A 113377-nucleotide genomic window follows, 5' to 3' on the forward strand; every position below is an offset into this window, starting at 1 on the left:
AGGCAGCTGGCGAAAGTACGGTCCTTCCCCATCACTTTCGACATCATGTCCTTCGCCTCTGGCGGCATGCCTTCCATGTCCAGCTTGATGAACTTCATCGTGGTTTCCCAGCGGCCCGGATTGAACTTCATCCCCGCGTCGGCAATCTTGCCTGCCACGCTGGAAACGCTTTCATTGCTGGCGGTGACGGTCTTTTCGCTGCCGCAGCCCGCCAGCGCGAGCGCGGCAGCCAAAGCAAAACTTGGGGCGATCATGGGCAGGATAGGCTGGCGCATCGGGGTGGATCCTCTCGTCGTCTGATCCAAGGGCTAACACCCGCGGCGCTGTTTTCCAATGATGCCCATCACACTTTGGACCAATTGCACGGACGTGGTTTGTTCCCCATATCAGGCGCATGGCCGAACTCGTGATCCGCAGGGGCTTGGAAGAGCCCGATACCTCTGACAACTTCGTGCCGCACAAGCCGGTGCGGCCCGAGAAATCGGAAGGCGGGCGGCCGTTCAAGGTGGTTTCGGACTATCAGCCGGCGGGCGACCAGCCGACCGCGATTGCCGATCTCGTCGCCTCCACGCGCGACGGGGAAGTGACGCAAGTGCTGCTGGGCGTGACGGGCAGCGGCAAGACCTTCACGATGGCCAAAGTGATCGAGGAATTGCAGCGCCCCGCGCTGATCCTCGCACCCAACAAGATCCTTGCCGCGCAGCTCTATGGCGAAATGAAAAGCTTCTTTCCGGAGAACGCGGTCGAATATTTCGTCTCGTACTACGACTACTACCAGCCCGAGGCCTATGTGCCGCGGTCCGACACCTACATCGAGAAGGAAAGCTCGGTGAACGAGGCGATCGACCGGATGCGCCATTCCGCCACGCGGGCGCTGCTGGAGCGGGATGACGTAATCATCGTCGCCTCGGTCTCGTGCCTCTACGGCATCGGCTCGGTCGAGACGTATTCGGCGATGATCTTCGATCTGAAGGTGGGCGACACGGTCGACAACCACGAGATCATCCGCAAGCTTGTGGCACTGCAATACAAGCGCAACGATGCGGCCTTCCAGCGCGGCAATTTCCGCGTGCGGGGGGATAACCTCGAAATCTACCCCTCGCACTATGAGGACATGGCGTGGCGCGTTTCGTTCTTCGGCGACGAGATCGAGGCGATTTCCGAGTTCGATCCGCTGACGGGCAAGGCGGGGACCAAGCTCTCCAAAGTGCGCGTCTACGCCAATTCGCACTATGTGACTCCAGGGCCGACGATGAAGCAGGCAGCGGACGCGATCCGCTTCGAGCTGACCGAACGGCTGAAAGAACTGGAAATCGAAGGCAAGCTGCTGGAAGCGCAGCGGCTGGAGCAGCGCACGAACTTCGATCTGGAAATGATCCACGCCACCGGCAGTTGCGCGGGGATCGAGAACTATTCGCGCTTTCTGACGGGCCGCATGCCGGGCGAGCCGCCGCCGACATTGTTCGAATACCTGCCCGAAAATGCGCTGCTGTTCGTCGATGAAAGCCACCAGACCGTGCCGCAGATCGGCGCGATGAGCAAAGGCGATCACCGCCGCAAGATCACGCTGGCGGAATACGGCTTTCGCCTGCCGAGTTGCATCGACAACCGGCCGCTGCGCTTCAACGAATGGGACGCGATGCGGCCGCAGACCGTGGCCGTTTCCGCCACGCCCGGCGGGTGGGAGATGGAGCAGGCGGGCGGCGTGTTTGCCGAACAGGTCATCCGCCCCACCGGGCTGATCGATCCGCCGGTGGAAATCCGCCCGGTGGAAGATCAGGTGCAGGACTGCATCGAGGAATGCCGCAAGACGGCGCAGGCGGGATATCGCACGCTCGTCACCACCCTCACCAAGCGCATGGCCGAAGACCTCACCGAGTTCATGCACGAGGCGGGCCTGCGCGTGCGCTACATGCATTCGGATGTGGAGACGCTGGAACGTATCGAACTGATCCGCGACTTGCGGCTGGGCGTCTATGACGTGCTGGTGGGCATCAACCTGCTGCGCGAAGGGCTGGATATCCCCGAGTGCGGGCTGGTGACCATTCTGGATGCGGACAAGGAAGGCTTCCTCCGCAGCGAAACCTCGCTGATCCAGACCATCGGCCGCGCGGCGCGCAACGTCGATGGGCGGGTGATCCTATACGCCGACCGCATGACCGGCAGCATGGAGCGCGCGATTGCCGAAACCGACCGCCGCCGCGAAAAGCAGCGCGCCTATAACGAACTCCATGGGATCACGCCTGCATCGATCAAGCGCGACATCCACGACATCGTGGCCGACACCGCGAGCCGCGACGGAGTGCTGGTGGAGATCGAGACGGAAGGCGGGGCCAACAACCTCGTCGGCCACAATCTGCGCGCCTATATCGAGGAACTCGAAAAGAAGATGCGCGCGGCGGCAGCGGATCTGGAGTTCGAAACGGCAGGCAGACTGCGCGATGAGATCCGGGCGCTGGAAGCGAACGAGCTTGGTTTGCCGGATGGGGAGAAGAAAGCGCCGATTGTGGGGCGGAGCAATGAAGGCAAGCCCGGGACGCGAAAGACGCGGTTTGGGAAGAGCCAGAAGAAGTGGGGGAAGTGATGGCCACCCTGTCCCGTCGCAAGCGCCAATCTATCCACCGAACTGCGCCTTTCCCTATCTTGCGCTGGCATTGAAATTGGGCTGCTTGGGTCCGATCTGGTTGGAAGAGCGATGATCGGGTCGCAGAAGGATGAAGCCTTGATTTCGCGTGTCGTGCCTCCCCTGCTGATGCTGATGCTGGCGGCGTGTTCATCCTCTTCGGCGACGCCGACCGATGGGCATGATGGTCCGGTGGATGGCGTGCGCGTGGCCATGCCGGCAGGCAGCCAGGCTCCCGCGCCGGTCCGCGCCGAGAATGCCAAGGGCGCGTGGGTTTCTGCGCCGGACGCCGCCCGCTTCGGCTATCCGGGTGAGGCTCCGCTGCTCTCCCTTGCCTGCCGCCAGGGTGCGCTGGTCGTCACCCGCAATGTGGCAGCGCCGATCGGGGCGGCGGCGATGTTTGCGCTGCAGGGGAGCGGCTATATCCTGCGCTTGCCGGTGGACGCGACGGCCCTGCCCGGCCAGCGCGGCTATGTGTGGCAGGGCGCGATTGCCGCCGATGACAAGCGGCTGACGCTGTTCAAGGCCAAGTTCGCGGGCACCCTGCCCGGCGGCGGACACATCGAAGTGCCCGCGAGCGACGTGCCCGGCGCGCTGATCCAGCGCTGCGCGGGCGTGCGGGGCTCCTAAAGCTTGCCGAATTTCGCTTCGTAGGCGGCAGTGTCTCCGCCTGCGAGGAGCTTGGCCTGCTCGATCCAGTTATCGCGCGTGGCGCGGCCTGCAAAGGCACCGAGCTGGGCATCGATGCGCGCCACATCCGCCTCGGTCCACTCGGCGATTTCAGCATAGCGCGTGACGCCCAGCGCGCGCAGCGCGGCGCTGATCTTGGGGCCGAGGCCCTTGATGCGGGTGAGGTCGTCGCCTTCGTCCGCCGCAGTTGAGGGCGCTTCAGCCATGATCGGCGGCGGCGTGATCGCGGCGGCAGGCGGCGCATCGATCAGCGCGCTGTTGCGCGCAGCGGGGGCCGCGCCTTCGGAGAGGACATCGCGGTATTCGCGCTTTTCAGGGAGCGTCTTGCGCCCGCGCAGCAGGAACACCAGCGCCAGCACGAGCACGACGGCAATGGCCCCTACCAGCACCGCGTTTGCCTGAATCCATTCCATCATTGCCAGCCCTCAGCCTCGCTTCACCGGGCACGCGCTTTCCCACGTGTGCCGGTGAATGCCAAGGGGGGTGTTTTCAAGGACGGGCGAGCGATCCGGCGAGGCTGACCAGCTTCACAAACTCGGCGCGGGAATAGTCGCCCGGATCCCCCGCCAGTGCGCCCACCTGCTGCCAGCCGAAACCCGCCAGCATCGGATCGCCGCGCAGCTTTTGCGCATAGGCGGCGACAGCCACGGCAAAGGCCATGTCGCCCCGTGGCGCGGCGGCGCTGGCGATCAGGCTGCGCGCGACGGGGCGCTCGATCAGGCGCGAGGCACTCTCGCCCGGCAGCTTGTAGCGGAGCTTCACGAAGGCAAGCTCGCTGCCCGCCGGGCCGGGCGTGGCGGGCGCTTCCTCATAGCGCCGCGGGCCGATCCAGCCGGGCGCGCCTGCGGGCACGATCTCGTAGAGCGCGGTGACTTGGTGGCCTGCGCCGATCTCTCCGGCATCGACCTTGTCGTTGCTGAAATCCTCCTCGCGCAGCGCCCGGTTTTCATAGCCGATCAGGCGATATTGCGAGACGGCGGCGGGGTTGAACTCGACCTGGATCTTTACGTCCCCGGCGATGGTGAACAAGGTGGAAGACATCTGCTCGGCCAGTACCTTGCGGGCCTCCAGCGCGCTGTCGATATAGGCGTAGTTGCCATTTGCGTGATCGGCGACCTGCTCCATCATCGCTTCGTTATAATTGCCTTGCCCGAAGCCCAGCGTGGTCAACGTGATGCCGCTATCGCGCTGCTTTTCGACCATTTCGAGCAGGGCCTTGGTGTCAGAGACGCCGACGTTGAAATCGCCGTCGGTGGCGAGCACGATGCGGTTCACGCCGCCCTTGATGAAGCTGCCACGCGCGACTTCGTAGGCCAGCTGCAGCCCTGCGCCGCCCGCTGTCGAGCCGCCCGCGGACAACTGATCGAGCGCGGCCCGGATCAGCCCCTTGTCGTTGGTGGGCGGAAGGACGAGGCCCGCCGCGCCAGCATAGACCACGATGGAAACGCGGTCCTCGCGCTGCAGTTCCTCCGCCAGCCCGAGCAGCGCGGTTTTTACCAGCGGCAGCTTGTCCGGATCGTTCATCGAGCCTGAAACATCGACAAGGAACACCAGATTGGCGGGCGGGCGGCCCTCACGCGGCAGATCATAGCCACGCAGGCCCACGCGCAGCAGGCGGGTCTGCGCGTTCCACGGGGTGACGGCCATGTCGGTCGTGACGCTGAAAGGGGCCTCGCGCTTTTGCGGCAGCGGATAGGCAAAACGGAAATAGTTGATCATCTCCTCGGTGCGCACGGCGTCCTTTGGCGGGAGCTGGCCTGCAGTGAGGAAGCGGCGCGTGTTGGCATAGGCGCCGGTATCGACATCGACCGAGAAAGTGGAAACCGGCTCGGCGCGGGTGAGATGGACCGGGCTGACGTCCTTGCCATCATAGCGTTCGCGCCCCGGATCGGCGGGCACGATGACAGAGGGCACGTGGATGTAGCGGCCTTCCGCCCGCATCGCCTTGCCGACCATCATCGGGGCGGGCGCGGCCATTTCCGGCGGCGGCGGAGGAGGAGACGGCGGGGGCGGCGGGGGCGGCGGCGCGTTCAGCGCATAAGCGTCGGCATTGGTTGCGGCGCGGGTCGCCGTAACGACGACATCACCGCTGTTTTCGGCCACCTTGTCCTGCTGCGCGGCGCATCCTGCCAGCAGCGTGCCGGCCATCAGCGCGGCGGTTCCCATCCTCTGTGCCATCGGGTCGGTCCTTCCCATCGAGGTTTGAAGCCCCCGGAAGGAGAGACACGACTCTTGCCGTGAACGCCGACTGAACGTGCCGGGCGTGCGACGAAGCGAAGATCAGAGTGTCTGTTTGCGGAACAGGACGCGGTCTTCCGGGCCGAAACCGCGCCGCCAGATGACGAGACCGTAGACCCCGAGGATCGCCGGAATGCCGATGGCGAGCTCCACCCATTCGGGCATGAACTTCATCGCCATGCCCACCAGCACCGCAGGCGCAGCCGCCCAGAGCAGCGCCCAGCGCCAGTTGCTGATGGTTTCGCCCAGCAGGCTGCCAAGCAGCCATGATTTCGCCAGCGAAGCACAGGCCAGCGAGATGGCCAGCGCTGCTGCTGCGCCTGCCGCCTGCCCCAGCGGATCGAGCCCGGCACGGCGCGCGGCCAGCATCAGGCCGATGGTGAGCACGCCTTGCAGCATGATTGTGGCGAGGCTGATCCACAAGTTGCGCAGGCGCGCGATGTAGATCAGCGCAGCCTCGCTCACCACGGCGGTGGCGGCGGCGACTTCGGCGGCGAGGAGGAGCGCGAGGGCAGCGGTTCCGGCAACGAAGCCCGGCCCAACCAACCCCATCACCGCCGCCCCCGGAATGCCCAGCGCGAGCGCCACCCCGGCCTGCGCGGCAATGATCCAGAAGCCGACCTGGCAGACCTGCCGCGCCACGGCGGGGAAGTTACCGCTTTGCAGATTGCGCGTGATCACCGGGCCGAGGATCGGCTCGAAGCTGGTCTTGAGCTTCTGCGGCAGCGTGGCGACTTGCTGCGCGACGTAATAGATGCCCACCACCGCGGGCGGCACCTGAAACACACCGAGCAGGAACAGATCGAGCTTGCGGGTGCCCCATTCGATGGCATCGGCCCCCGCCAGCGGCAAGTTGCTGCCCGCAAGCCGCAGCAGGTCTATCGGGCGCGGCGACCAGTGGCGCGGCACGCCATAGCTGCGCAGCAGGGGCACGAAGGCGGTGAGCGTAGCGGCGAAGATCGAGGCGACATAAGCGAGGATCAGCCCGGATTCGCGGATCGGCAGGAAGGCCATGCCCGCCAGCCAGACGAGGCCCGCGACAATCGACAGCGTCCACGGCTCCACCACCGAACGCGCGCGCACCGTGGCACCGACATCGAACCGGTAGGCCAGCGCCGCCAGCGCGATATCGCCCAGCGCCAAGGGCACCACCGTGAGCGGCAGCAGGCGCTGAAGCTGGGTGTAGTGGCCGCTGGGGAACATCGGCGCGGGGAAGGCATAGAGCAGCACCGCAAACAGCGCCGAGACGAAGCCCGACACGAGCAGCGCATCCGCCACGACTTCCGCACCTTCGCGATCATGCTTGGCAAGCTGCTGGGCAAGGCCGCGCTTCTGGCCGAGCGTGGCAAGCTGCGCCGCGAGTTCGACCGCGATGGTCGCGGAGGCAAAGCGCCCCAGGTCTTCCGCGCCATAGAGGCGGCCCGCGATGAACAGGAACGGGATGCGCGCAGCAAGCCGCAGCAGGAAGCCGAGGAAATTGGTGCGCCCGCCTTTGGCCAGCGCGGCAATGTCCTGCTGTTCGGCGGAAAGGGGCGCGGCGGCGGGTTCAGCCAAGCGGGGCCTCCGCACGCAGGGGGCGAGCGAGCAGCTGGGCGACGAGGCCGCGCGGCGAGACATGCCCATCGAGCAAGGCGGCAACGCCCTCGGCAATCGGCATCGCGATGCCGCGTTCGGCGGCGAGGCGCGCGAGGACGGGCGCAGTGAACGCGCCCTCGGCCACCGTGCTGCGCTCCGCCAGCAGGGCCGCCGCACCGCCGGTGCGGTCGCCCTCTGCGCCGAGCGCCATGCCGAGCGCGAAGTTGCGGCTTTCGGAGGAGGAGCAAGTCAGCACGAGATCGCCGAGGCCGGACAGCCCTGCCAGCGTTTCCGCCTCCGCGCCCAATGCGAGGCCGAGGCGCTGCATTTCGGCAAAGCCCCGGCTGATCAGCGCGGCGCGGGCATTGGCACCAAGGCCCAGCCCTTCGACGACGCCGCAGGCAATCGCCAGCACGTTCTTGACCGCGCCGCCGATGGACGCGCCGATCACGTCTGCCGAGTAATAGGGCCGGAACGCGGGGCGCGCGATGACCGGGGCGAGCCGCGCCCACTGCGCTTCGCCGCCCGCGCAAGCGAGCGTGACGGCGGTGGGCAGGCCGTCTGCCACTTCATGCGCGAAGGTGGGGCCGGAGAGGACGGCGAGCGCGGCATCCGGCGCGGCGGCGGCGGCGACTTCGCTCATCAGGCGGCCGGTGCCCTGCTCGATACCCTTGGCGCAGAGCACGATATCGCAGCCTTGCGGCGCAAGCTGGCCGAGCACCGCGCCGAGATGCTGCGCCGGGGTGACCATCAGCAGCACCGGCAGCGCGGCGAGATCGGCCAGCGCGCCGGTCGCGCGGATCGAAGGATGAAGCCCGGTGCCGTGGAGGAACCGCGGGTTGCGGTGCTGCGTGTTCACCGCCTCGACCACATCGGCCTCACGCGCCCAGAGCAGGACTTCGCGGCCATCGCTAGCGAGCATCTGCGCGAGCGCGGTGCCCCATGCGCCGCCGCCGATGACACCGACTTGTGCTCCAGACCGGGCGCTCATGCTTTCACTCCTGCGCCGCGCACCGGCTGCGCATCGGGATCGAGCGGCCAGCGCGGGCGCGCCAGCGCGTCGAGCGGATCGGTGAACCCGGCGGCGAAGCGTTCGGCCCCGGCCCAGCCGATCATCGCGGCGTTATCGGTACACAGCTTGGGCGGCGGCGCGACAAGCGGGAGGCCTGCATCGGCGGCCAGTCCGGTGAGCGCGGTGCGCAAGGCGGCGTTCGCGGCGACCCCGCCCGCGACGACCAGCGCGGTGACCGGGCCGGAAGCCGCCAGCGCACGGCGGGTGCGGTCGATCACGCAATCGATGGCGGCCTGCTGGAACGAAGCGGCGATATCGGCGGGCGCGTGGATGCCCGCATCGCGTGCGCGCATAACCGCGCTCTTGAGGCCGGCGAAGGAAAAGTGCGGCTCTGCGCTGCCCATAAGCGGGCGCGGCAGCGGCACGGCTTTCGGATCGCCTTCGCGCGCCAGCCGTTCGACTGCGGGGCCGCCGGGAAAGCCGAGGCCGAGGATCTTCGCGGTCTTGTCAAACGCTTCGCCCAGGGCGTCATCGATCGTGGTGGCGAGGCGGCGATATTGGCCAAGGCCGCGCACTTCGAGGATCTGGCAATGCCCGCCCGAGGCGAGGAGCAGCAGATAGGGGAAGGTGAGCGCCGGCTCCGCCAGCCGGGCAGACAGCGCATGGCCTTCGAGGTGGTTCACCGCGATCAAGGGCTTGTCCGCCGCCATCGCCAGCGCCTTGGCGGTGACAAGGCCGACCATCACGCCGCCGATCAGGCCCGGCCCGGCGGTGGCGGCAATCGCGTCCATATCGGCCAGCGTCAGGCCTGCATCGTTCAGCACCGCGCCGACCATGGGGGCCAGCGTTTCGGCATGGGCGCGCGCCGCGATTTCGGGCACGACGCCGCCATAGGGGCGGTGCTCTTCATCCTGCGAGGCAATGCGCTGCGCCACGATGCGCGCGGCGAGCGTGCTGCCCGCCCCGTCGATCACGGCGACGGCGGTTTCGTCGCAGGAGGATTCGATGCCGAGGATCAGGGCCATGAGAGACTTTCCCTTAGAGACATTCGCAGGTACGGCAAGAGACGCATGAACACGCCCGCAACGCCGACCTTGTCGCCCTCGCCCGCCAACCCGCTCAAGCTGGGCACGCGCCGCTCTCCGCTCGCCATGGCTCAAGCCGAGGAAACCCGCCGCAGGCTCTGCGCCGCGCACGGCTGGGAAGAGGCCTGTGTCGAACTCGTGACGGTGGTAGCCAGCGGCGACCAGATCCTCGATCGCCCGCTGGCCGAGATCGGCGGCAAGGCGCTGTGGACCAAGGAGCTCGATGCCTGGCTGGCCGATGGCAGCATCGATTTTGCGGTCCATTCGATGAAGGACGTGGAGACCGAACGCCCCGCCACCCTGATGATCGCCGCCGTGCTCCCGCGTGAGGATGTGCGCGATGTGCTGGTGGGTGCAGAGAGCGTGGCGGCCATTCCGGCGGGCGCGCGCGTCGGCACGAGCGCGCCGCGCCGCGCCGCGCAGATGCTCCACGCCCGGCCCGATGTGACCGTCGTCGGCTTTCGCGGCAATGTCGCGACTCGCCTGGGCAAGCTGCAAGCGGGCGAGGCGGACGTGACGCTGCTGGCCGCCGCCGGGCTCAACCGGCTGGGCCAGAACGGCGTGGGCAGCCCGCTGGCTTCGGACGATTGGCTGCCCGCCCCCGCGCAAGGAGCGATCGGGGTGGAATGCCTCGCCGCGCGTGCCGATCTTGTCGCGCTGCTGGATGCCATCGATCACAAGCCGAGCCATGCCGCCATCGAGGCCGAGCGCGGCCTGCTGCGGGGGTTGGGCGGCACGTGCCACAGCCCCATCGCGCTGCTCACCACGGCAGAGGGCGATACGCTCACCCTGCGCGCCGCGCTCTATAGCCCCGATGGCGCGGAGCGGATCGAGGCCAGCGCCACGTTCCCGGCAGGCGACAGCCATGGCCCCGCCGCTCTGGCGCGGCAGTTGCTGGACGGTGCGCCCGAGGCGATTCGCCGCCACTTCACCGGCAGCTGAGGACACCGGGGATGGTCCCGGTCGTGGTGATCCGCCCCGAACCGGGCAATGCCGCAACCGTGGCCGCCGCGCGCGCGCTGGGCCTCGATGCGCGGGCTTTCCCGTTGTTCGAGATGGCATCAGTGCCTTGGTCGGTGCCCGATCCTGCGCCGTATCGCGCGCTTCTGGCCGGGAGCGCCAACGTGTTCCGGCTGGGCGGCACGGGGCTGGCGGCGCTGACCGGGCTTCCTGTTCACGCCGTGGGCGCGGTGACCGCAGAGGCCGCGCAGCAGGCGGGCTTCGCCATCGCCGCCATTGGTGAAGGCGGGCTTCAGCCGATGGCCGCCGCCTTGCCGCCGGGCCGCTATCTGCGCCTTGCGGGCGAAAAGCGCGTGCCGCTGGCCCTGCCCGAAGGCGTGGTGGTAGAGGATGTGGAAGTCTATGCCGCCGCTGGCCTGCCGCTGCCGCCTCAGCTGGCGGAACTGCTCGCGCGGCCTGCCGTGATCCTGCTTCATTCCGGGGAGGCGGCGGCGCATTTCGCCGCAGAATCGGCGCGGCTGGGCGTCCAGCGAGACCGAATTTCGCTGGCCTGCCTTGCCCCGCGAATCGGCGTGATGGCTGGCGAGGGATGGCAACATATTGAAATTGCAGAGCAACGCACCGATCACGCAGTGCTGGCACTCGCTGTTCAAATGTGCGAGAAAGTGTCACCAGAAGGACACTAACAACTGAAAAATGATCCTATGCAGGACATGACCTTTGGTTCGCCCCTAAACCTGCAACGCACCCGGTCCGGGCGCGGGCGGGTGGTGTTGCCGGTCCTCCTCATCCTTGCAGCGCTTGCGGGCGGCAGCTGGTACGCGTGGAAAACCGGGTGGCTCGAAGTCCATATGCCGGGGCTTGAGGCCCTGCCCGCCCCCACGCCATCGGCCACGATGTCGCAAGCCGCCGCACAGACCACCGCCAATCTTGCCGCAACCGACGCCGCGCTGACGGCCGCGGCCGCCAAGGTTTCCGCGCTGGAACAGCGGCTGGCCGAGCTGAACCAACAGGCCATGGCCGCCGCCGGGCAGGCCGGGCAAGCCGAAGCGCTGCTCGTGGCGTTTGCCGCGCGCCGCGCCATCGAACGCGGCCAGCCGCTCGGCTACCTCGAAGCGCAGCTGCGCGTGCGCTTTGGCAGCACCCAGACGGCGGCAGTGGACCGCGTGATCGCGGCGGCGCAGAAGCCGGTGACGCTGGCGCTGCTGCGCGAGGATTTCGAGAAGATTGGCCCGCAATTGATCGGCGGCGCGGCCAGCGAAGGCACGTGGGACTGGATCACCCGCCAGATGGGCGAGCTGTTCGTGATCCGCCGCGCCGACAGCCCCTCCCCCACTGCCGAAAGCCGCGCGGCGCGGGTGCGTGAAGCGCTGGCCGGGGGCCGCATCGATATTGCCATTGCCGAAGCCGAGCGCATGCCGGGCAAGGAAGCAGCGACCGAATGGCTCGCCCGCGCGCGCGATTATGCGATGACAGAACACGCGCTGGACCAGCTGGAAACAGCGGCGCTGTCGTTCCCGCCGACACCGCCGGTAGTGGTGAAGCCCGATGTGGCAGCGCCGGCTGCGACGGCCTCGCCCGCGCCGAGTACCCCCGCAGCCTAGGCCGGTTGCAGCAAGCTCGGCAGCGCGCCGCTCATGCCGCGCGCCTCGTCCATGAAGAAACGCTTGAGCGCAGGAATGCGCTGGACGCCGGCCATGCCGATGCGGCGGATCGCCGACGGGATGCGGCCCGGCACGCCAAACAGCCGCGTCAGCACGTCCGTCGCCGCCGAGACCATGAACGTATCCGCCGCGCGCCAGCGTTCGTAGCGGGCAAGCACTTGCGCATCGCCCGGATCGAGGCCGAGGCGCATCCCGTCCGTCAGCACCTCGATCAGCGCCGCCACATCGCGCAGACCGAGGTTGAGGCCCTGGCCCGCAATCGGGTGCATCCCGTGCGCGGCATCGCCGACCAGCGCGAGCCGGTCTGATACCATCTTCGCGGTGTGGTGGAAATTGAGCGGCCAGGAAGAGCGCGGCCCCATCAGCCGCACTTCGCCCAGCACATCGCCCATGCGTTCCTGCACCGCGCTGCGGAACGCGCCATCGGGCAGCGCGAGGATGCCGGGCGCGTCCTTGTCGCCCACTGTCCACACCAGCGCCGAGCGGTGATTGCCGTCTGCATCATCAAGCAGCGGCAGCAGCGCGAAAGGCCCGGCGGGGTAGAAGATTTCCCACGCGACATTGCCGTGCGGCTTGGAGTGCGCGAGGCCGACGATCATCGCGCGGTGGCCATAGCTCCAGCGCGCAGGCGTGAAGCCCGCCTCATCGCGCGTGGGCGAAGCGCGGCCTTCCGCGCCGACCATGAGGCGGCCCTTGATCGTGCGGCCATCGGCGAGCGTGACGCTGACCCCATGCGCATCGCGCTCCCGCTCTGCCACGTGGGCATTGGGGAGGAAGGTGATCAGGCTTTCCTGCGCGGCGGCGGCGTACATCGCGGTCCTGAGATCGCGGTTGGCGAACATGCGGCCGAGCGTGCCATCGCCGGGCTGGGGCTGGAAATCGATCCGGCCGGGCTTCATTCCGTCGGTCACCGCGATGGAATCGATCGGGCAGCCGAGCGGTTCGAGCGCATCGCCAAGGCCGAGGTGGCTATAGAGATTCCAGCTGGCGGTGGAGATCGCGGAGGCCCGGCCATCGAAGCCATCAGCAGTCTGCGCGGCGGGATCGGAGCTGTCGATCACACAGCTGGGGATGCCCGCCTTGGCCAGCCCGATGGCCAGCGTCATGCCGACCAGCCCGCCGCCGATGACCACGATATCGGAATGGAGGGTATCGCTCACTTGGCAGCTCCGCAGGTATTGCCGGTTCCGGCATCGAGATCGAGGCAGCGTCCATCGAACGCCCCCGCAGGCACGGGCAGGCCGATGAGCGCGGCAAGCGTCGGCGCAATGTCCACCGTTTCAACCGGGCTGGGCTGTTCGAAGCCGGTCATACCCCCCCGCCAGAACAGCATCGGCACGCGCCGGTCATAATCCCACGGGGAGCCGTGAGTGGCGACAAAGCCCGGCCCCGGCGCGGGGATCGGCACCACGCCGCGATGGAGCATGAGCACGAGATCACCCGAACGCGGACGATAGAACGAGGCCTTGGCGCGCGCGATCAGGGGCCATGTCTCGGGCGAGCCGGTGGGCGCGGGCGACGCGGCGATTTCATCGGCGGTGAAGGCCGCCGCGACTTCGGGATTGGCGAGCAATTCGGCCTTGAGCGCGGCGAGCGCGCGGGCCTTGTCGTCGGCGGTCAAGTCGCGGCGCAGCCACACGTCGCCCGAAGCGCCATCGGAAAGGATCAGGCCTTCCGCCGCCAGCCCGGTCTTTGCCGCGACCGCTGCGCTCAGCGCCTCGGGCAGCAAGGTCTTGCTCACGCGGTGGGCGGCGGGCAGCGCCTGCTCGCCCAATCGTTCGGGCATATCGAACCCGCCATGATCGGCGGTGAGCACCACGGCATAATCGATGCGGCGCTGATCGAGCGCGATGAAGAAGTCACCGAGCGCGAGATCGAGTTGCTGGAGCTGGATGCACATTTCCGCGCCTTCGGTGCCAAAGGCATGGCCGACATAATCGGTGGCGGACAGGCTGACCGAGAGCACATCGGGCACATTGTCCTTGCCGAGGTTCTGTTCGTCGAGCAGTTCAGTCGCCAGATCGAGCGTGGCGCGATCGAGGCGGGGCGAGGAACGGAAGCTGCCCTTGTCTCCGGCGGCGAGCGCGAAGTGGCCGTTGCCGACCGAGAACGCGCCGAGCGGCACTGCGCGGTCCTTGGCCTTGCACCATTCGGGCAGGGGAAGTTCGGGCGCACCTTCAGCCAGCACAGGTGCCAACGACTTGTTCTCGTTCACCGCCGCCGCGCTGAGCGTGCGGCCATCGAGCGAGGTGAAACCAGCGCCCTTCCACCAGTAGACCGCATCGATCGCATGGCCGCCCATCATCAGCGCGCCGCGATCCTTGCCGGAGACGGCGACATTGCGGCTGGCGGGCCAGAGCGCCTTGATGCGTTCACCCAGCGTGGGGACGAGGAGGTGGCCGACCGAGGCGACATAATCCTTGGGATCGGCGGCTGTGGCCGTCTCGTCCTCGGCGCAATAGACGGTCTTCTTGGCGCGGCCAACGGACTGGTCGATCCAGGTGTTGGCGATCACGCCGCTGCGCGCGGGGTGGACGCCGGTGAGGATGGTCGAGTGACCGGGGCAGGTTTCAGTGGCCGCGTGGCTCTGATAACCCGAAGGAAACACCGCGCCCGTGGCCAGCCGGGCGAGGCCGCCGGTGAAGTGCGAGCGATATTGCGCGAAGAGATCGGCGGAGAACTGATCGATGGAGATGGCGACGATCAGGCGCGGGGCATTGGCGGCGGGCTGAACCGCTGCGGGAGCGGGAGCAGGCGCGGCCTTGGCGGCGTGGTGCTGCGCCGGGCGCGCGGCGCAGGCGTGGGGCAGCGCGAGGGCAAGCGCCAGCGCGGCCGCACCGAGTGTGGCGGGAAGGATTTTGCGAGACGCCATGGGGTAGTTTCCTTCAGCCGGGTCCAGTGCGGACTCGCCGGTCCAATGCCTTGATACACTTGCGTGATGGCCCTGCCCGCCCGCAATCGCAAGAGGCTGCGCGCAAGCGCTGCACCTGCGGGCTGCACCAGAGGATCGGCGTAAGCCGGTGGCCAAGATCGCGGGGGTGGGATAGATGCAGGGCATGTCAGTTCAAAGAAGCCTGATGGCCCTTTTCGCCGCACTGTGGCTCACACTCGGTTCGTTTGCCGCATCGGCGCAGCCCGCGGCGGGACCGGCGCATATCCGCGCCTCGCTGCTGGCAGAGCGGCCTGCGAAACCCGGCGAGACGGTGACGCTGGCGGTGCTGATGCAGCCGGACAAGGGCTGGCATGGCTACTGGACCAATCCCGGCGATGCGGGCCTGCCGATTTCGCTGGAATGGACGCTCCCGCCCGGCGCGAGCGCCGGGGCGCTGCAGTTCCCCGTGCCGCAAACGCTGCTGGTGCAGGGCCTGATGAACCACGTCTACGAGCATGATTATGCCGTGCTCGTGCCGTTCAGCGTGCCCAAGGATGCCAAGCCAGGGACCACACTGCCGATCACGGCGAAGGCCGATTGGCTCGCCTGCACCGAAGCGATCTGCGTACCGGAAAGCGCGACGTTGCAGGGCACGGTGACCGTTGGCGAAGGCCCGGCCGATGCGCGCTTCGATGGCTGGCGCGCGGCGCTGCCCGCGCCGCTGGACCGGCAGGGGACGTTTGCCGCCGCGCCCACCGGCTGGCGCATTGCCATGCCGTTCCCGGCGGGTGCCGCCATTGGCGAGCCGCACTTCTTCATTCAGGCTGAGGGCGTGGCGGACTATGCCAAGCCCCAAGCGTTCAGCCGGGTGGGCGATACGCTGGTGATCGAGCTGGCCAAGGCCGCCTTCCCCGCGCCCGAGCCGCCCGCGACGCTGGCCGGGGTGCTTTCGCTGGGCAACGGGCCGGATGGCAAGCCGCTCGGCGGCATCGCCTTTGCCGCTGCGCCGGGCACCGTGCCGACGGGCGGGACGCCGCTGGGCGCCGGAAATGCGCCCGCGCCGTTTTCCGCGGTGACGCTGGTGCTGGCGATCCTCGGCGCGCTGGCGGGCGGGCTGGTCCTCAATGTCATGCCCTGCGTGTTTCCGATCCTCAGCCTCAAGGCGATGGCGCTGGCGCGGTCCGGCAGCGATCATGCCAAAGTGGAAGGCGTGGCCTATACCGCAGGCGTGATGCTGGCCTGCATGGCGCTGGGCGCGGCGATGCTGGGCTTGCGCGCGGCGGGGACGCAAGTGGGCTGGGCATTCCAGCTTCAGGATCCGGGCGTGGTGGCGCTGCTGTTGCTGCTGGCAACCGCGATCACCGCAAACTTTGCCGGGCTTTATGAACTACCGGGGCTTTCCCTTGAAAGCAGCGGCGGCGCAGCAAAAAGTGGCTGGCTGGGCGCGTTTGGCACCGGCCTGCTGGCGGCGTTTGTAGCCACGCCCTGCACCGGGCCGTTCATGGCCGCCGCCGTGGGCGCGGCGCTGATCCTGCCGGCATGGGCTGCCATGGCCGTATTTGCCGCCCTGGGCTTTGGCCTTGCGCTGCCGTTTCTGCTGCTGGGCTTCGTGCCCGCGCTGCGCCGCCTGCTGCCCAAACCCGGCGCATGGATGGAGCGGTTCCGCCGCGCCATGGCCGTGCCGATGGGGCTGACGGTGCTGGCGCTGTGCTGGCTGGCGTGGCGGCTGGGCGGGCCTGCCTATGCGGCGGGGGCCATCGCGCTCGCCGTGCTGGTCGTGGCGCTGCTGATCACCATCGGGCGCACGCAGCGGCGCGGGGTGAGCTCGGCGCGCTGGGCGCTGCCGGGGAGCATCGCGCTCGCCGCGCTGGCGCTGATCGCAGCGCCGCGCCTTGCCGCCGAAGGACCGGGCGGCGCGGTGGAAGCAGGGCTGCTGGGTGCCAAGCCCTTCAGCGAAGCCGCGTTGGCGCAGGCGCGCGCGGCGGGCAAGCCCGTATTCGCCTACTTCACCGCCGACTGGTGCCTATCGTGCAAGGTGAACGAGGCCGCCGCCATCGAGCGCGATACGACGCGTGATGCCTTCAAGAAGGCGGGCGTGGTGGTGCTGGTGGGTGATTGGACGCGGCGCGATCCCAAGATCACCAGCTTCCTTTCGGCGCAAGGCGCGGCGGGCGTGCCACTCTATCTGTGGTATCCGGCGAAGGCTGCGGAGCCGCAAAAGCTGCCGCAAGTGTTGAGCGCGGACTTCATGGCCGGGCTGCCGGGGGGAAATAAATAGGGACTGTCCCTATTTTAATGCCCCCGGAAGCAGCAGGGCCCTTACAAACTCTGCCCGTCATCCACCGTGATGTGCGAGCCAGTGACCTGCCGCGAGGCGTCGCTGGCGAAGAATACCATCGGCTCGTCCAGCGCGGTGATATCGGTCAGGCGGCGGCGGGGCCAGGTGTTGATCTGCGCCTTGCCGCCTTCAGTATCGAACCAGTCGCCCGCGATTTCGGTGCTGATGTAGCCGGGCTGGATCGTGTTGACGCTGATGCCGAGGCGCGCCCATTCCTGCGCCAGCTGGCGGCCGAGGTGCTGCACGGCGAGCTTGGTGGCGGCGTAGGAGGCATCGCCCTGCCCGGTCATGTGCGAGGTGATCGAGCCGATCAGGATAACGCGGCCCTTCTCGCTCTGCTTCGAACCGGCCTTGATCATGCGGCGCGCGCCTTCGCGGGCCGTGAGGTAAACGCCGGTGAAATTGGTATCGACGACCGAGCGGATGCCTTCGGCAGGCACATCGAGCGCGCGGCCCGGCACGACGATCCCGGCATTTGCGACGACCACATCGGGCACGCCGATCTGCACTTCGGCGGCATCGAAGGCGGCGATGATCGAGGCTTCGTCGTTCACGTCGAGCGCGACGGCGAGAGCTTTTCCGCCGCCTGCGTTGATTTCATCCGCCAGCGCCGCAATGCGCTCCACGCGCCGTGCGCCGATCACCACGGCGGCGCCTTCGCCCGCATAGAGCCGCGCGAAGTGCGCGCCGAGGCCAGAGGAAGCGCCGGTGATCAGCGCGATGCGGCCGGAAAGTCTTGTGCCAGTCATGCGAACTTGTTGTCCCTTGGAAAGCCGGTGGGGGGCAAGCGCCCGGCTGCGCCGCGAGCGACCTTCCACGGCAGAAGATCCTTCTCGGTGCGCATACGGCCACTTTCTCCGCCCATCGCCCACGAAAGACCATCCGCAAAAGTGAGCGTGATCGCATCGGCCAGCCCGCCATCCTTGTAGCGCTGAAGGGTGACGCCCTGCCCCTTGGCCAGCACCGGCACTTCGCTCAGCGGGAAGATGACGAGCTTGCGGTTATCACCGATGACGGCAAGCGAATCATGCTCCGCCGCGATTTCGCGCACCAGCATGAGCTTCACGCCCGGCTTGGTGGTGACAACGCCGCGTCCCTTGCGGGTTTCCGCCAGCAGTTCGTCCATTTCCGCCGCGAAACCGCGTCCGCTGTTGGCGGCAAGGAGCAACTGCCCCTTGGGCTTGTGTGCCACCAGCGCCACGATCTGCGCTTCGGGATCGATATCGAGCATCGTGCGCACCGGCTCGCCAAACCCGCGCGCGCCGGGGAGTTTATCGGCCCCCAGCGTATAGAACCGCCCGTTGTCGATCGCGAACAGCAGCTTGTCGGTCGTCTGGCAGTGGAGCGCGAAGGCCGGGCCATCGCCTTCCTTGAACTTGAAATCGCTATCGAGCGGCAGATGCCCCTTGGCCGCGCGGACCCACCCGCGCGCCGAGAGGATCACCGTGACCGGCTCCTTCTCGATCATCGCGTCCATGCTGAATTCACGCGTCGGTGCGGCTTCGAGCAGCGTGGTCCGGCGCGCGCCGAGCAGGGTGGTCTCGGCATATTCCTTGCGCAGCGCCTTGAGATCGGACTTGAGGCGCTTCTTCTGGAGCTTGGGATCATCGAGCAGCGCTTGCAGTTCGGTCTGCTCGGCGATCAGCCCATCGCGCTCCTTGCGCAGTTCCATTTCCTCAAGCTTGCGCAAACTGCGCAGCCGCATGTTGAGGATCGCCTCGGCCTGCCGGTCGGTCAGCTCGAATTCGGCCATCATGATCGGCTTGGGCTCGTCCTCGGTGCGGATGATTTCGATCACCCTGTCGAGATTGAGATAGGCGATGATGTAGCCGCCCAGCAGTTCAAGCCGGCCCGCGATTTTTTCCAGCCGGTGGCGTGAGCGGCGCAGCAGGATGTCGATCTGCGAGATCACCCATTCCTGCAGGAGCAGTTTCAGCCCGAGCACGCCGGGGGTGCGGCGGGCATCGAGCACGTTGAGATTGAGCCCGAAGCGCACTTCGAGATCGGTCAGCCGGTAGAGCGATTCCTTGAGCAGGTCCGGATCGACGTTGCGGCTCTTGGGCACGAGCACGATGCGGATCTGGGCGTCGCTCTCGTCGCGCACATCCTCCAGGATCGGCAGCTTCTTGTCCGCGATCAGGGCGGCGATCTGCTCGATCAGCTTGCCCTTCTGCACCTGATAAGGGATTTCGGAGAGGACGAGCTGCCACATCCCGCCGCCCAGCTTCTCGATCCCGGTCTCTTCCCAGCTGCCGTCTTCCTGCCGCCCGGTGGAGAAGCGGCCACGCACGCGGATGGCGCCCTTGCCGGTTTCATAGGCCGCGCTGATGGCCACCTTGCTATCCACCACGAGGCCGCCGGTGGGGAAATCGGGGCCGTGGAACACCTCCATCAGCTCGGCATGGGTGGCCGCCGGGTTGTCGATCAGCATGAGCGTGGCGTCGACGATTTCGGCGACGTTGTGGCTCGGGATATTGGTCGCCATGCCCACGGCGATGCCGCTGGAACCGTTGGCAAGGAGATTGGGGAAGAGGCCGGGGAAGATTTCCGGCTCTTCCTCCTCGCCGTTGTAGGTGGGGTGGAAGGTGACGGTGCCTTCCTCCAGCCCCGCCATCAGGCGCATCGCGGTGCGCGTCAGCCGCGCTTCGGTGTAGCGGTAGGCGGCGGCATTATCGCCGTCGATATTGCCGAAATTGCCCTGCCCTTCGACCAGCGGGTAGCGCAGCGCAAAATCCTGCGCGAGGCGGACCATCGCATCGTAGACCGAGGCATCGCCATGCGGGTGATACTTGCCGATGACATCGCCGACGACGCGCGCGGACTTCTTGAACGCGCCGGTGGGATCGAGCCGCAGCTGCTGCATTGCCCAGAGCAGGCGGCGATGCACCGGCTTCAGCCCATCGCGCAGATCAGGCAGCGAGCGCGCGGTGATCGTGGAGAGCGCATAGACCAGATAGCGCTCCGACAGCGCGCTATCGAACGGCGCATCGACAATCGCGTCGAAGGGATCAGGCTCGGCGTCGGTGATTTTCGTAGTCATGGCACCTTGCGCCATAGCAAGCCGGGCCGGGCCATGGGAACAGGCCGGAGGGCGAGTTTACCCCGATGTTTTGGGCGCGCGGAGTACGGCAGCGCGCGCCCCTCGCCCCGTTCAGGTGATCCGGAACACCTGGATCAGCCGTCCGTTCGCGTTGGGGCCGAAATCCGGTGCCGGGATTTCCGGCGGGATCGGATAGATCAGGGTGGCGACAAACACGGATTCGCGCAGCCATGCATACTTCTTGCCCGGCACGTTGAAGCTGGGCTGGAGGCGGAAGCGGTTTTCCGAATAGCGCGGCCCCATGTTGTGGATGATGATCTGCACGCCGTCGTCGGTCCGCAGGCGGTACAGCGCGTCGATGATTTCCACCCCGTCGGGCCGCACGACCGGGAAATCGCCGCCGCCGGGAACCACCGTGCCCTTGATGCCGCGCCCGTAGAAGGTCCCTCCCACGATCGGCCACAGCTCTTCGCGGATGCCATCGGCGGCGGTCTGATCGTCCCCATTCTTGCCACCCTTGCCGCCCATCGATTCGGGCGCGGTGCAGAACGGCAGGATATCCATCACCCATTCGAGGCCGGGCTGATCATAGACCCGGGGCTGCTGCGCCGCCGGGGCAGGCAGGGCTTCGGCCTCGAGCCGCGAGGCGGCGGTGGCGAGCGGAAGTCCTGCGCCGATAAGGCCAATGGCGCGGCGGCGGGATAATGTCATGAGCCTCTCCGGATGGGCAGCGCCCTGAACGGCGCGGCCTTCACCGGCGGGTTTATCATGCAGGAAGCACCGGACAAGCTGCGGATCAGTGTCCTGCAGCCTCAGTTCAGCGTGGCGTCGAAGGTGATCGCAAAAGTCGCTCCGGGGGCGAGCGTGGTGGCGGTAGCGGTCAACGTGCCAGTAAGGAAAGAGACGCCGTAGGGATCGCTCTCGTCCACGCCGGCGGCGTCATCATCTTCGACCGTCGTGGCCGTAGCGCAGGCCGGACCGCTGCGCGCGGTGCCGGGAGTGTAGGTGATCCCGGCGGGGAGCAGATCGGTGGCAGCGATATTGGTGCCCGCCAGCGTGCCGGGATTGGTCACGAGGATGCAATAGCGCAGCACCGCGCCGGGGATCGCCTTGGGATTGCTGGCGTTGACCGGATCGGACAGCACGCTGGACGTCTTGGTGACGGCCAGCGCGGGGACGCGGGTGTTGGTATAGGTGCACACGATCGCGGTTTCGGCAGCGCCGATGGTGAGGCCATCGGCCAGGTTGGTGTCGGCCGCGCCAGTGCAGGCCACCGCGGCGAAATAACGGCTGACATTGGTGGCGGCGAGGGTCTCGGCCAGCGTGACGGTTTCACCCAGCACGACCGGCGTGGGGGCCGCGCTCGTATCAAGCTCGCTTGCGGTGCCGGCATCGGAGGCGAGCGCGCCGATCTCGGTGCCCCCGCGCGCAAGGGTGACAGTGGCATCATCGCCCACGTTGGCATCGGCCCACTGCTTGCGCAGGGTGACGCGGCCATCGTTGTCGGTGATCGTATAGGTGCCGGTCGTCTGGACGGTTGCGCCGCACGAGGTGGTGTTGGCGATGGTGTAGCCGGTGCCTGCGCTGATCGAATAGCTGATCGTTTCGGAAGCTTCGAGTGCGGTATCGTCGACCACGCTGATGCCAAGCGCGACTGGGGTGTTGTAGTAAGTGCCCGCAGGAATGGTGACGGTGAAGGTCGCAGCATTGCCCGGCGTGGTATAATCGGTGCCACGCGTGGCGGTGCCGCCAGTGATACTGACGATCACGTTGATCGCACTCGTGGCAGAGCCGGTGACGAGGAGCGTGGCCATATTGGCCGCTGGTACGCTTTCCGTGCCTGTGCTGCTGGCGGCGGAGATCTGGACGAAGGGCCTGAGGCTCAATTGGATGGCATCGAGGAAATTGCCGAACGAGCCCGCATCGGTGGTGGTGAACTGCACGCGCTGCATGCCGGTGGCACCGGTGTAGGTGGTGCTGCCGGTGTTGACGTTCCACACCTGGTTGGCGGTGGTGGAAACCTGTGTCGCCAGCGTCTGGATCACCGTCCCGGTGCTGGAGGCAACCTGAAAACGCGCGGTTTGGGTGTTGGGCCCGCCAGCGCGGGCGCGGTGCGCGAAGGTCCAGCCGAACGGCTCGCCGTTGATCAGGCAGATGTTCTGGAACAGCGTGCCATTGGTGTTGGCATTCATTTCAGCGAAGACCGCGCCGGCATAGGCGGGGACGCCGTTGAAATTGGTGTCCCACAGCTCGATCTCGCCGGTGGTGGAGCTCCACCCCGTAACCGAGGCGATGGGCAGGATTTCGTAGTTCGGCGCGCCGGGCCCGGCCGGATCGTTGGCTTCGAACGAAGGGTTTTGCAGCGCGCGCAGCTGGGCGTGGGCCGGGGCCGCCATGCAGATTGCCAGCAGGGCAAGCAGCACGCGGATCAGGCGGTGCTGCAGCACGTCTTGCACGGTCGCTCCCCGATGCGCCGCCTTGCGCGGCCATACGGGTATTCCCCTAGCGCGGCTCAGCGCCCCTGCATATCCCGCGCTTCTTCGGGCACATGCACGGTCAGCCCATCCAGCGCGTCAGTCAGCACGATCTGGCAGGCGAGGCGGCTGGTGCGCGTGACCCCGGCGGCGAGATCGAGCATGTCTTCCTCGTCGTCGCTCGCGGCAGCCAGCTGCGCGAACCACTCCGCCGCCACCACGACATGGCAGGTGGAGCAGGCCATCTGCCCCTCGCACGTGCCTTCGAGCGGCAGGCCCGCGTTCTGGCCCACTTCAAGCAGGCGCGTGCCGGGAGCAGCTTCGGCCGCAATGCGCTGATCCTGCGCGGTGATGAAAGTGACCTTGACCATGGCTACGTCGCTCCCTGCGCAGCTTGCGCACCCGGCGCGCATAGCGCGCCTTGTTCGTTCGCAGCCGCATTGATTGCGGCGGCGGCCCGTTCAAGATCCTCTGCCCTGGTATAGCGTCCGAAGCCGATCCGGATCGCGGTTTTTGCATCCCTGTCTGAAAGTCCGAGCGCGCGCAAGACATGGCTGGGGCGGCCCGAGCCGCTTGCGCAGGCGGAACCGGCGGAAAAGGCGAGCGTGCGGCAATCCGACATCAGTCTGGCAACATCGAGGCCATCGCGGCGGATGTTGAGATTGCCGCGCCAGCGGTGATCGGCGCTGCCGTTCAGCGTCCAGTCGGCGAAAAGCGCGCGGGCCAATTGCCACAGGTCTTCGACATGTTGTCCATCGCTTTCCCGCAGACTTGTGCACAGGGCGGCCGCCGCGCCGAACCCGGCGCAGAGCGCGGGGGAAAGCGTGCCCGAGCGCAGGCCCTGCTCCTGCCCGCCGCCGTGCATTTGCGGGGCGAGCTGGATACCATCGCGCACCCACAAGGCACCGATGCCCTTGGGGCCGTGCAGCTTGTGCGCCGATATCGCGATCATATCGGCATTCGCGGGCGGGGCGAGTTTGCCCGCGCCTTGCACCGCATCGCACAAAAACAGCGCGCCAGCAGCGTGCGCCGCGTCCGCCAGCGTCTCGACCGACTGGATGGTACCGATCTCGTTGTTGACTTGCATCACCGCGACGAGGCCAGTGCCTTCAGGGATCGCCGCATCCCCCGCGACCAGTCCATCCAGCCCCACAGGCAGCACCGCGCAGGCCGGATCGGCAAAGCGCGCCGTATCGAGCACGGCGGCGTGTTCGATGGCCGACACCGCCAGCCGCTTCGCGCCGCTGCCTAGAATGGCAAGATTGAGCGCCTCAGTCGCGCCCGAGGTGAAGATCACGCGGCCACCGGGCGGCAGGAGCGCGGCGACTTGCTCGCGCGCCACCTCGACCGCCGCCGCCGCTGCGCGGCCCGGACGGTGGGGGCTGTGCGGATTGGCAAAGCCATCATCGCCCAGCCAGCGAAGCATCGCCTCGCGCGCTTCGGGGGCGAGCGGTGTCGTCGCCTGATAATCCAGATAGATCATCCCGCGATCTCCCGCCACGCGCTAAGGAAAGCATCGATCTCGCCTTGCGTCGTTTCCCGCCCGATCGAAACGCGGATCACTTCACCCGCATGGGGATAGCCCATCGCGGTGAGCACGGGGCTGGCCTTGAGCGAGCCTGACGAACAGGCGCTGCCCGCGGAGACAGCGATACCCATGCCATCGAAGCGGATCAGCTGCGCCGTGGCGGAGCGGCCCGGCATGCGGTATCCGGCGATGGTGGGAAGGCGCAGGGCGTCAGCCGCGACCACTTCGCCGCCCGCCGCAACAACACCCTCATCGAGCCGCTGCCGCAGGCGTGCGGCGTGCTCCAGCCAGCCGAACCCCGCCTCCAGCGCGGCGGCCATGGCCATCGCGCCTGGCAGGTTTTCCGTGCCGCCGCGATAGCCGCGTTCCTGCCCGCCAGTGGGCCTGAGCAATGCCCAATCGCGCACCAGCAGCGCGCCCACGCCGATGGGGCCGCCGAACTTGTGTGCGCTGATCGCAATCAGGTCTGCCGCCGGGAGCGCGATCTTACCCGCACCTTGCGCGCAATCGGCCAGCAGCATGCCCCCCGCTGCCCGCACTTGCGCGGTCATATCAGCAAGCGGCTGGATCACGCCGGTTTCGTTGTTGACGTGCTGCACGGCGACGAGGCCATTGAGCGTACCCTCTGCCATCACCTGCCCCGCACCATCGACCGGCAGGCGAACGGCATCACCCGCCCAGCGCAGCACCGCCTCGTGCTCGACCGCGCAAACCGCCGCGAGCGGCACGGCGCAGCGCGTTATCGCCAGTGCCAGCGCCTCGCTCGCCCCAGAGGTAAACACCACCTCGCCCGTCCACCCCAGCGCTGCCTTGACCCGCGCGCGCGCATCTTCCAGCGCTGCCCGCGCCGCGCGGCCTACCTTGTGCGGGCTGGAGGGATTGGCCCAGAGCGCGAAGCCTTCGAGCATGGCCTCGCGCGCGGTGGGGAGCAGCGGCGTCGTGGCGGCATGGTCGAGGTAGATCGGCGGCATGAATGTTCGCTCTGGCGGGAATGATTGCTTTTGAGGCAACCGTTTCTATATAGCGGCTTCTCGCTTTTCCCAGCCCCGGCGTGCCGCGCGGCCCCATGGCCCCCACGACAGGGCTTGGTAAATCAGGACAGTCCATGCCCGCAGTCATCTTTCCCGGTCCCGATGGTCGCCTCGAAGGCCGCTTCCAGCCCGCCTCGCGCCCGCGCGCGCCGGTCGCCATGATCCTCCATCCGCACCCGCAAGCAGGCGGCACGATGAACGATCGCATCACGCAGGCGATGTACAAGACGTTCGTTGCGCGCGGCTTTGCCACGCTGCGCTTCAACTTTCGCGGCGTGGGCCGCAGCCAGGGCTCTTTTGACAACGGCATCGGCGAACTGTCAGACGCTGCCGCTGCGCTCGATTGGGTGCAGTCTATCCACCCCGAAGCCAGCACCACGTGGATCGCGGGCTATTCGTTCGGCGCGCTGATCGGCATGCAGCTGCTGATGCGCCGCCCGGAAATCCGGGGCTTCATCTCGGTCGCGCCGCCCGCCAACATGTATGATTTCAGCTTCCTCGCCCCCTGCCCCGCCAGCGGCATCATCGTGCAGGGCGCAGCCGATACGGTGGTGACGCCGAATGCGGTGCAGAAGCTGGTCGACAAGCTGCGCACGCAGAAGCACATCACCATCCACCACGACGAGATCCCGCGCGCCAACCACTTCTTCGAGAACGAGCTCGACGACATGATGCGCGCGGTGGACAACTATCTCGACATGCGCCTCTCGCCGGATTGCCCGATCCGCTGACCTTCCCGATCCGAACAGGAGGCTGACATGCCCACGCGCCGCAGCGTGATCCTGGGCGCCAGTGCGGCAGCCGCGTTGACCTTGGGCGGACGCGCCGCTGCCGCCAGCTACCGGGCGATTCCGCAGTGCCCTTCGGCGAGGGTTATTGTGGACAACGACTTCGCGGGCGATCCCGATGGCCTCGTGGCGCTCGCGCACCAGTTGCTCACCACGAAGACCAGAACCGTCCTTGTCACAAGTTCGGCGCTTGATCCCAAATTGCTCGGCTCGGCCTTTCCGCAAGGAAGCGCAGCAGCAGGGCGCGATGTTGCGCTGGAACTGATCGCACGGGCGGGCATCAGCCCTGCCCCGCCGGTGATCGCCGGATCCGAAGCGCTGGGCAGCAGCCCTGCCGAACCCAGTGCGGCTGCCCGCGCCATTGCGGCCGAAGCGATGCGCGATGATCCTTTGCCCTTGTTTTTTACCTGCGGCGGTCCGCTCACCAATCTAGCCGCAGCGCTGCGGATGGAACCCGCCATTGCGCGGCGCATGACCGTGATCTGGATCGGCGGCGGCGCTTATCCCAAAGGCGGCTGGGAATACAATCTGGCGACTGACCTTCCGGCCGCGCGGACCGTGATCGAGCAATCGCGGGTTCCGCTGTGGCAAGTGCCCCAGCCGGCCTACCGCCAGATGCAGGCCTCCGTGGCCGAACTGGCCGATCAGTTGCGCCCGATCTCGCCCTTTGCCGCCTGGATTTATGACAAGTTTACCTCACCCCCGGCATTCGTCGATCTGGGCGGCAGCTGGCCGATGGGCGATAGCCCGACAGTGATGATCACCGCGATCACATCGGAAAGCAGCACTTTTGCCGATCGCGCGGCGCGGCGCATCAAGGCGGATGGCAGCTATGGCGCCGCCATCCCCGGCAGGACCATGCGCGTCTACGAAACGCTGGATGCGCGGCTGACCTTTGCCGATTTCCTCGCCCTGATGCGCCTGCACGCCAAAGGCGAAATCTGAAGCCAGCCAGACGGATGCGCCTTGCTCCGGACGGCCCGATCCGCTGAGATGGGAAAACCCCCTCCCCTTTGCGGGAGAGGGGGTTTTCAGATCAGAACTGCACGCGCTTGGTGTAGCCGCCATCGACGACGAGGTTCGCGCCCGTCATCGCCTTGCACGTCGGCGAGGCGACGAACACGATGGCCCGCGCCAGCTCCTCGCCGGTTGCCATCCGGCCCATCGGAATCTGGGCCAGCGTGCTTTCGTAGAACGGCGTCATCTTTTCCTTGATGTAGGCCCACGGACCGTCCTCGGTCATGATCGGGCCCGGCGTGATGCAGTTCACGCGCACGCCCTGCGGCGCCAGTGCCTGCGACAGATCCGACGAATAGACCATCACCGCTGCCTTGAGCGCATTGTAGGGCTGCACGCCCATGAATTCCTCGACCGCGCCGGTCGAGCTCATGCAGATGATCGAGCCGGCATCGGACTTGAGCAAGTGGGGCTTCGCAGCCGCGATCCCGCGCCGCATGGGGAGAATATCGGCCTGCATCACTGCATCCCACCCCGCATCGCTGTCTTCGCCCAGATTGGCCGAGGTGAAGCTGATGAAGATGTCGCAGCCGCCCAGCGCTTCGGCCGCGCGGTCAACGAACGCCGGAACCGCTTCGACGTCCGTCACGTTGAGCGCCTCGGAATAGACCGTGACCCCGCTCGGCGCGAGCTCGCCCACGATCTTGTCGACCTTGACCTGCGTGCGTCCGCAGACCGCGACGTGGCAACCCTCTGCCGCCAGCGCGAGCGCCACCTGCCGCCCGATCCCGCCATTGGCGCCAACCAGAATGGCCTTCCTGTCCTTGAGCCCGAGATCCATTGCGCGTTCCTTTCGTGTGTGATGCGTGCTGCGACCATGAGAACGGCGCGCCCTTGCGGCCACTCCCGATTTGGGCAGGGGTGGCCTGTGTGGAGGGAATTGCCAAGCCTGAAAGGTCCTCCCCATTTTGGCGGCACGCACAAATGGGGAGGGGGACCTCCCGCGCAGCGGGTGGTGGAGGGGCAAAGGGCCGGAGCAGCTATCCCGGTGAGGAGAGCCTCCGGCGGGCAAGTGCCATACAGACGAGGGGGGTACGGTTGGCGTACGGCAAAATGTGCAATAACCCCCAGATTCCCACCGACCACAAACCACTTTCCAACTCACCGCTGCCAGCAGCCTTAGCTTGCTCAGGCAGGCAACAGGCATTTGTTGTTTGGTATCAGGAGGAAAGGCAGCCCAGCTCCGGCCCGCCAGTTATCTCTTTAGACCGTGTCAACCTAGCCCCTCCCCCAGATGCCGGAAATGCTGCCAGCACCCCCACAGCGCCAAACCAACGGCGATGTGCACGGCGGTGATCGGCGGCCAGCCGAACAGGAAAATCACGTTGTTGATCGTCACGTTGCCCGGAAAGGGGCCGCCACCGAATTCGAGGCCGCGCGTGCCGAACACCGCGTTGGCGATGGCGGGCAGGGTAAACAGCCAGCCGAAGGTGAGCGACGACCAGAACAGCCACGCCTGCGCCCGCTCGCCCAGACGGATGTAGTTCCCGCCTGCGCCGATGGCGATGAGGAGGGTGCCGTTGGTCAGGCCTTCGAGGTGCGCCATGTTCCACGCGCGGCGATCACCGCCGATCTGCACTGGCACGTCGGTGATGATCGGCCAGAGATCGATGGCCCCCAGCAGGAAGAAGAAATAGATCCACCCCGCCACCAGCGCCGTGGCGATCAGCCCGATCCCGTTGAACACCAGCAGCGCGCGGCGCCGTTCCTGCAGCATGGTCATCATCCCCCTTGTTGGCCCTGCCCTTCCGCTGCGATGCGGAATGCGGCGATGCTCTGGGGAATAAACCACATCCGGAAGGCAGCGTCATCCGGCGAGGTGTCAGGAGCCTCTCCTTGCGAAAGGGAGAGGCTCCTGCCCCGGCTCAGAACTTGATCGTCGCTTCGATCCCGAACTGCTGGCGCGGTGACACGACGCCGAAGTAGAACAGCCCGGCATCGAGCACGTTAGAGAGGCGGCCGCCCTTGTTGAGCAGATCGCGCGCATAGGCCGAGATGCGCAGGTTCTTGATCGCGCTGCCTTCGTGGAGCAGCGCCACGCTGGCATCGAGCGTGCCGTAAGCGGGGATCACATCGCGCCGCGCGCCGGTCGTATCGGCGAGCGGCGAGGTGGTGAGATCATCGATGAAGGCATAATCGATGGTGAACGTGACACGGTTGGCATCGCTGACCTGCAACCCGTAATCAAGGCCCGCGTTGAACGAGACCTTGGGTGCGCGGCGGAAGTTGCGCTGGGCCGAAACGTCGATGAACTTGCCGGGATTGGCCAGATCCGGGATCAGGAACGACTTGTACTTGCCGTTGAGGTAGCCGCCCGAGGCGCGCAACGTGAGATCGGGCGTGGGCCGCGCCTGCAGTTCGAGTTCGAGGCCCCAGATGCGGGCGGAGGCGGCATTTTCGACGATGGTTTCGGTGCCGGCCCCGGCGGCGCGGATGATGTCTTCCTGCTTGTTGTTGTAGTTCACCCAGAACGCCGTGGGATTGACGCGCAACTTGCCCCCGAACAGGTCGCTCTTGATGCCAGCCTCGTAGCTGTCGACCTTTTCGGGGTTGTAAGGCCCGATCGAAGTTGCCGAAGTGGCGCGGCCATTGAACCCGCCGGAGCGGAAGCCGCGCGACCAGCTAGCATAGAGCATCGTATCGGGGTTCGGCTTCCAATCGAGGATCACGCGGCCCGTGGGATCGCTGAAGGTCTTTTTCGCCGCCGCGCTGAACTTGCCCGGCACGGTGAAATCGATGTTGAAGTCCTTGGTTTCCCACGTGTAGCGCCCGCCCACAGTGAGGCGGACATTGTGGCCCAGCTTGAAGATGGATTCGGCAAAGATCGCAATTGAATCAAGCTTTTGCCCGGCGGTGAAATTCTGCACCGGGCCATTGAGGATATAGGCCTGCGCGGCGCGCTTCCCGTTGTAGGGGTATGGTTTGATAAAGTAATCGGTGTGCAGGTAATAAGCACCGGCGACGATATCGATGTTGTCCGTCAGGTTGCCGGCGATGCGCACTTCCTGGCTGAACTGCTTGTACGACTGATCGCGCGCGGCGACGAACAGCGGCAGCGCCACGCCGGGCGCAACCGGGATCGGCGGCGTGCCGGTGTTTTCCTCCAGCAGCGAATCGTTGGTATCGCGGTAGCCGGTGATCGCGGTGAGCTTGAAATTGCCGAGCTTGGCATTGATTTCGAGGCTGGCATTCACCCCGTCGATGAAGCTGCGGAAGGGGATCGTGCTGTTGGCGAGGGTGTAGTTTTCCTTGGCCTGCTTGAGATAACCTTCGGACGCGCAGCCGAGCTCCTTGAGCGGCGGAACCGCTGCGAAGATCGCCTGCGTGAAATCGCAGATATTGCCGCCCGCACCGAAAGGCAGACCGCTGGCCTGGGTGAGGTTGATCGTGGACGGATAACCCGAGCGGTCCTTCTGGTAATCGACCGAGAGCAGCGCGGTGGTATCGGGGCCAAGATCGAGCAGCATCGAGCCGCCGACGTTCCAGAAATCGCGGCCCTTCTCGCGCTCGCCGGTATAGCGGTTGCGCGTGAAGCTGTCGCTCTTGCGGAGCAGGCCGAACAGCTTGATCGAGGCGAAATCGCCGATCTTGGGCAGGTTCACCACCGCATCGAGATCATACGTGCCGTAGCTGCCATAGCGGCCATGGAGCGCGGCGCCGAGTTCGCCCGTGGGCTTGGTGCGGCGCATCGAAATGGTGCCGCCGATGGTGTTGCGACCATAAAGCGTACCCTGCGGACCGCGCAGCACTTCGACGGATTCGAGATCGAAGAAATCGACGTTGGCGCCGGTGTTGGTGCCAAGGAACACGCCGTCGATCGAGATGCCGATGGCGGGATCGAAGGTCTTTTCAAGATCGGCGAAGCTGACCCCGCGGATCGAGGCGGACAGCGCGTTGCCCGCGAACGAGACACGCGAGAGCTGCACGTTGGGCAGGAACTTCTGGATGTTCTGCACATCGAGCAGGACGGAATTCTGGATGATGTTCGCATTGAGCGCGCTGACGGACAGCGGCGTATCCTGCAGCTTTTCGTTGCGGAAGCGGGCGGTGACCACAATGTTGTCGATCGCGCCGGCTTCGGTTTCGCTGGTGGTGGCGCCGGTGGCCTGCGGCTCAGCCTGCGCCATTGCGGCGGCAGGCAAGAAGGCGCCCCCGATCATCAGGACTTTGACAAGGCGCGCCTTCGCGGCGCTCAACGTGCCATTCATGCCAGTTCTCCCCCTTTATATTGTTATAAGGCATAGCTTTACTGCACTGCTGCCTGTGGGGAGAAGGTGAACTTGGAGCGGGAAACCGACCACTGCGTATTTAATTAGTCTGCATTGGACCGCGCCGCGCCCGCCGCGACTGGCGGCATGGCCCGGCTGACTGCCGATTGGCGCTGACTGCAGGATCAGTGCTTGGCTGGTATTGAAGCCACCCTCTTCCGAGGGTTACCTGTTCAGAGGACGAAGTGATCGCCCGCCGCGCGCACGGTCATTTCGGAGATCGAGACGCCCAACGGCTGGTTGATCGCGTGGATGATCGCATCGGCGATATGCTCGGGCGCGAGGCTGGCGTAGTCCATCGCATCGGGGTTGAGCCGCTCCGCCGGGAAGGTACCCGCGCCCATCTGGCCGACCATGTCCATGAAATCGGGCGTGTTGTGCGCAAGGATGCCGATGCTGGCGGCCTGATTGACGACCGAGCCGCCAAGGCCAGTGGCGGGAACCCCGGTCGGCTTGATCGTCGTCACCTTGATCTTGCCCCGGCTTTCGACGCGCAGCGATTCCGAAAGGAAGTTCACGGCGGACTTCGACGCGCCATAGACTGCCGCGCCGATCACCGGGAAATTGCCGTAGATCGAGGACAAGTTGACGATCTGCCCGTGCCCGGCGGCAATCATCGGATCGTAGGCGGCGACCATGCCATTGAGCACGCCCTTGATGTTGATATCGATGCAGCGTTCCCAGGCATCATAGGCCGCTTCGTGATCGGAAAAAAACGCCAGCGGCATGATGCCCGCGTTGTTGATCATCACATCGATGCCGCCATGCGCGGCGACGGCCGCGGCGACGAGCGCCTTGACTGCCGAGAGGCTGCGCACGTCCGTTTCCACCGCGATCGCGGCGCCGCCTGCGCTGGTGACGGCGTCTACCGTGGCCTGCGCGGCGGCAATGTCGATATCGCCGCAGGTAATCGCAGCGCCGAGCGCGGCGGCCTTGTGCGCAACGAGGCGGCCGAAGCCGCCGCCTGCGCCGGTGATGACGATGGATTTGCCCGCAACGTGGTTGGTCATGGTTGGCTTTCGTGGGGAGGCGCGGCCGCCGTGAGGGTCTGGCCGTCTGTAGTGGGGAGGGACCAGATCACCACGTTGGTGATCATCACGGCGGCAAGGATTGCCATCAGCGCGGGGCGCTGGCGTTCACCCTTGCGCCACAGGAACACCGCGCCCGCAACGAGTGCGAGCGCGGTGAGCATGGCAAGCGAAAGGGCCGCGTCAGTCACGGCACCAGCTTCAGGACTTGAACAGGCCGGAGGCGAGGCCGCCGAGATTGCCGAGCGGGTTTTCGCCGTCCTTCCCGCCACCGAGCAGGCCGCCAAGCATGTTGGCGGCATCGGGGTGCTGGCTGAGCATCGAGGCGAAATTGCCGAGCGAACCTTCGCCGCCGATATGGCCGACGATCTGCTGGAGAATGCCCGCATCGATGCCGGTGTTGGCCGCGGCGGTTTCGACCGTGTCAGTCGGCGCGGCGTGGCCTGCGGCGAGACCGGCAATAGCGGATTCGACCATGGTGGGATCGATCCCGACCTTTTCGGCAAGGTTCTTGATATCGACGTTGCTGCTGATCTGGCCGAGGATCTGATCAAAAATGCTCATGCGCCGGGCTCCTGTGGATGCGATGGCGCGAGCTTAGCCGAAGCTCGAAGGGAAGGCATCCCTTATAAAAGCCCGATATGGGCCGTGGCACGGTGCGCCGATGCGCAAACCGTGCCACGAACGCCGCGATCAGACCATCAGGAGATCAGGGTGAATGCCATTGAGCGTGAGCGCCTGCGTGTTGCCTGCCGCATCATTGAGCAGGAACGTGATGCCATCGTTCTGGCCACCGAAGATTTCGTAGTAGCTGCCCTTGGTGGGGTTGGCATTGAGGAAGTTGACCATCGCGTTGATGTCTTCCTGCCCATCGATGAAGAAGGACCCCGTGCCGCGGCGCGCCATGCCAAGCCCGCCGAAGATATCATCGAACCCGGTGATGCGCACGTTATCGCCATCAGCGAACGTGAGATCGGTGACGATGGCCCACTGCCACACTTGTGCGACGCCATGGCCGCCGGCAAAGCTGAGCGGGGCGAACCCTTCGGCCGAGCGGAACACGAACTGATCCGCGCCAGTGCCGCCGGTGAGCGAATCCTGCCCGCCGCCGCCCTTGAGCACATCATTGCCCTCGCCGCCGTAGAGGAAATCCTTGCCCCCGCTGCCGTAGATCATGTCATTCCCGGCGCCGCCGTCGATAACATCCTTACCACCGCCACCGGTAATGGTGTCATCACCTGAAGTTCCGTTGATGATCTCGCTGCTTTTTGTTCCGATTATCGTCGCCATGTCAAATCTCCAATATTATCGGCCATACCGAGAGTTCTACTCAGATACGGAATTAATACCTGATATTGCCGTTGGTTAATTCCATATTGTGCATAGCACAAAATGAATTTGCCCATCTATACGTGCTAACCGAGTCGGTAGTGACCATGAACGGATCCAGTGATCGGAACCGAAGATTCGGAGAGGGCAGATCATCGAAGAGAATTGCGCGTTTGGGGGTCAGAGCCCCGCGCTTGGCGACACAAGATGGCATAGCGCGCAAGGCACGGCCTGCCGCGCGGAAACAGGTTCAGTTCCGAAGCAATTGCGCACGCGGTGGAGGTGGCGGCGCATTGCGCCGCGCCGCTGCGTGCTGCGTAAGCCAGGCGCGGAGTGGTTCATCCCACCACACCAGCGCCGCCCACGCGGCCGCGATGAGCGGGAGCACCAGCAGCAGCGACGCCCAGTGGCCGCCTGCCCCGCCCAAACTGGCAAACTTGAGCGCGCCTGCGCAAAGCGCGATCAGGGGCAGGTGCGTGGCATATAGCGGATAGGACAGGCGGGCGAGAAAAGCGCCCGCCGGAACCACCGCCGCATTGCCGGATGCGACCGCGAGCAGCAGGACGCCGGGCATGCAGACCAGCACGACGGCCAGCTGCCAGCCCAGCGCGGGCAGGGGCAGAAACAGGAAATAGAGCAGCGCGGCCACTGCCACCATGCCCCCGCCCTGCCCCATGCGCGGCAGAAATCCGCGGCTGCGATGGATCAGCAGGCCCACGCCGAAGCCGAACCCGACACGCGCTGCGCCGCCTGCCAGCGACATGACTTCCCACCCGAGATGGAGCGTACCGAAGCGCAAGCCGAGCAGCACCAGCACCGCGGCGCTGCCCGCGACGAGCGCCGCGAGCAGCCGCGTGCTGCGCCCGGCCAGCAGCGCTGCCCACGCAAGATTGACAGCGATTTCAAAGAACAGCGACCACAGCGGCCCATTGGCCGGAAACAGTTCCCACCCGGTGGCACGCGCGTGCCACAGCTTGGGCAGGATCAGCAGATTGAGCAGATTGGCGCCGAGCACTTCGGGCAGTGGATCGGACCGGGCGGGGGCAGCGAACGCCCGCGCGACGAGATAAGCGCCGCCGACGAGCGTTCCGAGCATGGCCGCCGGGGCCATGCGGATCAGCCTGCGCCGCGCGAAACCCGCAAAGCCCATGCCGCGCACAAGGCGGGTTTCATAAGCTTCGGCAATCACGAAGCCGCTGAGCATGAAGAAGAAATCGACCGCAAGAAAGCCATTGGGCATCACCGCCGGGCCGCCGCCGCGCGTGGCGATGTGGAACACCACAACGGCCACGGCGGCCAGCCCGCGCAGCTCGTCCAGCAGCCGATAGCGATCATGGCCCACATTCGGCCCGGTGCTCATCACCCCACACTCCTTCGGCGGCGAGGAAGGCGGGCAAAGCGCAGGCGAGTCCACGGCCGGTTGCTCCATTTCCGAACTATTCTTGCGGCGGGGCCGGCTCGCCCCCCCCTCCGTCGCCATCGCTCCGGGGTGCGGCGCGGCTTTGACAGTTGGCGGCGGCGGGGGCAGTGATGGCTGCATGACCCAGAACCACCACGAAACCGCCGCCCGCGCCCCCTCCCTCACCCGGCGCGAGGCCATCGCCGGACTGGCTGCGGGAACTGCGGCGCTGGCGCTCCCGGCGCAGGCCCTTTCCGCACCACCTTCCGCCGCCGCCACGCTGCTGGATGATGCGGCATGGCGGATGCTGGCGCTGAAGCCGGAAAGCGCCACATCGCTCGGGCTCGATAGCGGGGCACATGCGGCTTTGCGCGGCGTGCTGGAGGATCGCTCGGCAGCGGGGCAAGCGGCGGTGGCGGCGCTGGTGCGCAGCGATCTGGCGCGGGTGGAAGCGGTTACCGATGCAGGTGCCGATCCCGTCACGCGGACCAGCCTCGCCGTGGTGAAAAGCGCCTATCGCACCGCGCTCGATGGCTTTGCGCTGCCTTATGGCGATGTGACCGTCGGCGGCTGGCGCAACACGCCGTATGTCGTGATCCAGAACGTGGGCGCCTATATCGACGTTCCGCGCTTCCTCGATTCAGACCATCCGGTGAATTCGGCGGCGGATGCGGAAGCTTATCTCGCGCGGCTGGCGCAGTTCCCGGCGGTGCTGGCGGGAGAGACCGCGCGGCTGAAGGCAGCGGCGGCAGGCGGACTGATCGCGCCTTCGTTCCTCCTCGACAAGGCGATCCGCCAGATGGGCGCGAGCCTTTCGGCGATGAACCAAAGCAATGGGAGCCAAAGCCATGGGGGCACCGGTGGCGGGCTGGTCGATTCGCTGGAGCGGCGCACCCGCGAGAAGGGCATCGCGGGCGACTGGGCGGCCCGCGCGCGTGAGATCGTGACCAAGCAGGTCGCGCCGACACTGGAAGCGCAGCTGGCCGAACTGATCGCACAGCGAAAGCTGGCGGTGCCCGCAGCCGGCATGCACCAGCGGCCCGGCGGCGATGCGTTCTACGCCTGGGCCCTGCGCGCGAGCACAACGACGCGGATGACGCCGGACGAGATCCACAAGCTGGGGCTCGATGCGCTGGCCGATCTGCAGGGGCGGATGGACCCGATCCTCAGGAAGCTTGGCTATACCAGTGGCACGGTGGGCGAGCGGATGACCGCGCTGGGAGCGGACCCGCGCTTCCAGTTTCCGGACAACGACGAGGGCCGCGCGCAGATCGTCGCGTTCATCCAGAAGCGGCTGACCTATATTCGCGCGCAGATGCCGCGCGCGTTTTCCAAGCTGGTGCGCGGCAATCTGGAAGTGCGCCGCCTGCCCCCGGCGGAAGAACCGGGAGCACCGGGGGCCTATGGCGGGCCGGGCTCCATTGATGGCAGCATCCCCGGCAAGATGTGGATCAACCTCGGTACCACACGGCTGCACAGCACCTACAGCCTGCCGACGCTGGTGCACCACGAAGCGATCCCCGGCCATGTGTGGCAAGGCGAATATTCGAACCAGCTCCCCACGATCCGCGCGATGTTGGCGTTCAATGCCTATTCGGAAGGCTGGGCGCTCTATTCCGAAACGCTGGGCGACGAGCTGGGCGCGTATGACGACGATCCCGTGGGCAAGCTGGGCTACTTGCAGTCCATCGCGTTCCGCGCCTGCCGTCTGGTGGTCGATACCGGGCTGCACGCGCGCGAATGGACCCGCGAGCAGGCGATCGACTGGTTCGCCAGCACCAACGGTTCGGGCCGCGACGAGGTGACCAGCGAAGTGGAGCGCTATTGCAGCTGGCCGGGCCAGGCCTGCGGCTATTTCATCGGCCGCAGCGAAATCCTGCGCCAGCGCGCGCGGGCGATGGCAGCGCTGGGCAAGGCCTATGACTTGCGCACCTTCGACAACGCGGTGGTCGAGGGCGGGAACGTGCCGCTCGATGTGCTGGGGCAGAATATCGACGCGTATATTGCGGGGAAGCAAGGCTGAGGCGCCAACCTCAGTCCGTTTTTGCCGCCTTGATCAGCGCGCGGTCGATGGCTTTGGCGGACTGATACCCGGCGCGGGTGCGGATGCGTTCGGCATAGGCGGCGAAGCTGGGCAGCGGGGGGATCGAGCCGAAGTTGAGGCCCCAATCAATCTGGCTGCCAACATAGACGTCTGCCATGGTGAAGCGCGCGCCGCAGACCCAGTCGCGGCTGGACAGCAGGCCGTCCATCACGTCGATCGTGCGCTCATACGTGCCGAAACCGGCCATACCCGATTTGCCCTCGGGCACATCCCAGCCCATCGCGCGGCTGATCACGGCCTGTTCGAGCGGCCCGGCGGCGAAGAACAACCAGCGGAAGTAATCGGCTTTCTCGTGCGGCTGTGGCAGCAGTCCGGCTTCGGGGTGCACATCGGCGAGATAGGCGCAGATTGCGGCGCATTCAGTGATGACGCGGTCCCCCTCAGGCGCATGGTGGATCAGCGTGGGCACTTTGTTCATCGGATTGGCAGCGGCCAGTTCGGGTGGGCGGCTGGCCCAATCGACCAGCACGTGCTCATACTGCGCGCCCGCTTCGTGCAAGGCCCAGCGGGCAATCTGGCCGCGCGACATGGGGACGGTGAAGAAGGTGTAGTCTGCCATGGGTTCAGGCTTCCTTGTGGCCGACGAGCGCGAAAGCTGCGCCCTGCGGATCGATCCCGTTCAACGTCCAGTCTCCGCCCGGCACAGGATGCGGGCCGCGCACCACTTGCCCGCCACAAGCGGTGACGGCGGCGGCGGCGCGGTCGATATCAGCCACGCGGATGTAGAAAGTCCAGCCGCTCGGCTCCAGCCCCGGCGGGGCCTGCATGACCGCGCCGATGTCCACGCCGTTCTGATCGATGAAACAATATTCGCCCAGATCACCCATCGCGAGTGACCGATCGAACGCAAAACCGAAATGCCGCGCATAGAACGCCTTGGCTGCGGCGAGATCCGGTGTGACCAGTTCGTTCCATGACATGTGCTGCGGCGTGGTGCGATCATAGACTGTGCTGACCGCATCGGGCGCATCGGCGGGCGGCGTCGGCTGCATCAGATAGAACGGCTGGCCTTGCGGATCGGTGACCATGGTGAAGCGGCCATGCGGGATATCCTGCGGCGGCATGATCTGGCGTCCGCCTTCGGCCACGATCTCGGCAGCTTTGGCATCGAGGTCGTCTACGTGCAGGTAGCACAGCCACGTGGGCCGCGCGCCGCCCGCGATCATCGCGTCCGAGAGCCGCAGCGCGCCGCCGGTTGCTCCGCCCGTCGCGGCATCGGCACCGCGCATGATCATGCGGTAGAAATCATCGCCTGGCTGCTCTCCCGGACCATCGATGCGCCAACCGACGACGGCATCGTAAAAGGCCTTTGCTCCATCGAGATCGGGCGTCATCAGTTCGTACCAGATGAAGCTGGTGGGCGTGTGCGGCACGGGCAGTGCTCCTTTTGCGTGCGCGGATCAGCCTTGCGCGTTGGCGAGATCGGGCAGCGCGCGCGCAATCAGCGCCGCTTCGCGCTCCGCGACCGATTGCCAGGATGGCCGCGCCTTCAGGCGTTCAAACCACGCGGCCGTGCGAGGGCGGGCGGCGGCATCGCCAAGGCACCCGACGAATTCAGCCGCCCTGAGGGCCACGCCGACACTGATATCCGCCAGCGTAAAATCCGCGCCCAGCAGCCAGCCTGCTTCCGGGGCCACCGATTCGAGATAATCGAGCGCGCGCGGCAATTCCGCCTCGCCTGCGCGGGCCATGTCCTCGTCGACCGGGCGGCCAAGGAAGCGCGGGCCGACGATCCGGCTCATCTGCACCTTGATGGCGGCCTCGGCGAGGATCGTATCGGCAAATTCATCAAGCCAGATCGCCCTGCCGCGCGCTTGCGGCGCAGCGGGAATCAGCGCAGGTTCGGGATATTGGGCATCGAGATAGAGCGCGATGGCGGTCGAATCCGGCAGGACGAAGCCATCGTCCTCCAGCACCGGGATCTTGGCAAACGGGCTGACCGCGAGAAATTCCGGGTCCGTGGTCCCCGGGCCGCCCCGCCGGGCTTCATAGGCGAGGCCTTTTTCGGCCAGCACCACCGCCACCTTGCGCACGAACGGCGAAAGCAACGCGCCATAGAGTTTCATGCCAGACCTGCTCCCGATTCCAATAGGCTCCCTCAAAGCTTATTGCAGCCTTCCGCAGGCCCGTATAGGCGAAGAGGTGATGACCGACATTCCCAACCTGCAGGCCGACACCCGCGCCACCACCGTCCTTGCCGCTCCCGATATCACGCTCAGCGTGCGGGAGACTTTCGGCATTCCGATCGACATGACCGTTCCGGCCTTTTCGGTGGCTGATGAACGCGTGCCGGATATCGATCCGAACTACGTGTTCGATCCGGATACCACGCTGGCGATCCTTGCGGGCTTTGCGCACAACCGCCGCGTGATGGTGCAGGGCTATCACGGCACCGGCAAATCGACGCACATCGAACAGGTGGCCGCGCGCCTCAAGTGGCCGTGCATCCGCATCAACCTCGATGCGCACATCAGCCGTATCGACCTCATCGGGCGCGACGCGATCGTGCTGCGCGACGGGCTTCAGGTTACCGAATTCCGCGAAGGCTTGCTGCCGTGGGCGCTGCAGACGCCGACCGCGCTGGTGTTCGACGAATATGACGCGGGCCGTCCGGACGTGATGTTCGTGATCCAGCGCGTGCTGGAAACCGAAGGCAAGCTCACGCTGCTCGACCAGAACCGCGTGATCCGCCCGAACCCGTACTTCCGGATGTTCGCCACGGCGAACACCGTCGGCTTGGGCGACACCAGCGGGCTTTATCACGGCACGCAGGCAATCAACCAGGGCCAGATGGACCGCTGGAACATCGTGGTGGCGCTGAACTACCTGCCCGCCGCGACCGAGATCGACGTGGTGACCAAGAAGGTCCCGGGGCTCGACGCCAAGACCGCCGCTGACATGGTGCGCGTGGCCGACCTCACCCGCAAGGGCTTCATCGCGGGCGACATTTCCACCGTGATGAGCCCGCGCACCGTGATCAGCTGGGCGCAGAACACCGGCATCTTCGGCGATGCGGGCTTCGCCTTCCGCCTCTCGTTCCTCAACAAGTGCGACGAGACCGAGCGGGTGCTGGTGGCCGAATACTACCAGCGCGTGTTCGGCAAGGACTTGCCCGAGAGCGTTGTCGGCAAGGTTTGAAACGAGAACAAGGGGCGCCCCGCCGGGCGCCCCTTTTTCCTGTCAGGCGGTCGGCACCACCAGATACTTCTCGCCCGTCCGCCGCGCGTTGTATTCCGCAACGGCGGCAGGTTCGAGCATGCCTTCAAGGCTGACTTCAGCCTTGTAGTGGCTGGCGAAAGTGGTGGTGAGATCGCGGGCAACGCGTGCGCGCATCCGGCCCACGGTTTCCATGCCCGCCTTGGCCATGAACGGCGTGAGCAGCCAGCCGCCGAGATCCCACGTCAGGCCGAAAGCGCGGTTGAGGATCGTCGGCCCCATATCGAGCCCGCCGTAGATATAGACTTTCTTGGGCGTGGACGAACCATAGCGGCTGAATGCTGCGCCCCGGCTGGCGGAGGATTCCATCGCAGCCAGAATCTGCCCCGCCAGCGTGCCGCCGCCGATCGGATCGAAGCCAAGCATCGCGCCGGTTTCATGGATCGCATCGGCCAGCGCAGTGTTGAAGCCGGGCTGGGTCATGTCCAGCACATGCGTCGCGCCGAGGCCCTTGAGCAGCGCGACTTGCTCGGCGCTGCGCACGATGTTGATGAGCGGAACGTTATCTTCCTGACAGATGCGCACGAGCATCTGGCCAAGGTTGGACGCGGCGGCAGCGTGGACGAGGCCGGTGAAGCCTTCCATCCGCATCGTCTCGACAAAGCCCAGCGCGGTCATCGGGTTGACGAAGCTGGAAGCGGCCTGCGCCGCGCTCACGCCGTCATCCACCGGCAGGCACATGCCGCTCTCGGCATAAGCGTAGCTGGCATAGGCGCTGCCCGGCACGCAGGCGACGCGCTTGCCCATCAAGGCCTGCGCGGCGGGGCTGTCACCGGCGGCGACGACGATCCCGGCGGCTTCGTTGCCCGCCGGCATATCCAGCCCGTGGCGCGTGGCCATGGCGCGGGTGGCGCCCTCAGGCATTTTCGCGACGACCTTGCCGGGGGTATAGACAGCATTGGCGGTATCGGCGGAAGCGAACAGCAGTCCAAGGTCCGAAGGGTTGATCGGCGTCGCCTCGATCTGGACGAGCACCTGGCTGCCGCTGGGCGCGTCCCACGTCTTGGGCACGATCTGCACGGTGAGCGTGCCGTCTGCATCGAGCCGGGTGGTGAGCTGCTTGCCGCTGAATGCCATTTTTCTCTCCGATTGTGGCCGCGCCGGGATTGGTCCCGCGCGGGTTTCAATCCGCAACTTAACGCCTCAATCCCCCGGGTAAAGCGCGCGCATGAAATAGAGGCCATCGGGGGGCGCATTGTGGCCAAGGCGGCGGCGATCGCAGGCTTCGAGCGCATCGCGCAAGTCTGCCGCGCTCCACCGCCCCTCACCCACCAGCGCAAGGCAGCCGACCATCGAGCGGACCTGATGGTGGAGGAAACTGCGCGCCTCCGCCGCCACGATCACATGATCCGCCCCATGTGGTCCTTTGGCACGCCGCACGGAAAGGTGCCGCAGCGTCTTGACCGGGCTGGCCGATTGGCAATGGGCGGACCGGAAGGTCGTGAAATCGTGATGCCCGACCAGCACTTGCGCCGCTTCGTGCATCGCATCTGCATCCAGCGGCTGGGCAATCCGCCACGCCCGCGCGGCTTCGAGCACGAGCGGCGCGCGGCGATTGGCGATGACATATTCGTAAGATCGGCCAATGCACGAGAACCGCGCGTGCCAGTCTTCCGGCACTTCCACGCAGTCCAGCACCGCCACGGCCTCGCCTGCCAAGCGCAGCCGGGCATTGACTGCCTCACCCATTCGAAACGGGGCGAGCAGCTTTGCGCTATCGAAATGCGCGCGCATCCCCCGTGCGTGAACCCCCGCATCGGTGCGCCCGGCGGCGTGGAGCGTGACCGGATGGCCAACAACACCTTGCGCCGCTTCCTCCACCGCCTGCTGCACCGAAGGCCCATGCGCCTGCCGCTGAAAGCCCATGTAGGGCGTACCATCGTATTCGAGGGTCAGCGCATACCGCGTGACGGGTGCGGGATCACCCAAGGCGCGTGCCCGCCGCAATCGCCCGTCCGCGCAGCAAGGCGTCGGTTTCCATAGCAGGTTTTCCAGCACGCTGGATCAGCGTGGGCCGCAGCGCGGCTTCGCCGCAGGCTATCGTGAGCGCGGCATCGAGCGTGGTGCCGGGGATACCCGTGGCGCCCACCACTTCGGCGGCCAGCACGCGGTAGCGCTCCCCCTCCAGCTCGAAAAACGCGCCCGGCGCTGGCGCGAAAGCGCGGATCTGCCGCTCCACCTGCACCGCGCTCTGACTGAAATCGAGGCGGCTCTCGGCCTTGTCGATCTTGTGCGCATAGGTAACGCCCGCTTCCGGCTGGATCACCGGGGGATACGCGGGAAGATCGGCCAGCACGGCCACCATCAGCGCCGCCCCCTTCTCCGCCAGTTCTGCGGTGAGTTCACCCGCCGTCTTGCCCGCAATCGGCGTTTCCACCTTGGCGAGCATCGGCCCGGTATCGAGCCCGCGCTCCATCTGCATGATCGTCACGCCGGTCGCCGCGTCCCCCGCCAGAATCGCCCGCTGCACCGGCGCCGCCCCGCGCCAGCGCGGCAGGAGCGAACCGTGAACGTTGAGGCAGCCAAGGCGCGGCGCATCGAGCACCGCCTGCGGCAGGATCAGACCATAAGCGGCCACCACCGCGACATCGGCCCCCAGCGCGGCGAACGCGGCCTGCTCCTCCGCGCCTTTCAGCGAAACCGGCGTGCGCACAGGGATGCCAAGCGCCTCTGCCGCGCGGTGGACGGCGGTGGGCTGCAACTGCTTGCCCCGCCCCGCAGCGCGCGGCGGCTGGCTATAGGCCGCCACCACTTCGTGCCCGGCGGCAACCAGTGCGGTCAGGGTCGGCACCGCGAAATCGGGGGTGCCCATGAAGACAATGCGCATAACGCTCAAAAGGGCCTTTCGTTTGCGTGAGGCGGCCCTATCTCTCCCCCCATGGCATCGCAAGAGATCGAGGCATTGGCGAGCGCATTGGCGCGGCTTCCCGGGCTTGGCCCGCGTTCCGCGCGGCGCGCCGTGCTGTGGCTGATCAAGCGGCGCGAGACGAGCCTCGTTCAGCTCGCCGATGCGCTGGAAGGCGTGCGCGCGCGGCTGATCGAATGCGCCACTTGCGGCAATGTCGATACCGCCAACCCGTGCAGCATCTGCACCGATCCGCGCCGCGATGCCCGCGCGCTGTGTGTGGTGGAGGAAGTCGCCGATCTCTGGGCGCTCGACCGCGCGCGGCTGTTCACCGGGCGCTATCACGTGCTGGGCGGGCGGCTGTCTGCATTGGATGGCGTGGCGCCGGAAGACCTTGCCATCGGCCAGTTGCTGGCACGTCTGGAAGCGGGCGGGATCGACGAAGTGGTCCTCGCGATGAACGCCACGCTGGAGGGCCAGACCACCGCGCATTACATCGCCGAGCGGATCGAGCACCTGCCCCTGCGCGTGACGCAGCTGGCCCACGGCCTGCCCGTGGGCGGCGAGCTGGATTACCTCGACGAGGGAACATTGGCGCAGGCGCTGCGGGCGCGGCGGCCTGTGGGATAAGGCAGTCGGGTAGTATCTTGCGAGTCGGGCCCGCCTTGCCTATCTGACCGGGATGGCTATCCGCGAAATCCTCGAAGTCCCCGATCCGCGCCTGAAGCAGATCTCCGCGCCCGTCACCATGTTTGATGAGGAGCTGAAAACGCTCGTCGCCGACATGTTCGAGACGATGTACGATGCGCCCGGCATCGGCCTTGCCGCCGTACAGGTCGGCGTGCCGCTGCGCGTGCTGGTGATCGATCTGCAGCCCGATGATCCGGATGCCGAGCCGGTGGCCTGCAGCCACGATGGCCATCACCATCATCACCAGCCGACGAAGCGCGAGCCGCAGGTGTTCATCAACCCCGAGATTCTCGCGCCGTCCGAAGACCTGCGCGTCTATAACGAAGGCTGCCTTTCGGTGCCCGAAATGTACGCCGAAGTGGAGCGCCCGGCGCGCATCCGCGCGCGCTGGCAGGATCTTGATGGCAACGTCCACGAGGAAGACATGGACGGCCTGATGGCGACCTGCCTGCAGCACGAAATGGACCACCTCGAAGGTATCTTGTTCATCGACCACCTCTCGCGCCTGAAGCGGCAGATGGTGCTGAAGAAGCTGGAAAAGCTGCGCCGCGCGGCGTGATGACCTCAGCGCCTCCGGCCCGGCTTGCGCCGGGACCGGAAGCAGGATAAGTTCACGCTTCGTTCTTTTTTCGGAGTCGGCGTGGACACCACCCTTGTCTTTGTTTTCGTGCTTGTCGCGCTGCTGGCTGGCCTCGCCATCGGGTGGTTTTTGGGTGCACGTCCGCTGGCCGAATGGCAGGCGCGGTTTACCGCCCGCGATACCGAAGCGCGGGAGCTTGACGAAAAGTTCCGCCGCGCGATCACCGAACTGGCCGCCGCGAGCGAAAAGGCCGGGCAACGCGATGCATTGGCGGCAGAGATGGGCGCGGTTCGGTCCGAGCGCGACGCACTCGCCGCGCAGTTTGCCGCCGCGCATGAACGCGCGGCCGAGGCGGACCGGATGCGGCCCGAACTCGCCGCGCTGCGCGCCGACCGCGAGGCGCTGCGTGCGGAACTGGAACGCCTGAAGGCCGATGCCGAAAACTTCGCCGAACAGAAGCGCCTGCTGATCGAAGCGCAGGAAACCTTACGCAAGGAATTCGAGAACGCCGGGCACAAAGTGCTCGAACGCGCGCAGGAAGCCTTCCTCGCGCGGGCCAATGCGCGTTTTGCAGAGAGCGAGAAGACCAGCGAAGCGCGGCTGCAGGCCGTGCTCGAACCGGTCGGCGCGCGATTGGCGAAATACGAGACGCAGGTGCAGGAGCTTGAGGCAAAGCGGGTCGATGCCTTCGGGCAGCTGACCGGGCTGATCGAGGGGATGCGTCAGGGGCAAGAAGCGGTGCGCACTGCCGCGCTGCAACTGGGCAATAGCTTGCGCAATGGCCCCAAGACGCGCGGGCGCTGGGGCGAATTGCAGCTGCGCAACGTGCTGGAGCAGTGCGGGCTGGCCGAACATACCGATTTCGTGACGGAACATTCGGTCGACACCGAAGATGGGCGACTGCGCCCCGATGCCATCGTCAGGGTGCCGGGCAACAAGATCCTGGTGATCGATGCCAAGGTTTCCCTGAACGCCTACCAGGACGCCTTCGAGGCGGCGGACGACGACGCGCGCGCGCTGGCGCTGGCGGCGCATGTGCAATCCATGCGCGGTCACATCCAGACACTGGCGACCAAGAGCTACCAGAGCCAATTCGAGGAAGCCCCCGATTATGTGCTGATGTTCGTGCCGGGCGAGCATTTCATCGCCGCCGCGCTGGAACGCGATCCGGCGCTATGGGACTTCGCGTTCGAACGCCGCGTGCTGCTCGCCTCCCCCACCAACCTCGTCGCCATCGCGCGCACCGTGGCGCAAGTCTGGCGGCAGGACGGACTGGCGCGTGAAGCGCGCGAGATCGGCCGGATGGGCGGCGAACTCTATGACCGGCTCGCGGTCGCGGCAGAGCACCTCAAGCGCGTCGGGTCGGGCCTCGACAGTGCGGTTGGGCACTACAACAAGTTCGTCGGCAGCTTCGAGCGCAACGTGCTCTCCGCCGGCCGCCGCCTGCGCGACAAGCATATCGAGATCGGCAAGCGCGAGATCGAGGATGTGCCGCTGGTGGAAACCGCACCGCGCCATGCCGACAGCGACGGCCCGAAGCTGGCGCTGGTGGAGCCGGACACGGACGGCGAGGCGGCAGAATAGACGCGACGTTCGGAGCTTGCCGAAAGCACATTCGCGGGGATGACGTGCGGTACGTGTGGATTGCTGAGGGGTTGAGCGAGCAGCTCAGCCTCCCAGCGCCGCCAACACCTCATAGGCAAGAACAGCCGCCGCCACCGCCGCGTTGAGACTGTCTGCGCGGCCCTTCATCGGCATCGTCACGCGCAAATCACAAGCCATTTCGTACTCTTCAGGCAGGCCCCGCGATTCATTGCCGACCATCACGAAGCAGGGCGCAGAATATGGCGCGCCGCGATAGGGAACAGCTTCGCGCAAGCTGGCAGCAACAAGCTGGCCCGGCCCGGCGCGCAGCCAGCGCTGGAAATCTTCCCACCGCGCCTGCGCCAGCGGCACGGTAAACACCGCGCCCATGCTGGCCCGCACGGCTTCGACCGAGAACGGATCGGCGCAATCATCGAGCAGGATCACGCCGCCCGCGCCCACGGCATCCGCCGTGCGCAGCATGGTGCCAAGATTGCCGGGATCGCGCATCGCCTGCGCGACCAGCCAAAGCGGTGCCCGGGCGCGGTCCAGCCCCGCGAGACCGGTGTCCCATTCGGCGAATACGCCCGCCACCGCCTGCGGATTGTCCTTGCCCGTGACTTTGGCGAGCAGGTCTTCGGGCATTTCGATCACATCGCCGCCTGCCTGCACCACGGCCACTTCCAGCGCATCGAGCAGCGGATGCCCCTCGCGCCCTTCGGCCATCAGGAGCAATTCGGGCAGGCGGCCGCATTCGCGCGCGTCGGTCAGCAAGCGCAGCCCTTCGGCCAGAAAGCGGCCCTCGCGCTTGCGGTGTTTCTTTTCGCGCAGGGCTCGCACGGCCTTGATGGTCGGGTTGGAATACCCGGTGATCTGGCGGCGGTTCATCGCAGGCTCTCAGTCTTCGCCGAAGCCGTCCTTGACGAGCCCGGCAACCTTCATCAGCACCGCGTCCGCATCAGCGCCGGTGACCACGATCTCGACCGTATCGCCCTTGGCCGCGCCGAGCATCATCAGGCCGAGGATCGAGCCACCCTGCGCTTCGGTCCCGTCCTTGATCACCTTCACATCAACGCCTTCAGGCAGGCGCGCCACGGCGTTGACGAACTTGGCGCTGGCCCGCGCATGCAGGCCGCGCTGGTTGATGATCAGCACCGTCTCGCGCGCCGTTGTTGCAGAAGAAGCGGCAGCGGTGTCGTCGGTCATACTCAGGCGTCCTGCCCCAGGAATTCGGATGCGATGGTGATGTAGTTGCGCCCTGCATCGCGCGCGGCAGCGGTGGCTTCGCGCACGCCCATGCTGCTGCGGGCCTTGGCGAGGCGGATCAGCATGGGCAGATTGATGCCCGCGATCACTTCGACCTTGCCCGCTTCCATCAGCGAGATGGCGAGGTTGGACGGGGTGCCGCCAAACAGATCCGTCAGCACGATCACGCCCGAGCCCGAATCGACGCGGCGGATCGCCTCGGCGATTTCCTTGCGGCGGCGTTCCATATCGTCGTTCGGGCCGATGCAGACGGCGACGATATCCGGCTGCCGGCCGACGACATGTTCCATCGCGTGGATGAATTCGTCGGCAAGCGCGCCGTGGGTAACGAGGATAAGACCGATCATGTGGTGGTTTGGCTCCGAAGGGCGATGCGGCAGGGCGCCGTGATCAGGCTGGGCAGTTCTGGTCGTGGCTGGCGCCATATCCGGCCTTGTTGCCGACCGGCCTCGCCATCTTCCAGTGCATGCCCACTCCCCCGGTTTCTGCCTTTCCCCCCGGACGGACGGCAGATGCTTGTCTTGTTCATGTCTGCGCGCCTTCGACCATGTCGGCAGCGCGCGACCCCAGGTTGCGATGCAGCAATGTGGGAGAAAATCCCGCATCGCGCAAGGCGGAAGCGATCTTCTCCGCCGTGAACACCGAACGATGCCGCCCGCCCGTGCAGCCGAAGGCGATGTTCACATAAGCCTTCCCCTGCGCCTGAAAGCGCGGCAGCAGCAGCAGCAGGAGATCGCGAATCCGCGTAAAAGCCTCGTCAAATGCCGGATCCCGGCTGATATATTCGCCGACCGGGGCGTCCAGCCCGGACATCGGGCGCAGCACATCATCCCAGTGCGGATTGGCGAGGAAGCGCATGTCGAACACCAGATCGGCCAGCGGCGGGGTGCCGCGCGAAAAGCCGAAGCTGCTGATGGTAAGCGTGGTGCGCTGCGGCGTGTGGCTGGCGAACTGTTCGCGAATCGCCTGCTGGAGATCGTTCGTGGAAAAATCGGTGGTGGAGATCACGACGTCGGCCCAGCGGCGCAGCGGTTCGAGCAATTCACGCTCGGCCGCGATGCCGGTGGCAGCGGGCTTGTCCTCGCTCATCGGGTGGCGGCGGCGGGTTTCGTTGTAGCGGCGCTCCAGTTCGGCCCCGCCGCAATCGAGAAACAGCGTGGTCACCGCAAGATCGCTGCGCCCCGCGAGGCGCTTCACCCGGTCGATTGTCTTTCCCGGATCAAAACCGCGCGTGCGCGTATCGAAACCGATGGCGAGCGGGGAGCCGGCATCGAGCTGGGCCGAGCCGGGCTCGGTTTCCAGCAGGCGGTCGAGCAGGCGGATCGGGAAGTTGTCGATCGCCTCCCAGCCCATGTCCTCCAGCGTGCGCATGACAGTCGTCTTGCCGGCCCCGAGCACGCCAGTGACGAGCAGGATGCGCTGGGGTGGGCGTTCCGGTTGCGACTCAGCCGACATGCGCGTGGTTTGCGCCGAACCGCGCAGGAAGGAAAGGGCACAAGGAGGCAGCCCGGCGGGCAGCAATGTTTCGCCAAGGCACACTCACACGGCGAGACCATAAGTGCGCAGCGCCAGTTCAGCGCGCAGGGCCAGCACCGGGCTATCCGGCCAGAGGCGGACGTGCGGCAGGGGCACCGCGTGGCGGGCCATCGCCTCCGCCGCCGCGATGAAGCGGGGGGCATCCGGGGTGAGCGTGATGAGGAGCGCGACGGGGACAGCGTGCAGCACCGGCATCGGCACAAGGCCAAGGCCGCGCGCTTCGAGCAGGCCCGCCGTGGCCGGGACGGGGCTGGCGAGGAGGCGCGCACCCTGCGGTTCGAGCAAGACACCGTCATCCCCCACCAGCACCGCGCCGCGATCGATGAGCGCGAGCGCGAGGCTTGATTTGCCCGTACCCGGCGCGCCTTCAATCAGCACGGCGCGGCCAGCGATGGCGACGCAAGTGGCCTGATGCTTGAGCGCCGCACTCACTCTTCGTCCTCCCCGGCCATCGGCAGTTCGAGCACGAGCTGCGCGCCGCGCTCGCCGCCGGGGCGGTCGGTGATGGCCAGCGTGCCTTCGTGCGCTTCGGCAATCGTGCGCGCGATGGCCAGCCCCAGCCCACTGTGGGCGCCGAAGGCTTCGGACGGCGGGCGGATGGAGTGGAACCGCTCGAACACTTTCTCACGCTCGGCCGGTGGGATGCCGGGGCCATCGTCGGTGACGGCGAGGTAGACGCGGCCTTCGCTGCTCCACACGACGACTTCGACCGTGCCGCCGGGCGGGGAAAACGAGACGGCATTATCCAGCAGGTTGTCGAGCACGCGCTCCAGCTGCAGCGCATCGCCGCGCACCAGCGCCGCGCCGCCGCCGCGCACCATGCGGATCGGGCAGGTTTCGCGGCCCGGCCGGGCACCGCGCGCGCCCACGGCGTCTGCCGCAAGCTGGGCAAGATCGAGCGGGGCGAACGTGGCGCGGCTCAATTGCGCGTCGATCCGGCTGGCGTCGGCGATTTCCGTGATGAGCCGGTCGAGCCGCTGGACATCGTGCGCGGCAATGGCGGCGAGCTGGTGGCGCAGCGCCGGATCGTCGACCTTCTCCATCGTCTCCAGTGCGCTGGACAGCGAGGCGAGCGGGTTTTTCAGCTCGTGCGCGACATCGGCGGCGAAGCTTTCGACCGCGTCGATCCGCTGGCGCAGCGCGGTGGTCATATCGGAAAAGGCGCGGGCGAGGAGGCCGATCTCGTCGCCGCGTTCGGGCAGGCGCGGCACGACCACCGCGCGATCACGCCCCAGCCGCACCCGGATGGCCGCGCGGACCAGTGCGCGCAGCGGCTGGACGATGGTGCGCGCGAGGAACAGCGACAGCTGGATCGAGAGGAGAAAGGCGACGCCGATGATGATCCCCAGCGATTGGCGGGCATCGCGCACCGATTGGGTGACATCGGTGGCATTGCGCAGCGCCAGCAGCATTTCGCCATCCGTGCCGACCGGAGTGGCTGCGGTGATCACCGGGGTGCGATCCGGTGCATAGCGCAGATAGACTTCGGTGGCGTGCGCGGCGCGGGCGCGGGCGACTTCGGGCCAATTGGCCGCGCCGGGGGCGGGTGGCTCGCGGTAGCGTTCAATCACCGGCGCGCCGACGATGAAATCGACCCCGCGATCGAGCATGCGCGCGGCGCTGGAATACCAGGCCTCGGTATCGGGATCGGCGAACGTGAACGGCGGCGGGGCGAGGCGGAAACTGTCAGCGATGAGGCCGCCCTTGGCGTTATAGAGGGTGAGGCGCAATTTCTGCACGGTGCCGATTTCCGCAAGCACGGCGCGGGCCTTGGCCGGGCGCGCTTCGGTCAGCGCGATGGCGGCGATTTCCGCTTCGGCGCGGGCGAGCTTGAAGCGTTCGGCGAGGAGCTGCTTGCGGTAGCTGTCGAGATAGAAGAACGAACCCGCGAGCAGCGCCAGCGCGATGCCGTTGACCGCGAGGATACGCACGGTGAGCGAAACCCCGCGCACGCGCCACGAACGGCGGCGCAGGCTGGCCCGTGCAGGATCGGGGGCCGGATCGGGCACCAGATCGGATCGCGGATCAGGAATCGGCGAAACTGTATCCGGCGCCATACAGTGTCTCGATCGCGGCGAAGTGGCTGTCTGCCACGCGGAACTTGCGCCGCAGCCGCTTGATATGGCTATCGATGGTGCGATCATCGACGAAGACATCGTCCTGATAGGCCGCGTCCATCAACTGGTTGCGCGTTTTCACCACGCCCGGTCGCAGCGCCAGCGCCTCAAGGATCAGGAATTCGGTAACGGTGAGCGAAACGCCCACGCCGTCCCACGTGACGGTGTGGCGCGCCGGGTCCATCAGCAGGCGGCCACGGCGGATCGGCTCGGGCAGCGGCTGGGCGTCTTCGCATTCCTCGCCGGGCGCATCGGCATCGCTGCGAGCCACTTCGCTGCGCCGCAGGATCGCGCGGATACGGGCGATCAGCAGGCGCTGGCTGAAGGGCTTGGCGATATAATCGTCCGCGCCCATCGCAAGGCCCTGCGCCTCATCGCTTTCCGCATCCTTGCTAGTGAGGAAGATCACCGGAAGCTGGCTCTTTTCGCGCAGGCGGCTGAGGAGTTCGAGCCCGTCCATGCGCGGCATCTTGATATCGCACACGGCCAGATCGGGCGGGTTTTCCAGCAGCGCCTTCAAGGCCGCCGCACCATCGTAATATAGCCGGGTGGCAAACCCTTCGGCCTGGAGCGCGATGGAAACGGTGGTGAGAATGTTGCGATCATCATCCACCAGCGCGATCACCCGGGGATCATCCCGGAGATCATCCCTGCCGCGCGCGGGCAGGCGAGGCGCAGGCGGGACCGGGGATTGCGGGACTTCGGACAGGGTGGTTTCCGGTCTGGCTGACGATGAAATGACGGATTACCGGCTTGGCGCGTGGCTGGCAACCGGGAGGCGACCGGTTGGCGACCCGGTCGGGATTTGCGGTGCAGTTGTACGCGGTGCAACTTGCTGCGCAAAAATCTAGGTTGCCGCGAGGGTATTTGACGCAGCATGGCGGGGTGGCTATGCGCCGCAAAAGACTCAGCGCATTCGTATGCAGCAATGCTGCGGATTCGCCGGCGGACAATGCGCAGTCTGGCGCATCTGGGTGTGATTACAACGCGCGGGCAGCGCCAGTTTCCGAAGAAGGTCCACACCGGGCCGGGGAATTGGCAGACCCGCCATGGGAGACCGATCTGTGTCTGATACCACATTGAACGTGACACTCGCTCAGCAGGGCCTTCCCGAGCCTGCGCAGATTTTTGCCAATCTTGGCACCGCCGCGCTGGTCGAACATGCGATCCGCAACGGCGAGGGCGTGCTTTCTGCCGATGGCCCGCTGGTCGTAGCCACGGGCAAGCACACCGGGCGCAGCGCCAAGGACAAGTTCTTCGTCCGCGACGCCACGACCGAAGACACGATCTGGTGGGGCAAGACCAACGCCAGCATGACGCCGGACCAGTTCGCCGTGCTCAAGGCCGATTTCCTCAGCGCACTGGGCGGGATGGACAAGGCCTATGTCGCCGATCTGTTCGGCGGTTCGCAGGCCGATTACCGCGTCTCGGTCCGCGTCGTCACCGAATTCGCCTGGCATTCGCAGTTCGTTCGCACCCTGCTGGTGCGCCCGACGGCTGAAGAGCTTGCCAGCTTCGCGCCGGAATACACGATCATCGACCTGCCCAGCTTCCGCGCCGATCCCGCGCGCCATGGCTGCCGCAGCGAAACCGTGATCGCGGTGAACTTCACCGAGAAGCTGATCCTCATCGGCGGCACGGCTTATGCCGGCGAAATGAAGAAGTCGGTGTTCGGCATTCTCAACTATCTGCTGCCGGTGCAGGGCGTGATGCCGATGCACTGTTCGGCCAATATCGGCGCAGACGGCACGACGGCGGTGTTCTTCGGGCTTTCGGGCACCGGCAAGACCACGCTTTCGGCCGATGCCAGCCGCACGCTGATCGGCGATGACGAGCACGGCTGGTCGGATACCGCCGTGTTCAACTTCGAAGGCGGCTGCTACGCCAAGGTGATCCGCCTTTCGGCAGAGGCCGAGCCCGAGATTTTCGCCACGACCAAGCGCTTCGGCACGATCCTCGAAAACGTGGTGATCGATCCCGAAACCCGCGCCATCGACCTCGAAGATGCCTCGCTCGCGGAAAACAGCCGCGGTTCCTATCCCATCGAGTTCATCCCGAACACGAGCGAGAAGAACCTCGGCCCCGTGCCGTCGAACATCATCTTCCTGACGGCGGATGCCTATGGCGTGCTGCCTCCGATCGCGCGGCTCACGCCCGATCAGGCGATGTATCACTTCCTCTCGGGCTACACCGCGCGCGTTGCGGGCACCGAAATCGGCGTGACCGAGCCGGAAGCCACGTTCAGCACCTGCTTTGGCGCGCCGTTCATGCCGCGCCATCCCTCTATCTATGGCAACCTCCTCAAGGAGCGTATCGCCAAGGGCGGCGTGAAGTGCTGGCTGGTCAACACCGGCTGGTCGGGCGGTCTGGCCACGACGCCGGGGATCAAGCGCATGCCGATCAAGGCGACGCGCGCGCTGCTCAACGCCGCGCTCGACGGCAGCCTCAACAACGCCGAGTTCCGCATTGATCCCAGCTTCGGGTTCGAAGTGCCGGTTTCGGTGCCGGGCGTGGATACCGCGCTGCTCGATCCGCGCGGCGCGTGGGCCGATGCCGATGCTTATGACCGCACAGCCAAGGAACTGGTGCGCAAGTTCATCGACAACTTCGCGCAGTTTGCCGATCACGTGGATGAAAGCGTGCGCAACGCCGCGCCGATCGCCGCGTAAGCCACATCGCCAATCGTTTCTGGAAAGAGGCCTCGCCTTGTGCGAGGCCTCTTTTTTTGTGCTCTGAAGGTATTCCGAAATGTCCGCGCATCCGATCCGCCCGTTCGCCGATGATGCGGCGGTGCGCCACGTGGGCGAAGGGCTGCTGGCGCGCACCCTGCCCAAGGCGGAGTGGACGCACGAGGCGCACCTTGCCGCGTGCCTGTGGTTGATCCGCGAGCGCACGGACTTCGTGCCCGAGCGCGACATGCCCGGCACGATCAGCGCCTACAACGTGGCGGCGGGCGGCGAAAACACCGACAACGCAGGGTATCACGAGACGCTGACCCAGCTCTACATCAAGGGCGTGCGCGCATTTGCGGAGGCGCAGCCCGCAGGCACCGCGCTGGTCGATGCGGTGAACACGCTGCTTAAAAGCGAGATTGGCGACCGCAGCTGGCCGCTGTGCTTCTATTCGAAAGACCGCTTGTTCAGCGTGGAAGCGCGGCGCGGCTGGGTGGAGCCGGATCTGGCATCTCTGGCGGATTGAGGGCCCCTACCCCGTGCGCCTTGGCACGAAGGGATAGGTCCGCCGCTCGATCACTTCCTGCACCGCGCGGTGGGCTTCCTGGATCGCGGCATCGGTGTGCGGGCTGGCGGCGGCGTCGCTATTGGCGATGCTGACAAGGCCGAACGGCTGGCGGCCCACCACGCAAGGGCGCGTCGGGCTTTCGCTGTAGACCCACTCCACCGGATCGTAGAGGCTGTTGTAGGTGTAGGAATAACCGTGACCCCAGCGGTTGACGGTGATCCCGGCAATGTCGCGCGCGGCATCGAAGCCTGCGCCGCCCAGCATCCGCTGCAGCTGGCGGCGGGTTTCGCGCTCGAACGTTGCGAAATCCATCGCGAGCAGTTCGGCGCGGCCCACGCGGTGCTGGTCGCGGCGCGGCAGGCCGGGCTTGTTCATGTATTTGACGAGGTGGAGCACCACCGGCTCGTCCGGTGATTGCGGGTGCTTCAGATCGCCGAGGCTGACCGCTTCGGTGAGACCGACTTCCTGATGGAACATCGTGGGGCAGTGGAAATTGGCTGCGCCCAGCTTCACGAACGACCGCCAGTTCGTCACCGCGACGCTGGTGTAGACCATCGGGCCTTTCACGCCGTAGGCCAGCGCTTCCTTCTGCGCGGCGGGCAGTTCGGGCATCGCATAAGGGATCATCATGTTCCACCCGGCCATGATGATGGCCTTGCCGCGCACCTCCACCAGCTTTCCGGCTTTGGCATAGTGCACCGCGACTTCGCTGGCGGTGGCGGGATCACCCTTGTGCGCGACATTGAGGACGAGCGAAGAAAGCCGGATGCGCGTTGGCGCGCCGGGCAGATCAAGCGCGCCATAGTCGATCACCGCCGTGCCCATGTCCTCCTGCGAGCGGCCTGCGGTCGCCTCGGGCACCAGTTTAGCGATCAGCAGGCGCGCGAGCGTGGCGTTGCCATCGGGGAAGTGGATCGACTTGTCGCCCTCGCGCTGGCGGCCGTGCTGCCCGCCGGGGAGATCGGCAAACAGGTCCGCCGGAACCTCGCCCAGCGCCATGCCGGAGAAGCCGGGATAGCCCTGCACCCACGCAAACAGCGCAGGCACCGCATCACCGCCCACGCAAAAGCTGGCCATGCCGATGTTCTGGAACAGCCAGTAGACCTGAGGATCGACGCCGACTTTCTCCATCAGGAACTGCTTGTAGGAATGGCGCGCGAGCCAGTCCTTCTTCGCGTCCTGGTCCAGCCCGGCGAGGTAATCGGGCTGCGGATCGGCAAACAGGCGCGCCAGATCGGCGCGGGACTTGGCCGTCAGCGGTGCCTTGGCGAGCTTCTCCGGCTCGATCCGCCCCCCACGCCAGCCGCCGCCCATGGGCAGGACCACGTCCTTGCCGCCAAACGTCTCGGCATCGAACACCATCCCGTGGCCCATGCCGAGGGACTTGTAGAGCCCGGCGTTGGCCGTGTTGTCGCGTTCATAGCGGGCAATATCGACACCCAGATCATCCAGCAGCACGCGCGACCATTTGTCGTAGCGTGCGGGGCTTTCGATGTTGAGCGTGCCGCCGTTGCAGACGAGCAGGCGGCCCCCCACCATGAACTCGTTGCGTTTGGCATGGCCGCCGAAATCGTCGTGGTTATCCAGCACCAGCACTTTGGCACCCGGCCCAACGCGCTTCTGGAAGAAGTGCGCGGCGGAAAGGCCAGACAGCCCGCCGCCGACGACGATCAAATCATAGATCTCGCCGCTGTCCAGCGCATCCGCCAGCTTCAGCGCGCCATCGCGCAGATCGTGCGCCGCCTCGAACGCGCCAGCGTGTGAGCCGCGCATACCCTGCTTCGCCGGGGGATAGGGGTTGGGGTCGTTTTCGGGCGTGACGAGAGCAGCCGCGCCCTTCGCAAGGCCATCAGCAGGAAGCCCAGCCGCCAGCGTCGCTGCTGCCACGCCGTTCACGAAATCGCGCCGGGTGATCGCGCGGTCCATGCCCAGCTTGCGGTCTTCGCTTGTCATGTGCTGCCCCCCCCTGACCTTGCGCGCAGCTTCGCGCCGCAGCGGGGGCTTGTCCACCCCCTCAGATCAGGCCCCCAGAACCAGCCCTCAGCCGACGAAGGCAGGCGTGGCGCGCAGCAGGTTATAAGCCTCGACCACGGCTTGCAGGCGGCCTTCATGCGCGCGGTCGCCGCCGTTGCGATCGGGGTGGAAGCGGCGGACGAGCTGCGAATAGCGCGCACGCAGCGCCTTGCGGTCGGCATCGAAGCCCAGACCCATGACTTCGTAGGCCTTGCGCTCTTCCGGGCCGATGCCGCGCCGGGCGGCTTCCTGCCGGTGCAGCGCATCCTCGCGCCGGTGGCGGGCGCGACTGGCGATGGCATCGAGCGGATCGGCAAAATCGCCCCACCGCGGGGCCTGATCGATCCCGGCGGTGGGGCGGAAGGCGCGCGTTTCCGTGGCCCAGCCCGCCAGCGGCGATTGCGCGGCCATGATTTCCTCCGGGCTCATCCCGGCGAAGAAATCATACCCGGCATTGAATGCGCGCACGTGTTCGAGGCACATCCAGCGGTAATCGCCGGGGCCATCGAAGCCGGGCCCTCGCTGGCCGGGCGCGCGAAATTCTCCCGCCTCGACGCAGCCGGGCACGGCGCAGGCCTGCCCGGTGCCCTGCACCCGGCCATGGAAACGATCATGGGGTCTTTGCTGTCGCATTCGGCTTTTCACATGGCAATGGATCGGCCAAGATGGAAGCCATGACCGGACCCCTTGCCCAAGAAATCACCCAGCTCCTCACCGCAGCCTTCGCGCCCGAGCATCTTGCCGTCATCAACGATAGCGCCAGCCACAGCGGCCACATGGGCGATGACGGCACGGGCGAATCGCACTTCACGGTGGAGATCTCCAGCGCGGCCTTCGCCGGGGTTTCGCGCGTGCAGCGCCAGCGCCTCGTGAACGGCGCGCTCGGGGATATTCCGGGGCAGCGCGTGCACGCGCTTGCCATCAAGGCCCGTGCGCCCGGTGAGTAACAGCCCGCGCCGCATCCGGCGCGCGGCGCGCATCCTGCTGATCGACGAGCACGAGCGCCTGCTGCTGATCCGCTTTGCCCCGCCCACGCGCCGCGCCTTCTGGTGCGGCGTTGGCGGCGAATGCGATCCGCATGAGGACTTTCACGAAGCAGCGGTGCGCGAACTGTTCGAGGAGACCGGCCTCAAAGTGGAGAGCTGCGGCCCGGAAATCGCGCAGCGCACCGATGATTTCATCACGCTGGAAGGCGAGCCGGTCACATCCGACGAACGCTTCTTCCGCGTGCGCACCACCAGCTTCACGCCCGACAGCGCCGGGCACACCGAGCTGGAGCGCGCACTGATCAAGGAGTTCCGCTGGTTCAGCGCGGATGACCTGGCCCAGTGGCACGAGCCGGTGTTTCCGGTGAACATCCTCGATCTGCTGCTGGCGGAGGCGGCGCAATGACCGAACCCGTGCTTGAGACGCTGACCCCCGTCACGCACAACCTCGGCGCGTTCGAAGTGCGGCGCGTGCTGCCCAGCCCGGCGCGCACGATGGTGGGGCCGTTCATTTTCGTCGACCAATTCGGCCCGGCCATTCTGCCCATCGGCACCGCGATGGACGTGCGCCCGCATCCGCATATCAACCTTGCGACGGTGACATGGCTGTTCGGCGGCAAATACGCCGGTGCCATCGACCACCGCGACAGCCTCGGCACTTTCGCCACGATCCGCCCCGGACAGGTCAACCTGATGACCGCCGGGCGCGGGATCGTCCATTCCGAGCGCGGGCCGGAGGCCGAACGCGCCGCCGGGCCAAGGCTCTACGGGATGCAGACCTGGCTCGCGCTGCCCGACGGGCGCGAGGAGATCGACCCCGCGTTCGAGCAGCAGACCGATCTGCCGGTGATCGACGATGGCCGGGTGCGCGCGCAAGTCATCATGGGCACGCTATGGGGGCAAACCGCGCCGACCACGCAGCACAGCCACACGATCTATGCCGAAATCATGCTGCAAGCGGGCGGCGCGATCCCCATCGATGCCAGCGCCGACGAGCGCGCGGTGATGCTGGTGGGCGGTGATGCGGCCATCGGCGGCGCCGCGCTTGAGCCTTATGCGCTGGCTGTGCTGGCACCGGGTGCGGCGCTCTCGCTGACCTCGCAAGATGGCGGCCGGGTGATGCTTCTGGGCGGTGAGGCGTTCACATCAAGGCGCTATGCCTGGTGGAACTTCGTCAGTTCGAGCCGCGAACGGATCACGCATGCCAAGCACGATTGGGATGCGGGGCGCTTTCCCAAGGTGCCGGGGGACGAGGACGAATTCATCCCCTTGCCCAAAGTGGCCAACACGCGCGCCAATCTTTAGAAAACGCAAGGGAGAGGACAGACATGGCATTTGCCGGAGAGGTGGCGTGGATCACCGGAGCATCATCGGGGATCGGCGCGGCAGTGGCACGGGCACTGGCGGCAGAGGGCGCGCATGTGATCCTTTCAGGCCGCAACGCCGCAGCGCTTGCAGAAGTCGCGGCGGAGTGCGCCACGGGCAATGCCACGGCGCTGGTCCTGCCTTTCGAGGCGACGGACCACCCGGCGGGCCTCGCCGCAGCGGAGCAGGCGTGGGCGTGGGCGCAGGAGCGCAGCGGCGGGATCGACATCCTGTTCAACAACGCCGGGATTTCGCAGCGCAGCCTTGCCGTTGATACCGACTACGGCGTCTATGAACAGATCATCGCGGTCGATCTGCTGGCCCCTATCGCGCTGACGCAGGCACTACTCGGGCGCATGGTGGCACGCGGCAAGGGCCGCATCGCGATGGTTTCCAGCGTGGCGGGCAAAGTCGGCGTGCCGCTGCGCACGGCCTATAGCGCAGCCAAGTTCGGCCTGATCGGCTATGCCAATGCGCTGCGCAGCGAAGTGACCGGCGAAGGCCTTCAGGTCCATGTCATCGCGCCCGGATCGGTGCGCACCAATGTCTCGCGCAATGCGCTGAATGCCGATGGCAGCCGCCGCGGGGTGAGCGACAAGGGTATCGACGGGGGCATGGACCCGGAGGTCGCAGCGGCGCAGATGCTGGCGGAAATGGCCGAAGGCAAGCGCGAGATCATCGTCGCCACCGGGTTCGAGCAGTTGATCGGCGAGGCCTGCCGCACGCCCGATGAAATCTTCGACCGGATGGCGAAGATGGTCGCCGATGGCTATGCCACCAAGATGGAAAGCCCCAAGGTGGAGAGCGCGCAATGAGCATGGACCTCACCCGGGTGAAGCTCGCGAACGGCATCGAACTCGATGTGGTGGACACCGGGCCGCGCGACGCGCCGGTGCTGATGTTCCTCCATGGGTTTCCCGAATCGCACCGCACCTGGCGGCACCAGATCGCGCACCTTTCGGGCCGGTTCCGCTGCATCGCGCCCGATCAGCGCGGCTATCGCGGTTCCTCCAAGCCAGAAGGCGCGGAAAACTACACGCCGGACAAGCTGATCGGCGACATCTTCCTTCTGGCGGACGCGCTGGGCGTGGGGCAGTTCACTGTGCTGGGCCACGATTGGGGCGGCGCGATTGCCTGGGGCGTGGCTTTGCTGGGGCAAGGCACCCGTGTCACCCGCGCGGTGGTCGCCAATGCGCCGCATCCGGGGATCTTCCAGAAGCTGCTCTACACCGATCCCGTGCAGCGCGGCGCGAGCCAGTATATGCGCGCGTTCCGCGATACCGCCAACGATGCCTTGGTGCGCGAACATGGGCTGGGCGCGCTGCTCATGCAGGTGCTGAACTGGGGTGACCGCGCGCCAGTGATGGAAGAGGCCGAACGCGCCGCGCTGCTGCAGGACTGGTCGAACGGCGACAGCGCCATCGCCATGCTCAACTGGTACCGCGCCAGCCCGATGGATGTGCCGGACATGGACGCGCCCTTCGCGCTGCCCGCAGGCTTCGCACCCCCACCGCTGCCGCCGCTCGCCATCCCCACGCTGGTGATCTGGGCGATGGACGACATGGCGCTGCCGCCCGCCAACCTTGACGGGCTGGACGCGATGATCCCGAACCTGACGCTGGTGCAAGTGCCCGATTGCGGCCACTTCGTGCCGTGGGAAGCACCGGAAAAGGTCAACGCCGCGCTGGATGCGTTTCTGAAATAGGGCAGTTCAGGCCAGTTCCAGCCGGAAGAAGTGCGTGTCCACCGCCATGCGTGGAAACCCTTCCGGCAAGGCATCGGTGTCGATCAGCACGAAGCCGTTCTTTTCATAGAACCGGATGGCGGCATGCAGCCGCGCGATGGTGCCCAGCGTGATCGCGGCGATCCCCTTGGCGCGGGCGTGATCGACAAGGATCGCCAGCAGCCGCGCCGCCACCCCATGCGCGCGCCCGCGCGCCTCGGCGGCGACGAACATCTTGCGCAGCGCGCCTTCATTGGCGCCGAATCCGATCAGGCCGATGGTACCAACAATCCGCCCGTCCATTTCAGCAACCCAGAAGCCGCCGGTGCCGGACTGGTAGACCTCAGCCACGGCATGCAAGTCCGGCTGGTCCGCCGCGGTGACGGGCACGGCGAACTCGCCCTGCTGGATGCCGACGATATGCGCGATGACAGCGGCCTCGTCGGACTTGGCGTAAGGGCGGTAGGTGACCTCAGGCATGATCAGAGCGTCTTGAACCCGTCCGTCTCGGACGCAAGCGTCTCCAGCCACTTCGCCAGCAAATCGCGCTTCGCCGGCATCAGCGCCTTGCCAGCCGGAGTCAGCACCCGTGCGGGAACATCACGCAGGTTTTCCTTGAGCATCGGCAGCACGGCGGGGCCATCGGGCTGCGCGCCATTGGGGTCGGCCAGCGCCATGATCCGCGCCGCGCCAATCGCGCCGAGCCAGTCGAGCGCGTCGGCATCGTGGAGATAAAGCGATTCGGGAACCGTCGGCGTGCGGTAGTACATATGCTCGCGGATCGCGGCCTGCACCTTCGGCAGCTTCGCCATCGGGAAGCCAGTGGGCGCAAGGATTTCACCGACGAGGTCTGCCGCGACGTCCGAGTGATCGAGATCGGCCTTCTCGTAAGGTTTGAACGCCGCCACATCGTGGAGATAGGCGGCGGCAAACAGCACATCGTCATCAAGCGTGACCTTGTCGGTGGCGGCCATCGCCTTGGCCAGCGCGTAGTCGCGGTCCGAATGCGAGGTACCCCACGCGGGGTGCTTGCAGTGCTCGATATTGAAGGCGCGGACCTTGGTGCGCCAATCGAGCGGCGGGGAATCCGCGAGAGCCGCAGCAGGCAAAGCGGCAAGCGCGAGGGCGGCGAGGAGCAAGTTCAGCGGACGCATATGCGGGGCTTTCAAGGCAGGTTCACGGGGAAGCTAGCACGCGCGCAGGCGGGTGCAATCGGTCCGTGCGGCCAACTAGCCTGCGCCGTGCCACGCCACCCACGCCCCGTGGGCATGCGCTTCGCCCAGCAGCACCGGCTCGCCCCCGCCCGGCCAGTGGCGCACGGTCAGTTCGTGGCGGAAGGTTTCGCGGTTGGTTTCCAGCATGATCCACGCCAGCCGTTGCCCGCCCTCGCCTGCGCCGATGATCGCCTTGGTGATGCGGGTGCGGGTTTCAGGCGGCAGGTATTGCCACACGATCGAGTGGTAAAACAAACGGGTGGTATCCGCCGCCAGCGGAGCCGCGAGGCGCAGATCGACCCATTCGCCCGCGTCCATCTGCATGAGGGTTGGCGGATGCTCGCTAGCGAGCTGAATGGCGGCGTCGATGCGCGCGAGCCGCTCGGTTACTTCGGCCCAGACATAGCTCTTGAGGCGCAGCGCCGCGGCAGGGTCGGCAAGGTTCACGGGCGCGCGGTCGCAGCCTTGAATGGATGCGATCTCCACCGGCGCAGGCACGGGCGGCGGACCGCGCCATTCGGGGGCGATGCGCATGGGCGAATCGGCCGGGCCGACCTTGGTGCCGCCGAGATCGTAGCGGTAGCGCTCCATCATCGTGTTGACGCCCGCGCTGGCACCCAGTTCGTTCAGCTCGAAGCGTGGGCCGGTGCGCGGGGAAAGCCACAGCAGCGCGGCCATGATCGAGGCGGAGCGGCCTGCCTCGTTGGTTTGCGGCGGGCCATCGAGCCACGGCAGCAAGGCGGCATCGTGCTGGCGCGTCAGGTCCACAATCAGCGCGTCCACCGCATCCTGATCGGTCAGTTCGCCGCGATAGACGGCGCCGAGGCGCGTATCGGTGCCCGACAACACAAGGTGATGAAACCCGCCTGCAAGGCGCAGTGGCAGCGCATCCTCCAGCGGCCGCCCCGGCCAGTTTGCCACGCGGCGGCCGGCCTCGGTCTTGCCGGAAAGCAGCGCAAGCTGCGCGCGTACCACCCGCGCGGTACAAGGCGCACCGTTGTTTGCCGCGTGGTCTGCCTGCCAGCGGATCGCCTCTGCGACATCATGCCAATCCATGACCCGTTCCATACGGTTGCCCTTTCCGGCCCTTTGCCATAGGGGCGAGCGGCTATGCCAGCTCCAACCGCCGCCCCAACCCCGATCGTTTTCGCCCTGCCCAAGGGCCGCATCCTCGATGAAGCGCTGCCGCTCCTGGGGGATGCCGGTGTCGTGCCCGAAGCGGACTTCTTCGACAAGAACTCCCGCAAGCTGAGCTTTGCCACCAGCCGCGCCGACATGACGATCATCCGCGTCCGCGCGTTCGATGTGGCGACGTTCGTGGCCCACGGCGCGGCGCAGGCCGGAATCGTCGGTTCGGACGTGATCGACGAGTTCGATTATGCCGACCTCTATGCCCCGGTCGATCTCGATATCGGGCACTGCCGCCTCTCCGTGGCCGAACCCGCCGCTGCGGTCGAAAACGGGGCTACCGCGCGCGAAAGCCATGCCCGCGTGGCTACCAAATATCCCAGCCTCACGCGCCGCCATTTCGAGAAGCTGGGCGTTGCGGCGGAAGTCGTGAAGCTCAATGGCGCGATGGAACTCGCGCCCTCGCTGGGCCTCGCCAGCCGGATCGTCGATCTCGTCTCTTCGGGCCGCACGCTGAAGGACAACGGCCTTGTCGAGACCAGCCGGATCATGCCGGTTTCGGCACGGCTCATCATCAACCGCGCCGCGCTCAAGACGGACAGCGCGCGGATGGGCGCACTAATCGATACGTTCCGCGAACTCGTGGCGCGCGGGAAAGCCGCCTGATGCAGCGCCTTTCCACGCGCGATGCCGGTTTCGCCGCAGCCTTTGCGGCGGTGGTGGGCGACCGGCGCGAAAGCGACGCCGATGTCGCGCGCGATGTGAGCGCGATTCTGGCCGACGTGCGCGCACGGGGTGACGCGGCGCTGGCCGACTACACGGCCCGGTTCGACGGGCACGATCTGGGTGACGACTGGCGCATTCCGGCCGAGACCTGCCGCGAAGCCTTTGACGCGCTCGATCCGGCCTTGCGTGCCGCGCTCGAACTCGCAGGCGAACGCATTCGGGCCTATCATCAGGCGCAGCTGCCCGAAGATCGCGACTATGTGGACGCCTCCGGCGTGCGGCTCGGCGCGAAGTGGCGGGCGGTCGATGGCGCGGGGCTCTATGTGCCCGGCGGGCGCGCGGCCTATCCCTCCTCGCTGCTGATGAACGCGATTCCGGCCAAAGTCGCAGGCGTGGGGCGGTTGGTGGTGACGACGCCGACGCCGAAAGGCGCGATCAATCCGCTGGTGCTGGCCGCCGCGCACCTTGCGGGCGTGGATGAAGTGTGGCGCGTCGGCGGCGCGCAGGCGATTGCCGCGCTCGCCTATGGTACGCAGCACATCGCCCCGGTCGATGTGATCACCGGGCCGGGCAACGCCTGGGTGGCCGAAGCCAAGCGCCAGCTCTACGGCGTGGTTGGCATCGACATGGTGGCCGGGCCTTCCGAAATCCTCGTCATCGCGGACGGCAAGAATGACCCGCAGTGGATCGCCGCCGACCTGCTCAGCCAGGCCGAGCACGATCCCGCCGCGCAATCGATCCTCATCACCGACGATGCCGCCTTTGCCGATGCCGTGACAGCCGCGGTCGAGGCCGAAATCGCGTTGCTGCCCACGGCCGCCGTGGCCCGCGCCAGCTGGTCTGCGCACGGCGTGATCATCGTGGTGGATTCGCTCACCGAGGCCCCTGCCCTCGCCAATGCACTGGCGGCGGAGCACGTGGAAATCGCGACGGACGATCCCGAGGCGCTGTTTGCCGAAATCCGCCACGCCGGTTCGGTCTTCCTTGGCCGCCACACGCCCGAGGCCATCGGCGACTATGTCGCCGGGCCGAACCATGTGCTGCCCACCGGGCGGCGCGCGCGCTTTGCTTCGGGCCTTTCAGTGCTCGATTTCATGAAGCGCACCAGTTTCCTCAGCGTGAACGAGGCTTCGCTGGGCGCAATCGGGCCAGCCGCCGTGGCTCTGGCCGAAGCGGAGGGCCTTGCAGCCCATGCCCGCTCCATCGAACTGAGGCTTGGAATATGAACCGCACCTCCCGCCTTACGGCTCGCTCCGCCGCGCGGCTCGCCGCCGTACAGGCGCTCTACCAGCTCGAAATGGAGCAGACGCCGCTGCACCTGCTGATCGACGAGTTCCACATGCACCGGCTCGGCGCGGAAATCGAAGACGACCAATACCACGATGCCGACGTCGCCTTCTTCGATGATGTGGTGCGCGGCGTGGCTGCCCGGCGCGACGAGATCGACGGCGCACTGACTGCCCGCCTCGCCGATGGCTGGTCCATAGCCCGGCTCGACCGCACGATGCTGCAGATCCTGCGCGCCGGAGCCTACGAGCTGATGGCGCGGCCGGACATCAGCGTCGGCACCGTGATCGGCGAATACCTCGACGTGGCGCACGCCTTCTTCGATGCGCGCGAGACGAAGTTCGTCAACGGGCTGCTCGATGCCGTGGCAAAGGACGTACGGGCTTAGTCTGCGCTGAAAGACGCAGAGAGAAAGAAACGCGCACACCCAACTGATGACATCGTCGGCCCGGACTTGATCCGGGCCTTGGCTTTGTTGTTCAGGCGTTTTGCAGGAAGAACAGCCAAACCCCGCGTCAAGCACGGGGTGACGAATAACCGATCACTGAAAAATCATCAGGGTCCGGAGCACTTTTACAGCCTATCCGCGTGCCAGCGGATGTGATCATCCATGAAGGTCGAGATGAAGTTGTAGCTGTGGTCGTAGCCGTCCTGCAGCCGCAGCGTCAGGTTCACGCCCGCCGCCTTGCAGGCCGCTTCGAGCAGTTCGGGGCGGAGCTGCTGCGCGAGGAAGCCGTCGGCCGCGCCCTGATCGACGAGGATGTCGCCCGCCGGGCGCTTGCCGTCTTCGATGAGAGCCACGGCATCATGCGCGCGCCATGCCGCGCGGTCCTGCCCGAGATAGCCGCCGAGCGCCTTGTGGCCCCACGGCACCTGGCCGGGCGCGACGATCGGCGCGAAGGCGGAGAGCGACTTGAACGTGTCCGGGAAGGTCAGGCCGATGGTGAGCGCGCCGTGGCCGCCCATCGAATGGCCCGTGATGCCCATGCGCGCGGGATCGATCGGGAAGTGGTCCTCGATCAGCGCGGGCAGTTCATGCGCGATGTAGTCCCACATGTGGTAATGCGCCGCGAAGGGTTCTTCGGTGGAGTTGACATAGAAGCCCGCGCCAAGGCCGAAATCGTAGGCCCCTTCCGCATCATCGGCCACGTCATCGCCGCGCGGGCTGGTGTCCGGGGCAACGAAGATCAGGCCAAGTTCGGCGCAGAGCCGCCGGTACTCGCCCTTGTCGGTCACGTTGGCGTGGGTGCAGGTGAGTCCCGAAAGATAGAACAGGACCGGCAGTTTTGCGCCGGCTTCCTCCGCCTGCGGGGGCAGGAAGACCGAAAAGGTCATTCCCGTCCCCGTCGCGGTGGATTGATGCCGATAGACGCCGAGCGTGCCGCCATGGGCTTTGCTGGTCGAAACGGTCTCGAACGTGGAATCAGGCGCCATCGTCAGTGTCTCAGCTACCGATCACGTGCAGGGCGCACAGCTTGTTGCCGTCCGGATCGCGCAGGTAGGCGAGGTAGTAGGGCGAACCTTCGCGCGGGCCCGGCGGATCTTCGCACGTGGTGCCGCCATTGGCGACGCCGGCGTCGTGCCATGCGTTTGCCTGATCCGGCGTCATTGCGAAGCCGATGGTGCCACCGTTGGCGCCGCAAGCGGGCGAACCGTTGATCGGCTTGGTGAGGAGGAAGATGCCGCCGTTGTGCATGTAGACCAGCCGACCAGCGGGATCGATGATCCCGGCGGGGCCACCGAATGCTGCGAACACGGCATCATAGAATGTCTTTGAGCGCTCGATATCATTGCTGCCGAGCATGACGTGCGAAAACATGGCCTCTCCTTTTTGTAGTCAGCCTGCCGACCAGCTCTTTGGCGAAGTCGGCACGAAGGCGGTGTGCCCGTGCCGGGGCGGTCCGGTCAAGGGGCCAGCGGGCTTGCCGGGCAGATTTCAGGCAGGCGGACCCTGCCGTGCAATGCCGCGCACGAAGATGCCGACGGCATGGCTCACCTGCCGCTCGATCTCGGCCTCGTCGGGCGGCGGGATGAGGCCGCTGGAGACGCGCAAGTGCAGATCACCGCGCACCATCGCAAGGAACTGTTCGGCCGCGAGGCGCGGATCGGGGCAATCGATCACCCCTTCCGCATGGAACCGGGCGAGCGCGGGAGTGAGCACGGCATAGGCCGCCTCCGGCCCGTAGGAAAAGAACGTGCGCGCCACTTCGGGAAAACGTTCCGCTTCGGCGTGGACGGTGCGGTGAATGACGATGGCATCGGGCTGGCACAGGCGGGTCAGGAAGATCTTGCCGAACTCGCGGAGTAACGTGGCCGGATCGGGGGAGCTGCCCGCAAGCTGCTCCAGCGGGCCGATCACCGCCTCGCACTTGCGCTGCATGACCGCGTGGAACAGCTCCTCCTTGGAGGCGAAGTACTTGTAGAGCGTGGCCTTCGAGCCGCCGAGCCGCGCCGCGATCGAGGACATCGACGATACGCCATAGCCCTCGCGGGCGAATATCTCCGAGGCGACGGAGAGGATATGCTCGCGGCGCTCATCCGGGCTGGCTCGCCCCAGCCGCTGGCTGGCGCCGGTATCTGGCCGATGGCCGGGCCCGGCATCTGGAATGGCTGCTACCTTAGTGACCATTCCGTACACTTATTCACTTGACTCGAAAGAAGCAAGCGGCCACTGCGTTAGTGACCGAACCGTACCGTCATTATGGTGTCATCGATGCGCATGGGTTTTTCGTTGAAGCACGCCGCTCCGGCGATTCCAGGTGTGCTGCGCCATGCTGCGTTGCTGGTCGGCTGCGCGGCGCTGGCTGGGTGCGCCACGATGCCCGATCTCGGTCCGAAACCGGCCTTGCGCGATCCCGCCACGCTGGGCGCGGCGCCCGCTGCGCCCGAAGGAAACTGGCCCGGCGATGGCTGGTGGAAGGACTACGGCGATCCGCAGATGGCGGCACTGATCGAGGAAGCGCTGGCGGGTTCGCCCACACTCGCCGGCGCAGATGCCCGCGCCCGCAAGGCGGCGGCCTATGCGACAAGCGCCGGGGCTGCACTGCTCCCCTCGCTGACCGCCAATGGTCAGGTGACCGGGGTCAAGCAGAGCTACAACAACGGCTTTCCCGCGCAGTTCGTGCCGAAGGGCCTGAACGACACCGGGCGCGTCAGCCTCGATCTGGGCTATGAGCTCGATTTCTTCGGCAAGAACCGCGCCGCGCTGCGCGCCGCCACCTCCGAACGCGAAGCCGCCCAGATCGAAGCGCGCGCCGCCCGGCTGGCGCTCGCCACCTCCGTTGCGGCTGCCTACGCCGATCTGGCCCGCCTCGCTGCCGAACGCGAAGTGCAGGTCGCCGCCGTGCAGCAACGCGAGGAAGTCGCCGCGCTCGTCGCCCGCCGCGTGATCAGCGGGCTCGATACGCGCGGCGAACAGCGCCAGGCCGAGGCGGGCGTGCCGCTGGCGCGCGGCGATCTGGCCGCGACGGACGAGGCCATCGCCCTCACCCGCAACCGCCTTGCCGCGCTGCTCGGTGCCGGGCCGGAACGCGGCGCAGCCATCGCGCTCCCCGCGCCTCACGCGCTGGCCGCGCCGGGTCTGCCCGCCAATCTCGCCCTCGATCTCATCGGGCGCCGCGCCGATATCGCTGCGGCCCGCCTCCGCGCCGAAGCCGCCGGTGCGCGGATCACCACGGCGCGCGCCGGGTTCTATCCCAACGTCAACCTGCTGGGCTTGATCGGCCTGCAATCGTTCGGGCTCGGCAATCTCACTGCCAAGGGATCGGACATCGCGCAGGCCGGTGCGGCCATCAGCCTGCCGATCTTTTCCGGCGGGCGGATCGAAGGACAGTACCGCGCGGCCCGCGCCGACTATGATGAGGCCGTCGCGCAGTACGACCAGACCCTCGTCCGCGCGCTCAACGATGTGGCCGATGCCGCCGCGTCAAGCCGCGCGCTGGGTGTGCGGCAGGCCGAGGCCCGCGCCGCGCTGGTCGCTTCAGAGGAAGCCTACGCCATCGCGCGGCGGCGCTATGAAGGCGGACTTTCGCCCTATCTTGCGGTGCTGACGGCGCAGGATGCGCTGCTCAGGAACCGCCAGCTTGTCGCCGCGGTCGATGCGCGCGCGCTCACTCTTACGATCGAGCTGATCCGCGCGCTTGGCGGCGGATACGGCGCGAAAGCATGATCAAGGATACCCCGATGGCTGAACGCGACCCCCAGATCATGCTGAAAACCACCGAAACCACGCCCCCTGTCGCCGCCCCAGTTGACGCTGGCGCAAAACGCAAGCGCGGCTTTGCCATTCTGGGCGGCGTCGTGCTTGCCGCCGGGGTGGTTTATGGCGGCTATGAACTGCTGTTTGCCGGGCGCTATGTCGAAACCGACAATGCCTATGTCGCGGCGGAAATCGCGCCGGTGACTGCGTTGGCGGCGGGCACGGTGATCAAGGTTGCCGCAATCGACACCGCCGCAGTGAAGAAGGGCGACGTGCTGCTGGAGCTCGATCCGGCCGATGCCCGGATTGCCGTGGCCGAAGCCGAAGCCGCCGTGGCGCAGGCGCTGCGCCGCGTGAACCAGACTGTGGCCACCGGCACCGCGCTCGATGCGCAAGTGAGCGCGAGCGAGGCCGATATCCGGCGCAGGCAGGCGCTGGTCGGCGTGGCAGCGGCCAATCTGGCGCGCGCGCGGCTCGATCTGACCCGGCGCGAGGCGCTGGTTCCGGGCGGCGCGGTTTCGGGCGAGGAGCTTTCGAGCGCGCGCAATGCCTTTGCCGCCGCGCAAGGGCAGCTGGCCGTGGCCGAAGCGGATCTGGCGCAGGCGCGTGCCTCGCGCGGGTCGGCCGCAGGGCAGTCCAGCGCCAATGCGGCGCTGGTCGGCGGCACGCTGCCTGCCGAAAACCCCGATGTGCTGGCCGCCAAGGCCCGGCTGGAGCGCGCAAAGCTTGATCTCGCGCGCACCGTGATCCGCGCGCCAGTCGATGGCATCGTCACGCAGCGCGCCGTGCAGGTGGGCCAGCGCGTTGCCCCCGGCGCAGTGCTGATGACCGTGGTGCCGCTGGGCGATGCGCATGTCGATGCCAATTTCAAGGAAAGCCAGCTGCGCCGCGTCACGCCCGGCCAGCCGGTCGAACTCACGTCGGACCTCTATGGCGGCGGCGTCGTCTTCCATGGCCGCGTGGTCGGCTTTTCGGGCAGCACCGGATCGGCGCAGGCGCTGATCCCGGCGCAGAACGCCACCGGCAACTGGATCAAAGTGGTGCAACGCCTGCCCGTGCGCGTCGCGCTCGATCCGAAGGAGCTGAAGGCGCACCCCTTGCGCATCGGCCTTTCGATGACCGCGACGATCGATACCGGAGCGAAGTGAGATGGGCGGAGTTGGAGAAGCTCCGCAGCTGAAGGGTTGGCCGCTGCTCCTGGCAGCGCTTAGCCTCGCGCTGGCCAACTTCGTGGTCATTCTCGATCTCACCATCGCCAATGTTTCGGTGCCGCATATCGCTGGAAGCCTGGCTGTCTCGCCGACTCAGGGTACTTGGGTGATCACCTCATATGCCGTGGCGGAAGCGATCTGCGTGCCGCTTTCGGGCTGGCTGGCGGCGCGGTTCGGCGCGGTGCGGGTGTTCCTCGTGGCGGTGGTCGGCTTTGCGCTGTCCTCGCTGCTGTGCGGATTGTCGGGCAGCCTCGAAGCGCTGATCATTTTCCGCATCATGCAGGGCTTCTGTGGCGGCCCCATCATGCCGATGTCGCAGACGCTGATGACCCGCATCTTCCCGCCCGAAAAGCAGGGTATGGCGCTCGGCCTGTGGAGCATGACGGTGGTTGTCGCGCCAATCCTCGGGCCGATCTTCGGCGGCACGATCTCGGATGACTGGAGTTGGCACTGGATCTTCTTCATCAACCTCCCGATCAGTGCGCTGTGCCTGCTCGGCACCTTGACCTACGTCCGGCGCTTCGAAACCCCGACGGCGAAGCGCCCGATCGATTATGTCGGCCTGGCGCTGCTGGTGATCTGGGTTTCGGCGTTGCAAGTCCTGCTCGATGAAGGGCGCAATGCCGATTGGTTCGCCAGCTCGTTCATCTGCACGCTCGCGGTGATCGCGGTCGTCGGCTTTGCCGCGTTCCTCATCTGGGAGCTGACGGAAGCCAATCCGGTCGTCGATCTCTCGGTCTTCGCCCAGCGCGGCTTCAGCGCGGCGGTTGCGGCGCAGAGCATCGCCTATGCCGGTTTCTTTTCCGCGATTGTGGTGGTCCCGCTCTTCCTGCAGACGAACCTGGGTTATTCAGCAACGTATGCCGGGTATGCCACCGCGTTCGTGGGCGTGCTTGCCGTGATCATGTCGCCCGTGGCGGCGGGCCTGATGGCGCGCTACGATGTGCGCAAGCTGATCACCTTCGGCGTCATCTGGCTGGGTGTGATTTCGCTGCTGCGCGCCAGCTGGGTCACGCAGATGGACTTCTTCACGATTTCACTGCCGCAGTTCCTGCAAGGCCTCGGAATGCCGTTCTTCTTCATCGGCACCACAGCACTGGCGCTGGGATCGGTGCGGCCCGACCAGACCGCATCGGCGGCAGGCCTCCAGAATTTCGTGCGCACGCTGGCCGGGGCATTCGCCACGTCGCTGGCGACGACGCTGTGGGAGCGCGAGGCCAAGATGGCGCACGAGGACCTGGCCGGGCTGGTTCACCCGCTGCCGCAAAGTGCCGGTTTCAGTGCGGAACAGGGCCGGATGGTGCTGGAGCGAATCGTCCAGACCGAAAGCGTAACTCTTGCCACCAATGCGATTTTCTGGGGCTGCACCGGATTGTTCGCACTTGCAGCGCTGATTGTCTGGGTGGCACCGAGGCCGCAAGGTCCGGTCGATCTGTCTGCCGCGCATTGACGCGCAAACATCTGTAATTGCAGTTTATTCCTGGATTTGAACGGCCTGCAGGCAATCTGCAGCGTAAAGGTGCGCCGGTTTGCGTTACGTACCTAACCATGCATCTTAACCACCGACGCGACCGCCTTAACCAAAATAACCACAAACATTCATAGGCTTGCTGCAAATGCGAGCGGACCCTTCATTCGCACTTTGCGAACGTATGTTATGTATGATACGTAATCTTCCTAAGGGTCCATCTGCGACCTGGGGTCCAAAAAAACACAAACGCTTCCAGTCCTTCGCCACTCGTGCGGCGCCGTTTTATTTGGAGTAGAAAGATGGCTAAACCCCCTGCTGGCTTTATTGCCCGCGCGATGTGTGCGCTTGCCGCAGCATCGCTGATTGCCGCCCCTGTGCTGGTCAACGCCGATGCTGGCGCCCCCAAGCACAAAGTCCACAAGAAGGCCGCAAAGAAGAAGGGCAAGGTCTGCCGTTCTTACAAGAGCGTCTACAAGAACGGGAAGAAGCGCCGCGTTTGCGCCGCTTACGTGTCATCGGGCTCGCGCTCGGCTGGCTACCTGCCCAAGACGACGACGATGACGACGACGACGACGACGCCGATGGCACCTCCGCCTCCGCCGCCGCCCCCGCCGCCGCCGCCTCCTCCCCCGCCTCCGCCGCCGCCTCCCCCGCCGCCACCCGGTATCATCCTTGGCGGTGCAGCCCTTGGTGGCGGCATTGGTGCGCTGATCGGTTCGAGCTCGGGCAACGACAGCCCCGGCGGCTGATCGCTCTCGCTTGAATTGTTAACAAACGGGATCGGCCCGGCCTTGATGAAGGCCGGGCCGTTTCTGTTTCTGCAGTTGCGCGAGTGCTGAAGGCCGCGCCGCGAGCGATTTCGCGAGCGATCAGCCCGGTGTCAGCGCCAGGCCCCGCTGGCTTCGGACGTCATTCCCACGGCGCGATAGGCTGCATCGATCAACGATTGGCCGCGCGGCCCCACCAGAATGCCTGCACCCATACGGTTCATGGTATAGCCCATGGCGAGGCCCTGCGCCGGATCGGCAAAACCGACGCTTCCCCCCATGCCGACATGGCCGAACGCGGTTTCGCCCAGGATCAGGCTGTCTGCGCCGGTAGCCCGATTGTCGGTGCTCACCATGAAGCCCATGGCAAAGCGCATCGGCTGGCAGAGCACGGCATCGCTGTGCGTGGCGGCGGAAACGCGGCTCATGCGGTGGAGCGTATCGGCAGACACGAGCGTGCCGCCGCCGTTTGCCAGCGGGGCATACATGCCAGCCAGCCCGCGCGCGTTGGTGATGCCATTGGCGCTGCCGATTTCGGCGGCATGAATCTCGCGCGAGTTGAAATCCGCACCGCCAAGGTTGGTCAGGAACAGCTGGGGCAGGCTGCCGGGCTGCGTTGTCGCCTTGCGGAAGAAGGCGGAAGCGAAGTTCACTTCCGCCGGATCGGCCGCAATCATCGGCGCAACGCGCGGCTCCTCGCTTTCCGGCAAGCCGATATGGAAATCGAGCCCGAGCGGCCCGGCCACGTTTTCGCGGAAATACTGCCCCAGCGGCATTCCGGCCACGAGCCGCACGATCTGCCCCACCGTCCACGCATACGTCACGCCGTGATAGCCTTGGCGCGTGCCCGGCTCCCAGTGCGCGGGCTCTGCCGCCACGCGCGCGGTCATGTAGTCCCAATCCGCGAGGCCGCCCTTGCGAATCGGCTCTGCCACATGCGGCACGGGCGAGGTGTGCGCCAGCATCATGCCGACGGTGGTCGCTTCCTTGCCGCCACTGGCAAATGCGGGCCAGATATCGCCGACCAGCGTATCGTAGGACAGCTTGCCCTGATCCACGAGCATGTGGAGGCACAGCGCAGTGGCCGCCTTGGTGCAAGAATAGACGATGGACACGGTATCGCGCCCCCACGCCGCGCCCGTTTGCGGATTGGCCACGCCGCCCCACAGATCGACCACGTTGCGGCCCTGATGCGTGATCGCCACGCTCGCGCCCTGCTCCTTGCGCTCCTCGAAGTTGCGGCGAAACTCGGCCAGCACGCCGGTGAACTGCGCATCGCAGTGGCCGGAAATCGTCCGGCCATCCGCCATTTCGAGGGCTACAGCGGTCATGTCAGGATGAAATCCTCGTGCTTGAAGGTCTTCGTCATCTGCCAGTAATCGACCAACCGATAGGGCAGCAATGCAAACACGCGGCCCGCATCGTTGCGATACCAGTTCGTAAGGCCCTTGTGCGTCCACACCATCCGGGCGTGGCGTTCATCCACATCAGCCACATAGGCATCGTGCGCCGCGGTGGTCACGTCGATGGCCTTGGCGCCGGTTTCCACCACTTCGCGCAGCGCGGTGAGGATCAGGCGCATCTGGCATTCGGTGATGAAGATGACGTTCCCGCCATGCGCAAGGCCGGTGTTCGGCCCCATCAGCATGAAGAAATTGGGAAAACCGGGAACCATCGTGCCGATATAGGCGGTGGCATCGTCCGGGCCCCACACCGTGTGCAGATCGCGCCCGCCCTCGCCCGTGATGGTCATCGGGGCGAGCATCTTGCTGGCCTGAAAACCGGTCGCGTAGATGATCACGTCGGCCTCGATCAGGGAGCCATCGGCCATGACCACGCCTTCGGGCACGATCTTCGCAGGTACGCCCGTCACCAGATCGACATTGGGCCGCAGCAGCATGTCGTACCAGTTGTTGTCGACGAGGATGCGCTTGCCATAGGGCGGATAGCTCGGCGTGCACTTGGCGATGAGATCATCGCGCCCCGCCAGCTTACCGCGCAAGTACCGCTCCATGAACTGGCGGTGGCGCGCATTGACCTGGTTGATCGATTTGCCGCCATCGTCCCAAGCCGGATCGACCTGCAGCGAAGCATGGAGCCCATCGGCAAAAGCCCAGAACAGCTGGAACCGGTACCACCGCGCGAAGAACGGCACGTGGGCGAGAACCCACTTCATGCCTTCCGAAACTTCGGCAAAGTAATTCGGATTGGGCACCACCCAGTGCGGTGAACGCTGCAGGATCGTCAGCTGCGCCACATCGGGCGCGATCGTCGGGCCGACCTGCTGGCCCGAAGCGCCGGTGCCGATCATGATGACGCGCTTGCCTTTGAGGTCCAGCCCCTCCTGCCACTGCGCGGTGTGGAGCGCGGTGCCGGCGAACGTCTCGCACCCTTGGATATCGGGCAACTTGGGCCGATTGAGCACGCCAACGGCAGAGATTACCGCACGGGCCTTGATGTGTGAAACCGCGCCCGAGCCATCGCGCGTGGTGACATCCCATGTGCCGCTTGCGCTGTCATACGTCGCGGCGCTCACTTCGGTCTCGAAGCGGATATTCTCGCGCACGCCATACTTGTCGGTCGCGCGCTCGAAATAGGTCCACAGTTCATCGCGCTTGGCGAAGAAGTGCGCCCATTCGTGATTCAGCTCGAACGAGTAGGAATAGAAGTGGTTGGGGGTATCGACACCGCAGCCCGGATAGAAGTTTTCATACCAGCTGCCGCCCACCGCGGCGTTCTTCTCGATGATCGTATAAGGGATGCCCGCCTGCCCCAGCCGGATCGCGGCGCACACGCCCGACATGCCCGCGCCGATGATCACCACCGGGAAGCTTTCGAGCGCGGCCGGTTCGGGCTGCTTGCGCCAGATCAGCCCGCGCGGATCGGGCTGGGCGGCCTCCAGATCCTCGCGCATCATTGCGGTATAGTCTGCACTGACATGTTCGCCGACTGCCGTAGACAGCATCTCTTGCAGGAAATCGCCTTCGGGCAGCGGCGGCAGCGGACGGCCCGTGCGCGCATAATCGAGGAGCGCCGCTTCCAGCCGCGCGCGAATCTCTGCGCGCAAGTCCTCGGGCATCGTTTCGTGATAATTCATCGGGCCGGTGATGTGCGGGCGCGCGCGTTCAAGCAGGCCATGATCGCCGGTCAGCTGCACCAGCACGAGCATCAGCGTGGCAGCGTCGGCCTCGGCCAGAGCGGCGCGCAGCGCCTGCGGATCGGCGGCCAGCGCAGACAGATCGACGGGATCGCCCGCACCCGGGCTTTCCAGATTCAGCGTGGTCAAGCCACTCTCTCCCTCAATATCACTTGCAATCTACCTAGCGGAACCTGTATCTACGCGCCAGTAGATAAAAGATGCACGCAGTTTCAATGCTGCGGGGGATGAGGGGATTGATCATGGTTCGCAGCCAGTTTTCCGCACGTATCGTTACCAAGTCGCGCCGCGCCGCGCTCGGCCTGCTGATGGCCAGCGCCGCAGTGGCGGCCACGCCCGCACTGGCGCAGGAAGCCGCCCAGCCCGCTACCCAGGCCACCGAAGGCCTTGCCGATATCGTGGTGACGGCCACGCGCAGCTCGGAATCGCTGTCCAAGGTCGCGGCCTCGGTTTCCGCCGTTTCGGCTGCCGATCTCGGCGTTGGCGGGGTGAAGGACGTCCAGTCGCTCGCCACCGCGATCCCCAACCTTTCGGTGGGTGATCAGTTCGGCGTGAATCGCATCTTCATTCGCGGCATCGGCCTCACCTCGATCGATCTTGGCGCAGACGGCGGCGTCGCCTTCCTGCAGGACGGCGCGCAGATCGCCCGCCCCGCCGCGCAGCTTTCGGGCTTCTATGATCTGGAGCGCGTCGAAGTGCTGCGCGGGCCGCAGGGCACGCTCTATGGCCGCGGCGCGACGGCGGGCGCGATCAACCTGATCACCAAGAAGCCGACTGCCGATCTCGATGGCTATATCCGCGCCAGCTACGGCAACTACAACGCCGCCACCGTTGAAGGCGCAATCGGCGGCTCGATCAGCGAAAGCGGCAAGGTGATGATCCGCCTCGCGGGCAAGTACGACCGCCGCGACGGCTACGGCATCAACGAGTTCACCGGGCAGGATATCGACAACCGCGATGCCTACGCCTTCCGCGGCACCCTGCTGTTCAAGCCGGTCGAGGACCTGTCGGTCACGCTTTCGGGCGAGTATTTCAACGAGAACGACAGCAACTACGCGTTCCACTATTTCGGCCCGACGGTACGCCCGGAAAACTTCCTCGGCTCGCTGATCGGCGGCAAGTCGCTGTTCACCGTGGCGGCGGCGGCTGGCAAGAAGGCCAACATCCGCAACATCTGGTCGGATCAGGAACCGCTCAACAAGCGCGACGGCTACAGCTTCACCGGCACGATCAATTGGACGCCGGGCGATTGGGACGTGAAGTCGATCACCTCGTACCACAAGTTCACGCGCTTCAACCGCGACGATCTTGATGCGTCCGATGCTAACATGTTCGGGCAGAACAACTACGATGAGCGCAGCAAGACCTTTAGCCAGGAATTCGTCGGCAGCTACAAGAGCGAGAAGTTCGATGCGCTGATCGGTGCCAACTACTTCCACGAAGAGTTGTTCGGCAGCGTGCGCGTTCCGCTGATCAACCTCGGCATCCTGTTCGGCCTGCCGGCGAACACGTTCAATGCGGCCAACTATCTCCAGTTCGGCACGGTCAAGATCAATGCCTACGGCGTCTATGCGCAAGGCTCCTATGCGGTGAGCGACAAGCTCAAGATCACCGCTGGCGGACGCTTCAGCCATGAAAAGCGCGAAGGCGTCGGCACGTTCGATTTCCTCGGCGGCGTCAGCACCGACAAGGCCAAGAGCTGGAACGCCTTCACCCCCACCGTCACGCTCAACTATCAGGCGAACGACGCGACGCTGGTCTATGCCTCGGTCACGCGCGGGTTCAAATCGGGCGTGATCAACGTCGGTTCGCGCAACGACGTGATCAACCCCGAATACGTGTGGAGCTACGAGCTCGGCCTCAAGACCGCGACGGCGGACCGCAAGCTGCAGGCCAATCTCGCCGCGTTCTACATGGACTACAGCGATCTGCAGGTCGGCTTCGTCGATGCGACCAGCGTTGTCACCACGGTCAATGCCGCTTCGGCCCGCAACTACGGCGTCGAGGCCGAACTGCGCGCCAAGCCACTGCCGGGCCTCACGCTCGAACTGTTCGGCACCTACCTCAACGCCAAGTACCGCAAGTTCGTGACCGGTGATTACCGGCAGGCCTTCAAGCAGATCAGCGTGGCGGGCAACCGCCTGCAGAACGCACCGGAATTCTCGTTCCGGGCGGGCGCGGATTACGACATCCCGGTCGGCTCTGCGGGCAAGCTCAACGCACGCGCCGAAGTGAACTGGCAGGACCGCGTGTTCTTCACCGAGTTCAACAACGCCGATGCCACGCAGGCCCCTTATGCCCTGATCAACGCCGGGCTGCGCTTCACTTCGGCGAACGACAAGTGGTCGGTTGATGTCTGGGGCCGCAACCTTGCCAACAAGCTGGTGATCACCAACAACATCATCACCGCGCCGCTGTTCAGCAGCGTCCGCGTCGGCTCGGTCGCCCCGCCGCGCACCTATGGTGTTACGTTCGGGCTGAATTTCCGCTGATCACAGGCGGACGGGAGGATAAAGGGATGAGCGATGCGCTGCGGTTCGACCTGACCGATCCGCAGCTCAAGCGCGATCCCTATCCCGTGTTCAAGGCCCTGCGCGATGCAGAGCCGATGCATTTCTCCCCGATGGGGTTCTGGATCGCGACGCGCTATGACGATGTGCGCCAGATCCTGATGGACCGCACGAACTTCGGGCAGGGCGATTTCCTCTCGAACATCCGGCTGTTTTATGGGCCGGACTTCGACGTCCTCTCGCATTCGGCCTATCGTTGGCTTTCGGAAATCTTTCTCTATCAGGACCCGCCGCGCCACACGCGCGTGCGGGGCCTCGTCACGCAGGCGCTCACCGCGCGGCGCGTGATCGAAATGCGTCCGCGCGTGCAGGCCGTGGCAGACCGGCTGCTCGATGCCGTGGCGGGCGATGGCCGGATGGAAGTGATCCACCAGTTCGCCTACCGCTTCCCCACCCTCGTGATGTGCGACATGCTCGGCCTCTCGGCAGAGGAAGCCTCGGACGAAGTGCTTGCCGCGCTCAATCAGGCCATCGCCGACAGCTTCGTGGTGTTCGAGATGCGCGCGTTTTCGGACGCCGAACTCGGCCTTGCCAACCGGCAGATGGATTTCCTGCTGGATTTCTTCGGCTCGGTGATCGCAGACCGCCGCCGTGCGCCGCGCGACGATCTCGCCACCGCGCTGTGCAACGCGCGCGACGAGAACGGGCCGCTCAGCGACCACGAGATCGCGACGGTTGCCATCGGCTTGTTCGGCGCTGGCTTTGAAACCACCGCGCACATGATCGGCAATGGCCTGCTAAGCCTCGCGAAGTTTCCCGACCAGTGGGCGAAGCTGGTGGCCGATCCGTCACTCGCCGAATCCGCGACCGAAGAGATCCTGCGCTATGAAAGCTCGCTGGTCGGCACCAACCGCACGGCCTTCACCGATACCGAAGTGGGCGGCCAGACGATCCGCGCGGGCGAGCGCGTGCTGACGCTGGTGGCTGCGGGCAACCGCGACCCTGCCGTGTTCGACGAGCCTGATCGGTTCGACATCACGCGCAAGGGGCCGAAGCATCTCTCGTTCGGGGGCGGCATTCACTTCTGCGTGGGCGCGGAACTGGCGCGGCTGGAAGGCGAAATCGCGCTCAAGTCGCTCGTCACGCGCTTCCCGAACCTGCAGATCGATGCCGCCAGCGCCGCGTGGCGGCAGGAAGGCTTCATGTTCCGCGGGCTGACCCAGCTCAACGTGAGTTGGTAATCAGAGCTTTTCCTTCTTCAGCCGCATCCCTGCCTTCTCGCGGTCCCACGTATCGGGCGTGATCCCTTCGGCGCGCAGTTCGGCCTTCATCACCTTCGCCGTCGGTGTCTTGGGCAGTTCGGGCAGAACGCGGATATAGCGCGGCACCATGAAGTAGGGCATCCGCGCCGCGAGGAACTCCGAAAGCGCCACGGGATCGATGCTTGCGCCCGGCACCGGGGCGATCACGGCCATGACCTCGTCTTCCGAATACTCGCTCGGTACGCCGATCACCGCCGCCTCGCGCACATCGGGGTGCGCAGTGACGTCGCTTTCCACTTCGAACGAGGAGATGTTCTCGCCCCGCCGGCGGATCGCGTCCTTCACCCGGTCGACGAAGTAGAAATACCCTTCCGCATCGCAGCGGAAGGCGTCGCCGGTGTGGAACCAGCCATTGCGCCAGGCCTTCGCGGTGGCTTCGGGGTTCTTGTGATAGCCGTGGTTCATCGCCCAGGGGCGGTCGGTGCGCACGATCATTTCGCCCACCGTGCCGATGGGCACTTCGCAGTCGTTCGCGTCCACCAGCCGCACATCGACGCCGGGACGCACCTTGCCGCAGGTGCCCAGCTTCACCGGATTGGGCTCCGAGACGATGGGGGAGGAAATCTCGGTCATGTTGAAGATCGTGTAGACGTCGATCCCGAAGCGCTCGTGGAACGGCCCCGCCGCCTCGGTCAGCGGCACCATGAAGGCCTTGGTCACGCCGTGATCCCTGTCCTCCGGCCCCGGCGGACGCTTGATGAGGAAGGTGGCCATTACGCCCAGCAGGAAGATCGTGGTGCACTGCGTGCGCTTCACGAAGTCCCAGAACGTGTCGGTCGAGAAGTTCTCCATCAGCGCGATCGAGCCGCCGCGCGCCAGCATCACGAAGGGAATGCCCAGCCCGCCGATATGGAACACCGGCATATTGACGAGGAAGCGGTCCTTGCCACTGACGAAGTGCCAGCTTTCCGGCCCGGCGTTGGTGTAGAGGTGGAGGTAGGACGACAGCACGCCCTTCGAGGGGCCGGTTGTGCCCGACGTGTAGATGATCGATTGCGTATCCCACGGCTCGATCGGACTGGCGAGCGGCACAAGCTCCGCTTCCTCACCGCTCACCGCATCGAAGGCATGGACGGCAAAGCGCGCGGGCGCGGTGCCATCGCCCAGCTGGACGATGGTCGAAACCGCCGCCGTATCGATCCCCTCCAGCCGGTCCAGCAGCCCGCCGTGGGCCACCAGCACCGTGGCATCGGAATTGGCCAGCACATGTTCGAGAATCGAGCCGCGATAAGCCGTGTTGAACGGCACGAACACGCCGCCAAGGTAGTTGATCGCATAAAACACGATCAGCGCCTCGCGCCCATTGGGCAGCCACACGGCAACGTGATCGCCGCGCTTCACGCCGAGCTCGGCCAGCCCCGCCGCCTTGCGCACGACCAGATCGCGCAGCTGCGCATAGGTCCACTGCCCGCCATCCTCGAACACGGCATAGACCGCATCCGGCTGCGCCGCCGCATGATCGTCGATCAGATAGCGCAGCACGCAGCGCCGCCGATCCAGCACGCGCGGATCGCTGTGGCCCTTTGCTTCAGACATGCGCGCCACCTGCAGGCTGCACCATCTTCTGCACCATCGTGATCGCGTCCATCACCACTTCCGTGGCGGACCAGCGCCCGCCTTCGTGATACCACAGGGCAATCCAGCTCAGGAGACCCGAAACCCAGATCGCGGTGCGCGAGGGGTGCGCCACATCGAACTCGCCGCTGCGCTTGCCCCGCTCCAGCAGCGCCGCCAGCTTGGTATCGAAGGCATGGCGCAGTTCGCGGATGCGCCGCGCGTCTTCGGGCAGCAGGCTCTTTTCTTCCCGCAGGTACACGGTCACATAGCGCTGGTTCTCGATGATGATCCGCGCCACGCGCTCGACCACGATCTTCAATTGCTCGCTCGCCGTGCCTTCGACGGAGAGCGCCTCTTCCAGCGCGGTAAGCGAAAGCTGGATACCCGTTTGGCAGATCTCGTAGAGCAGCTCGCCCTTGTTCTTGTAGTACGAGTAGATGAAGGGCTTCGTCACATTGAGCTGCTCGGCCACCGAATCCAGCGTCGTAGCCTCATAGCCATTCGCGAAGAAGAAGTGGCTCGCCTCCTCAAGGATCCGCCGCCGCTTGTAGGCGGTGATTTCATCCTTGAGCTGAGCCGCAGCGCGCTTCTTTTTCGACTTGTCCATGATGTCCGCCGGGTCAATGCTGTCGGCAATTTTGTGCATCAGCCCATCGCGGTCCGCAAGATTTCCATCACGTCAGCGGCCGTGGTGATCGTGCGCGGATTGGTGCGGCCCCAGATGTCTTCGAGCGTATATTCGGAGATCAGCTGAAGCTGGTCCTCGCGCACGCCGACTTCCTTCAAGGAGCGCGGCATCCCGAGCCCACGGATCAGCTTGTCGAGCAGTTCGGAGGCCGGGCGGCTGGCATCGCCGAGGCACGCGCTGATGCGCTTCTGTCGCTCGCCGTTCACGGGTGCGTTGAACGCCTGAACATAGGGCGACATCACGCAACTGGTGTGGCCGTGCGGCACATCGCACGTGCCGCCGAGCACGTGGCCGATGGCATGGCTTGCGCCCATCGGCACGCCGCCGATGATCGGGATCATCGATTGCCACGCGCCGATCTGGCACTTCAGCCGCGCATCGAGATCGTTCGGGTTCGCCTTCACGGCGGGCAGACCTTCGGCGAGCAGGCGCAGCGCGCTATCGGCGATGCCGTCGCAGAAATCGTTGGAGAGGAACGAGGCCAGCGTCTCGGTCGCGTGATCGACCGAACGCACGCCGGTCGAGAGCCACAGCCATTCGGGCGTGTGCACCGTGATCGCAGGATCGAGCACGACGCAGACCGGCACCATCTCGCGCTGGGTATAGGCCTGCTTGAGCTTGATCGCCTCGTCCGTCGCGCCCGAAAGCGGGTTGAATTCGCCGCCCGAAAGCGTGGTCGGCACGCAGATCGCGCGCACGTCCGGCCCGGCGAACTCGGGGATCACCATCGCGCCGGTATCGTCCACCCGCACGCGGTAGTCGTCGAAGCCTTCGATGGTGGTGATATTGTGCTTGAGGCAGACGAGCAGGATCTTGCCCGCATCCGTCACCGAACCGCCGCCGACAGTGACGACGAGATCGGCGCCAGCCGCGCGCGCGGCATTGGCCGCTGCCAGCACATCGCTGCGCGGAGCATGGGGCTGGATGCCATCGTGCGTGGCGGCATGGCGCGCACCGAGCGCGGCCTCGATGCGGCGGATCTCGTCGGTCTGGCGGTTGAGGTAGCTGCTGGCGAGGATGAACACACGGCTGGCGCCGCGCGCCGCGGCTTCCTGCGCAACTGCTTCGGCTGCCGGCACGCCCAGCGTAACGCGCTCGGTTGCCGTGAGCATGACCTGTGAGGCTGTGACCACTGCCGTTCTCCCATAATTGCTATGTTTATACTGCTTGGTAGCAATTATGGAACACGGGTCAACTGGCGATCAGGTCCAGCCGATCACGAAAGTGCAGTCCCGCGCCCCATGCGCGCAGCAGGCTTCATGCCGTACCAGCACGCGCGGGCTCACCAATTCCCGGAACAACCGTGTGAACACCCCCCGATGCCACGGACAGCCCGGCATGGCGATGGGATTGGCCGCAATGGCAATCACCACCGCGCCGCGCTCCATCCGCGCCGAAAAGTCGCCCGATCCGGCAAAAGTCCAGGCATGGTCCCTGATCGCGCGCAGCAGCATCCGCGCCGACCACGCCGCAGGCATCCGCCGCAAGAGCCACTGGGCACCCTTGGGAATGCGGTTTGCGAGCAGGTATTCGGCGGTCCGTTCGCCCGCCTCCCACGAAAGCTCGTCCCAATCGCGAGGCTGGCGCGCCTGCACCACGCGGTGCAGCGCCGCCGCCTCGCGCTCATCGGTCATCCGCTCGGGATCGGCGGCGAGATACCGCGCAAGGCCCGCCGCCCTAAGCGCCGCCGCGCGCTCTTCCAGCCCCACCCGGTCCGCCAGCACATCGGCCAGCTGGATGATCGCGTTGGGGCCGACTGTTCCCGCGCCGAGCCCCGCCGCGCTCATATGTGCGCCCCGCTCCGCCCCGGCGCATTCCCGCGCGTGGGCGGGCCATTGAATTCGTCGGCCTCCGCGTCCGTCAGTTGCTCCGTCCCGCCGCCGCAAGCCTTGGTCACGCCCCCTTTGACCTCATTGGCTGCCTCGTGAACCACGGCTTCGCGCTTGGCCGCCTTGCGGCTGGTCTCAGCCACCGCCTGCCAGTCGCCCGTCTCGGCGCGGTGGTTGGTGCGGGTCCGGTCGAACTTGAAATCGACACCCTTCTTCGATTGCGGCCCCCAGTAGTTCACCCGGCCAAGATCATAGAACGTGCGCTGGAACCCGGCCTTGAGGAACGCCTTGAGGCACCCGAGAAGGTACTTTCTCCGGTACCCCGTCCCCTGCCACGGATAGGAGAACAGCGCCTTCCTCATGTAGAACCGGCGGTAGTTGTTCATCACCCGGTCGAGCAGTTCTGCCCGGTCCATCGCCGCTGGCTTGATGATCGGGGTCACGAAGTTGTACTTGTCGAAATCGTGGATCTCCACCTTGTCGCCCAGTTCCTCGAACAGGTTGGAGAACGGCCAGGGCGTGTACATCGACCAGTTGGCGAGGTCCGGCTTCCAGTCCATCGCCATGCGGTAGGTCTCTTCCAGCGTCTCCGCCGTCTCGTTCTCGAGGCCCACGATGAACTGCGCCTCGACGAGAATGTCCGCCTCGCGCAGCAGGCGGATCGCCTTCTTGTTCTGCTCGACGGTGGTTTCCTTGTTGAACAGATCGAGCTTCAGCTGCGCCGCTGCCTCGGTGCCGAGCGAGACGTGGACCAGCCCCGCGCGCCGATAGAGCGCGAGGTATTCCTCATCGCGCAGGATATCGGTGACGCGGGTGTTGATGCCCCACTGGATCTTGTCCGGCAGGCCGCGCGCGATCAGTTCCTCGCAGAAGGCGATGAACTTCTTGCGGTTGATGGTGGGTTCCTCGTCGGCAAGGATGAAGAAGCCGACGTCGTGGTCGTTCACCAGCGTCTCGATCTCGTCCACCACCGCCTTGGGATCGCGGATGCGATAGTCGCGCCAGAACTTCCACTGCGAGCAGAACGAGCAGGTGAACGGGCACCCGCGCGCCATGTTGGGAATGGCGACCCGCTTGCCGAGCGGGATATAGATGTACTTGCCCCACTCCAGAATGCCCCAGTCGGGCTTGATCTTCTCCAGATCCTTCACCGTCGGCGCGGCCTTGGTCGCGATGATGTCCTGCCCGTCGAGGAAGGCCAGCCCTTCGATTTCATGGCGCGCCAGCGGCCAGCGGCCATCGTCGATGGAGCGCACCAGTTCGAGCAGGATTTCCTCCCCCTCCCCGCGCACGATAACGTCGATCCACGGTGCTTCGGTGAGCACTTGCTTGAACATGAAGGTCGCATGTACCCCGCCCAGCATCGTGATGATCGCGGGCGAGACCTGCTTGGCGAGCTTCAGCACCTCCTCGGCCTTGTAGATCGAGGGCGTGATCGCGGTGGTGCCGACGATATCAGGCTTCAGTTCGCGGATGCGCGCCTCAAGATCGGCGTCCGTGACATGGTCCGTCATCGCATCGATGAAGTGGACGTCGTCATAGCCCGCCCCGCGCAGCGCGCCCGCCAGATAGGCCGCCCACGCAGGTGGCCAGTTCCCCGCAATCTCCGCGCCGCCGGAATGGTAATTCGGATGAACGAGAAGAATGCGCATGATCTGTCACCCCCGCTGGACAGATCAAGGCTCCATGGTTTTGGACACTGGGTCATTGATCCAGCGCAACTGAGGCGTTCAGCCGGCTGCCGCCATGTCGATGCGCTGCATGACGAGCGGCAGCTGGTCGTTGCCGAAGTACATGAAAGCGCCATCGACAAAGATCGTCGGCGAACCATAGGCACCGCGCGCAATCGCTTCGCCGGTGTTCGCGCGCAGCCGCGCCTTCACCGCATCGCTCCCCGCAGCCGCCCGCAAGCCTGCGCCATCAAGCCCGCAGACGTTGGCAATATCCTCCAGCACTGCGGGATCATCTATATTGCGCGCGCCGCCGAAATAGGCCTCGAACGCCGCCTCGCTGAAGCGCAGCAAATCCTCCGGACGATCCTCCAGCGCGCAGCAAATCCGCATCGCGTGGACCGACTTCACCGGGTGGAACTCCGAGGGGAAATTCATCCTGAGCCCCGCCAGCCGCGCCCATTCCTTGAGCCACACGAAGCTCAGGCGAAACTTGGGATTGTCCGGGTTTGCGCGGCTTTCATAGACGCTCTGGTTCACCGCGTTGAACACCCCGCCGACGAGAAACGGCCGCCAGCTGACCTCCACATCCCGGCCCTTGATGCCTTCGCGAAAGTTGTGAAACGCCAGCCGCGTCCACGGCGAGGACAGATCGTAGAAAAACTCCACCCGCACGCTCATTCGCCCTGCTCCCCATCACCATCCTTGATCCCGAACAGCACGCGCCGCGTCTCGGCATCGTCCTGCGGCCGCCGGTTGATCCGATCCCGCCCCACGGCCATCCCGCGCCTGAGGCCCGGCCGCTCTTTCAGCCGGTCATACCATGCCTTCAGCGCCGCGAATTCCTCCAGCGGAATGCCTTGCGCCTTCCACGTCTGGATCCACGGAAAACAGGCCATGTCGGCAATCGAATAGTCCGCCCCCGCCACGTGTTCATGGCGCGCCAGCTGCCGGTCCAGCACCCCGTAAAGCCGCAGCGCCTCGGCGCGATACCGCTCGGTAGCGTAGGCAATCCGCTCGGGCGCATAGAGCCGGAAATGCCCGTGCTGGCCCAGCATCGGCCCCAGCCCGCCGACCTGCCAGAACAGCCACTCCAGCACCGCCTTGCGCCCGCGCAGATCGGCAGGGAGGAACTGTCCGGTCTTCTCCGCCAGATAGACGAGGATTGCCCCCGTCTCGAACACCGGCACCGGATCGCCGCCATCAGCCGGCGCATGATCGATGATCGCCGGAATCCGGTTGTTCGGGCTTACCGCCAGAAAGTCCGGCGCGAACTGCTCGCCCTTGCCGAGGTTGATCCACTTCACCGCATAAGGAAGCCCGCATTCCTCCAGCATGATGGAAATCTTCCACCCGTTCGGCGTGGGCGCACTCAGCAGTTCGATCATCGGCAAATTTCCCCGGCCTTTACGCCTTGCGTAACCTGCGACACGGCATCCCACGAGACCCGCAGCGATGCAACGGGCTGACAGCCTGCAAGCAGTGGTGAAGCTTCGACAATCCGGGCCCCTGCACCAGCGGAAACGAGATGATCCGCAGCAACAAAGGCGGGAAGCTTCCGAGGATTTCCTACAGAACGCCCCCCCCGGCTTTCAGACGCCCCGGCCAACCTCAAGCTGCCGGATGTCCAACCTTGGCGCGGAATTGAAGTTGGGGGTTCGTGGTTCAATGGAAGTCGCGAAAGTGATTTCGGATTGGCCAAAGGAAAGCGAACCACCTGTGCGAGCGCACGCAACCGCGCAACGTCAGGCGCGTTGCAAATTTCTCCCACCACGCTCGTCGTGAAACAGAAATGGAATATCCGATCCGGACCTATATGAACTGGATCCGGTTGTCTCGCGCCGCACCGTGAGGTTGATCAAGACGGCTATTTGCGCGTCACTTCTTTCATGGGCAGAGATTCAGGGATGGTAGTGCTCATCCAGTCGCGCTATCTTTTCACCGAATCGGATGTTTCGTATCAAGTAGGCGGGGGATAGAATATTATGGCAACGATCAATGGAACCGTAGACATTGACACCCTGAACGGGACAAGTCTGGCCGACTACATCTATGGCGGTCTTGCTGCGGACAAGATCAACGGTGGCTTTGGCGCCGACTGGATCTACGGCGACAGGCTTGCCAGCGAATACGTCACCCCCGAAACCGGGGGAGCGGATATCATCCATGGCGGTTACAACAACGACACCATTTATGGCGAGGCGGGCGACGACAAGCTGTTCGGCGATTCCGGTGATGACGCGCTTTACGGCGGCGCCGGTCGCGATGAACTGAACGGCGGTTCGGGCAACGACTCGTTTTATGTCGGTACCTTAGCCGAAATGACCGGCGATGTGATCGACGGCGGCTATGGCATCGACCGGTTGTTCGTCGACTTTTCCGCCCGGAGCACCGCGCTGACGTTTGCGGCGCTCGATCCGCGCCAGACTTACGCAATCGGCGGGTTCAGCATCAAGGGTGTCGAACGGTACAATGTCACCGGCACGGTCAATGCCGATACCATGACCGGCTGGCGCCATGACGATACATTCATCGGGGGCGACGGTGCCGATACCCTCAAGGGAATGGGCGGCCAGGATACACTGTACGGCGGGGCCGGGGCAGACATCCTCAATGGCGGAGATGGCCGCGACCTCCTGTACGGAGACGACTTTGGCCAGAGCTTTGCCGACACCCTGTATGGCGGCAACGGCGATGACTCTCTTGAAGGGTACGGCGGCAACGACAAGCTGTTTGGCGGCTTTGGCAATGACACGCTGAGCGGCTCCGACGGCGACGACCAGTTGTCCGGCGAAGATGGCAACGATACCATTAGCGGGGGCCTCGGCAAGGACACGATCACCGGCGGTGCTGGCGATGACCGGCTCTCCTCGTCGACCTATCCATATTTCTTTGGCGGTGACAGCACGACCGAAGTCGACAAGCTTGATGGCGGTGCCGGCAACGACACGCTCGTGATCGGCAAGGGCGACACGGCTCTGGGCGGTACAGGCACAGACACCATCGGCCTCAGTTTCAACAATGACACGGTGGGGATCACCTATACGCTGACCACGACGTCCACCCGGTTGGCCAACGGCACGACGATCGCCGGCTTCGAAGTGCTCCAGTTTGCTGGCGGTAGCGGCGTGGACACCATTACAGGAGGGGCCAATTATGACGTCCTGTTCGGCGGGGCCGGGAATGATAAGCTGAGCGGCGGTGGTGGTACAGATTCGATCGATGGCCAGGATGGCAACGACACGCTTTCGGGTGGTGCGGGCAACGACGTCATCAGCGACAGCGGCACCGGCGATGACACGCTTTCAGGCGGTGCAGGTGATGACTATCTGTACAACAGTACCGGAGCGGACAAGCTTTCGGGCGATGCCGGCAACGACTACTTCTACGTCGGCGATACCGATTTCGGCGCCGACACGGTGAGCGGCGGTGATGGCATTGACAAGGCCAGCTATGCCAACACCTACAACTCGGTGGTGATCGATCTGGTCACCCAGTCGAAGAACGACGGCGGGGCCTTGGGTGACCGTTTCACCGGCATCGAGAACCTTGAGGGTTCCTACTCGGACGACCTGATCCTGGCCGATGCCAAGGACAACGTCCTTGAAGGCAACTATGGCGACGATACCATCAATGGGCGCGCCGGGAACGACCGCATTGACGGCGGAGCTGGCTCCGACATCATGACCGGTAGTGACGGTGCCGATACATTCGTTTTGCGGGCCGATTACAACTATTCTGCGTCGGCATGGCAAGCCGATGAAATCACCGATTTCAAGCGTGGTACCGACAAGCTGGAAATCAGCCAGTACGCGTTCGGCTACAACATGACGTTCAGCAGCGGCGCGGGCATTTCTTCGGGTGGGACGGCACCGAACCTGCACTTCGACACCAGCACGTCGCGGCTGTGGCTGGACAAGGACGGATCGGGCATCGTCGAAGAGCCGATGCTGGTTGCCACCCTGCAAGGCGTGACAACGCTGGCACTGTCGGACTTCGTCATCGTGTAATCCGCGGCGCGCGCCGGCCACCGTCGGCGCGCGCAGGCCGTGTTTGTAAATTGCGGTCCAGCCGCGCCCATCACCAAGGTCTCGTCCAGCGAGCGCAATTTTGCTGTGCCGCTATGACACCCTGAAATCAGCCAAGCCTGACTCAGATGCGCCCCATTCGGGCGGTAGGCAAAGCCGAAAGCCGCTCTGGCCGTATGCTCGATGGGCAACCGAACCGGAACAGTTTCAACGGCATGATTCGCAAGCGCAAGCTGAGCGCTCTTTGGCCTATTTACCGGATCTGGACTAGATTTGCGCCTTTCAGCTGGCGACATGAAACCGCCAAGGCGACGAGCCTTTGGCAGGAACGCCGATGATTTTTGTAGGGAAAGCACCTTGAAGAAAGTGGTGCCGCTTAGGTGATTCGAACACCTGACCCCATCATTACGAATGATGTGCTCTACCGACTGAGCTAAAGCGGCGTGCCTTGTGGGCAGGCGCGCGCTTTAGCCATATGGCGGGCGCTAGGCAATGGGATTTATCGGGCGATTTATCGGTCGGCCGACGGCGATTGCGTGGGCTTGCTGCGCCTGCGGGCGGTGCAGGCACGAAAGAGGTGCGAAAGGGGCTTGATGGAGGCCAGCGATCCCGCCATACGGCAGCCCCGGCGTTCGCCGCAAGTTCTGGTCCTTGGTCAGAACTGCGCGGGTGTAGCTCAATGGTAGAGCAGCAGCTTCCCAAGCTGAATACGAGGGTTCGATTCCCTTCACCCGCTCCATTTTCCAGTCCGCCGATATCCCCCAACGTCTGGAAAACCCCCAAAATCCAAGGCATTTAACGCCTATCAGGCCGCAAGCGTCCCTTCATGTCCGCGTCCAGCCGCCAGTATCTGGGGGTACGATTGGGGGGGTATATGCAAAACGGCCAACTCGATACCCCCAAGCTTGGGGGTATATTGGGGGTACAGACCCCGGAGAGGCTAGGAAATCCATGGCTTTGACCGATGTGGCCATCCGCAATGCCAAACCCGGCGCGAAAGCAAGCAAGCTGGCGGACGGGAACGGCCTGTTCCTGCTTGTCACCCCGGCTGGCGGCAAACTCTGGAGGCTCAAGTTTCGGATCGATGGGCGCGAGAAGCTGCTGGCCATCGGGGCCTATCCGGAAATTGGCTTGGGAGAGGCCCGTAGGCGTCGAGAGGAAGCGCGGGAACTGATCGCGCTTGGCAAAGACCCTTCGCGCGAAAAGCAGCGCGAGAAGGTGCGCGCGCGCGTTCTGGCGGCGGACACGTTCAAAGCGATCTGCGACGAGTATTGCGAGAAGCGGCGGCGCGACGGTGCAAAAGGCTGGGCACCTGCCACCGCCATCCGCAGCGAATATCTGCTTTCGCTGGTTTGCGGCTCAATCGGCAAGTTGCCCATCGGCGAGATTGAACCGGCGGACGTGCTGACAGCGATTCGCCGGATCGAAGGCAAGGGCAAGCTGGAAAGCGCCCGGCGCAGTCTGCAACTGGCGGGCGCGGTATTCCGCTATGCCGTGGCAACGGCGCGGCTGGCATCGGACCCGACCCGCGATCTGCGCGGCGCACTGACAGCGCCAACTGTCACCCACTACGGCGCGATCACCGAAGCAAACAAAGTGGGCCAGCTGCTTCGCGCCATCGATGACTATGAAGGCAGCGGCATACTCCACCGATGAAATGACAGCACACGGCTTTCGCGCGATGGCTTCCACCCTGCTGAACGAAAGCGGCAAGTGGAACCCGGACGCAATCGAGCGCGCCCTTGCCCATGGCGATACCGACAAGGTGCGCGCGGCCTATCACCGGGGAGCGCATTGGAATGAGCGGGTGGAAATGGCGCAATGGTGGTCGGATCATCTCGACCAGTTGCGAAAAGGGGCTGATATTGTGGCCTTCCCCGAACGCGAAGCAAGGTAGGCAATACCTTGGTTGAAACTTGGTAGTCGCTTTATTGACGCTGAACATGTGGATACGGCGTCGTCCAGCCTTGTGCGTTCTCGTTCCGTGCTCCATTTTTAGTAGATGCAGTCAACCAGCCGTGCGCTGAAAGATTCGAAGGCGCTGGCCGGGTATCGCGAGTGGATTGCTTCACGCGAAGCACTTCGGCTCGTCACCGAAGCTTACGCGCTCCACGATATTGTCGAATACGAATCCAAGGAACGACAGCAACGTGCCGCGATGGCTTTGGCAGCCGATGCAATCCTGCGTCGTTTGGCGGAAGGCGCTTTGCTGGCAAAGCCGATCTGGTTTCGCTTTGTCCAAGGTAGCAGCGAAGGCGCAGCGGAACATGCTTTCCATTTGCGCGAACAGGATCGCACCATCGATCCCAATTTCTGGCGGACCCTGCGGCGCTTGCAGCCCGTTGCGACCATTGACTGGATCGCGGGTGATTTCATTTTCGACGACAGCGATGCGGGCATTTACGCGAAGGGCCACGCGACCGGCGTCAAGTTTGATCTGGCCAATCTGCCAGCGCTTGACCGGTTAACGCCCAAACCTGCCTCGAAGGCTGAAGATGCACCGCAGCTACAGCGTGGAAGAACTGGCGCGCTGTCTCGACGTGCACAAGAACACTGTGCGGCACTGGCAGGCCAAGGGGCTGGAACCTATCGACAGGGGCCGCCCTGTCCTGTTCCAAGGAGCATCGGTGCGCAGCTTCCTTGCCGCCCGCAATTCCAGCCGCAAGCAGCCCTGCACTCCCGGAACGCTCTATTGCTTCCGCTGTTGTTCCCCGCGCGCCCCTGCGCTTGGCATGGTCGATTTCGTACCCATGCGCCCCGGCAGCGGCAACCTGCGCGCGCTTTGCGAACGCTGCGAAACCATCATGCACCGCCGGGTACGCGAAGCCGATATCGCTGCAATTATGCCCGGATGCACCGTCCAATTTGCGCAAGGCCAGCCACGCCTAAGTGGGCAGACCGCCCCCTCCCTGAATTGTGACTTCAAAAGGCAAGGCTATGGGCCGGAGCAGCACGCAAAGAACGAGGAAGAGAATCTCGTTTGGTGGGGCAAGGATGGCTTGGCCACCACGCCCAACTTCAAGCGGTATCGCCACAAGTTGAAGGGCGGCGGCGGCGTTGTTCCCGGCACATGGTGGGATTGGGAATTTGCCAGTCATACGGACGCAGCAAAGAAAGAACTGCGCTCGATCCTGTCCGATATCTTGCCGCAAGATGCCACCATAACGCCAAAGCCATTGACGCTGATTGAGCGGGTTATACAGGTTGCAACCGATCAGGATGCGCTCGTCCTCGACTCCTTCGCCGGGTCCGGCACCACGGCCCATGCCGTGCTGGCCGCCAATGCCCGCGACGGCGGCAATCGCCGCTTCATCCTTGTGGAGGGGGAGGATTATGCCGACCGCTTGACAGCGGAGCGGGTGCGCCGGGTTATCAATGGCTATGCCTTCACCGGCACTAGCCGTGAAGAACTGCTGCGCGAACCGATCACCTTTTCCAAGCTCCGTAACGCCAACACCCTGCTGGAAAAGGTGCAGGCCATCGAAACGCTGGACGGCCCTAAGTTCGACCGCATCGCTAAAACGGTGAGGGACGGCGCGCTGATCGTGACGGGCGAACGCGACGTGGCCGAAACCACGCCGGGGCTTGGCGGCGCATTCACTTATTGCGAACTGGGCGCGGCGATTGAAATGGATGCCATCCTGTCTGGCGAAGGCTTGCCCGATGTGGCGGCAATGGCGGGCCTGCTGTGGCACACCGCCACCGCCACGCCCTTTGTCGAAGCGGACATGGTGCCCTCCCCCGAAACTGGCGAGGGCTTAGCGACGCTGGGCAGTTTCGCCGGGCGCACATACTGGCTGATCTACAAGCCGGATCGTGACTGGCTGAAATCGGCGGAAGCCGCGCTCTCACTGGCCAAGGCCCGCGCCATCGCCGCCACCGCTCCCGGCAATCATCTGGTGTTCGCCCCCGCCAAATTCGTATCCCGCGAATTGCTGGGCCGCGAACGGCTGGACGTGGATTATGCCCCGCTGCCCTTCGCGCTCTACCGACTGGAGACAGCATAAGTGGCGTTCCGCGAACTCGCCTATCAGGCCAAGGCGCTGGCCGCGCTGGAGGCATGGCTGGAACGACTGGCTGAAGAGCGGGCGGAGGTGGATGACTACATCGCCTTCCAGCAAAGCCGGGGCCGTCCGGTTGGCAACCTGCCCGACTTTCCGACAAAGGCATGGGAACGGCTGGCGGCGGACAAGGGCGTGCCGGGTGGCCGGGCCTATGGTCAATCACGGTGAGCTGGTTTGCCTCGAAGTGAACGCCGCAATCCGCCCCTAGCCAGCGCATTTGGGGGTATGATTGGGGGTATCTTTGAATTTGCTTTGTCAGATAATGGCTTATTAGCGTGCTTTTTTGCCTTTTTCGCGGTTCCCTTCACCGCTTAGTGGTCCGGCTGGGCTCCGTATGGCCAGCGCATAGCGGCATAGAGCCGCGAACATTTCGTGCGACTTCTAACGACATTCGGCACCGCGAAGCAGGCCAGCGGTGCGCGGCAGTCAGCTGTGAGGCCGGGCGAGACCCGCACCTTGCCCCAGCCTTCGACAGGACAAATTTCATCGATGCAATGCCGCCCCACCAGCAGGCATCGAACAGGGAGCAATCCGCGATTGACCGTGAGTTTGCACTTGGGCTGGACGCCATCGCCAGCGGAAATCACGGCATGCCAGCTGTTCAGCACCTATTCGCGCCGCCCGCGCCGATGGCGTGAAGTTCTGACCGGATGAATTGTGCACCCCAAATACAGGCTGGCCCCGATAACAACCACGTCCGCGCGGTTCACCGCTCTTTCTCGAACTACGTAGAATCCCGCTAGTTCAAAATGGTCCATCAATCGCCTTGCTGCTCAAAACAGGGCTGTTATGACAAATTATGGTCGGAACCAAGGCAGCCGGATTATGAATATCCACAGCGGTTCTATCAGAACGGAATTTTCCACGAGGCCGCCAGCAGAAGGCCCAGCCATCACCATGACTGCGACGCCCGCGGACGATACTGCGACGTGGCTGGCGCTGCCGGGTGAGGAGAATCTCGTTTCGGTTGTCATCCCCACCTTCAACCGATTGCCCTTCGTGCAGGAACTGCTGGCCGCGCTGATTGCGCAGAGCTGGCGTCCGCTCCAGATCATCGTGGTCGATGATGGCTCCACCGATGGCAGCGCCGAATGGCTCGCCAGCTGGCGACCGGGCCTGCCGGGCATTAGCCATGAGATCATCCAGCGCAGCAACGGCGGGCCGGCCTCCGCGCGCAATCTTGGCTGCACAGTCGCCCGCGGACGCTTCATCTACTTCATCGATTCCGATGACCTCCCCGCACCCGATGCGATAAGTGCCCTCGTCACGCCGCTTCTCGGAAGCGATGCCGCGCTCAGTCTTGGCCAGATCGAGGAAGTCGACATGGCGGGAAAGCGGATCGCCCATGTGCGGCCCGCCTGGAATCCGAAGCACTTGCGACTGAACAGCTGGCTGACCCATGCCGCGCTCTACCGGCGTACCACCTTGCATGATGCCGGGCCTTTCAACGAAGACTTGCGGCTGGGAGAGGATACGGAGCTGCATTGGCGGATCTGCGCATCGAGCAGCTCGGTGCAGATCGTCGATCGGATCGTCGGGCTGCGCCGCCGTCACGGTTCGGACCATCTCTCGCTCAACATTCCGGTAACCTCACATGTCGAAGCGCAATTCCGCGCCGTGGCCTCCTTCTGGAACTGGGCACGGGTGGAGCAGCGGGATAGCGATGGAATCAAGCACTTCGTCCGCACGGAGCTGCTGGATGTGGCCACCAAGCTCGGCTCGGGCGGGCGGTTCGCGGCCAAGAACGAGGCCATTGCCGTCGCCATCGCCGTCGGCAGGCTAAGCCCGCTTGCCCGTTCCATCACCGTGGCCCTGTTTTCGCCGAACCAGCGCCTGTACTATGCCGTGCTAGCCTTCGCATCCCGCGCCGGGCGCGTGCTGCGGCACCCATCGCGGCTCAAGCGGCTCTGGCAGCCACCATCGGAGTACACAAGGCCGTAATCACCGCGCAGCGCCCTCTGGACCCGCAGGCAGCAAACGGCGATGCTCGATCCGGTAGACCTGATCGCACGCCGCCAGCAGCGCCGGGCGATGCGATGCGATGATCACGGTGACCTGACCCTTGAGCCTGGCCACGGCGGCACAGATTTCCGCTTCGGCGGCTGCATCGAGCGCGCTCGTCGCTTCGTCCAGCACCAGCAGGCCCGAACTGTGATAGAGCGCCCGCGCAATGCCGATGCGCTGCCTCTGCCCGCCAGACAGCAAAGTGCCGTCCTCGCCCACCCGCGTCTCGGCGCCTTGCGGCAAGGCCGCGATCAGATCGGCCAGATCGGCAGAGCGCAAGGCACTGGCGACGCGCGCCTCGTCAATCGCTTCGCCGCCAAGGTTGAGCGCGACGTTGCGCTGGATCGTATCGTTCAGCAGGAACACGTCCTGCGGCACATAGCCGACCTGCCGCCCCCAACCGCTGATCCCGGCCTCGGCCGGCGCGCCGTCCAGCAGCACGCGCCCCGTGCTCGGCGGCATCAGGCCGAGCATGATGTCAAGCAGGCTGGTCTTGCCGCTGCCGCTCGGGCCCACAAGGCCGATCACCTCGCCGAACGGCACCGACAGATGGACTTGCTCCAGCACCGGTTCGCTCGCATCGGGGTAGGTAAGGCCCACGTGTTCGAGTTGCAGCGCAGCGCGAAACGGCGGCCGCGGTGCCTGTGCCGCGCCCACCCCCGGTGCCGCCAGCGCCAGCTCGCGTTCGACATGGAGCAGTGTCGGGGTAAGGAAATGCCAGCCCTGCCCATAGGACACGATCTGGTTGACCGAGGGGATCAGGCGGAAAGCTGCCGCCCCATAAAGCGCCATCAGCGGCAGGATTCGGGCTGCATCGGCGCGCGTATCCGCCAGGAACAGCAGCATCAGCAAGCAGCCGCACACCGCGATGAATTCCAGCCAGATGCGGGGCATCGCCTCCAGCACCTCGAACCGGGCGCGGGCCTGCGCCGCGCTGCGGCTGTGCACATCGAACAGCGCGACCAGCGCGGACTGCTGGTGCAGCACGAGGATTTCCTTCACCCCGCGAAAACCCTCGCGCAGCAGCTTGTGCTGGGCATCGCGCGATGTGCGGTAGATACTCCCGGCTTCGCGGAGCAGGCGGCGGTTGCGCCGCACCATCGCCCAGCTCAGCACCCCCAGCACCGCCGCCATGATCAGCCCCGGCAGCGGTGAGACCAGCAGCAGCAAGCTCACGATCGCGCCCACCACCACCAACTGCGACAGCATGCCGAACAACATGCGCACCGCATGTGCTGCATCGAACGCCTCGTCCTGCACGGTCTGGACACATGCGGCCGTGCCGTGAGACTTGAAGAACAAGTAGGGCTGGCCAAGATAGCTCTGCAGCAGCTTGTGGCCGATCGCATCGTGCAGCGCGTTGGAGAACTGCGCTACGCGCGTGGCCACGAACGTCTGGAACATCACCTTGATGGCAAAGGCCGCAAACACCAGCAGCGCCAGCACGGTGATGGCATGATCGTACTGTTCGAACCGGCGCATGATCCCGGAAAATCCGGCGGGCAGAAGGCGCGAGGGGCCCGCCGGGGCCACCAGCAAGGCCACGACCGGCAAGATCGCACCAATGCTGACCAGTTCGAGCAGGCCCTGCACCGCCAGCAAACCAAGGATCAGCGCGGGCTCACGCCCGACGGATCCGTGCACATGCCGCAGAATCGCCAGCGCCGGGCGGATATGCACCCTGCCAAAGCCGGTCATTTCGTTCATCCCCCGCGCTTCGCCGCAGCAGCCGGATCAAGCTCGAACAGCATGCCATAGTGATCGGACAAGGGCACCATGCGCCGCCCGGCCTTGACCGCGGCATCCTCCAGCACCAGCCGCGCGCGCTTCACGCGGAGCCGTTCGAGGCCGGATTGCGGCACGAACAGATGATCGACCCGCTGGTTCGGCAAACCGCGATAGCGGCCCGCCGCCACGATGGGATTGGCCGCGTTCCACGAATAGCCGGCGTGTTCGTGATCGCTGCCATTGGCCAGCACGAACCCGTCTTTATAGCCCGACGCCAGCAGGGCTGCATAGTTTGGCACCGCATAGTTGGGGCCGCAGTTGAAATCCCCCACCAGCAGATCCGGCCCGCCAATGCCTGCGGCTTTCTGCCCCGGAGCTGCCCGGCCGGAGCAGGCCGCCATCAGCGCCGCGATCTCCCGCTCGCGGCAAGCCATGCTGCCTGCCGAAAGCGGATGGCGCAGCCCTGCGCTGATCGAAAGATGCACGTTCACCAGCCGGAGCAGACCGAAACCCGGCGCATCGAGCGCGGCATGGAGAAAACCCTGCTGCCAGAAGGCATGCAGCAGATCCCGATCGCGGTAGGGGGAGAAGCCCGGATCGTGCAGCGGGTGCCGCGAAAGGATCAGCAACCCGCTCCCCCCGAATGTGCCGTTCTGCGGCGCGCCGACCGCATGGGGATAAACGCCGCGCAGCGCATGGATCAGCCGCTGCTGACACCGGCGGCCAAACACTTCCTGCAGCATGAGGACATCGGCACCAGTCGCCGCCAGCAAGGCAGGCGCCGCCGCAAGGCGCGCCTCGAACGCAGGGGCCATCCTGAAAACGTGGCGCCCTGCCATCGTCAGGTTCAGCAGGCCAAGGTTGTATGTCAGGATTTTCATGTTTGCCTTGGCAGTTTGCACCTGTCACTTTGCGAAGAATTGGCAAGGCAGGACGGGTAAAACCTGAAGCTGCAGCAAGGTATCGTCATGCTGCCCCACCATCATTTGCCCGCGATTTGAGAAGGGCGTTCAATCGTGTCAACCGGTACCACTATCTACGTCGATGCAGTGTGCGACCTGTTCCATTTCGGACATGTCGAGTTCTTCGCCCGCGCCCGCGCGCTGGGTGATCGCCTGATCGTCGGCCTGCTCAGCGATGCCGACGCCGCGACGTACAAGCCGCAGCCGATCCTCACTCACGCCGAACGGGTCGCGGTCGTCAAAGGGTGCCGCCATGTCGATCTGGTGCTCGAAGAACCGGCACCGCTGCACTGCACGCGGGCGTTCCTCGATGCTATCGGCGCAGCGTTCTGCTGCCACGGAGACGATATGCCTCCCGAAGAGCTGGCCTTCTGGTATGCCGATCTGATCGGCAGCGGGCGGCTGCGCACGGTGCCCTATTCGGCCGGCATATCCTCGCGCGGGATCATCGCCCGCGTGGTCGAGCGGGCGCGCGAGGGCACCTTGCGGCCCGGCAGCACGCTTTGATCGGGGCATGAAAGTTCCGCACACGGTGCGTTGGCTTGCGGCGCGCTGGGCCTGGCAGCTCGGCCTCACCGATCCTTTCGCCGACTGCTGGGATCCCGCCTCGCGCCGCCGGATCGAGGATCTCGTTGGCCGGATCGCCCGCTGCGCCGCGCGCGAAGGCATCGGGCTGTTCCTGTTCTGGGGGACGCTGCTGGGCCAAGTCCGGCAGGGCGATATCCTGCCGTGGGACGACGATGTCGATCTGGCGCTGTTCGAAGTGCCGCCAGCAGCAGTGGCCGCGCTGCTCGCGGCCTGCCGGGTGGAAGGGCTCGGCGCGGTGGAGATCGATCCCGGCGAAAAGATCATCAAGATCTTCGACCCCGGCTTCACCCCCATCCCCGGCCGCTCGTGGACCTGGCCCTTCGTGGATCTGTTCATCTACCGGACAACGCCGCTCACCGGTGCTGTCCCCGGCGTGTGGGACGGTTCGCCCCCCGTCTCGCCCGAAATGGTCCTCCCGGGTGAGCCGGTTGCTTTCGCCGGATCAGACCTGCTGCTGCCCCGGCAAGCGGGCGCCATTCTCGATCGGTTCTATCCAGGCTGGCGCCGCGAAGAACGCTCGTCATCGTGGAACCACAGGCTGGAAGCGGAAATTCGGTTTCCGCAATCCCGCCGCATCCGCACCCATGCGCAAGGACGCAAAATTGTCCCCGGCTGGCACTGAGCAGACAGCCCCGCCGCATCCGAACGCTCCGGCCCGCCTGAAAGCAGCCTGCGGATCACCGCCAGCCCCCGATCAGAATGAAGGCCGCCCACACCCCGGGATCGGAAATCTCGTCGCGCTGCCGGATTAGCGCCAACTGCGCCTCGCGCAGCGCGGCAGACTTGCTCAGGCCCTTGGCCAGCCCGGTGTAGAACGCCTTCATCAGCTGCGCCGTGCCGGCATCGTTCACCTGCCACAGCGAGGCGAGCACGCTGCGCGCGCCCGATTGCACCGCTGCGCCTGCCAGCCCGAGGCTGGACTGGTCATCGCCCACCGCCGTCTCGCACGCGCTCAGCACCAGCAGATCGAGCTGTTCGCCGCGCAGCTGGTTGCGCGCGATCAGGCCGCGCAAGTCGGTAATTGGAATCTGCTCACCGTCCGCCACGATGTACGAGCGGTCCGAACGCCCGTTGAAGCTGGCATGGGTGGCCAGATGCAGCACATCGGTCTGCCGGGTCGCCAGCGCGTGTTCCAGATCGATGCGGCGGAAGTTCTCGATGAAGGCGCTGCGCCGGTATCCGGCGGCGGCGAACCGGGCCTCCTCACTGGTGCCGCTGAGCGCCGGAAACGTGCCGACCGGCAACGTGACGGCCTTTTCCAGCGAAGCCGCAACCACGCCGGTGCTCGCCCCGCGCAGCCCGGCGCCGGGCTGTGAATAGGCCAGCGAAGGGACCACGCCCAGATTGGTCTGCTCGATCAGGAAGGCCCCCTTGGCATCGAGCAGCGCGGCAAACGGCAGAGTGCTGAGCGGGCCATCGGGAATGACGACCAGCGTGCTTCCCGGCCCGAGCCGTTCGGCGACCGGCGAGATCAGGATATCATAGAGCTGCCGGGCCGGGGCGCGCCAGCTGTCATCGCTGCCATAGCTCACCGATTCGGCCATCTTGCTGACCAGCCCGATCACGTCAGACCGGCCATAGCGGCGGTTTGCCGCCAGCAGATGGTAGCGCGGCGGCGCGCCATCGGCCCCGGCCCCTCCTGCTGCATAGATCAGCAGCACCCGGTCCGGCAGCAGCACCGGATAAAGCAGCACTTCGCGCGGCCCCAGTTCGGCGGGCCGGATCGGCGTGCGCGCGGCCACGCATTCGCTGCCGAACACGCTTTGCAGCTCGGCCTGGCGATAGTCCTCGACCAGCGCCTGCGCCTCGGCAATGCGCACCGGATCATCGGCCCCATCGCCTACGACCAGCAGCCGGTCGGCCAGCAGCGCCTCGTAAACCGGCTGGACCCGCAGCGTGAAATTGGATTCCGCCGTCGTCCCGTCAAACCGGGGCAGCAACGGTCGCACACTGCCCAGCGCGCGGAACGCAGCGGTCAGATGGTCGCTGCGGTTCGCGGGATCAGCCTGCGCCAGCAGCAGGTGCCAGTCCGGCAGGCGCAGCGGGAGAATACCCCGGCTCTCGAGATAGATCGCCTCGCGCAGCAGGCGGCTGGCGGCCTCCCCGTCCCCTTGCGCCAGCGCAATCCGGGCGCGCAGCGCCGCTGCCTGTGAACGCTGGCGATCATCGGCTGCCCCCGCCGCCATCGTGTTGACGGCTTCGACCAGCCGGGGATCTTCTGCACTGGCCCTAGCATCGATGGCCGCATCGGCCAGCCGCCCCATCAGATCAAACCGCAGCGCGGCATCCGGCACGCGCGCCGAACCGCCCAGCGCCTCCAGCGCAATCCGCCCGGCGCGCTGCTGCGAACGCGCCAGTTCGCCGGGCGTTCGCCGCCCATGATCAAGCCAGTAGCGCGCCAGCCGCAAACTGGCTTTCGCGCCCGTATCAAAGGCCCCGGCGCTGCGGGCTTGGCCAATCGCGCAGGTCAGCGCGTTCACGGTCGCCAGTGCAACACCCGGCACGCTCATGCTGCGCTGGTCCATCGCGAAGCAACCCGGAGTTGCAGATTCCTCGGCAGCCGCCAGCGCTGCGGGCACTGCTCCACCGGGCGAACCACTACGCAGCGCGGTGCGCCGCTGCCCGCGCGCGCCCATCGCAAAGCCACCCAGATTGAGCAGGCCTAGGCGATAGGCCGCCAGCGCGCACAGATCATCGCGCTTCGCCGCCACCGCAAGGCGGTATCCAGCCACCAGCAGCAACCGCGCCTGGTAGGGGCTGCCGCCCTTGCCGAGCCGGTAGGCCTCCCCCGCCGCGGCGCAGAATGCGGCTTTGGAGTCGGATGGCTTGCTGGATGGGGCACTGGATGGGGTGCCGGGCTCCCCCCGCTGATCTGCCGCCACCACGCCCATCAGCAAGGCAATGGCGCGGTCCGCCGCCGCCACCTGATCGGGGTTCGCGGCCAGCATGGATTCCACCGCAGCCGCAGCCATTGCCGGATTTCCATCCATTCCGGCATCGGTTCCGGCGTCAATGTCAGAAGGGACCGCCGATCCCCCAGCGCCGGGGCTGCGCGCCCATGCCTGGCACAAGGCGACAGGATCGGCCGCCTGCGCTTCTGCCGCCGCCGCCGCGCATGGCCAGACGGCCAGCGCCGCAGCGACCGCCAAGGCCAGCCGCACCCGCGTGAACCCCGCGCCGCGCATTGCGTTCACCAGAGCCTCCTCCCGGAACGTCTTCGCGGAAAAGGGTACCCGATTATCGCGCGGCGCAGTACGATTTTTGATCGGTGCGGAGCAGCGCGTCAGCTACTCAGGCCCGCCGCAGCGATCCCGGCAAGCGCGGCGAGTTCGTCGTTGTCGCTGGTGTCACCCGTCACGCCCACCGCGCCGATCACAGCGCCATCCGCGCGCACGAGCACGCCGCCCGCCGCCGGCACGATGCCGGCAGGATTGAGCCCCGCCGCTGCGTTGATGAACGTGGGCCGCTCGATCGCCATTTCGCCGATGGTGCGCGAGGACACGCCCAGCGCCAGCGCGCCCGAAGCCTTGGCGGTCGCGATTTGCGGGCGCAGGTTCGAGGAGCCATCCTCGCGCGCGAAGGCGATCAGGTGGCCGCCTGCATCGAGCACGGCAACGCTGATAGGCTTGAGGTTAAGCGCGCGCGCTTCCTTGAGCGCGCCGGAAACGATGATCTGGGCCTGATCGAGCGAAATACGGGTCATGGTAATTACTCCTGGGGAAGATGCTTCAGTGATTGCGGTCTTGGCCCGCCAGTCGCCCAGTCGAGCAATTCGATGGTGTGAACGACAGGCAGCCCGGAATGACGGGCAATCTGCACCGCGCAGCCGACATTGCCGGTGGCGATGACATCGACCTCCAGCGCCGCTAGCCGCTCGGCCTTGCGCGCGCCGAGCTGGTCGGCGAGTTCGCTCTGGAGAATGTTGTAGGTGCCCGCCGATCCGCAGCACAGATGGGCTTCGGCGGGCAGGCGCACGACATAGCCGGCCTCCGCCAGCAGCCGTTTCGGCGCTTCGGTCACCTTCTGCCCGTGCTGCAGCGAACAAGGCGGGTGATAGGCGACGGTGAGGCCGCGCGGGGTTGCCGCCGGAAGGCCGTGCTTGGCCAGAAACGCGCTCACATCCATCGCCAGCGCGCTCACCCGCGCGGCCTTTTCGGCATAGGTGGGATCGGTGCGCAGCATGTGGCCATAGTCCTTGATCGTGGTGCCGCAGCCTGATGTCGTGACGATCACCGCGTCGAGCCCCTCCCCCTCGATCTCGGCCATCCACGCATCGACATTGCGCCGCGCCGCCGCCAGCGCATCCGCATCGCGCCCCATATGGTGCACCAGCGCGCCGCAGCAGCCTTCCCCTCGCGCAAACACCACTTCGCACCCGGCGCGCTCCAGCAAGCGCAAGGTCGCCGCGCGCACTTCGGGGCTCAGCACCGGTTCGGCGCAGCCTTGCAGCAGCGCGACGCGCGCCTTGGCGCCCGCCACCCGCACCGGGATCGCCGGAGCAGGTGCAGGCACCCGTGCCGGGGCCAGCTCCAGCATCGCTGCCAGCGGTCGCAGCACCTTCACCCGCTTCATCAGCGGCACCAGCGGACGGCCCAGCGGTGCCCATTCCAGCGCCAGCCGCATCCGCCCCGGATAAGGCAGCACCAGGGCCAGCAGCCGCCGCGTGGCCCGCTCATGCCAGGGCCGCTTGTAGTGCTCATGGATATAGGCCCGCGCGTGATCGACGAGGTGCATGTAATTCACGCCCGAAGGGCACGTCGTCATGCAGGCAAGGCACGAGAGGCAGCGGTCGACATGCTTGACCGTCTCCCGCCCCGGCTTGCGCTGGTTCTCCAGCATGTCCTTGATAAGATAGATCCGCCCGCGCGGGCTGTCGTTCTCGTCGCCCAGCAGAACATAAGTCGGGCAGGTCGCGGTGCAGAACCCGCAGTGCACGCACTTGCGGATAACGCCCTCGGACGCCGCCATCGCCGGATCGGCGAGCGCCTCAGGCGGAAACTGCGTCTGCATCGGCATCCTCCGCAAACCGCCCGGTGACGAACACGCCCGTGGGATCGAACGCCCGCCGCACCCGCGCTTCCAGCGCCATCACGCCGCGCGCGCGGGGATGGAAAGCGGGGACGCGCGCCCGCATCGCTTCTGGCGCGCGAACAAGCCGCGCTTCGCCGCCAAGCTGCGCTGCAAGCGTGCGCACGCCACCATTCTCGACAGCGGTGGCAACCCAGACGCGCCCGCCGCCCCAGTCCATCGCCCACTCGGCGCCTTCCGGCAGCGCCGCAATCAGCGCCGGAGCGCTGCGCGGCGGCAGATGCACATCCCAGCGCACCGCACCCCTCAGGCCTTGGCCGGTCATGGCCTGCTGCCACAACGGTGCGGCATCCTTCAGCTGCTCCAAGGCGCAATGCGCCGCCAGCAGCCCCGGCAACGCCGCACACCGCGCTGTGACCGAAGGCGCAAAACCCGCCACGCGCAGCAGCACCGTGCCATCGCTCAGCGCCGCGGCTGCCGAAACCTCGGCATTGCTGCCCAGCGCGCAGGCCATCGCCGCATGGGCTGCTGCCGGAGCCAGCCCGCGCGCCGCCAGCGTCACCACTTCGCGCGGGCGCGGCAGCACTTTCACGGTCAGTTCGGCCAGCGCCCCGATCCGGCCCCACGATCCCGCCATCAGCTTGGGCAGATCATAGCCGGTCACGTTCTTGACGACCTTCGCGCCTGCGACAAACACCTCGCCGCGCCCGGAAACCGCCGTCAGCCCCAGCAGGTGATCGCGCGCGCTGCCTGCCGTTACCCGCCGCGAACCCGCCACGCCTGCCGCCATCGTGCCGCCGATCGTCGCGCCAGCATCGCCCCACGGCTCGAACGCCAGCATCTGGCCTTCGGACGCGACCAGCGCCTGCACATCGCTCAGCAAGGTTCCCGCGCGCACCGTCAGCACCAGTTCCGCCGGATCGTAATCGACCACACCCGTCAGGGCTGCCAGCGAAACCAACTCCGTCTCGCGCGGCGCACCAAACGCCGCCTTGGTCCCGCCCCCGCGCAGTTCCAGCTTGCCCCCGCTCGCCGCCGCATCGGCGACAATCTCGGCGAGGTCCGCCGCGTCTCTCGGCTCCAGCATCAGAACCTCGGCAACTCTGGACGCGGCAAAGCGCCGTGATGCACGTGCATCCGCCCCAATTCGGCGCAGCGGTGCAGCACCGGGAACACCTTGCCCGGATTGAGCAGAAGCTCGGGATCGAACGCGCACTTCACGCGCTGCTGCTGCTTGAGGTCGGCCTCGCTGAACATCTCGGGCATCAGATCGCGCTTCTCGATGCCCACCCCGTGCTCGCCCGTCAGCACCCCGCCGACCGCCACGCACAACCGCAGAATATCCGCGCCAAACGCCTCGGCCTTGTCGAGTTCGCCCGGCACGTTTGCGTCGTAAAGGATCAGCGGATGCAGGTTGCCGTCGCCCGCGTGGAACACGTTGGCGACGCGCAGGCCGTATTCGCCCGAAAGCTCCTCCATCCGCCGCAGCACATCGGGCAAGCGGCGGCGCGGAATCGTCCCGTCCATGCAGAGGTAGTCCGGCGAAATGCGCCCCACCGCCGGAAACGCCGCCTTGCGCCCGGCCCAGAATGCCATGCGCTCGGCCTCGCCGTCCGAAACGCGAGAAGTCACCGCGCCATTGGCATCGGCAATCCGCGCAATCTCGCCGATCAGGAAATCGCATTCCGCCGCCGGGCCATCGACTTCTACAATCAGCAGCGCGCCGACATCGAGCGGATAACCGACCTGCACGAAGGCTTCCGCCGCATAGATCGCGGGCCGGTCCATCATTTCCATGCCCGCCGGGATGATCCCTTCGGCGATCACTTGTGCCACGCAGGCCCCCGCCTGCTCGGCATCAGGGAAACCAACCAGCACTGCCCGCGCCGTCTCGGGCTTGGGCAGGATGCGCACCGTCACTTCGGTGACGACGCCAAGCAGTCCTTCGGACCCCACCACCACGCCCAGCAGATCGAGCCCGCAGGAATCGAGATGCCGCCCGCCCAGCCGCACGATCTCGCCGTCCATCATCACGATCTCGACGCCGAGCACGTTGTTGGTCGTGAGGCCGTATTTCAGGCAATGCACCCCGCCCGAATTCTCCGCGACATTGCCGCCGATGGTGCAGGCGATCTGGCTCGAAGGATCGGGCGCGTAATAGAAACCGCGAGCCTCCACCGCCTGCGTGATCGCAAGGTTGGTGACGCCCGGCTGCACCACCGCCACGCGGTCCTCGTAGTCGATCTCGAGCACCCGCTTGAACTTGCCCAGCCCCAGCAGCACCGCATCGGCCAGCGGCAGCGCCCCGCCCGAAAGCGAAGTTCCCGCCCCGCGCGGCACCACCTTCACGCCCTCAGCATGGCACCACTTGAGGACGGCGGAGACTTGCGCCGTCGTCTCAGGCAGCACGACCATGAGCGGCGGCTGACGATAGGCGGTCAGCCCATCCGATTCCCATGGCCGCAAGGCCTCGGGCGCGTCGATCACGCCCTCACCCGGTACGATCGCCCGCAGCGCCCGCGCGATCCGCTCGCGCTTGGCGAGCGTCTCCGCGTCAGGCACCGGCATGGCAATCGTCATCGGCAAAGTCTCCGGTTCAGGCTGCCGCCTTCACCTTCTGGCGGAACGCATGCAGCAGTGGCTCGGTATAGCCGCTCGGCTGCGATACGCCATCGAACACCAGCGCCCGCGCCGCCTGAAACGCGAGGCTGCCCGCCGGATCGCTCGCCATCGGCTGGTAGAGCGGATCGCCCGCGTTCTGCGCATCGACCTTCGCCGCCATGCGCAGCAGCGCCGCGTCCACCTGCTCAGGCGTGACGACGCCGTGCAGCAGCCAGTTGGCGATATGCTGGCTCGAAATCCGCAAGGTAGCGCGGTCCTCCATCAGGCCGACATCGTTGATATCGGGCACCTTGGAGCAACCAATGCCCTGATCGACCCAGCGCACGACATAGCCCAGAATGCCCTGCGCATTGTTGTCGATCTCGGCCTGAATGTCTTCCGCAGACCAGTTCTGCCCCGCCGCGACCGGAATGGTCAGCAGCGCATCGAGGCTGGCGATCCCTTCGGCGCGCCGCTCCACCTGCCGGGCGAAAACATCAACCTGATGATAATGCGTGGCGTGCAGCACCGCCGCTGTCGGCGAAGGCACCCAGGCAGTGTTCGCGCCGGTCTTGGGGTGGCCCACTTTCTGCACCAGCATGTCGGCCATGCGGTCGGGCATCGCCCACATCCCCTTGCCGATCTGCGCCTTGCCCGAAAGCCCGCAGGCCAGCCCGATCTGCACGTTGCGATCTTCGTAGGACGTGATCCACGGGCTCGTCTTCATGTCGCCCTTGCGCAGCATCGCGCCCGCCTGCATCGAGGTGTGCATCTCGTCGCCCGTGCGATCCAGGAAGCCGGTGTTGATGAACATGATGCGGTCCTTCACCGCATGGATGCAGGCAGCAAGGTTCGCGCTGGTGCGGCGCTCCTCATCCATCACGCCGATCTTGAGCGTGTGGCGCGCAAGGCCCAGCACGTCTTCCACCGCATCGAACAGATCGTTGGCGAAAGCGGCTTCTTCCGGCCCATGCATCTTGGGCTTCACGATATAGACCGAACCCGTCCGGCTGTTGCGGCGCGCGCCATTGATGTCGTGCTTCGCGATCAGGCTGGTGACGATGCCATCGAGAATGCCCTCCGGCGCCTCACCCCCGCCCGGCAGCAGCACTGCCGGATTGGTCATCAGGTGGCCCACGTTGCGCACCAGCAGCAGCGAACGGCCATGCAGCGTCAGCGTGCTGCCATCGTTCGCGGTATAGACGCGGTCCGCATTCAGCCGACGCGTCATCATTGCGCCGCCCTTCTCGAAGGTGTCCTCAAGGTTGCCCTGCATCAGCCCGAGCCAGTTGGCATAGGCCGCGACCTTGTCCTCGGCATCGACCGCCGCGACCGAATCCTCGCAGTCGCAGATGGTGGAAATCGCGGCTTCGAGCACGACGTCGGCGATACCCGCCGGATCGTCCTTGCCGATGGGATGCGCGGGATCGATCACCACTTCGATGTAGAGGCCATTGTGGCGGAAGAGGAGGTTTGCGCCCGCCCGGCCGGCCAGCTGGCCTGCGTCCTTCAGCGCTGGTTCGCCGCCCGTCCAGTCGGTCCACGAACCCGAAGCCAGCGGCACCGCCTCATCGAGAAACGCCTTGGCCCAGGCAATCACTTGGCCCCCGCGCACGGGATCGTATCCTTTGCCCGCCGCTGCGCCGGGGATCGCATCGGTGCCATAGAGCGCATCATACAGGCTCCCCCAGCGCGCATTCGCCGCATTCAGCAGGAACCGCGCATTGAGGATCGGCACGACCAGCTGCGGCCCCGCCGTCACCGCCAGTTCGGCATCGACATTCTGCGGCGCAACCGTGAACGGCGCGGGCTCCGGCACAAGATAGCCGATTTCGGTGAGGAACGCCTTGTAGGCCGCCATGTCCTGAGCCTGTCCGGCGCGCGCCTTGTGCCACGCGTCGATCTTCGCCTGCAGGTCTTCGCGCTTGGCGAGCAGCGCGGCATTGCGCGGCGCGAACGTGCCGAAGATATCCGCCGCGCCAGCCCAGAAGGCGTCCGCCGCCAGCCCCGTCCCCGGCAGTGCGCGCGTCTCGATGAAGTCCGCGAGAACACCCGCCACTTGCAGCCCCGAACGCTCGACATATCCGCTCATCGCACCGACTCCCATAATCCGAAGCCCCTCCCTATCCCCCTGTGCCGCCTACCGGTAGAAGGAAATAATTCAACGCAGCTTCTCCTTGGGGTTAACAATGTTCGATCCCGATTACGATCTCTTCCTCGCCATCGTCGAAGCCGGTTCGATCTCTGCCGCCGCCCGCGCGGCCGGCGCGTCCACCGCTGCCCTGTCAAAGCGCCTCGCCCGGCTGGAGGAGCGGCTCTCCGCCCGGCTCGTCCACCGCACCACGCGCCGGCTTGCGCTCACCCCCGCCGGGCAGGATCTGCACGACGCGCTCCTCCCGCTGCGCTCCACCCTCAAGGCTGCCGAAGAGCGCGTCAGTGGCCGCCACGCCCATGTGCGCGGGCCCTTGTGCGTCACCGCGCCCACCTCGTTTGGCCGGATGCATGTGGTGCCGCATGTGCCCGGCTTCCTCGCCGCCCACCCGGACGTGCGCCTTCAGCTCGATCTCTCCGACGAATTTGCCGATCTGCTCGATGGCTCCTGCGATCTGGCCATCCGCATCGGCGCGAAGATCGGCACCGGCCTTACCGGCCACCGCCTTGGCACCAGCCACCGCGTGCTCTGCGCCGCGCCTGCCTACCTTGCCGCCTTCGGCACACCCGAAGTGCTGGCGGACCTCAAACAGCACCGCCTGCTCGCCACCACCAGCCAGCTGCCGTGGCAGCTCGATGGCCCCGAAGGCACCGTCACCCATTCCGGCCAGAGCCACGTGCGCACCAATTCCAGCGAAGTCGTGCGCGAGCTTGCGCTAGGCGGCTGCGGCATCGCACTGCGTTCGCTGTGGGATGTGCACGAAGCCTTGGCTTCAGGCGCGCTGGTGCGGGTGCTTGCGCGGTATCAGGGCTCGCAGGATGTCGGCATCTATGCCGTCCATGCCCCCACCCCGGCGCTTCCGGCGCGGATCGAGGCGTTCGTCACGCACCTTGGCGCCCACCTGCAGGCGGGCAGCGCGCTGGGTTAGGGGCCCTGACCTAGGCGCTGACCTTCAAGCAGGCGATGCCCCGCGCGGTCAGCCGTCCGCAGATCGCATGGGCATCCGGGCCGGACGCGCGCAGGCGATAAACCTGCACCGAACGCACCACCGCCGGGATAATCACCGGCTCCAGCGCCTCAAGCTCCGGCTCGCTGGCGGCCAGCGCCTGCCACAGCGCATCCGCACCTGCCACATTGCCCGCCGCCGCCAGCTGGATCGTCTGCTTCGGCCCCTGCGCCGCAACGTAGGGCACGCGCGGCGTAGCCGGTGCTGCTGCAGGCTTTGGCGCAGTGCCAGCTTGCTGCACCGGCTGCGGTTGAACGGGCGCAGGCAGGCCCAGCGCCGCGCTTTTTGCCGCTGCCGCAAACGTCAGCGGCTGGCGCAGGATCACCACCGAAGTCGCCGCCGGATTGGTCAGCGCATAAAGATCGCGCGCAAAGCCATAGGGCAGGCGGATGCACCCGTGCGAGGCGGGCGCCCCCGTCACGCGCCCGGCATGAAGCGCCACACCGCCCCACGTCAGCCGCTGCATATAAGGCATCGGCGCGTTGCCATAAGTGCGCGAGCGGTGCTTCACGTGCTTCTGCAGGATGGTAAACGTGCCCGCAGGCGTGCCATAGCCGCGCCGCCCGGTGGAGACCGTGGTCTCACCCCAAGGCTCGCCATCCTTGAACACATAGAGCCGCTGCGAAGGGATGCTCACCACGATCAGCACGCCCTTGGCGGCTGCAGAAGCCGGAGTTGGAGGCGGCGGCCCGGGCGGCGGGCCATCCAGCGCCGGATCCGGCCCGCATTGCGCCGGAGCCGCGGCCACAAGTGCAGGCGGCGCAGACAAGGCAGCCCGTTCGGCAAACGCACCGCGCGCCAGCACGCCGCAGCCCAGCAATGCCAGCAGCAAGCCCGCCAAAACGGGGATTCGTCCCAGAGCCCAACCCATGAAGGTTTGGTTAATGGAACCTTACCCCCCGTGACACCGCTTTTTGGTCCGGATCGCCGGTATCCCCGCGCCGCTGTCCCTCAGCGGGACGCGCGGCCTGAGGGGCTCACCAGGTCCCAGTGTTGGCCATGCTCGCCCACGGCTCAGCCGGCTCCAGACGCCCGTCCTGCAGCAGTTCGATGGAAATCCCATCCGGGCTCTTCACGAAGGCCATGTGTCCATCACGCGGGGGGCGGTGGATGATGTGCCCGGCGGCCTGAATCTTCGCGCAAGTCTCGTAGATATTGCTCACCTGGTAGGCGAGGTGGCCAAAATTGCGCCCGCCGCCATAGACTTCAGCCGGGCTGCCATCTTCGGCGGGCCAGTTGTAGGTCAGTTCGACCTCGGCCACGTTTTCGCCTCCCGGCGCGGCCAGGAAGATCAGGGTGAAGCGGCCTTGCTCGCTCGAAAAGCGGCGCACTTCCTTCACCCCGAACAGCTCGAAGAAGGCGATCGTCGCATCCGGATCGGTCACGCGGATCATTGCGTGGAGGAACTTGGTCAAACTAACGTCTCCTGCTCATTCAATTTCGGTTCATCGCCAGAATTGCACAATTCATCGCACAGTTCGCCGCAGGCCAAGCGCCGACAGGGAGACCATACCGTGACCAGTACCGATAATGAGGCTGCCGCCGATTCCCAATCGTTTCTTTCACGCCTGAGCCCGTCCGCCAGCCTGCGCCCCGCGCTGGCCGCAGCGGGCGTGCTCGCGCTCGGCGTGGTGGTGGGCGGCTATCTGCTGGGTGACGGCCTGCGGCGCAGCCGCGAAGCGGAGCGCGCGGTCACCGTGCGCGGGCTGGCCGAACGCGAAGTGACCGCGGACCTTGCCACCTGGACCATCGCCTATTCCGCCACGGCATCCGACATGGCGAGCGCGCAGGCCAGCGTGGATCACGACAGCCAGGAAATCCGCGCGTTCTTTTCCGGCCTCGGCTTCCCCGCAGAGGCGCTTCAGCCCACCGGCGTCAACGTCAGCACCAGCACCGACAACGGCCTGACCAGCTTCACCGTCCGCCAGCGCATGGCGCTGCGCACCACCGATATCAAGCGCGCCGAAAACGCCGTGCGCCGCCAGTTCGATCTGGTGCGCCGGGGGGTGATGCTCGAGGAAGGCTCAGGGATGGCCTATACTTTCACCGGGCTGGACAAGATCAAGCCCGACATGGTCGCCGCCGCGACCAAGGATGCGCGCCGCTCCGCCGAGCAGTTCGCCAAGGACAGCGGCACCGGCGTCGGCGGGATCAAGAGCGCCACGCAAGGCTACTTCGAAGTCACCGCGCGTGACGGCGATGGCGGCGGCGGCTGGGGCGTTTCGGACACGCCCTTCAAAAAGGTCCGCGTGGTCACCACGATCGATTTCTATCTGCGTTGAAGTTTGCGCCGCGCACGCAGCGGGGCGGCACCAGCCCACTCCCCCGCCCGACCACCCACAAGCGTATCCTGAATGGGTGGTCGGGCGGGGGAGTGGGCGGATCCAGACCCGGGCCGTGAGGCCCGCAAACAGAAAAAGGGGCGCACCGCATGGCGGCGCGCCCCATCCCCCCTGCAAATGGAATCAGCTCAGAACGAAGCAGTCAGCGAAACCACGCCCACCGGCTTGGTCGTGCGGTAGAACGAGTTCGAGCACACATCGATCGCCGTGGGCGAACCCGCGCCGCTGCACAGGCCGCTCTGCGCGAAGTCGCTCCGGTGCATGTTCGTGCCGACGACTGAGGCATCGAGCGCAAGGTTCTTATACTTTGCGGTAACGCCGACGTTGTAGTCAAAGAACGGCTTCGGCAGGTCGAAGCCGCCACCGGTGTGCGCGAGGTGCGAATGGATGGTCAGCGGCGTGCCCGGAATTGCTCCGCCCAGTTCCCCGTAAACGTAGAGATTCTCGCGATGCGTCGAGGTGAAGTTGTAGTTGAACACCTTCTGCGCAGGCGCAAAGTTCGCGCCGACCTTGGCGGTCACCGGGCCAAGCGTCTTGGCCACCGAGCCATAGATTTCCCAGTAGTTGCCAACCGTGGCGCCCGGATAGATGTAGCCGTAAATGCCGCCGTCGATGGTGAAGCCGCTATTGCCGATGCCGTGGGTATAGCCGCCGTAGATGTCGATCTCGGTGCCGCCGATGTTGATCGGGCTGCTCCCGGCCGAAGCGCTCGAACCCCAGGTCGAAATATAGAAGCCCGAACTGTGCGCGATGGTGAACGTGCCTTGCACCACCGGCTTGTTGTCAGACTGCGCGACGCCGCGGAACCGGTACTGGCTGGCGATGGTCGCCGCGCCGGTCACGGTGATGTCGCTCGGCGGCGCGGTCTCATCGGCCAACGCGGGTGCCGCAGCAGCAAAGCTCAAGGCGGCAAGAGTGGCGGCCACAAGGGCCTTGCTGGACGTACGCATGGGAAATCCTTTGTTTTTGGGTTTGCGTCGTCCCACCTGCACAGACCGTGGCCGATCCATTCGCGTGGTCGGCCTTCGTTCTGTAACTTTTTATTGCTGAATATTGCTGCGCTGCACAAGGGCCAGAAAACGGCTTATCGCAGCTTTCCCACGCTCTGTTGCAATTGCGCACCATCGGTGCAGAGCGACTTGTAAGTGCAACCCCGGACCCCATATCCGGCCCGTCAGGCCCATTCTCCATGCTGAAACGTCTCCGCACCCTCTTCGAAACCCGCTCCGCACCGGACGTGATCCCATCGCTGCCCGATGGGCAGCGCGTCTATGCCATCGGCGATATTCACGGCCGCTGCGATCTGCTGTGCCGGATGATCGCGCGGATCGAGGCGGACGAGGCAGGACGCGATCCTGCCGATTCGACCGTCATCCTGCTCGGCGATCTCGTCGATCGCGGGCCTGATAGCGCCGGGGTCATCGCCACCGCGCGCGAATGGGCCAAGCGCCGCCGCGTGCGCATCCTTGCGGGCAACCATGAGGAAATGTTCCTCGGCAGCCTGGAGCGCGATGAAACGCTGCGCCACTTCCTGCGCCATGGCGGCCGCGAAACCCTGCTGAGCTATCCCATCGCGCCCGATGTCTACAGCCGCGCGACGCTCGAAGAACTGCGCGCGATCATGAACGAGGTCATCCCGGCCGAAGACATCGCCTTCATGCAGGGGATGGAAGACCGCATCCAGATCGGTGATTACGTCTTCGTCCACGCCGGCGTGCGCCCCGGCATCCCGCTCGAAGACCAGAAAACATCGGACTTGCGGTGGATTCGCGGCGAATTCATCGATGCCCCGGAGAACCGCGAGTTTGCTGTCGTCCACGGCCACACGATCCTCGAATCGCCGCATGTCTCGCCGCTGCGCATCAGCCTCGATACCGGTGCCTATGCCTCGGGCCTGCTCACCGCCGTCGGCCTT

The 113377-nt window shown here is 65.9% G+C and carries 103 protein-coding genes, 2 tRNA genes and 1 pseudogene (2 of these 106 cut by a window edge); 40 read left to right on the forward strand and 66 right to left on the reverse strand.

Annotated elements, in window-relative coordinates:
• On the reverse strand, positions 1-275 hold the 5' portion of the coding sequence (locus CFE35_RS11895) for a DUF3617 domain-containing protein (RefSeq protein WP_292930813.1). 316 nt of this gene lie to the left of the window's left edge; the window shows 275 of its 591 coding nt (coding positions 1-275); its start codon is at positions 273-275; the stop codon falls past the left edge of the window.
• Positions 276-394: 119 nt separating this feature from the next.
• Here CFE35_RS11895 and uvrB point away from each other — a divergent pair, with 119 nt between their 5' ends.
• Together uvrB and CFE35_RS11905 are read left to right on the forward strand one after the other, a co-directional pair.
• Positions 395-2584: an excinuclease ABC subunit UvrB gene (gene uvrB, locus CFE35_RS11900; protein ID WP_292930814.1), complete on the forward strand. Its 2190-nt coding sequence runs from the start codon at positions 395-397 to the stop codon at positions 2582-2584.
• Between the two features lie 111 nt (positions 2585-2695).
• Entirely contained in the window at positions 2696-3253 is a 558-nt protein-coding gene (locus CFE35_RS11905; RefSeq protein ID WP_292930815.1) for a hypothetical protein, read from the forward strand.
• Here CFE35_RS11905 and CFE35_RS11910 read toward each other — a convergent pair.
• From CFE35_RS11910 to tsaD, 5 genes are all read right to left on the reverse strand, one after another.
• Entirely contained in the window at positions 3250-3729 is a 480-nt protein-coding gene (locus CFE35_RS11910) for a hypothetical protein (RefSeq protein ID WP_292930816.1), read from the reverse strand. The genes CFE35_RS11905 and CFE35_RS11910 overlap by 4 nt on opposite strands.
• 73 nt (positions 3730-3802) lie before the next feature.
• A complete protein-coding gene (locus CFE35_RS11915; protein WP_292930817.1) occupies positions 3803-5491 on the reverse strand; it encodes a VWA domain-containing protein in 1689 nt (562 codons plus the stop codon).
• 102 nt (positions 5492-5593) lie between these two features.
• Positions 5594-7105 (reverse strand): lipopolysaccharide biosynthesis protein, encoded by a 1512-nt coding sequence (locus CFE35_RS11920; protein WP_292930818.1) that lies wholly within the window; start codon positions 7103-7105, stop codon positions 5594-5596.
• Positions 7098-8117 (reverse strand): NAD(P)H-dependent glycerol-3-phosphate dehydrogenase, encoded by a 1020-nt coding sequence (locus CFE35_RS11925; protein ID WP_292930819.1) that lies wholly within the window; start codon positions 8115-8117, stop codon positions 7098-7100. The genes CFE35_RS11920 and CFE35_RS11925 overlap by 8 nt, the downstream gene beginning before the upstream one ends.
• Positions 8114-9163 carry a tRNA (adenosine(37)-N6)-threonylcarbamoyltransferase complex transferase subunit TsaD gene (gene tsaD / locus CFE35_RS11930; RefSeq protein ID WP_292930820.1) on the reverse strand — a complete coding sequence of 350 codons (1050 nt, stop codon included), beginning with the start codon at positions 9161-9163 and terminating at the stop codon, positions 8114-8116. The genes CFE35_RS11925 and tsaD overlap by 4 nt, the downstream gene beginning before the upstream one ends.
• Before the next feature lie 45 nt (positions 9164-9208).
• Here tsaD and hemC point away from each other — a divergent pair, with 45 nt between their 5' ends.
• The 3 genes from hemC to CFE35_RS11945 are packed head-to-tail and all read left to right on the forward strand — an operon-like array spanning position 9209 to position 11787.
• Positions 9209-10165 (forward strand): hydroxymethylbilane synthase, encoded by a 957-nt coding sequence (gene hemC / locus CFE35_RS11935; RefSeq protein WP_292930821.1) that lies wholly within the window; start codon positions 9209-9211, stop codon positions 10163-10165.
• Between the two features lie 11 nt (positions 10166-10176).
• A complete protein-coding gene (locus CFE35_RS11940) occupies positions 10177-10869 on the forward strand; it encodes a uroporphyrinogen-III synthase (RefSeq protein ID WP_292930822.1) in 693 nt (230 codons plus the stop codon).
• Between the two features lie 27 nt (positions 10870-10896).
• Complete coding sequence (locus CFE35_RS11945; protein WP_292930823.1) at positions 10897-11787, forward strand: hypothetical protein; 891 nt, start codon at positions 10897-10899, stop codon at positions 11785-11787.
• Here the strand turns inward: CFE35_RS11945 and CFE35_RS11950 are convergent.
• On the reverse strand, positions 11784-13007 hold the full coding sequence (locus tag CFE35_RS11950) for a UbiH/UbiF/VisC/COQ6 family ubiquinone biosynthesis hydroxylase (RefSeq protein ID WP_292930824.1): 1224 nt from the start codon (positions 13005-13007) through the stop codon (positions 11784-11786). The genes CFE35_RS11945 and CFE35_RS11950 overlap by 4 nt on opposite strands.
• Positions 13004-14719: an alkaline phosphatase family protein gene (locus CFE35_RS11955; protein ID WP_292930825.1), complete on the reverse strand. Its 1716-nt coding sequence runs from the start codon at positions 14717-14719 to the stop codon at positions 13004-13006. The genes CFE35_RS11950 and CFE35_RS11955 overlap by 4 nt, the downstream gene beginning before the upstream one ends.
• Positions 14720-14924: 205 nt before the next feature.
• Between CFE35_RS11955 and CFE35_RS11960 the strand changes: the two genes are divergently transcribed.
• On the forward strand, positions 14925-16997 hold the full coding sequence (locus CFE35_RS11960; protein ID WP_292930826.1) for a protein-disulfide reductase DsbD domain-containing protein: 2073 nt from the start codon (positions 14925-14927) through the stop codon (positions 16995-16997).
• 41 nt (positions 16998-17038) lie between these two features.
• Here CFE35_RS11960 and CFE35_RS11965 read toward each other — a convergent pair whose 3' ends face one another.
• The 7 genes from CFE35_RS11965 to CFE35_RS11995 all read right to left on the reverse strand — a co-directional run bounded on the left by CFE35_RS11965 (position 17039) and on the right by CFE35_RS11995 (position 25070).
• The gene (locus tag CFE35_RS11965; protein ID WP_292930827.1) at positions 17039-17806 is read right to left on the reverse strand and encodes an SDR family NAD(P)-dependent oxidoreductase; all 768 of its coding nucleotides are present in this window, start codon (positions 17804-17806) and stop codon (positions 17039-17041) included.
• On the reverse strand, positions 17803-20097 hold the full coding sequence (gene parC / locus CFE35_RS11970) for a DNA topoisomerase IV subunit A (RefSeq protein ID WP_292930828.1): 2295 nt from the start codon (positions 20095-20097) through the stop codon (positions 17803-17805). The genes CFE35_RS11965 and parC overlap by 4 nt, the downstream gene beginning before the upstream one ends.
• A gap of 111 nt (positions 20098-20208) precedes the next feature.
• Positions 20209-20808, reverse strand: a complete 600-nt coding sequence (locus CFE35_RS11975; protein ID WP_292930829.1) for a DUF3237 domain-containing protein — start codon at positions 20806-20808, stop codon at positions 20209-20211.
• 101 nt (positions 20809-20909) lie between these two features.
• Complete coding sequence (locus CFE35_RS11980) at positions 20910-22553, reverse strand: hypothetical protein (protein ID WP_292930830.1); 1644 nt, start codon at positions 22551-22553, stop codon at positions 20910-20912.
• 56 nt (positions 22554-22609) lie between these two features.
• The gene (locus CFE35_RS11985) at positions 22610-22942 is read right to left on the reverse strand and encodes a 2Fe-2S iron-sulfur cluster-binding protein (RefSeq protein WP_292930831.1); all 333 of its coding nucleotides are present in this window, start codon (positions 22940-22942) and stop codon (positions 22610-22612) included.
• A gap of 2 nt (positions 22943-22944) precedes the next feature.
• The gene (locus CFE35_RS11990) at positions 22945-24054 is read right to left on the reverse strand and encodes a cysteine desulfurase family protein (RefSeq protein ID WP_292930832.1); all 1110 of its coding nucleotides are present in this window, start codon (positions 24052-24054) and stop codon (positions 22945-22947) included.
• On the reverse strand, positions 24051-25070 hold the full coding sequence (locus CFE35_RS11995) for an aminotransferase class V-fold PLP-dependent enzyme (RefSeq protein ID WP_292930833.1): 1020 nt from the start codon (positions 25068-25070) through the stop codon (positions 24051-24053). The genes CFE35_RS11990 and CFE35_RS11995 overlap by 4 nt, the downstream gene beginning before the upstream one ends.
• Before the next feature lie 134 nt (positions 25071-25204).
• On the opposite strand from CFE35_RS11995, the gene CFE35_RS12000 reads away from it, so the two are divergent.
• Positions 25205-25861, forward strand: a complete 657-nt coding sequence (locus CFE35_RS12000; protein ID WP_292930834.1) for an alpha/beta hydrolase — start codon at positions 25205-25207, stop codon at positions 25859-25861.
• Positions 25862-25888: 27 nt separating this feature from the next.
• Positions 25889-26863, forward strand: a complete 975-nt coding sequence (locus CFE35_RS12005) for a nucleoside hydrolase (RefSeq protein WP_292930835.1) — start codon at positions 25889-25891, stop codon at positions 26861-26863.
• 91 nt (positions 26864-26954) lie between these two features.
• On the opposite strand, the gene CFE35_RS12010 is transcribed toward CFE35_RS12005, so the two are convergent.
• From CFE35_RS12010 to CFE35_RS12045, 8 genes are all read right to left on the reverse strand, one after another.
• Positions 26955-27716, reverse strand: a complete 762-nt coding sequence (locus CFE35_RS12010) for an SDR family oxidoreductase (RefSeq protein WP_292930836.1) — start codon at positions 27714-27716, stop codon at positions 26955-26957.
• Positions 27717-28148: 432 nt separating this feature from the next.
• Positions 28149-28658 carry a hypothetical protein gene (locus tag CFE35_RS12015; protein ID WP_292930837.1) on the reverse strand — a complete coding sequence of 170 codons (510 nt, stop codon included), beginning with the start codon at positions 28656-28658 and terminating at the stop codon, positions 28149-28151.
• A gap of 142 nt (positions 28659-28800) precedes the next feature.
• Positions 28801-31143 (reverse strand): TonB-dependent receptor, encoded by a 2343-nt coding sequence (locus CFE35_RS12020; protein WP_292930838.1) that lies wholly within the window; start codon positions 31141-31143, stop codon positions 28801-28803.
• Between the two features lie 233 nt (positions 31144-31376).
• Positions 31377-32213, reverse strand: a complete 837-nt coding sequence (locus CFE35_RS12025; RefSeq protein WP_292930839.1) for an SDR family NAD(P)-dependent oxidoreductase — start codon at positions 32211-32213, stop codon at positions 31377-31379.
• The gene (locus CFE35_RS12030) at positions 32210-32422 is read right to left on the reverse strand and encodes a hypothetical protein (protein ID WP_292930840.1); all 213 of its coding nucleotides are present in this window, start codon (positions 32420-32422) and stop codon (positions 32210-32212) included. Before CFE35_RS12030 ends, CFE35_RS12025 begins: the two co-directional genes overlap by 4 nt.
• A gap of 10 nt (positions 32423-32432) precedes the next feature.
• A complete protein-coding gene (locus CFE35_RS12035; protein ID WP_292930841.1) occupies positions 32433-32795 on the reverse strand; it encodes a hypothetical protein in 363 nt (120 codons plus the stop codon).
• A 129-nt stretch (positions 32796-32924) separates the two neighbouring features.
• Positions 32925-33521 carry a hypothetical protein gene (locus CFE35_RS12040; RefSeq protein WP_292930842.1) on the reverse strand — a complete coding sequence of 199 codons (597 nt, stop codon included), beginning with the start codon at positions 33519-33521 and terminating at the stop codon, positions 32925-32927.
• 289 nt (positions 33522-33810) lie between these two features.
• Complete coding sequence (locus CFE35_RS12045; RefSeq protein ID WP_292930843.1) at positions 33811-34920, reverse strand: acyltransferase; 1110 nt, start codon at positions 34918-34920, stop codon at positions 33811-33813.
• Positions 34921-35098: 178 nt separating this feature from the next.
• Here CFE35_RS12045 and CFE35_RS12050 point away from each other — a divergent pair, with 178 nt between their 5' ends.
• Positions 35099-36982: a DUF885 family protein gene (locus CFE35_RS12050; RefSeq protein ID WP_292930844.1), complete on the forward strand. Its 1884-nt coding sequence runs from the start codon at positions 35099-35101 to the stop codon at positions 36980-36982.
• 10 nt (positions 36983-36992) lie between these two features.
• Here CFE35_RS12050 and CFE35_RS12055 read toward each other — a convergent pair whose 3' ends face one another.
• Genes CFE35_RS12055 through CFE35_RS12065 form a run of 3 tightly spaced genes read right to left on the reverse strand, consistent with a single transcriptional unit; the run spans position 36993 to position 39129 of the window.
• The gene (locus CFE35_RS12055) at positions 36993-37622 is read right to left on the reverse strand and encodes a glutathione S-transferase family protein (protein ID WP_292930845.1); all 630 of its coding nucleotides are present in this window, start codon (positions 37620-37622) and stop codon (positions 36993-36995) included.
• A gap of 4 nt (positions 37623-37626) precedes the next feature.
• The gene (locus CFE35_RS12060; protein ID WP_292930846.1) at positions 37627-38436 is read right to left on the reverse strand and encodes a VOC family protein; all 810 of its coding nucleotides are present in this window, start codon (positions 38434-38436) and stop codon (positions 37627-37629) included.
• 27 nt (positions 38437-38463) lie between these two features.
• Complete coding sequence (locus CFE35_RS12065) at positions 38464-39129, reverse strand: glutathione S-transferase family protein (protein ID WP_292930847.1); 666 nt, start codon at positions 39127-39129, stop codon at positions 38464-38466.
• 79 nt (positions 39130-39208) lie between these two features.
• Between CFE35_RS12065 and CFE35_RS12070 the strand changes: the two genes are divergently transcribed.
• Positions 39209-40201, forward strand: coding sequence for an AAA family ATPase (locus tag CFE35_RS12070; protein ID WP_292930848.1), 993 nt, complete (start codon positions 39209-39211; stop codon positions 40199-40201).
• Between the two features lie 42 nt (positions 40202-40243).
• On the opposite strand, the gene CFE35_RS12075 is transcribed toward CFE35_RS12070, so the two are convergent.
• From CFE35_RS12075 to fmt, 3 genes are all read right to left on the reverse strand, one after another.
• Entirely contained in the window at positions 40244-41356 is a 1113-nt protein-coding gene (locus tag CFE35_RS12075) for a zinc-binding dehydrogenase (RefSeq protein WP_292930849.1), read from the reverse strand.
• Positions 41357-41422: 66 nt separating this feature from the next.
• Complete coding sequence (gene truA, locus CFE35_RS12080; protein WP_292930850.1) at positions 41423-42208, reverse strand: tRNA pseudouridine(38-40) synthase TruA; 786 nt, start codon at positions 42206-42208, stop codon at positions 41423-41425.
• The gene (gene fmt, locus CFE35_RS12085) at positions 42201-43106 is read right to left on the reverse strand and encodes a methionyl-tRNA formyltransferase (protein WP_292930851.1); all 906 of its coding nucleotides are present in this window, start codon (positions 43104-43106) and stop codon (positions 42201-42203) included. Before fmt ends, truA begins: the two co-directional genes overlap by 8 nt.
• A 51-nt stretch (positions 43107-43157) precedes the next feature.
• Between fmt and recR the strand changes: the two genes are divergently transcribed.
• The 3 genes from recR to rmuC all read left to right on the forward strand — a co-directional run bounded on the left by recR (position 43158) and on the right by rmuC (position 45978).
• Positions 43158-43754, forward strand: a complete 597-nt coding sequence (gene recR, locus CFE35_RS12090) for a recombination mediator RecR (protein WP_292930852.1) — start codon at positions 43158-43160, stop codon at positions 43752-43754.
• Between the two features lie 52 nt (positions 43755-43806).
• Entirely contained in the window at positions 43807-44373 is a 567-nt protein-coding gene (def, locus tag CFE35_RS12095) for a peptide deformylase (RefSeq protein WP_292930853.1), read from the forward strand.
• Positions 44374-44454: 81 nt separating this feature from the next.
• Positions 44455-45978: a DNA recombination protein RmuC gene (rmuC, locus tag CFE35_RS12100; RefSeq protein ID WP_292930854.1), complete on the forward strand. Its 1524-nt coding sequence runs from the start codon at positions 44455-44457 to the stop codon at positions 45976-45978.
• Positions 45979-46062: 84 nt separating this feature from the next.
• Here rmuC and CFE35_RS12105 read toward each other — a convergent pair whose 3' ends face one another.
• The 7 genes from CFE35_RS12105 to CFE35_RS12135 all read right to left on the reverse strand — a co-directional run bounded on the left by CFE35_RS12105 (position 46063) and on the right by CFE35_RS12135 (position 51564).
• Positions 46063-46866, reverse strand: a complete 804-nt coding sequence (locus CFE35_RS12105) for an RNA methyltransferase (RefSeq protein WP_292930855.1) — start codon at positions 46864-46866, stop codon at positions 46063-46065.
• Positions 46867-46875: 9 nt separating this feature from the next.
• Positions 46876-47184, reverse strand: coding sequence for an HPr family phosphocarrier protein (locus CFE35_RS12110; protein ID WP_292930856.1), 309 nt, complete (start codon positions 47182-47184; stop codon positions 46876-46878).
• Between the two features lie 2 nt (positions 47185-47186).
• A complete protein-coding gene (locus CFE35_RS12115) occupies positions 47187-47591 on the reverse strand; it encodes a PTS sugar transporter subunit IIA (protein ID WP_292930857.1) in 405 nt (134 codons plus the stop codon).
• Positions 47592-47769: 178 nt separating this feature from the next.
• Positions 47770-48699, reverse strand: coding sequence for an RNase adapter RapZ (gene rapZ / locus CFE35_RS12120; protein ID WP_292930858.1), 930 nt, complete (start codon positions 48697-48699; stop codon positions 47770-47772).
• 84 nt (positions 48700-48783) lie between these two features.
• A complete protein-coding gene (locus CFE35_RS12125) occupies positions 48784-49212 on the reverse strand; it encodes an HPr kinase/phosphorylase (protein WP_292930859.1) in 429 nt (142 codons plus the stop codon).
• Complete coding sequence (locus CFE35_RS12130; protein ID WP_292930860.1) at positions 49209-50837, reverse strand: stimulus-sensing domain-containing protein; 1629 nt, start codon at positions 50835-50837, stop codon at positions 49209-49211. Before CFE35_RS12130 ends, CFE35_RS12125 begins: the two co-directional genes overlap by 4 nt.
• Positions 50806-51564 (reverse strand): response regulator transcription factor, encoded by a 759-nt coding sequence (locus CFE35_RS12135; protein ID WP_292930959.1) that lies wholly within the window; start codon positions 51562-51564, stop codon positions 50806-50808. The genes CFE35_RS12130 and CFE35_RS12135 overlap by 32 nt, the downstream gene beginning before the upstream one ends.
• Positions 51565-51946: 382 nt before the next feature.
• On the opposite strand from CFE35_RS12135, the gene CFE35_RS12140 reads away from it, so the two are divergent.
• Complete coding sequence (locus CFE35_RS12140) at positions 51947-53566, forward strand: phosphoenolpyruvate carboxykinase (RefSeq protein ID WP_292930861.1); 1620 nt, start codon at positions 51947-51949, stop codon at positions 53564-53566.
• 79 nt (positions 53567-53645) lie between these two features.
• On the forward strand, positions 53646-54095 hold the full coding sequence (locus CFE35_RS12145) for a hypothetical protein (RefSeq protein ID WP_292930862.1): 450 nt from the start codon (positions 53646-53648) through the stop codon (positions 54093-54095).
• 6 nt (positions 54096-54101) lie between these two features.
• On the opposite strand, the gene CFE35_RS12150 is transcribed toward CFE35_RS12145, so the two are convergent.
• Together CFE35_RS12150 and CFE35_RS12155 are read right to left on the reverse strand one after the other, a co-directional pair.
• The gene (locus tag CFE35_RS12150) at positions 54102-56090 is read right to left on the reverse strand and encodes an NAD(P)/FAD-dependent oxidoreductase (protein WP_292930863.1); all 1989 of its coding nucleotides are present in this window, start codon (positions 56088-56090) and stop codon (positions 54102-54104) included.
• An 87-nt stretch (positions 56091-56177) separates the two neighbouring features.
• Entirely contained in the window at positions 56178-56783 is a 606-nt protein-coding gene (locus CFE35_RS12155; RefSeq protein ID WP_292930864.1) for a J domain-containing protein, read from the reverse strand.
• Between the two features lie 41 nt (positions 56784-56824).
• Here CFE35_RS12155 and CFE35_RS12160 point away from each other — a divergent pair, with 41 nt between their 5' ends.
• From CFE35_RS12160 to CFE35_RS12180, 5 genes are read left to right on the forward strand one after another with little or no spacing between them, the layout of a single operon-like run.
• Complete coding sequence (locus CFE35_RS12160; RefSeq protein WP_292930865.1) at positions 56825-57097, forward strand: BolA family protein; 273 nt, start codon at positions 56825-56827, stop codon at positions 57095-57097.
• Positions 57090-57542, forward strand: a complete 453-nt coding sequence (locus tag CFE35_RS12165) for an NUDIX domain-containing protein (protein WP_292930866.1) — start codon at positions 57090-57092, stop codon at positions 57540-57542. Before CFE35_RS12160 ends, CFE35_RS12165 begins: the two co-directional genes overlap by 8 nt.
• Positions 57539-58441, forward strand: a complete 903-nt coding sequence (locus CFE35_RS12170; protein ID WP_292930867.1) for a pirin family protein — start codon at positions 57539-57541, stop codon at positions 58439-58441. The genes CFE35_RS12165 and CFE35_RS12170 overlap by 4 nt, the downstream gene beginning before the upstream one ends.
• A gap of 23 nt (positions 58442-58464) precedes the next feature.
• Complete coding sequence (locus CFE35_RS12175) at positions 58465-59316, forward strand: SDR family NAD(P)-dependent oxidoreductase (protein ID WP_292930868.1); 852 nt, start codon at positions 58465-58467, stop codon at positions 59314-59316.
• Positions 59313-60206, forward strand: coding sequence for an alpha/beta hydrolase (locus tag CFE35_RS12180; protein WP_292930869.1), 894 nt, complete (start codon positions 59313-59315; stop codon positions 60204-60206). The genes CFE35_RS12175 and CFE35_RS12180 overlap by 4 nt, the downstream gene beginning before the upstream one ends.
• A gap of 6 nt (positions 60207-60212) precedes the next feature.
• Here CFE35_RS12180 and CFE35_RS12185 read toward each other — a convergent pair whose 3' ends face one another.
• From CFE35_RS12185 to CFE35_RS12195, 3 genes are all read right to left on the reverse strand, one after another.
• Positions 60213-60704: a GNAT family N-acetyltransferase gene (locus CFE35_RS12185; RefSeq protein WP_292930870.1), complete on the reverse strand. Its 492-nt coding sequence runs from the start codon at positions 60702-60704 to the stop codon at positions 60213-60215.
• A 2-nt stretch (positions 60705-60706) separates the two neighbouring features.
• The gene (locus CFE35_RS12190; RefSeq protein ID WP_292930871.1) at positions 60707-61378 is read right to left on the reverse strand and encodes an HD domain-containing protein; all 672 of its coding nucleotides are present in this window, start codon (positions 61376-61378) and stop codon (positions 60707-60709) included.
• Between the two features lie 75 nt (positions 61379-61453).
• Complete coding sequence (locus CFE35_RS12195) at positions 61454-62494, reverse strand: DUF2332 domain-containing protein (protein WP_292930872.1); 1041 nt, start codon at positions 62492-62494, stop codon at positions 61454-61456.
• A gap of 54 nt (positions 62495-62548) precedes the next feature.
• Here CFE35_RS12195 and hisG point away from each other — a divergent pair, with 54 nt between their 5' ends.
• The 3 genes from hisG to nusB are packed head-to-tail and all read left to right on the forward strand — an operon-like array spanning position 62549 to position 64967.
• Positions 62549-63232 carry an ATP phosphoribosyltransferase gene (hisG, locus tag CFE35_RS12200; protein WP_292930873.1) on the forward strand — a complete coding sequence of 228 codons (684 nt, stop codon included), beginning with the start codon at positions 62549-62551 and terminating at the stop codon, positions 63230-63232.
• Positions 63232-64518, forward strand: coding sequence for a histidinol dehydrogenase (gene hisD / locus CFE35_RS12205; protein WP_292930874.1), 1287 nt, complete (start codon positions 63232-63234; stop codon positions 64516-64518). Before hisG ends, hisD begins: the two co-directional genes overlap by 1 nt.
• Positions 64515-64967, forward strand: a complete 453-nt coding sequence (gene nusB / locus CFE35_RS12210) for a transcription antitermination factor NusB (RefSeq protein WP_292930875.1) — start codon at positions 64515-64517, stop codon at positions 64965-64967. Before hisD ends, nusB begins: the two co-directional genes overlap by 4 nt.
• A 185-nt stretch (positions 64968-65152) precedes the next feature.
• On the opposite strand, the gene fghA is transcribed toward nusB, so the two are convergent.
• The 3 genes from fghA to CFE35_RS12225 form a co-directional block, all read right to left on the reverse strand.
• Complete coding sequence (gene fghA / locus CFE35_RS12215) at positions 65153-66013, reverse strand: S-formylglutathione hydrolase (RefSeq protein ID WP_292930876.1); 861 nt, start codon at positions 66011-66013, stop codon at positions 65153-65155.
• A gap of 10 nt (positions 66014-66023) precedes the next feature.
• Positions 66024-66398: a VOC family protein gene (locus CFE35_RS12220; RefSeq protein ID WP_292930877.1), complete on the reverse strand. Its 375-nt coding sequence runs from the start codon at positions 66396-66398 to the stop codon at positions 66024-66026.
• Between the two features lie 117 nt (positions 66399-66515).
• On the reverse strand, positions 66516-67208 hold the full coding sequence (locus CFE35_RS12225; RefSeq protein ID WP_292930878.1) for a TetR/AcrR family transcriptional regulator: 693 nt from the start codon (positions 67206-67208) through the stop codon (positions 66516-66518).
• A 90-nt stretch (positions 67209-67298) separates the two neighbouring features.
• Between CFE35_RS12225 and CFE35_RS12230 the strand changes: the two genes are divergently transcribed.
• The 4 genes from CFE35_RS12230 (at position 67299) to CFE35_RS12245 (ending at position 72208) form a co-directional block, all read left to right on the forward strand.
• Positions 67299-68747, forward strand: a complete 1449-nt coding sequence (locus tag CFE35_RS12230) for an efflux transporter outer membrane subunit (RefSeq protein WP_292930879.1) — start codon at positions 67299-67301, stop codon at positions 68745-68747.
• Between the two features lie 14 nt (positions 68748-68761).
• On the forward strand, positions 68762-69925 hold the full coding sequence (locus CFE35_RS12235) for an HlyD family efflux transporter periplasmic adaptor subunit (protein WP_292930880.1): 1164 nt from the start codon (positions 68762-68764) through the stop codon (positions 69923-69925).
• Position 69926: 1 nt separating this feature from the next.
• Positions 69927-71438 (forward strand): DHA2 family efflux MFS transporter permease subunit, encoded by a 1512-nt coding sequence (locus CFE35_RS12240; protein WP_292930881.1) that lies wholly within the window; start codon positions 69927-69929, stop codon positions 71436-71438.
• Positions 71439-71758: 320 nt separating this feature from the next.
• Positions 71759-72208 (forward strand): hypothetical protein, encoded by a 450-nt coding sequence (locus CFE35_RS12245; protein WP_292930882.1) that lies wholly within the window; start codon positions 71759-71761, stop codon positions 72206-72208.
• A gap of 131 nt (positions 72209-72339) precedes the next feature.
• Here CFE35_RS12245 and CFE35_RS12250 read toward each other — a convergent pair whose 3' ends face one another.
• Both CFE35_RS12250 and CFE35_RS12255 read right to left on the reverse strand, forming a co-directional pair.
• Positions 72340-73557, reverse strand: a complete 1218-nt coding sequence (locus CFE35_RS12250) for a serine hydrolase domain-containing protein (protein ID WP_292930883.1) — start codon at positions 73555-73557, stop codon at positions 72340-72342.
• On the reverse strand, positions 73554-75512 hold the full coding sequence (locus CFE35_RS12255) for an NAD(P)/FAD-dependent oxidoreductase (RefSeq protein ID WP_292930884.1): 1959 nt from the start codon (positions 75510-75512) through the stop codon (positions 73554-73556). The genes CFE35_RS12250 and CFE35_RS12255 overlap by 4 nt, the downstream gene beginning before the upstream one ends.
• Before the next feature lie 113 nt (positions 75513-75625).
• Here CFE35_RS12255 and CFE35_RS12260 point away from each other — a divergent pair, with 113 nt between their 5' ends.
• Positions 75626-77875 carry a TonB-dependent receptor gene (locus tag CFE35_RS12260; RefSeq protein WP_292930885.1) on the forward strand — a complete coding sequence of 750 codons (2250 nt, stop codon included), beginning with the start codon at positions 75626-75628 and terminating at the stop codon, positions 77873-77875.
• Positions 77876-77901: 26 nt separating this feature from the next.
• Positions 77902-79134, forward strand: a complete 1233-nt coding sequence (locus CFE35_RS12265) for a cytochrome P450 (protein WP_292930886.1) — start codon at positions 77902-77904, stop codon at positions 79132-79134.
• On the opposite strand, the gene CFE35_RS12270 is transcribed toward CFE35_RS12265, so the two are convergent.
• The 7 genes from CFE35_RS12270 to CFE35_RS12300 form a co-directional block, all read right to left on the reverse strand.
• A complete protein-coding gene (locus CFE35_RS12270; protein ID WP_292930887.1) occupies positions 79135-80751 on the reverse strand; it encodes an AMP-binding protein in 1617 nt (538 codons plus the stop codon). It lies immediately after the preceding gene.
• The gene (locus tag CFE35_RS12275; protein ID WP_292930888.1) at positions 80744-81418 is read right to left on the reverse strand and encodes a TetR/AcrR family transcriptional regulator; all 675 of its coding nucleotides are present in this window, start codon (positions 81416-81418) and stop codon (positions 80744-80746) included. The genes CFE35_RS12270 and CFE35_RS12275 overlap by 8 nt, the downstream gene beginning before the upstream one ends.
• Positions 81418-82593 (reverse strand): iron-containing alcohol dehydrogenase, encoded by a 1176-nt coding sequence (locus tag CFE35_RS12280; RefSeq protein ID WP_292930889.1) that lies wholly within the window; start codon positions 82591-82593, stop codon positions 81418-81420. Before CFE35_RS12280 ends, CFE35_RS12275 begins: the two co-directional genes overlap by 1 nt.
• Positions 82594-82662: 69 nt before the next feature.
• Positions 82663-83247: a bacteriochlorophyll 4-vinyl reductase gene (gene bchJ, locus CFE35_RS12285; RefSeq protein ID WP_292930890.1), complete on the reverse strand. Its 585-nt coding sequence runs from the start codon at positions 83245-83247 to the stop codon at positions 82663-82665.
• Positions 83244-84941 carry a magnesium-protoporphyrin IX monomethyl ester anaerobic oxidative cyclase gene (bchE, locus tag CFE35_RS12290; protein WP_292930891.1) on the reverse strand — a complete coding sequence of 566 codons (1698 nt, stop codon included), beginning with the start codon at positions 84939-84941 and terminating at the stop codon, positions 83244-83246. Before bchE ends, bchJ begins: the two co-directional genes overlap by 4 nt.
• Before the next feature lie 78 nt (positions 84942-85019).
• Positions 85020-85640 carry a 2-hydroxychromene-2-carboxylate isomerase gene (locus CFE35_RS12295; protein ID WP_292930892.1) on the reverse strand — a complete coding sequence of 207 codons (621 nt, stop codon included), beginning with the start codon at positions 85638-85640 and terminating at the stop codon, positions 85020-85022.
• The gene (locus CFE35_RS12300; RefSeq protein ID WP_292930893.1) at positions 85637-86347 is read right to left on the reverse strand and encodes a glutathione binding-like protein; all 711 of its coding nucleotides are present in this window, start codon (positions 86345-86347) and stop codon (positions 85637-85639) included. Before CFE35_RS12300 ends, CFE35_RS12295 begins: the two co-directional genes overlap by 4 nt.
• 597 nt (positions 86348-86944) lie before the next feature.
• Here CFE35_RS12300 and CFE35_RS12305 point away from each other — a divergent pair.
• Positions 86945-88969, forward strand: coding sequence for a calcium-binding protein (locus CFE35_RS12305; protein WP_292930894.1), 2025 nt, complete (start codon positions 86945-86947; stop codon positions 88967-88969).
• A 385-nt stretch (positions 88970-89354) separates the two neighbouring features.
• Here the strand turns inward: CFE35_RS12305 and CFE35_RS12310 are convergent.
• Positions 89355-89430: transfer RNA gene (locus CFE35_RS12310), tRNA-Thr, on the reverse strand.
• A gap of 222 nt (positions 89431-89652) precedes the next feature.
• On the opposite strand from CFE35_RS12310, the gene CFE35_RS12315 reads away from it, so the two are divergent.
• A tRNA-Gly gene (locus CFE35_RS12315) sits at positions 89653-89726 on the forward strand.
• Positions 89727-89938: 212 nt separating this feature from the next.
• Positions 89939-90884, forward strand: a pseudogene (locus CFE35_RS12320) (integrase arm-type DNA-binding domain-containing protein).
• A gap of 171 nt (positions 90885-91055) precedes the next feature.
• Here the strand turns inward: CFE35_RS12320 and CFE35_RS12325 are convergent.
• Positions 91056-91403, reverse strand: coding sequence for a hypothetical protein (locus CFE35_RS12325; protein WP_292930895.1), 348 nt, complete (start codon positions 91401-91403; stop codon positions 91056-91058).
• A gap of 79 nt (positions 91404-91482) precedes the next feature.
• On the opposite strand from CFE35_RS12325, the gene CFE35_RS12330 reads away from it, so the two are divergent.
• From CFE35_RS12330 to CFE35_RS12340, 3 genes are all read left to right on the forward strand, one after another.
• Entirely contained in the window at positions 91483-92994 is a 1512-nt protein-coding gene (locus CFE35_RS12330) for a DNA methyltransferase (protein WP_292930896.1), read from the forward strand.
• Entirely contained in the window at positions 92995-93219 is a 225-nt protein-coding gene (locus CFE35_RS12335; RefSeq protein ID WP_292930897.1) for a hypothetical protein, read from the forward strand.
• 729 nt (positions 93220-93948) lie between these two features.
• Entirely contained in the window at positions 93949-94992 is a 1044-nt protein-coding gene (locus CFE35_RS12340) for a glycosyltransferase family 2 protein (RefSeq protein ID WP_292930898.1), read from the forward strand.
• Here CFE35_RS12340 and CFE35_RS12345 read toward each other — a convergent pair whose 3' ends face one another.
• Together CFE35_RS12345 and CFE35_RS12350 are read right to left on the reverse strand one after the other, a co-directional pair.
• Positions 94993-96762 (reverse strand): ABC transporter ATP-binding protein, encoded by a 1770-nt coding sequence (locus tag CFE35_RS12345; protein WP_292930899.1) that lies wholly within the window; start codon positions 96760-96762, stop codon positions 94993-94995.
• Positions 96759-97664 (reverse strand): endonuclease/exonuclease/phosphatase family protein, encoded by a 906-nt coding sequence (locus tag CFE35_RS12350; protein WP_292930900.1) that lies wholly within the window; start codon positions 97662-97664, stop codon positions 96759-96761. Before CFE35_RS12350 ends, CFE35_RS12345 begins: the two co-directional genes overlap by 4 nt.
• Positions 97665-97799: 135 nt before the next feature.
• Here CFE35_RS12350 and CFE35_RS12355 point away from each other — a divergent pair, with 135 nt between their 5' ends.
• The gene (locus CFE35_RS12355; RefSeq protein WP_292930901.1) at positions 97800-98252 is read left to right on the forward strand and encodes an adenylyltransferase/cytidyltransferase family protein; all 453 of its coding nucleotides are present in this window, start codon (positions 97800-97802) and stop codon (positions 98250-98252) included.
• Between the two features lie 7 nt (positions 98253-98259).
• Entirely contained in the window at positions 98260-98955 is a 696-nt protein-coding gene (locus CFE35_RS12360; protein WP_292930902.1) for a LicD family protein, read from the forward strand.
• 55 nt (positions 98956-99010) lie between these two features.
• Here CFE35_RS12360 and CFE35_RS12365 read toward each other — a convergent pair whose 3' ends face one another.
• The 6 genes from CFE35_RS12365 to CFE35_RS12390 all read right to left on the reverse strand — a co-directional run bounded on the left by CFE35_RS12365 (position 99011) and on the right by CFE35_RS12390 (position 108054).
• Positions 99011-101518 carry a CHAT domain-containing protein gene (locus CFE35_RS12365; RefSeq protein ID WP_292930960.1) on the reverse strand — a complete coding sequence of 836 codons (2508 nt, stop codon included), beginning with the start codon at positions 101516-101518 and terminating at the stop codon, positions 99011-99013.
• Between the two features lie 98 nt (positions 101519-101616).
• Positions 101617-102036 (reverse strand): heme-binding protein, encoded by a 420-nt coding sequence (locus CFE35_RS12370; RefSeq protein WP_292930903.1) that lies wholly within the window; start codon positions 102034-102036, stop codon positions 101617-101619.
• Between the two features lie 5 nt (positions 102037-102041).
• On the reverse strand, positions 102042-103343 hold the full coding sequence (gene glcF / locus CFE35_RS12375; protein ID WP_292930904.1) for a glycolate oxidase subunit GlcF: 1302 nt from the start codon (positions 103341-103343) through the stop codon (positions 102042-102044).
• Positions 103321-104448: an FAD-binding protein gene (locus tag CFE35_RS12380; protein WP_292930905.1), complete on the reverse strand. Its 1128-nt coding sequence runs from the start codon at positions 104446-104448 to the stop codon at positions 103321-103323. Before CFE35_RS12380 ends, glcF begins: the two co-directional genes overlap by 23 nt.
• Entirely contained in the window at positions 104448-105941 is a 1494-nt protein-coding gene (locus CFE35_RS12385; protein ID WP_292930906.1) for an FAD-linked oxidase C-terminal domain-containing protein, read from the reverse strand. Before CFE35_RS12385 ends, CFE35_RS12380 begins: the two co-directional genes overlap by 1 nt.
• Before the next feature lie 16 nt (positions 105942-105957).
• Positions 105958-108054, reverse strand: a complete 2097-nt coding sequence (locus CFE35_RS12390) for a malate synthase G (RefSeq protein WP_292930907.1) — start codon at positions 108052-108054, stop codon at positions 105958-105960.
• Positions 108055-108151: 97 nt separating this feature from the next.
• On the opposite strand from CFE35_RS12390, the gene CFE35_RS12395 reads away from it, so the two are divergent.
• The gene (locus CFE35_RS12395) at positions 108152-109042 is read left to right on the forward strand and encodes a LysR substrate-binding domain-containing protein (RefSeq protein WP_292930908.1); all 891 of its coding nucleotides are present in this window, start codon (positions 108152-108154) and stop codon (positions 109040-109042) included.
• Between the two features lie 10 nt (positions 109043-109052).
• Here the strand turns inward: CFE35_RS12395 and CFE35_RS12400 are convergent, their stop codons facing one another.
• Together CFE35_RS12400 and CFE35_RS12405 are read right to left on the reverse strand one after the other, a co-directional pair.
• Positions 109053-109991, reverse strand: coding sequence for a L,D-transpeptidase family protein (locus tag CFE35_RS12400; protein WP_292930909.1), 939 nt, complete (start codon positions 109989-109991; stop codon positions 109053-109055).
• Between the two features lie 106 nt (positions 109992-110097).
• Positions 110098-110535, reverse strand: coding sequence for a VOC family protein (locus CFE35_RS12405; RefSeq protein ID WP_292930910.1), 438 nt, complete (start codon positions 110533-110535; stop codon positions 110098-110100).
• A 153-nt stretch (positions 110536-110688) separates the two neighbouring features.
• Between CFE35_RS12405 and CFE35_RS12410 the strand changes: the two genes are divergently transcribed.
• Complete coding sequence (locus CFE35_RS12410; protein WP_292930961.1) at positions 110689-111402, forward strand: SIMPL domain-containing protein; 714 nt, start codon at positions 110689-110691, stop codon at positions 111400-111402.
• Positions 111403-111590: 188 nt separating this feature from the next.
• On the opposite strand, the gene CFE35_RS12415 is transcribed toward CFE35_RS12410, so the two are convergent.
• A complete protein-coding gene (locus tag CFE35_RS12415; RefSeq protein ID WP_292930911.1) occupies positions 111591-112412 on the reverse strand; it encodes a TorF family putative porin in 822 nt (273 codons plus the stop codon).
• A gap of 239 nt (positions 112413-112651) precedes the next feature.
• Between CFE35_RS12415 and CFE35_RS12420 the strand changes: the two genes are divergently transcribed.
• Positions 112652-113377: the 5' portion of a metallophosphoesterase family protein gene (locus tag CFE35_RS12420; protein ID WP_292930912.1), read on the forward strand. 60 nt of this gene lie beyond the right edge of the window; only the first 726 of its 786 coding nucleotides appear in the window; its start codon is at positions 112652-112654; the stop codon falls past the right edge of the window.

It is taken from the genome of Novosphingobium sp. PASSN1, assembly GCF_002278815.1.

Excerpts from the sequence above, each read along its gene's own strand:
- uvrB (WP_292930814.1), top strand. The coding sequence starts at position 395 with ATGGCCGAACTCGTGATCCGCAGGGGCTTGGAAGAGCCCGATACCTCT.
- CFE35_RS11905 (WP_292930815.1), top strand. The coding sequence starts at position 2,696 with ATGATCGGGTCGCAGAAGGATGAAGCCTTGATTTCGCGTGTCGTGCCT.
- CFE35_RS11910 (WP_292930816.1), bottom strand. The coding sequence starts at position 3,729 with ATGATGGAATGGATTCAGGCAAACGCGGTGCTGGTAGGGGCCATTGCC.
- CFE35_RS11915 (WP_292930817.1), bottom strand. The coding sequence starts at position 5,491 with ATGGCACAGAGGATGGGAACCGCCGCGCTGATGGCCGGCACGCTGCTG.
- CFE35_RS11925 (WP_292930819.1), bottom strand. The coding sequence starts at position 8,117 with ATGAGCGCCCGGTCTGGAGCACAAGTCGGTGTCATCGGCGGCGGCGCA.
- tsaD (WP_292930820.1), bottom strand. The coding sequence starts at position 9,163 with ATGGCCCTGATCCTCGGCATCGAATCCTCCTGCGACGAAACCGCCGTC.
- hemC (WP_292930821.1), top strand. The coding sequence starts at position 9,209 with ATGAACACGCCCGCAACGCCGACCTTGTCGCCCTCGCCCGCCAACCCG.
- CFE35_RS11940 (WP_292930822.1), top strand. The coding sequence starts at position 10,177 with ATGGTCCCGGTCGTGGTGATCCGCCCCGAACCGGGCAATGCCGCAACC.
- CFE35_RS11945 (WP_292930823.1), top strand. The coding sequence starts at position 10,897 with ATGACCTTTGGTTCGCCCCTAAACCTGCAACGCACCCGGTCCGGGCGC.
- CFE35_RS11955 (WP_292930825.1), bottom strand. The coding sequence starts at position 14,719 with ATGGCGTCTCGCAAAATCCTTCCCGCCACACTCGGTGCGGCCGCGCTG.
- CFE35_RS11960 (WP_292930826.1), top strand. The coding sequence starts at position 14,925 with ATGGCCCTTTTCGCCGCACTGTGGCTCACACTCGGTTCGTTTGCCGCA.
- CFE35_RS11965 (WP_292930827.1), bottom strand. The coding sequence starts at position 17,806 with ATGACTGGCACAAGACTTTCCGGCCGCATCGCGCTGATCACCGGCGCT.
- parC (WP_292930828.1), bottom strand. The coding sequence starts at position 20,097 with ATGACTACGAAAATCACCGACGCCGAGCCTGATCCCTTCGACGCGATT.
- CFE35_RS11975 (WP_292930829.1), bottom strand. The coding sequence starts at position 20,808 with ATGACATTATCCCGCCGCCGCGCCATTGGCCTTATCGGCGCAGGACTT.
- CFE35_RS11985 (WP_292930831.1), bottom strand. The coding sequence starts at position 22,942 with ATGGTCAAGGTCACTTTCATCACCGCGCAGGATCAGCGCATTGCGGCC.
- CFE35_RS11990 (WP_292930832.1), bottom strand. The coding sequence starts at position 24,054 with ATGATCTATCTGGATTATCAGGCGACGACACCGCTCGCCCCCGAAGCG.
- CFE35_RS11995 (WP_292930833.1), bottom strand. The coding sequence starts at position 25,070 with ATGCCGCCGATCTACCTCGACCATGCCGCCACGACGCCGCTGCTCCCC.
- CFE35_RS12000 (WP_292930834.1), top strand. The coding sequence starts at position 25,205 with ATGCCCGCAGTCATCTTTCCCGGTCCCGATGGTCGCCTCGAAGGCCGC.
- CFE35_RS12005 (WP_292930835.1), top strand. The coding sequence starts at position 25,889 with ATGCCCACGCGCCGCAGCGTGATCCTGGGCGCCAGTGCGGCAGCCGCG.
- CFE35_RS12010 (WP_292930836.1), bottom strand. The coding sequence starts at position 27,716 with ATGGATCTCGGGCTCAAGGACAGGAAGGCCATTCTGGTTGGCGCCAAT.
- CFE35_RS12015 (WP_292930837.1), bottom strand. The coding sequence starts at position 28,658 with ATGACCATGCTGCAGGAACGGCGCCGCGCGCTGCTGGTGTTCAACGGG.
- CFE35_RS12020 (WP_292930838.1), bottom strand. The coding sequence starts at position 31,143 with ATGAATGGCACGTTGAGCGCCGCGAAGGCGCGCCTTGTCAAAGTCCTG.
- CFE35_RS12025 (WP_292930839.1), bottom strand. The coding sequence starts at position 32,213 with ATGACCAACCACGTTGCGGGCAAATCCATCGTCATCACCGGCGCAGGC.
- CFE35_RS12035 (WP_292930841.1), bottom strand. The coding sequence starts at position 32,795 with ATGAGCATTTTTGATCAGATCCTCGGCCAGATCAGCAGCAACGTCGAT.
- CFE35_RS12040 (WP_292930842.1), bottom strand. The coding sequence starts at position 33,521 with ATGGCGACGATAATCGGAACAAAAAGCAGCGAGATCATCAACGGAACT.
- CFE35_RS12045 (WP_292930843.1), bottom strand. The coding sequence starts at position 34,920 with ATGAGCACCGGGCCGAATGTGGGCCATGATCGCTATCGGCTGCTGGAC.
- CFE35_RS12050 (WP_292930844.1), top strand. The coding sequence starts at position 35,099 with ATGACCCAGAACCACCACGAAACCGCCGCCCGCGCCCCCTCCCTCACC.
- CFE35_RS12055 (WP_292930845.1), bottom strand. The coding sequence starts at position 37,622 with ATGGCAGACTACACCTTCTTCACCGTCCCCATGTCGCGCGGCCAGATT.
- CFE35_RS12065 (WP_292930847.1), bottom strand. The coding sequence starts at position 39,129 with ATGAAACTCTATGGCGCGTTGCTTTCGCCGTTCGTGCGCAAGGTGGCG.
- CFE35_RS12070 (WP_292930848.1), top strand. The coding sequence starts at position 39,209 with ATGACCGACATTCCCAACCTGCAGGCCGACACCCGCGCCACCACCGTC.
- CFE35_RS12075 (WP_292930849.1), bottom strand. The coding sequence starts at position 41,356 with ATGGCATTCAGCGGCAAGCAGCTCACCACCCGGCTCGATGCAGACGGC.
- fmt (WP_292930851.1), bottom strand. The coding sequence starts at position 43,106 with ATGCGCATTGTCTTCATGGGCACCCCCGATTTCGCGGTGCCGACCCTG.
- recR (WP_292930852.1), top strand. The coding sequence starts at position 43,158 with ATGGCATCGCAAGAGATCGAGGCATTGGCGAGCGCATTGGCGCGGCTT.
- def (WP_292930853.1), top strand. The coding sequence starts at position 43,807 with ATGGCTATCCGCGAAATCCTCGAAGTCCCCGATCCGCGCCTGAAGCAG.
- CFE35_RS12105 (WP_292930855.1), bottom strand. The coding sequence starts at position 46,866 with ATGAACCGCCGCCAGATCACCGGGTATTCCAACCCGACCATCAAGGCC.
- CFE35_RS12110 (WP_292930856.1), bottom strand. The coding sequence starts at position 47,184 with ATGACCGACGACACCGCTGCCGCTTCTTCTGCAACAACGGCGCGCGAG.
- CFE35_RS12115 (WP_292930857.1), bottom strand. The coding sequence starts at position 47,591 with ATGATCGGTCTTATCCTCGTTACCCACGGCGCGCTTGCCGACGAATTC.
- rapZ (WP_292930858.1), bottom strand. The coding sequence starts at position 48,699 with ATGTCGGCTGAGTCGCAACCGGAACGCCCACCCCAGCGCATCCTGCTC.
- CFE35_RS12130 (WP_292930860.1), bottom strand. The coding sequence starts at position 50,837 with ATGGCGCCGGATACAGTTTCGCCGATTCCTGATCCGCGATCCGATCTG.
- CFE35_RS12140 (WP_292930861.1), top strand. The coding sequence starts at position 51,947 with ATGGGAGACCGATCTGTGTCTGATACCACATTGAACGTGACACTCGCT.
- CFE35_RS12145 (WP_292930862.1), top strand. The coding sequence starts at position 53,646 with ATGTCCGCGCATCCGATCCGCCCGTTCGCCGATGATGCGGCGGTGCGC.
- CFE35_RS12150 (WP_292930863.1), bottom strand. The coding sequence starts at position 56,090 with ATGACAAGCGAAGACCGCAAGCTGGGCATGGACCGCGCGATCACCCGG.
- CFE35_RS12155 (WP_292930864.1), bottom strand. The coding sequence starts at position 56,783 with ATGCGACAGCAAAGACCCCATGATCGTTTCCATGGCCGGGTGCAGGGC.
- CFE35_RS12160 (WP_292930865.1), top strand. The coding sequence starts at position 56,825 with ATGACCGGACCCCTTGCCCAAGAAATCACCCAGCTCCTCACCGCAGCC.
- CFE35_RS12170 (WP_292930867.1), top strand. The coding sequence starts at position 57,539 with ATGACCGAACCCGTGCTTGAGACGCTGACCCCCGTCACGCACAACCTC.
- CFE35_RS12175 (WP_292930868.1), top strand. The coding sequence starts at position 58,465 with ATGGCATTTGCCGGAGAGGTGGCGTGGATCACCGGAGCATCATCGGGG.
- CFE35_RS12180 (WP_292930869.1), top strand. The coding sequence starts at position 59,313 with ATGAGCATGGACCTCACCCGGGTGAAGCTCGCGAACGGCATCGAACTC.
- CFE35_RS12185 (WP_292930870.1), bottom strand. The coding sequence starts at position 60,704 with ATGCCTGAGGTCACCTACCGCCCTTACGCCAAGTCCGACGAGGCCGCT.
- CFE35_RS12190 (WP_292930871.1), bottom strand. The coding sequence starts at position 61,378 with ATGCGTCCGCTGAACTTGCTCCTCGCCGCCCTCGCGCTTGCCGCTTTG.
- CFE35_RS12195 (WP_292930872.1), bottom strand. The coding sequence starts at position 62,494 with ATGGATTGGCATGATGTCGCAGAGGCGATCCGCTGGCAGGCAGACCAC.
- hisG (WP_292930873.1), top strand. The coding sequence starts at position 62,549 with ATGCCAGCTCCAACCGCCGCCCCAACCCCGATCGTTTTCGCCCTGCCC.
- hisD (WP_292930874.1), top strand. The coding sequence starts at position 63,232 with ATGCAGCGCCTTTCCACGCGCGATGCCGGTTTCGCCGCAGCCTTTGCG.
- nusB (WP_292930875.1), top strand. The coding sequence starts at position 64,515 with ATGAACCGCACCTCCCGCCTTACGGCTCGCTCCGCCGCGCGGCTCGCC.
- fghA (WP_292930876.1), bottom strand. The coding sequence starts at position 66,013 with ATGGCGCCTGATTCCACGTTCGAGACCGTTTCGACCAGCAAAGCCCAT.
- CFE35_RS12220 (WP_292930877.1), bottom strand. The coding sequence starts at position 66,398 with ATGTTTTCGCACGTCATGCTCGGCAGCAATGATATCGAGCGCTCAAAG.
- CFE35_RS12225 (WP_292930878.1), bottom strand. The coding sequence starts at position 67,208 with ATGGTCACTAAGGTAGCAGCCATTCCAGATGCCGGGCCCGGCCATCGG.
- CFE35_RS12230 (WP_292930879.1), top strand. The coding sequence starts at position 67,299 with ATGGGTTTTTCGTTGAAGCACGCCGCTCCGGCGATTCCAGGTGTGCTG.
- CFE35_RS12235 (WP_292930880.1), top strand. The coding sequence starts at position 68,762 with ATGGCTGAACGCGACCCCCAGATCATGCTGAAAACCACCGAAACCACG.
- CFE35_RS12240 (WP_292930881.1), top strand. The coding sequence starts at position 69,927 with ATGGGCGGAGTTGGAGAAGCTCCGCAGCTGAAGGGTTGGCCGCTGCTC.
- CFE35_RS12245 (WP_292930882.1), top strand. The coding sequence starts at position 71,759 with ATGGCTAAACCCCCTGCTGGCTTTATTGCCCGCGCGATGTGTGCGCTT.
- CFE35_RS12250 (WP_292930883.1), bottom strand. The coding sequence starts at position 73,557 with ATGACCGCTGTAGCCCTCGAAATGGCGGATGGCCGGACGATTTCCGGC.
- CFE35_RS12260 (WP_292930885.1), top strand. The coding sequence starts at position 75,626 with ATGGTTCGCAGCCAGTTTTCCGCACGTATCGTTACCAAGTCGCGCCGC.
- CFE35_RS12265 (WP_292930886.1), top strand. The coding sequence starts at position 77,902 with ATGAGCGATGCGCTGCGGTTCGACCTGACCGATCCGCAGCTCAAGCGC.
- CFE35_RS12270 (WP_292930887.1), bottom strand. The coding sequence starts at position 80,751 with ATGTCTGAAGCAAAGGGCCACAGCGATCCGCGCGTGCTGGATCGGCGG.
- CFE35_RS12275 (WP_292930888.1), bottom strand. The coding sequence starts at position 81,418 with ATGCACAAAATTGCCGACAGCATTGACCCGGCGGACATCATGGACAAG.
- bchJ (WP_292930890.1), bottom strand. The coding sequence starts at position 83,247 with ATGAGCGCGGCGGGGCTCGGCGCGGGAACAGTCGGCCCCAACGCGATC.
- bchE (WP_292930891.1), bottom strand. The coding sequence starts at position 84,941 with ATGCGCATTCTTCTCGTTCATCCGAATTACCATTCCGGCGGCGCGGAG.
- CFE35_RS12295 (WP_292930892.1), bottom strand. The coding sequence starts at position 85,640 with ATGAGCGTGCGGGTGGAGTTTTTCTACGATCTGTCCTCGCCGTGGACG.
- CFE35_RS12300 (WP_292930893.1), bottom strand. The coding sequence starts at position 86,347 with ATGATCGAACTGCTGAGTGCGCCCACGCCGAACGGGTGGAAGATTTCC.
- CFE35_RS12305 (WP_292930894.1), top strand. The coding sequence starts at position 86,945 with ATGGCAACGATCAATGGAACCGTAGACATTGACACCCTGAACGGGACA.
- CFE35_RS12330 (WP_292930896.1), top strand. The coding sequence starts at position 91,483 with ATGCACCGCAGCTACAGCGTGGAAGAACTGGCGCGCTGTCTCGACGTG.
- CFE35_RS12340 (WP_292930898.1), top strand. The coding sequence starts at position 93,949 with ATGACTGCGACGCCCGCGGACGATACTGCGACGTGGCTGGCGCTGCCG.
- CFE35_RS12345 (WP_292930899.1), bottom strand. The coding sequence starts at position 96,762 with ATGAACGAAATGACCGGCTTTGGCAGGGTGCATATCCGCCCGGCGCTG.
- CFE35_RS12350 (WP_292930900.1), bottom strand. The coding sequence starts at position 97,664 with ATGAAAATCCTGACATACAACCTTGGCCTGCTGAACCTGACGATGGCA.
- CFE35_RS12360 (WP_292930902.1), top strand. The coding sequence starts at position 98,260 with ATGAAAGTTCCGCACACGGTGCGTTGGCTTGCGGCGCGCTGGGCCTGG.
- CFE35_RS12365 (WP_292930960.1), bottom strand. The coding sequence starts at position 101,518 with ATGCGCGGCGCGGGGTTCACGCGGGTGCGGCTGGCCTTGGCGGTCGCT.
- CFE35_RS12370 (WP_292930903.1), bottom strand. The coding sequence starts at position 102,036 with ATGACCCGTATTTCGCTCGATCAGGCCCAGATCATCGTTTCCGGCGCG.
- glcF (WP_292930904.1), bottom strand. The coding sequence starts at position 103,343 with ATGCAGACGCAGTTTCCGCCTGAGGCGCTCGCCGATCCGGCGATGGCG.
- CFE35_RS12380 (WP_292930905.1), bottom strand. The coding sequence starts at position 104,448 with ATGCTGGAGCCGAGAGACGCGGCGGACCTCGCCGAGATTGTCGCCGAT.
- CFE35_RS12385 (WP_292930906.1), bottom strand. The coding sequence starts at position 105,941 with ATGACGATTGCCATGCCGGTGCCTGACGCGGAGACGCTCGCCAAGCGC.
- CFE35_RS12390 (WP_292930907.1), bottom strand. The coding sequence starts at position 108,054 with ATGAGCGGATATGTCGAGCGTTCGGGGCTGCAAGTGGCGGGTGTTCTC.
- CFE35_RS12395 (WP_292930908.1), top strand. The coding sequence starts at position 108,152 with ATGTTCGATCCCGATTACGATCTCTTCCTCGCCATCGTCGAAGCCGGT.
- CFE35_RS12400 (WP_292930909.1), bottom strand. The coding sequence starts at position 109,991 with ATGGGTTGGGCTCTGGGACGAATCCCCGTTTTGGCGGGCTTGCTGCTG.
- CFE35_RS12415 (WP_292930911.1), bottom strand. The coding sequence starts at position 112,412 with ATGCGTACGTCCAGCAAGGCCCTTGTGGCCGCCACTCTTGCCGCCTTG.